This is a genomic window from Rhizobium sp. BK181, assembly GCF_014193305.1.
In the GTDB taxonomy this organism is placed as follows: Bacteria; Pseudomonadota; Alphaproteobacteria; order Rhizobiales; family Rhizobiaceae; genus Rhizobium.
Map to the genome: position 1 here is coordinate 1 of NZ_JACHZA010000022.1, position 82705 is coordinate 82705.

Here is an 82705-nt window from a genome sequence, read left to right on the forward strand (position 1 = left end):
TACCCATGTGATTCACCTCCAACCGCAGTGAATCACACCGATACCCTCGTGAAAACCCCACTCGATTCTCAATTCAAGTGCGATGCTCTAGGTCGGTTAGGTCGCTCCAATAGCCGCTCTGGGCCAGAAGCTGACGCCAATCTGCCACTTCTTTGGCATTCTGGAGCATGGCGGATAACAGCAGAAGATCGGCGTCAGGGGCCATTTAAATGGCGTGAAGCAGGCAAAGCATCGCGTCAACGCTGCGCGACCCGCCACCTTCTGGGCTCAACAGATGACATTCGTCGAAAACGAGCAGCCCAATGTCGCTCATGTCGGTTTCGGCAAAACTGAGAAGCGCCAGGCACCGCTCGGGCGTCATGACCTCGATCGACTTTAGTTCGGGTTCGAAGATCAAGGCGGTGAGATCGCCGTCAGTCGATACTACGCTGTCGATCAACGTTTCCGGAAAACTCTCGGCCAGATCGTCGCGGAGCTGATCAAACAACGCCAATGCGGGCACAAGAAAGATGACTTTCTTGCCTGCTGAGAGCGTCGATGCGATCTTGAGTTCGGCGCATATAAACTCTTCGGTGACCATCCTCCCGCGCTAATTCTATAATGGCAAGGCAGGTGAACAAGATTGATAGTATCGTATTGCATTTGGCGCTACAAGTCGCTATTTTCCTCGTAAAGGAGATAAGTCATGGCCGCCACTGTCGAACGCAAGGAATACCCGATCTCCATGCGCTTGCCAGAGGCAGACGTCGCAATGATCGATCGTGCAGCAAGCCTGCGCGGCCGCTCGCGAACCGATTTCGTGCGGGAGGCCGCCGTGCGCGCCGCCGAGGAAGTCGTTATGGAGCAGGGACTCATCCGCATGAGCCCGGAAGGCTTTGCCGACTTTATGGGTGTCTTGTCCCGACCGGCCGCTCCTGTTCCCGAGATGGTGGAACTGGCCAGGCGCCCCGCTCCGTGGGAAGCCGGCTACAAGCCGAACCAATAAGCCGTGGCTTTATCGGCTCCAGAACCGCTTACGGCGGCGCATAATGTTTCCGAATTCTCCTGCGGCAAGCCGACGCTCGATCATTGGCTAAAGACGCGTGCGCTTTCCAATCAGGAGAAAGGTTTCACGGCGGTTCTCGTCGTCCACGAGGCGGGGCGCGTCGTCGGATATTATGGCTTGGCGCCGACCGCTGTCGTTCCTGCGATCCTGCCGCGCTCAATCCGTAACGGGCAACCGCCCGATCCGGTTCCCTGTCTTCTCCTCGGCCAGCTTGCGACGGACACGGAATGGGCGGGAAGAGGTATCGGTACAGGTCTGGTGAAACATGCCCTTGAGCGATGCGTCCAGGCCGCTGCTCTGATCGGTGGCCGAGCGTTGATGGTCAACGCCGTCGATCACGAAGCGGCTCAGTTCTGGCAGCGCCGAGGTTTCACGCCCTCGAAGGACGACCCGCTCGTCCTGTTTCGCTCGATCGCTGCAATCGCCGCATCGCTGGCGGAGGCGCGGTCGCAAGGGCAGGGCAAATAATCTGAAGTTTCCCAATCCAGCCAATCGGGCAAAAGCCAATGAACGCATTTGATAAAGGACCACGAAGAGGCTGATCACGACGGTCGGGATGAGATCACGCACCATCGGCATCAGCCGCTACTTGGCATGTTCGTCGGCGATGTTGCGTGCCTAGAAGATTAGCTTGCGGATGCTGGTCTCGATTGAAACTATTGAACTGCGCCTTCAGCTTCGCCATATTCTCATGGAAATACTCGACCGGCGCTTGCGAGCGGGTTGCAGAACCAGCGTCTCCCGCGTGACTCCAGTTCGCCCAGTTGATCATCCAGGATGGCAAAGCCGCGGCCGGCCGTCGGCATGGCGGTCCTCAATCAGTTGCATGAGGCTCGCCTGTTTCGACTTGATCGCAACAAGCTCGGCGTTCAATGGGCCCTTGCGCGAAGGCAGGCTCTTCAGCTTGCCCACCTCATAGGCGGGCGTCTTCTCTGCGGATTCCGACGTGAAGCCGGCCGCCAATCCGATCAAAGACCGGCCAGTTTTCGGCACTGAAGATCACTCCCTGGGTCAGCAACTTTGGTATCAAATACCTCACGATGAACGAGGGCATGTAGATGCCGGCAAAGAGAAGGCTGAGTATGAAACATTTGCAACCAATGCTGCGCCTTGCGGCAAGCGAAACCAGCTCGCGTGAGATTGCCGTCGTGTCGGGAATTGCGTGAAGCACGGTGCAGGATAATTTGCAGCGCGCGGCGGCAGTGGGGTTAAATTAACCCCATGCCCGGGGACCTAACTGACGATGCGCTCGAGAGCAAGCTCTTCGCTCGGAATGGCATCAAACGGGGCACGAGAAGGAGGATCGAGCCCAATGGCTCCGATCTTGCCATCGAGCTCAAGAAGCCCGACGTTACCGAGCTCTCCTGCGGAGGAGGATCGTGGGTCGCACTCGACGGTTACGACTATAGCCGCTTTGTGAACTCCTGCGTGGTTTCCAACAGCGGCTTTCACCGACGATGCGCGAGGAGCATGCGGCCGGCGACAAGGTGTTCGTCGACTATCCGGCAAAAAGATCCCGATGTTGATCGCAAGGCCGGATCCGCGAGGCGGAGATCTTCGTGGCGGTGCTCGGTGCATCGAGCTTCACCTATGCGGAGGCGAGCTGGACGCAAACGCTCCCCGACTGGGTCGGCTCGCATGTCCGGATGTTTCGCGTCTTCGGCGGCGTTCCCCGGCTGATCGTTCCCGACAATCTGAAGCCAGGCGTCCGTCGTGCCAGCTTTTTCGATCCCGAGATCAACCGCAGCTATGGCGCGATGGCCTCTTATTACGGCCTCGGCGTACTTCCAGCACGGCTAAAACGTCCGCGGGATAGATCGAAGTGGAAAATGGAGTGCGTTCGCCCAGTCCGCTGTTTGGGCGGGGCCGGTTCCGAGAAAGGGGATGTTTCGCCTCTGTTGTCCGGTTCCGGTTGTCATGGCAGCCTACCTCCAAGTTCGTCTTCGATATGGACCCTGATGATTTCGTCGAAGGATTTTTCGGCGGTAAAGCCGAGCGCAGTTGCCCGCTTTACCTCAAATCCCGGTGCCCAGCCGGCGCACATGCGCATGATCATCTCATCAGGCTCCCGCCGGATCAGCGCCACGGCCTTCTCGCCGGCAACGCGGCGCAGCGCCTTGATCTGCTCGCCGACAGTCGCGCTGAGCCCAGGCATGGACAGGTTGCGCCGCGGGCCAACCTTCTCGACATCGATCGCCGCGCCATGGATGAGGAAACCGACGGCGGACCGAGGCGACGCATGCCAGTGGCGCACATCATCCGGTACGGGCAGAACGGCTTCCTGACCGACGAGGGGCTCGCGTAGGATGTTTGAAAAGAAACCGGAAGCCGCCTTGTTCGCCTTTCCAGGGCGAATGCAGATGGTCGGCAGGCGAATTCCGATGCCTTCGAAAAAGCCACGTCTCGAATAGTCCGAAAGCAACAACTCGCAGATCGCCTTCTGCGTTCCGTAGCTGGTCAGCGGCGTGGTGTGGAATTCGTCCGAGATGGCATAGGGCAGGGGGGCGCCGAACACGGCGATCGAGGAGGTGAAGACGACGCGGGGTTTGTAGCCATCCTCACCATGGGCCAGGCGGATCGCGTCGAACAGGAACCGCGTGCCGTCGAGGTTGATGCGATAGCCCTTGTCGAAATCGAGTTCGGCTTCACCCGATACGATGGCGGCGAGGTGGAAAATCACATCTGGACGGAGAGCGACGAGCCGCGCCGCTTCTCGGGGAGTCGAGAGGTCTGCCGTTTCCATCGCCACCTTTCCGCCGAAGCCTTGCGGCGGTTCTGGCGTAACGACATCAACGAGTGTCATGCTCTCAATCGGACGGCTGTCCAGTGTGCCGTCTTTGGCGAGCCTCTGCGCGAGTTTGCGCCCGACCATGCCGGCGGCGCCGATGATGAGAATGTGCAACTGTTTTTCCTCCCAGCCTACGGAACACCGATCCGATGAGAGACAGGCGCCACAATAAAATATATTGTAAGGTTGTCTGATAACCTTATATCATTCGTTTGAAAACAGCATATTTACTGCAGTGCCGGGTCGATCGACAGGTTTTTCGGTGCGTGCAAAAAAGTGAGGAAAACCGTGAACGAAATTGACGCTGGCATGGGCTTCGACCGACAAAGGCATGCCATCGATGCCCTGAACCGATCCCTCGGGGCCGATATGGTACTATCGGGCGAGGCGGTCGATAAATATTGCCGGGACTGGCATGGAGACGTGACGTCCAGCGCGGTCGCGGTGTTGCGCCCGCGCACGACCGAAGAGGTGTCCGCGGCCGTAAAGGCTTGCGTCGCACTCGGCCTGTCGATCATTCCGCAGGGCGGCAATACGGGGCTGGCCTTGGGAGCAATCCCCGATCGTCCGGAGGATCAGGTGGTGATTAGTCTCGAGCGGATGAGCAAAATCCGCCGCATTGACGCTGACGACTTCTCCGCTGTGGTGGAGGCCGGGTGCATCCTGTCGGAATTCAAGGACGCTGTCGCGCGGGAGGGCATGTTCTTCCCGCTGGCGCTTGGGGCACAAGGGTCCTGCCGGATCGGCGGCAATGTGTCGACCAATGCGGGCGGTATCAATGTGTTGCGCTTCGGGATGACGCGAGAGCTGGTGCTTGGCCTTGAAGCGGTTCTGCCGGACGGTTCGATTCTCGACGGATTGTCGACACTTCGCAAGGATAATCGCGGCATCGATCTGAAGCAGATCTTTATCGGCGCGGAAGGGTTGTTCGGTATCATCACCGCCGTCGCCGTAAAATTGACGCCGGAACCGGATCAGGTCGCAACCGCGCTTCTCGGGCTCAATTCGCTCGAGGATGGGATCACGCTTTTCCGCCGCGCGCGTCGCGATTGCTGCGATCTGATGTCCGCCTTCGAGTTCATGCCGCCGCTTGCTTTCGTCCTCGCCCGCGAGGCAATTCCGGACCTTGCGATGCCAATATCCGGAGATTACCCCGCCTATGTGCTTATGGAGATATCCGGGTCTGGCCTTGTCGATATCTACGACCTCATGGAGCGGTTCCTGGGTGCCGTTATGGACGAAGGGCTTGTTCCGGACGGTGTGATTGCAAGCTCAAGGACGCAGGCGCGCAACCTTTGGCTTTTCCGTGAGGCAATGAACGAGGGGCAGGCGAAGCGCGGGCCACATCTGCGGACGGACGTCTCCGTCCCGCTTTCGCGCCTTTCCGACTTCGTGCGCGACGCCGAACAGGCAGTGGCCGCTGCGGTGCCGGACGGTGTTTGTGTCTCCTACGGTCATGTCGGCGATGGCAATGTGCATCTGAACGTGCTGCCGCCGGGCGGCCTGTCCCGCGCAGAGATGGAGGCGCGCATCCAGGATGCGAAGAAGGCGATCAATGCGGTCGTCGATACCTATCACGGTTCGATCAGCGCCGAGCACGGTATTGGCCGTCTGAAGAAGGCGGACTATGAGATGCGTATCCCTCCGATCCAACGAGGATTGGTTGCAGCATTGAAAAAGGCTGTCGATCCGCAAGGCGTGATGAATCCGGGTTGCCAACTGGATTTCTAGCGGCATTCATAGGCGGCAGTGTGTTAAGGCGAAAAAGGCATGTCACTGGATTTTGGACAGATCAGGCGCAACGAGCATCTTCCGGCGCGAATTGCCGCCCAGATTGCCCGCGAGATCACGGACGGCCGTATACCGCCGGGGAGCAAGCTGCCGACCGAACACTTCCTCGCCAGCAGTTTCGGCGTCAGCCGCTCGGTAGTACGCGAGGCGATTGCTCAGTTGCGCAACGAGGGTCTGGTTGAGACCAGACAGGGCGTTGGAGCCTTCGCAACCGAGATCAAGGCGCGCCAGTCGATCCGCATCGAGCAGGATGATCTTCATGACCGCGCGAGCTTCCGGGATCTGTTCCAGTTGCGCATGCCGCTGGAAATCGAAGCCGCCGGCCTTGCGGCAACGCATCATGTCGATAGCGATCTGACAAAGCTTGACGAAGCCTTGGCGAGCATGATGGGGGCGGACAAATGGACGGATCAGGGGATCGTTGCCGACCTGATCTTTCATCGTGTCATTGCAGCTTCGACCCGCAACGAATATTTTGCCCTGTTCGTCGGCTTCATAGCAGAGCGCATCAGTCTTGCCATCAACGCCGCGCGGGCCGCAGCAGTCCTTGAAGAAATTGTGGAACTGACGATTGCCGAGCATGTGGCGATCCGCGATGCCATTGCCAGCGGCGACCCAAAACGTGCGCGCGAGGCGATGAAGCGGCATTTGCTCGGCGCGGCCAGTCGGCTGGATCTCACCCTTGAGGCGGATTGAAATCTTCCGGCGCTGCCCGCTTGCCGTTTTTATCAGGTGATTTTCGGCGCTGGACAGCGCACGGAAGTATGACTACAAAACAGGTCCATCATTGTCAGACATCCTGACAATCGGGCAAGATGACGGGAGATCATCGTGTCGTGGCTGTGAGGAGGTTTGCTTGGGTTCGACTACGTCACTTCGAGCTTCGGATATTCTGCCTACAGATGCCGCTGATGCGCTGCTTGTTGGTCGCGTCTGGTCGAATACGGCTGGCGGCCCTTGCCCAGCCTTAGTGCGGGGCGAGCGGCTCCTCGACCTGTCCTCGGTTTCCGTCACTGTTTCCGAACTGCTTGAAAAGGAGGATTTCGCCGGCGAATTGGAGGCGGCGGGAGAGCTTCCCGATCTCGGGTCGATCGATGATTTTCTGTCGGGTCAGGCTGGTCAATTACTGGCTCCGATCGATCTGCAGGCGATCAAGGCGGCCGGGGTCACGTTTGCCGACAGCATGCTTGAACGTGTGATCGAAGAGCAGGCGAAGGGAGATGCGTCCCGCGCGTCGGATATCCGCGGGCGTCTCGCGCCAGTTCTGGGCGACAGCCTTAGGGGTCTCGTCGCCGGTTCCGAGCAGGCTGCACGAGTGAAGGAACTTCTCCAGGAGATGAACCTCTGGTCGCAGTACCTTGAGGTGGGCATCGGGCCGGATGCCGAAATCTTTACCAAGTCGCAACCCATGTCGGCAGTCGGCTGCGCTTCGCTGGTCGGGATCCATCCGATCTCGCAATGGAACAATCCCGAGCCGGAAGTGGTCCTCGTCCTCAGGTCCTCCGGCGAAATCGTCGGCGCCACGCTCGGAAACGATGTTAATCTTCGCGATATCGAAGGACGCTCGGCGCTGTTGCTCGGCAAGGCGAAGGACAACAACGCCTCGTGTTCCATCGGCCCTTTCATTCGCCTCTTCGATGACAAGTTCACGCTGGAAGAACTCGGCAAAGTCCGCGTTGCCTTGTCCGTCGAGGGCAAGGACGGTTTCCGAATGACAGGCGAGAGCCCAATGGAGGCGATAAGCCGCAGGCCCTCCGACCTTGCGCGTCAGTTGCTCAATCGCAATCACCAGTATCCCGACGGCGCTGTACTTTTCCTCGGCACCATGTTCGCTCCCGTGAAGGATCGGCGCGGGGCAGGGCAGGGATTTACGCATGAAATCGGCGACCGGGTGGAAATTGCGACACCGTTGCTTGGCCGTCTGGTAAACTGGGTCGATCGTAGTGATGCTTGCCCCGAATGGACCTTCGGCGTGGCTGCGCTGATGAAAAACCTGGCCAAGCGTGGCCTGTTGTAACGCAGACTGGGAGTAAAGCGTGCAGAAGGTAGTCGACCATTTCTACAAGGCTCTCGAATTCTTACTGATCATACTGCTTTCGGGCATGGCGATCATGGTCTTCGTGAACGTCATCATGCGCTATACGTTAAACTCCGGCCTGACGGTCTCGGACGAACTCGCACGCTACTTCTTCATCTGGCTGACTTTCATTGGCGCCGTCGTGACGTTCCGGGAACATGGGCATCTTGGCGTCGAAACCCTCGTTGCGCTGCTGGGCCGCAAGGGGCGCATCCTTTGCATGATCCTGAGCAATCTGGTGATCATCGCCTGTGCGGCTATCTTCTTCTGGGGTACGTGGAAGCAACTGCCGATCAACTGGAGCATGAAGGCCCCGGTGACCGGCCTCTCCATGGGCTTCGTCTACGGCAGTGGCTTCTTTACCGGCTTCTGTTGCGCCGTCATCGCGCTGGAGCGCCTTTTCCGCCTGATCACGGGCCGTGTGACGCAGGAGGAAATCGAAGCGTTTGTGGGCGAGAATCTGACGATCGAACAGATGGCGGAGCGGACCTGATGACGCTTTTAGTTTTCGTCGCTTCACTGATTGGTGCCATGGCCATCGGGGTGCCGGTCGCATTCTCGCTGATGTTCTGCGGCGTTGTTCTCATGTGGTACATGGGAATGTTCAATACGCAGATCATCGCGCAGAACATGATTGCCGGCGCCGATACATTCACGTTGCTGGCTATCCCGTTCTTCATTCTGGCAGGAGAGCTGATGAATGCCGGCGGCCTGTCGCGGCGCATCATCGATTTCGCCATTGCCTGCGTGGGGCATATCCGCGGCGGCCTGGGCATCGTCGCGATCGTTGCGGCGCTGATCATGGCCAGCATTTCCGGTTCGGCGGCGGCCGATACTGCTGCGCTCGCGGCCATTCTCATTCCGATGATGGCAAAGGCGGGCTATAACGTTCCACGCTCAGCCGGCCTCATTGCCGCAGGTGGCATCATCGCGCCCGTCATCCCCCCGTCGATGGCTTTCATCGTGTTCGGCGTTGCCGCCAACGTCTCGATCACGCAGCTCTTCATGGCCGGTATCGTGCCGGGCCTGATGATGGGCCTTGCCTTGGTCGTGACATGGCTGATGGTCGTGCGCAAAGACAATGTCCAGCCATTGCCGCGTGTGTCGGGTGCGGAGCGCATTCGGGCAACCGGTCGCGCTCTGTGGGCGCTCGGCATGCCTGTCATCATCCTTGGCGGCATCAAGGCGGGCGTGGTGACGCCGACGGAAGCTGCCGTAGTCGCCGCAGCCTATGCGCTCTTCGTCGGCATGGTGATTTACCGGGAGCTCACGCCCAAGGAGCTTCCACGGGTTATCCTTCAGGCGGCCAAGACCACCTCCGTCATCATGTTCCTTGTCTGCGCGGCGCTCGTTTCCGCATGGTTAATCACAGCCGCCAATATTCCGGCGGAAATTACCGGCCTCATAGAGCCGCTGATCGACCGTCCGACCTTGCTGATGTTCGTGATCATGATCCTGGTGCTGATCGTGGGCACAGCCTTGGACCTGACGCCGACCATCCTGATCCTGACGCCGGTCCTGATGCCGATCATCAAGCAGGCAGGCATCGATCCGGTCTACTTCGGCGTTCTTTTTATCATGAACAACTGCATTGGTCTTCTGACGCCGCCGGTAGGGGTCGTTCTCAACGTTGTCAGCGGCGTCGGCCGCGTTCCCCTGGGCAAGGTTACGGTTGGAGTCTGGCCGTTCCTGCTCACCCAAACGCTCGTACTTCTGCTCCTGGTCCTGTTTCCAGACCTGGTTATCGTACCGGCTCGCTGGCTGCACTGAAGCCGGCTGGTCACTTCTGTTTCCAACATCCATGGGAGGATATCATGCGAAACCTGCTACTTGCCACAACTGCCATCGCCTTCACCCTGTCTGCTTCCGCGCCGGCCTTCGCCGAGTTTACCGAGCGTAACATCCGCGTCTCCAACGGCATCAATGCCGATCACCCGGTCGGTAACGGCATTGAGGCGATGCAGAAATGCCTGGACGAAAAATCAGGCGGGAAACTGAAGCTGACGGCATTCTGGGGCGGTGCCCTGGGAGGTGACCTGCAGGCGACCCAGGCACTGCGCTCGGGCGTCCAGGAAGCCGTCGTGACGTCTTCTTCGCCGCTCGTCGGTATCGAGCCTGCACTTGGCGTCTTCGATCTGCCGTTCCTCTTCTCCACCTCGGAGGAAGCCTACAAGGTGCTGGACGGCAAGTTCGGCGAGATGATGAACGAGAAGCTGGCGGCCGTGGGCCTCGTCAATCTCGCCTATTGGGAAAACGGCTTCCGTAACCTTTCCAATTCGGTTCGTCCGGTGAACAAATGGGAGGACTTGGAGGGCATGAAGGTTCGCGTCATGCAGAACAACGTGTTCCTCGATACCTTCCAGAACCTTGGCGCCAATGCGACGCCCATGGCATTCGGCGAAGTCTTCTCGGCTCTCGAAACCAAGACGATCGATGCCCAGGAAAACCCTTATGTGACCATCGACACGTCGAAGTTCTTCGAAGTACAGAAATATATCACCCAAACCAACCACGCCTACACGCCGTTCCTCTTCCTCTTTTCCAAGGCGATCTTTGATACGTACTCGCCCGAAGAGCAGGCCGCTTTGCGGGAATGCGCTATTGTCGGGCGTGACGTCGAGCGTCAGGTCATTGGCGATCTGAACAAGAAATCGCTGGAGAAGATTAAGGCAGCCGGTCTTGAGGTGAACGTGCTTTCGCCGGAAGAGCAGGCCCGCATCCGCGAGAAGTCCATGGTCGTCTATCAAAAGCACAAGGCTGAGATCGGCGCCGATGTCGTCGATGGCATCCTCGCCGAGCTTGCCGCGATCCGCAAGTAAACTGCGGACAGGCCAGATTTCGGTGTGATCGTCGTAAGAGCCCGCTGCGTCGTCAGCGGGCTCTTGGCTTTCAGGATAAACGCGTCAGGGTAGGTCGAGTGGTGCGTCGGGTTGGCGCTTCTTGAGCTGTTGCTCTCGGAAGAAGATGAACAGCCCGGAGCCGATGATCAATACCGCGCCGAACACCATCGTGAGACGCGGCACATCGCCGAAGAACATCCAGCCGAAGACGATCGCCCACAGGAGTAAGGTGTATTGCAACGGTGCGACCGTGGCGGCATCGGAGATCTTCAGCGCGCGGTTGACGAGGATGTGTGCGCCCATTGCTACTGCGCCGAGCAGGCATAGCAAGCCGACCTCCGGAGCAAATGTCAGGGGCTTCCAGTCCCATGGAGCGAAGAGAAGACCGGCAAGTCCGGCGCCGGCGAGCTGGAACAGCACCAGCGTCTTGTCTGGCGTGGCCCGAAGTCTTCGGCCGGAAAGCAGCATGAAGGCGAATGCGAAAGTGCCAACAATCGAAATGACGGCCGGCACGGTGAACATCGCACTCGATGGTTCAAGCGTGATGATCACGCCGATGAAGCCGATGAAGATCGCCGTCCACCGGCGCCAGCCGACCTTTTCGCCCAAAAGCAGAGGGGAGGCAGCCGCCACATAGATCGGCGCCGCCAGCCAGTAGGTCATGACGTCGGCCAGCGGCAGATACATGACAGCGTAATAGAAGCAAAATACCTCCAGCGTCGAGAACAGCACCCGCGCCGCCTGCATCAGCGGCCTCTCGGCCTCAATGATCGGTTTCCAGCCCGCCCGCCAGAGAAAAGGCGACAGAATGAGCAACGCCGCCAGACTCCGGATAAGGATCAGCTGACCCAGTCCGTAGCTGGCGACAAGCCATTTTCCCATCGCGTCATTCAACGCAAACATGAGCATGCCGAGCAGCATGAGGCCCGGTCCGGCAAGCGAACCAAAGCGCATCCCCGTCACGGCGGTTTCATCGTTTGTGGTCATGACTATCCTCGGACAAATCAGATGGCCGAACAATCGGAGACACGACGGCTGACGGTGAACGCCCGCTCAAGCTCCGGGTTGAGTTCCATTCCAAGCCCCGAGCCCGGCGGCACCGTAATCATCCCGTTGCGAACCTGCGGAAGCGCGGTGACGAGGTCGCGATACCAAGTGTTGTAGAAAGCACGCACGCTTTCCTGAACAAGGGCATTGGGCGCGTTGAGAGAAAGATGGGTGGACGCGCAGAGAACGACCGGACCTGTGCAATCGTGCGGGGCAACGGGAAGATGCCAGGCCTCCGCCATGGCGGCGATCTTGCGCGCTTCCGACAGTCCGCCACACCAGCTGATGTCGAGCATCACAACGCCAGCCGCGCCCGTTTCGAGATAGTCGCGGAAGGCCCAGCGCGATCCGAGGGTTTCCGAAGCAGAAATCGGTGCCGGCGAAACCTCCGCGTAGCGCTTGAGGCTGGCGAGGCTGTCCATCTTGATCGGGTCTTCATGCCAGAATGTATTGTAGGGGGTGAGCGCCTTGGCGATCTGCATGGCGGGCAACAACTGCCACATCGAATGGAACTCGACCATGATGTCCATCCGGTCCCCGACGGCGGAGCGGATTTTTTCGAATGGTTCGAGCGCCTGTTTCAGATCCGGCATGGATATGTAAGTTCCGCGCGATTTTTCGGCAGCGGTATCGAATGGCCAGATCTTCATCGCAGTGATGCCCTCTTCGAGCAGCGACTGGGCGAGTTCATCGGCGCGGTGCAGGAAGCCGTTCAGATCGTCATAGCCCTTCCCATCGGACAGGCCGTAATTGGCGGTCGTCTGCCCTGTCGCCTTCTTGATGTATTCCGTACCGGCGCAGGTGTTGTAGGTGCGGATTTCCTTGCGGGTGAAGCCGCCCAGCAACTGCGCGATCGGCAGACCCGTCGCCTTGCCGAAAAGATCCCAAAGCGCGATATCGAAGGCGGAATTGCCACGCACTTCGGCGCCGGATGACCGAAAGCCGAGATAGCCGACGAGGTCGGCTGCAAGCCTGTCGATCTCAAGAGGATCGCGTCCGATCACGCGCGGAGCAATATATTCATGCACGTAGGCCTCAACCGTTTCCGCGCCGAAGAACGTTTCTCCAAGTCCTGTCAGACCCTCATCGGTGCGCACCAGCACCCAGAGCAGGTTGGCGCGTTCCGCAACGCGAACGGTTTCCAGGCTTGTAATCTTCATCATTCCCTCCCGCCGAATATCTGCTCTGTTACGAGCACCGCCATTTCCTCATCCAACCTTATTGTCATGTTGTCGGACATCTTAGAAGCGTCAATCGGAATTGTCCCGGCAGAGACTTGAAGTTTGGCGGAAATTTTTAAGTTTGGCGGAAATTTTTTCCAGGCTACTAACTGCAAAAGCCAACGACTTGAACGGATCAGGTCAATCTTGGCTGATCCTAGCAATACTCGCCGCATCTCCGATATCGCCGCCGTCGGATTTTTGCGCGGCGATCATTTTGCCCGAGCATTCAAGCAGCGTACGGAAAAACGGCTCGGGACTTTAGAGGGTTAAATTCCGACGGGAACCCGGATACGGATAGTGTGGCGCGGGCCTCAGAGGCCAGCTTCGACGACTGGATAAGGCAACTTTCTTCGTAGCCGCCTTGGCAGACCTTGGCGGGAGAAGTTCCGTATCCACCTTTCGCGCTTTGCGTCTTTCCTCGGAGAGTTCGTTTCCTTCCCCAAGACTGTCATATCCTTCGAAAGAATGCAGGCATGAATATTACAATTCTCCGTGGACTGGCCCCCGCAACTGCCTACGCTACACCATCCCACGATAGCCGCAAACCATGACCCAGTGCGCCAGAGCGCAACCTTATCCGGTTGCGGGTCAATGCAGATGGTGTTGGTGCTGTTTTATGCGGAGCAGGTGAAGCAAACCGCCCTTAGTCTGGTGCAGACAACAGATCGCTTCCGCGTGTGGCAGGCCGTGGCGTTGATCGCGTGCCCAAAAATACCAAAGACCAGGTAAAAAAATGTCTGTAGGCGCTGATCGAAGATGGTTTGCTTTCGGCTGATGAAAGTGAAGAAATCAGGCATCTGATCGAGTACCGGAACATGGCCGGCCACGAGTTTCACGAGCTGGTTGCGGATTTCGCTTAATTGGGACATCGGTTTCAGAAAGATCCTTTGAGGTGAGTGCGTTATCGCAGCCTCACTTGCCAGAGCGACGGTCGCTATTCATTCCCATGGGATCTTGCTGAAATCCTTGTCCGGGACTTTGTGAAACCCGCAAAGCTGGTCGCAGACATAAGTACCGACCATTCCGTCAGAGATCGGTTTGATTTCGCTATCAATGATGCCCGCGCCTATAATTACGAGCGCTCGAAAGGCTGAAACGCTATCTCGACCTGCTTCAAGAAAGGCAGGTCAGCCACCACCGCCGACGACAATGGCGGAAGCACTGAAGGCGGCTGGGCACACGCTGTTGTGCGCCATTCACAGGAGCAGATATGCAAGCTGATCTATTCTGCTCCCTGACAGCAATCTCTTCATTCAATGCAAACCGCTCAAAGATCTCGATTGGTCGCTCTGGAAAAGGTACAGCCATGTCCGGTCGATCGTGACGCGGCCGGTGCAGGTCGAAATCGACCGGCAAAAAAATTGCGGCTTCGATCGGTTAGGGCAGCGCGCGCGGAAAGCATCGAGCTGTTCAGGGAAATGCTTCAAACCGAACACAATGACATTGTGATCCGCGAAGCCGATCCGCGCGTGACCATGATGCTGTCGATTACCATGCGTCCCGATCCCCAGCTTAAAAACAGCCTGGACTATTCGGAGCGTGACAATCAGCTGGTAGGCATTGCTAAGCGCCAAGTCGGCGTTACATGGACGGACTTTCCGCAATCCCGGTTGCTGGAACCGGAAACGTCCGAGACCGAAAAGACGATCCGAGAGTTGCAGACGCAGCTCGAACAGGCTCGCAATGCCGGATCTGTCGTGGACTTACGCTGCATGGATAACGCTGGCGAGCCGGTCAAACGGCTATAAGTGAGTGTCGTCCGCCATGCGCCACTGACACATTATGAAATTGAGAAGCTGCTCCGTTTGGTGAAGCTGCGCCGCCCGATGGACACAGATTTCGGCCCTAGAGAGGTCACGGAACGCAGTTCCGGCGGCGGCAATCCGATGGAGATATTCGGCAATCGTGAAGTATTCACTCCCGCAAAGGATGCAGAGATCCGGCGGTAGAAGAATGCGGATTATCCGGGCAATTGCTATCCGGAACGGACGGCGCAGTTCAAGAAGCTCGGCGACCTGAACGGTTTCGATCCCACTTGGAACCCGACGCGTTCTTAGTCTCGGTATGGCCGCTCACGAGTTGATGTCGAATGCACCCTAGCCCTGTTGATGCTCCGTCTGCAGCCCATATCATGACATGGAAGGTGGAAACGCAGGAAGGTGGCGAGCTTTGAGATGAGATTAATGCGGTTGGCTTCGACCGAAAGGACCTTTTGACCGCATCGACCACGTCCGCAAGTCGACTGCGATTGTTCGATACCGCTGAAATTTTTGCTGGTCATACCTTGAAACCGAAATAGGCAAAAACCAAATCGATTTCCGCCAGCCGCTAGAACAGGGCTGGCCTTGCTGGGAGTGCTGTCTTTCGGCGCTTCATACCCATGTTGCTTCAAGGAGGATATGGCTATGGCAACATCTTATGACTACACGCCACTCTTCCGGTCGAGCGTTGGCTTTGACCGCGTCTTCAATCTCCTGGAGAACGCTCAGCGTGCCCGCTCAGTCAGTGACTGGCCGCCGTATGATATCGTCAAGACCGGCGACGACAGCTATCGAATTTCGATCGCTGTTGCGGGCTTCGCGCGCGATGATCTGGACATTATTTTCCAGTCGAATCTCCTGACCGTGACCGGTAAGAAGCAGGACTCGACTGCGGAAGGCTATCTCCATTGCGGCATTGCGTCCCGACCGTTCGAACACCGCTTCGAGCTTGCGGATCACGTCAGGGTCAACGCAGCAGCGTTGGTCAACGGTCTGCTATCGGTCGATCTCATCCGTGAGATCCCCGAAGCTCTCAAGCCGCGGAAAATCGACATTGAGATCGATCCGGCGCTGCCGGCTCCGGCGGCTCAGATCGAAGGACAGAAGGCTGCGTAATCCAACGCTGAAAATCGAGGCGCCGCTGGAGCGGCGCCTGGCAGCATGGGGGGTTGGAAAGGAGAAAAGCATGAAACCCGATATGTTCACGAAACCCGTATCCGTTCTCGTCGGCCTCGGAATGCCGGTCGAGGTGAAGTCAGTCATGGATGCTTACCGGTATCTCGTTGAGTGGCCAGTCTCGACGAGAGACGCCTCGCATTCGATTGCTATGAATGCCTGCAGAGCTGCATTGCTCGGTGAAATCGAAGCAGAGACCGTCCGCGGCCTCTTTAGGGGGTTCGCCGAGAAGCACGATCTGCTCGCGCCGACGATTGATCCCGTCGTCACATCACGGTCCCGTCGTGACCGGGACCCACACATTTGCTGAGGTTCAACGACGATGGACGCAGTGCTTCAGCAGATAGCCAACGATGCTGTAACGAAAGGGCCGACTTCTCTGGTGCCGCACCACGTAACTCTTCGACGTCCGATCGATATAGTCAATTCGCGCGTCCTGTCGGCGCATGACAAAAGGACGATCCTTGCTGCGTGGGCCTCGGATTACTACGCAGTGGAGTCCGAGCCAGCCCTGAGAAAAATACCGGGCACGCCCGCGCCGGTAACGATAGATGAGGTTCAGTCGGCTCTCCTGGAACTTGATCGACGATTCAGTTTCTAGCTGCAAGAGATTAATTCATACAGCGGCAACATGAGTTTCGATGCTGCCGCTCTATCGCGATCTCTCTCGAAAGCCTTGCGCTGGCACGCGTTGGACAGCGGTTCTCGGGTGCGCGGGGGAGGTGCGTCTAGCGGCTATATTTCCCACGGATGCACCGAGGCTGTGGTTGCCGCGGAAGCCGTGGTGGCGATCGGCAACAACTCCAACCGCTCCTTCGCAACGAAGAATGCACGGTGTTACCCATAGGATGCTGGCACGCACTCTCCGCGAGGGATGCGCTGGTCACACCGGAACGTCGCTGCAGGACAGCCGGCTTGGAACGACGACCTTATCCGACGATGCCTCATGATGATATTCTCTCGTCGTTATTGTGCCCGCCAAGATTTGAACCCAGCGCAAATTTGTGTGTTGCCTTGATGATGTGTATAGTCCTCAGCAAGTTGCCGGCCTAGGAGGAAAGAATGTCGGACGCACTTCGGATCGCCTATGGCGATTTCGGCCGGGTCGCGCTTCTGGACATGGACCGTCCTCTGGTGCGCCATGCCCATCCTTACTGTCATGTCCTCATCAAGGTTGAAGGCGCTGACAGTTTCTTTGCCGTCGGCGACAAAATCGTACCACTGACGGAAACCCAAGCGGTCCTGGTCAATGGCTGGGAGCCGCATGCCTATGTCCACGATCCGCTTCGTCCGAAGACGTTGATCCTGGCACTCTATATCGAGCCCGAATGGCTGAAGATGTTTCGTAGCGGCTGGCAGGCGAGCGGCGCGCCGGGCTTTTTCGCGCAGCCCCAAGGCGAGATTTCGCCGCTCATCCGATCTATCGCCCGGGATCTGGCCGCGGAGATGATGATGCGGCCGGATGCGCGAGCAAGCCATGAGCAACTGCTGGCACGGTTGATGATTGCCGTCATCGAGCGGTTTAGCGCCTGGCGGGAACATAACGGCTCGATCCGCAGCCTCGCCGCGTCACCGCTCGTCGATTTCCGCATTCGGCGCGCCATGCAGGCAATGCGGGAAGACTACCAGCACGGCGAGAACATGAATGCGCTCGCCACCAAGGTCGGGCTGTCGCGTGCCCATTTCTTCCGCCTTTTCGAAGCGCAGGCACATGTCTCCCCCCGCGTCTATTTCAACGTCATCCGCGTGGAGGCCGCCGTCGATGCCAGCGTGAATTCCGACGACAGCTTTTCCCTGATCGGCGAGCATCTCGGCTTTTCCGCTCCCACGCACTTTAATCGCTTCTTCCGTGATCACCTCGGCGTGTCGCCTGGCGAGTTCCGCAAGGTCGCAAGAGCCTCGACCGGCGTGTGAAGCAAGGCGCTTACCGCGCCGCAGCATATTAAATGATACTGCAGGGTCATGCGTGAGACTGCCGCGTATCGCCAACCTCCCGAAAATTTAGAACCCTGAGAGCCTGAACTGCGCCTTGGGATGAGGTGCGTCCGGCCTAACGCCGGAAGCGCCATGGCTTGTGGTTCGGACAAGACCGTCTGCGAGCCGGGGACGTTTCCAAAGCCGGCGGGAGGAAGAGAATTGACCATCAGCGACACCACGGCGGGGATTTATCCGGCCGAACGCAAACAGATCGTTAGCGCCATCGTCTCATCCCTGCTGGGGTGGTCGCTGGATCTCTACGATCTCTTCATTCTTCTTTACGTCGCGCCCGTCGTCGGCGCACTGTTCTTTCCCTCGAGCCATCCGACATGGTCGCTCGCCGCGGTCTACGCTTCCTTCGCGGTGACGCTGCTGATGCGACCGATCGGTTCGGCGATCTTCGGCCACTTTGCCGATGCGCGCGGCCGGAAGGGTGCCATGTTGGTCGCTATCGTTGGTGTCGGCATCAGCACTGCCGCCTTTGGCCTTCTGCCGACTATCAACCAGGTCGGCTGGATCGCCCCTGTCCTCTTCCTTCTCCTGCGTCTTGTGCAGGGCGTCTTCGTCGGGGGCGTCGTGGCCTCAACCCATACGATCGGAACGGAATCGGTTCCGGAAAACTGGCGCGGCGCCGTGTCCGGTCTTGTTGGCGGCGGCGGCGCAGGCATCGGTGCGCTGTTCGCCTCTGTCGTCTTCCTGATCACCTCCACCATTTTCCCGGGCGACGCCTTTGCCGAGATGGGCTGGCGGGTGATGTTCTTCTCCGGCCTGATCAGCGCATTGCTCGGCTGGTTCATATTTAACAACCTGGAAGAATCGCCCTTCTGGAAGGAGTTACAAAGGAAGAAGGCTGCGAGTAAGACCGCAACTCAGGACACCGTCGTCGCCTCGCCCTTGAAGCGCCTTTTCTCGCCCCAGTACCGGAAGATTCTGCTCCTCAATCTGCTGATCACCACGGGCGGTGGCGCCGGCTACTACCTGACTTCCGGCTACATGCCGACCATGCTCAAAGTGGTCAACGAGATCCCCAACAGCACATCCTCACTGATCCTGATGGGCAGCAGCGTCGCCGCCTTCATCGCCGCGGTGGTGATCGGCATGCTGAGCGACCGCATCGGCCGCAAGCCGACCTTCCTGATTGTCGGCGTGCTTGCCGCCATCCTTTTGCCGGTCTGCTATCTCGGCATGGCATCGGCGACGACCATTCCTACCGTTACGCTCTATGCCATGGCGATCGCCTTTATCGGCAATGCCGGGTACGCGCCGGTGCTGATCTTCCTCAATGAGCGGTTTCCAACGGAAATCCGCGCCAGCGGAACGGGCCTGTCTTGGAATATCGGCTTTGCCATCGGCGGTATCCTGCCGACCTTCGTCTCGCTCGTAAGCGCAACGCCGGCGGATATCCCGACCTCGCTGTCGATCTTCGCTGCCTGCGTCTTCGTGCTCTTCCTGATCGGCGCGATCGCCACGCCAGAAACCAAAGGCGCTTTGCGCTGACGCGACCGTTAGCGGCCGGGCCCGCCGGCCGCCCCTCTTTCACAGCCTGAAGGTATCACAGTGAACACCACATCGCAGACATTCGATATCAAGGAGGCACGGGCGATCGCGACAGAGACATGGGTCGGCAAGTCCATCCCCCGCGTCGAGGATGGTGCCATCCTAACCGGGCGTGGCCGTTATATCGATGACCTCGCGATCAAGTCGGGCACCTGTCACGCTGCCATTCTCCGCTCCCCTCACGGCCATGCCCGGATCGAGGCGATCGACACCGAAAAGGCAAGGGCTCTGCCGGGCGTCGTTGCCGTTCTCACCGCCGAAGACATCCAGCGTCACGGCAGCTCGCTGGTCGTCGGCGTCAAGGCGCCGATCGAATGCTGGCCGATCGCCACCGACAAGGTGCGCTATTTCGGCGAGCCGGTAGCGATCGTCGTTGCCTCCAGCCGCTATGTCGCCGAGGATGCGCTTGATCTGATCGAGATCACCTATGCTTCGCTTGCTGCCGTTACCGACCCCGTCGAGGCACTCGGCGAAGGCGCTCCTATCCTGCATGAGGGCCTGAAGGGCAATCTCGCCAACGAACGCAGCTTCACCTATGGCGAACCGCAGGCCGCTTTCGAGGCTGCGGCGCACACGATCTCCATCGATATCCGCTACCCGCGCAGCGCCTGCACGCCGATCGAGACCTACGGTGTCGTTGCCGAATATGATCCGACCGACGACAGCTACGATATTCTTGCCAATTTCCAGGGGCCATTCAGCATCCATGCGGTGATGGCCCGCGGCCTCAACGTCCCTGGCAATCGCCTGCGGCTGCGCACCCCTGCTGATTCCGGGGGCAGTTTCGGCGTCAAGCAGGCGATCTTCCCCTACGTCGTGCTGATGGGGATCGCCGCCCGCGTCGCTGGCCGGCCGGTCAAATGGATCGAGGACCGACTCGAACATCTGATGGGCTCGGTCACCGCCACCAACCGCGTCACCCGGCTGGATGCGGCGGTCGAGGCCGATGGCCGCATCACAGCGCTGCATTGGGATCAGCTCGAAGATTGCGGAGCCCATCTGCGCGCGCCGGAACCGGCGACTCTCTACCGCATGCACGGCAACATGACCGGCGCCTATGCGATCCCCAATGTATCGATACGCAACCGCATCGTGCTCACCAACAAGATGCCGACCGGCCTCAACCGCGGCTTCGGCGGCCCGCAGGTCTATTTCGCGCTCGAAAGGCTGATGCAGCGAATTGCCGTAGAACTTTCGCTCGATCCGCTCGATGTCATGCGTGTCAACATGATCCCGGCTTCCGCCTTTCCTTACCGGACGGCGACCGGCGCCCTTTATGACAGCGGCAACTACCAGGCGGCCATGGACATCGCCACTCGCGAGGGCGGTCTGGACGAGCTTCTGGCGCTGCGCGACCAAGCCCGGGCCGAAGGACGCATCTTCGGCATTGGCTATGCCGCCGTCGTCGAGCCGAGCGTATCGAACATGGGCTATATCACTGCCGTTCTCAGCCCCGAGCAGCGCATCAAGGCCGGGCCGAAGAATGGCGCCCAGGCCACCGCGACGATCGGCATCGATGCGCTCGGATCGGTCTCCGTCCATGTCGCGTCCGTGCCGCAGGGACAGGGGCATCGCACGGTCCTGTCACAGGTTGTCGCCGACGTCCTTGGCCTGAAACCCGCCGATATCCGCGTCGTTTCGGAACTCGATACGGCGAAGGACGCCTGGTCGATCGCTTCGGGCAATTATTCCAGCCGCTTTGCCGCCGCCGTCGCTGGTGTGGCCGATATCGCCGCCCGGCGCGTGCGCGCGAAACTCGCGGCGATCGCGGCAAAGCAGCTGAAAGCGGATATGGTGGCGATCGTCTTCGAAGGTGGCCGCGTGCACGCAGGCGATCCGACGAAAAGCCTTCCCTTCGCCCGTGTTGCATCAACTAGCCATTGGTCCCCGGGTGACTTGCCGCAGGGGATCGACCAGACAATCCGCGAAACCGCCTTCTGGACGCCGCCGGAACTGACAGCGCCGGACGAGCAGGACCATGTCAATTCGTCCCTCTGTCACGGCTTCATCTTCGATATCTGTGCCGTTGAGATCGACCGCAAGACCGCGGCGCTGACAATCCGCAAATACGTCACCATGCACGATTGCGGCCGCATCCTGCATCCGGGCATGGTCGAGGGGCAGGTGACCGGCGGTTTTGCTCATGCGCTGGGCGCGGCGCTTCTTGAGGAGTCGAGCTATGGCGCCGATGGCAGTCTGCAATCTGGCACGCTTGCTGACTACCTGATCCCGACGATCATGGAGACGCCGGCGCTCACCATCCTGCATTACGAGAGCCCGTCCCCCTTCACGCCGCTCGGCGCCAAGGGGGTCGGCGAGGGCAATTGCATGTCGACGCCGGTCTGCATTGCTAATGCCGTCGCCGACGCACTCGGCATCCGCGATATCGAATTGCCGCTTGCGCCGGCAAGGCTCGCCGAACACGTCTTCGGCGAGGAACCGGCGCCGAAGACGCCCCCCAAGGCCAAGCCGAAGCCGAAGACCGCCAAGGCCGGCGAACGGGCTCTGTCGGGGGAAGGCGAGGCGATCGTCCAGGCGCCGCGCCAGCGCATCTGGGACATGCTCCTCAATCCTGACGAACTTATGTCGATCATTCCCGGCGCCCACGGTGTAAAGAGAGTCTCCGCCACCGAATTCAGCGCCGACGTGACGCTCGGGATCGGCCCTGTCAAGGGACGCTATTCCGCCGTCATCAAGTTGTCGGATCTCAACGAACCGGACTCGGTGACGCTCAGCGGCGGTACCAGCGGCGCGCTCGGCAATGGCGAGGGCACCGGCACCGTGATGCTGACGGAAGATCCGCCCGGCACGACGAAGATCCGATATCAGTACACGGCTGCCGTCGGCGGTAAGGTTGCCTCGATCGGCGGGCGCCTGCTGGACGGCGCTGCGCGGGTCGTCATCGGCCAGTTCTTCGAGGCGCTCGCCGCCAAGGCGGGCGGTAAGCGGCGCGGTTTCAATCCGATTGACACGATCCGACAGTTCGCAACGGCTATGGGGCTGATCCGATGAAACCGGCACCTTTCGACTATCTGCGCGCCGCCGACCTCGCCGAAGCTTTGGACATGCTGGACAAGGAGCAGGGCAATGTCCGCATCCTCGCCGGCGGCCAGTCACTGATCCCGATGATCAACATGCGGCTGGCGCGTCCGGCCGTGCTTGTCGACATCATGGCGGTTGATGCGCTACGCAAGATCGAGGACGACGGGAACAGCATGCGGGTCGGCGCCGCCGTGCGGCAGGCAAAGCTCGAACGCCATGCCGGCCTTCGTGACCGTCAGCCGTTGCTCGCCGCGGCGCTGAAATGGGTTGGGCATGCCCAGACCCGGGCCCGCGGCACCGTCTGCGGATCGGTCGCGCATGCCGACCCGTCCGCGGAACTGCTCACCTCACTGATTGCGCTCGAAGGCACGGTGCACCTGATGTCGCGCAAGGCAAAAAAGGAGCGCATCCTGCCGGCGGAGCAATTCGTCACCGGCATGATGGCGACAGCGAAGGCCGACAACGAAATGATTGTTGCTGTCACCTATCCGACAGCAAAGCCGGGGCATGGCTATTCATTTCGGGAGATTGGACGCCGGCATGGCGATTTCGCAATCACCGCCTGCGCTGCCATCGTCAATGAGCAGCAGGCCTTTCTGACCGTCGGCGGCGTGGCTGATGCCCCGACGCGGCGGGCGCTGCCGCTTCCGGGGACGGCCGATTTCGATGATGCGCTCAACCAGTTTGCCTGGGACCTCAATGCCCGGGATGATCTTCATGCCACGGCCCGCTACCGGCGGGATCTAGTGCGCCAGCTAGGCCGCCAGACTATCGAGGAGGCCGCGTCATGCCGCGCCTGACCGCCGACGGAAAACATCCTGTCACTTTTACCCTCAACGGCCGTACCGTGTCCGGCATGGCTGAGGCGCGCATGCTGCTCACTGATTTCCTGCGCGCCGAGCTTGGTATGACAGGCACGCATGTCGGTTGCGAACATGGCGTCTGTGGCGCTTGCACGATCCAGATAGATGGCGCTATGGCACGCGGCTGCCTGGCGCTTGCCGTGCAGACCGAAGGCTGCGACGTGCGCACTGTCGAGGGGCTTTCGCTCGACGGAAGCCGCCTCTCCATCATCCAGGAGGCGTTTCGCGAACATCACGGCCTGCAATGTGGCTTCTGCACCGCCGGCTTCCTGATGACGCTCGATGCCTTCCTGAAGGAAAAGCCGGAGGCGAGCGAGGCGGAGCTTCGGGAAGTTCTGTCCGGCAATCTGTGCCGGTGCACCGGCTATGCACCCATCATCAAAGCGACCCTCGCAGCCCAGCAGAAACTGCTGGCGGAGCGGGTGGCGGACACGGAGGAAACTAATGCTTGATCTTGGAACGACTTTTCTGGCGAGCCTAGAGCGGGAGCCGGGGGCGCTTGCGATCGTCGACGGGGACGTGCGGCTCAGCTATCGTGATCTTTATAAAAGCATATCGGCGCTTGTCGCCGCCTTCGACGATCTCGGTATGCAGCCAGGCGATCACCTGGTCAGCGTGTTGCGCAACCGCTGGCAGACGGCGACGCTGCACTGGGCCTGCCAGTTTTCCGGCGTGATCCTGACGCCGATCAATTGGCGCGCCAAGGCCGACGAGGTGAGCTATGCGGTTAGCGATTCCGAAGCCCGCGCAGTCGCTTTCGAGGAGTTTTCCGCCGAAGCCTGTCGCAGCGCCCACCTGCCTGACGGCATCCATCTGATTTCTCTTTCGCAGCCGGAAGCCGGCGAATTCTTTTTCGATGCGCTGCTCGATCGCGACGCGGCTCCGGCCCGGCCGCGTGTCGGGGCGGATGCCTGGTCGCTGATGCTCTATACGTCAGGCACGACCTCGCGGCCAAAGGGCGTTCCGCGGCGGCAGCGCGCCGAACGCGCGGCAGCGATCGCCCATGTAGCCCAAAACCTTTATGCCTATGGAGAGAAGACGCTTGGCGTGATGCCGCTCTATCATACGATGGGGGTCCGCTCGCTGCTTGCCTCCGCTATCACCAACGGCACCTTCGTCTGTATGCCGAAATTCGATGCCTCCGAGGCGTTGCAGATGATCGAGCGTGAGAAAATCGACAATCTCTATCTCGTTCCGACCCTCTATCACTCGGTCGTCAATCATCCAGATTTTACCGCTACCGACATTTCCTCTGTGCGCAAGCTCGGCTTTGCCGGAGCACCGATGACGGAAGGCCTCCTTAAAGTGCTCGACGCCGCCTTCAAGCCGGATCTCTTCGTCAATCACTACGGCTCGTCGGAAATCTACACCTGCACCATAAACCAGCGCGCCCAGATCAAGCCCGGTAGTGCCGGACGATCGGGCATCAACCAGATGATCCGCGTCGTCGCGCTCGACACCAATGATCCGGAGAACCGCGTGCCAGCCGGCCAGGAAGGCCAGATAATCGCGCTGATGGCCGGCGACGAGGCTTTCGAAGGCTATTGGCGGCGGCCGGATACGGATGTGAAATCCTTCAAGGATGGCTGGTATTTCAGTTCTGATACGGGCTATTTCGACGAGGACGGCGATCTCTTCGTCACAGGCCGCGTCGACGACATGATCATCAGCGGCGGCGAAAACGTCTCGCCGGTCGAGGTGGAAAGCTTGCTGTCGCTGCATCCGGGCGTCTCGGAAGTCGCGGTCGTCGGCCTGCCGGACGAAAAATGGGGCCGTGTTGTCACAGCCTTCATCAGCCGGACCAATGACGTGACCGACGCCGAACTGGACGCCTATTGCGCCATGTCAACTCTCGCCAATTTCAAGCGACCGCGCCGCTACGTCTTCGTGACGGAAATCCCGAAATCGCCCGTCGGCAAGCTTCTGCGCAGGAAGCTGGTAGAAGGCGAATACCAACTTGAATCAATGCAGAAGGAAAAGAGCCCAGCATGAGCAATCCCTTGTCCAATCTCGACGGCTTTCGTGTAGAGATCAATGCCGAGCAGCAGCGCGGCGACATCATCCTTTCCCGCCCACCATTCAACACCGTGTCAATGGCTCAGCGCGACCAGCTGAAAACCGCCTTTGAAGCGCTTGACGCGGACGACCGCGTGCGCGTTATCGTGCTGCGCGCCGAGGGCGAGCATTTCTCGTCCGGCGGCTATATCATGGGCTTCCTCGAAGCGACGCCTGAGCATGTCTCCAAGCTGGCCTGGAACATCGCCGCGCCGGCGCGCTGCGAAAAGCCGGTCATCGTTGCCAATCGCGGCTATTGCTTCGGCGTCGGTTTCGAAATCTCGCTCGCCTGCGATTTCCGCATCGTCTCGGAAACGGCGGAGTTTGCGCTTCCCGAGCAGAAGCTCGGCCAGATTCCCGGCTCGGGCGGCTCGGCCCGTCTCCAACAGATCGTCGGCATCACACGCACCAAGGACATTGTTATGCGGTCCAAGCGTATCAAGGCCACGCAGGCTTACGACTGGGGTATTGCCACAGAACTCGTCGCCGATGGAGAGCTCGAGGCTGCAACCGACGCACTGGTAAAGGAACTTACGGCCTTCTCGCCATTGGCGCAGCGCACTGCAAAAAAGCTCTTGAATGACAGCGAGGACACGTCGCTTTCTGCGGCAATCGAGCTGGAAGGCCATTGCTACAGCCGCCTGCGTTCTTCTGAAGACTTTGCCGAGGGCGTTAAGGCTTTCCATGAGAAACGCAAACCTGCCTTCAAGGGCCTCTGAACTCTAAGATTGAGCGGAACCAATCGGTGCCGGCCATAACCGCGCGCCGATTGCCGTTGGGGTAACGGATCCATGAGCATTGGCAAGTTTGAGGCGAGCAGCATGATGCTCCGCCTCGAGATGGGCCTTCACATTGAAGTGACGCGCTGGGGACCCATGCCGCCTCAACCGCAGATCGTATTACTCCATGAGGGACTAGGAAGCGTCTCGACATGGCGGAGATTTCCTGAGCAACTCGCTCTTGAAACCGGCCTCGGTGTCGTCGCCTATTCTCGCGAAGGATATGGTAGATCATCACCGCTTCAAGGTCCAAATAACGTTGATTATCTGGCAGTGGAGGCGCGTCGGCTTCCCGGAGTTCTTGATGCGATAGGCATCCGTCAAGCATACCTTCTTGGCCATAGTGATGGTGCCACGATAGCTCTACTTGCCGCAGCTCTGCATGGGGATAGGATTCGGGCAGTCTTAGCGGAAGCACCGCATCTTTATGTCGAGCCGGAGACGCAAAAGGCAGTACGTGGCGTCGGTCTGGCGTGGGAAGAAGGAGCGCTGAAGAGGGCCCTTTCGTGCCACCATCATAGGCCCGAGCCGATCTTTCGTCGATGGCATGACCTCTGGACAAGCGAGGGATTTGCCCAAAGGTTCGATATCAGATGGTGTCTGTCGAAAATCCGATGTCCGGTTCTTGCGGTCCAGGGAACTGAAGATGCTTTCGCATCGCCAAGGCAGCTTGCCGACATCCAGCGGATTGTTGCCTCGGGAGGGACGTTCTGGTTTGAAGGGTGTGGGCATGAGCCACATCGCTCCTTTCCTGACGCAATCATTCGGATGGCCACAGATATGCAACGTATTTGAAGCTCGCCCGGTGTTGGGTTCCACGTCGGCGAGGCGTGCCCGGTGAAGGTGAGGCGCCGAAATTTTTACTGAGTTAACACCTGTTCGAAAAGGTTATAGGTTCGAGTCTAGTCCAGACCTTCATGGATCAGGCGTCGATGTTCGGTCGCTTCGATCTGTTCGCTGACGCATCCTCTATGAGAGGGCGCCTACTGCGGCAGAACGTTCTTCCCATATCAGGATGAGTTAAGCGGGCAATGCATAAAACAGCATCCGGGGGACGGTAACATGAATGGGTTCTGCCCACCGCTGGAATTCGGAGTTAGAGCTTGCCAATTGGACCGTTCCCGCGGGCGGTCTCCACTTTCAGCGAGCCTCCCGGCAGCGGGCGCAACAACTCTTCCTCAGGCTTGTCAAGGTCGATCCACGCTTTCCAATCCCTCGGTCGAAGGACAACGAGCTGACGATTATGAAAAGGCTCCACGTCCGATCCCGGCTCCGTTGTCAACATCGCGAACGCCGAGGGCTGGCCTTTCCGGCTGGGTCGCCATATCGCAGCGATCGCCATGAGCGTCGCGTCAACGAACGTCAACCGATGTTTGATCTTTTGATCTTTTTTCTTGGTAGGCTCGAAGAAGGCGCTGGCTGGTACAAGGCAGCGATGGCAATCGCTGAAATGTCTTCCTTGCGATCGAACGTTGAATACCGGGCCGCGCTTGCCGATGGGCGGAAAGCCGAACTTCATCTGCGCTAGCTCAACAATATTGTCGCCCGCAGGTCGGATGACCGGGGCCATGTCGCCGACCTTGATGTGGTCAGCCGGCGGCATGTCCAGTTCCGTTTGGTTTGTCGGCATGCCAAGCGCGAGATCCTGCATGACCTTGCAGTATTCGGCGTAGCTGGCGCGCTGTTCATACTCGTTGCACATTGGCAAGGCCTAGGTGTTCGGGAACCGTTCAGAACATCGCCATGGAACGGGGCCATCGACTGCGCTGATGCTTAAGCTTTCAAGCTTTGATGCTACTGACCCTCACCTTTAACGCCAGCGGCAATTGGAGTGTTTATGAATAGGAAGCTTAGCTCCACGGTTCGCAGTCAGCAAGTCATATGTCATCTGGCTGCTGAAGGGGGCTTACCGCACCGGCTATTGCGGTGCAAAACGGGAGGGCCTTCGCGATGACACATCATTCGATCACAAACGAGATCGGCAAGTTTTCGAGGCATCAGATGTGGGCCGGAAATCTCAAGCCCCTCACACGCGCCACGCAAAGGGGCGCATCGTGCGGCGGCAATCGCAGGCCGTGAATTTCTTCAAGGCCCGAGGCTGTCTCTGCTTAATCGAGAACCTTGGGGACAAGGAAGTAGTTGCGTTCACTGAGAGGTGCATTCGCCACGATCTCTTCGGCATGATTGCCTTCGGTCACCACATCCTGGCGCATTTTCATGGCTGTTGGCACAACCGAGGTCATCGGAGGGATTCGTTCGACATCAACCTCCAAAAGCTGCTCGACGAAGGTCAGAATTTCGTTCAGCTCGCCACTCATTATTTCAGCCTCGTCTTCGCTGAAAGCGAGACGGGCAAGGTGGGCAATACGTCTAATGGTCGCGATATCTATCGACATAGGTTGCGTCCGATTTGATGGCTTCCGTCGCCTTTTGCCGATCTGAGCCTTCTGCCGCTAACACTGACTGCTTAAAGGAAATCTGGCAAGTCCATCTCGAGGGCCCGCTGCGGTCGGTTCGCTTTACGCATCAGCGCCTGATCGGGCCGTACTAATGGCGCCGTATTGAAGGCTGCACTGAGATTTGCGAAACTTCTCCAAAGCAGCACTTGAGCCGGTCTTCTCAAAGACCAGCTCGTCTGCCGTCAGTCGCTGGCACAGGGCTGGCAATGCTGGAAGCGCCGTCTTTCGGCGCTCCTTGACCGAGGCCGCGCGGGCCGACCATTTTCCGCCTTTCCGACGGCGCATTTATATCAGGCGGCCCCTCAAGATATTTGGACCGGAAATTCAATTCCCATCGAAAAAGTGCATTCATCTGATGGCTCGTGCCAGCTTTCGCTCTTCATAACTGTTCCGGCGGCCGCTTTTAGGCTTGGAGGCGCGGTAGGCTGTGTGTTTGAGCCGTGTCCTTTCCTGGCTGACCGTATCGCCCTGGATGCTTCAATTTGCGGCGAACATGAACGCGATGTGGACCCATGTGGTCCCGGTCGGTTCCCGGACTTCCCCAAGACCTCGTGGGCCATGTCTGCATCAACGCCAGGCAATCCGCTCCGGCGGTCTCTATGCGGGGGCTGAAATGTTGTCCACCGACGGGGTGCATAGCCGTTGCCGAGCTTCTTCTGAAGGAGGCTACGCATGACTGTGTGTCATGAGTTACATTCGTCCTTCCAGTCAATCTCATGCTCTTCAAGATAACAGTGCACCGCAGCACCAACCGTGGCGTAAAACACTGCCTCCCTGACGACGGCGTTCATTGCATTGTAGGCGCCGTGATCGTCGCCTCCGCTATCACCACGACGCGGGGCTTTCGCGCGAACGCGTTCCAGCGCGCTACATTAGGAGGGACGTTGCCTTGAGCGGATTGCGGACCTTGGCTCTACTCGTCCTCCTCATCGAGAAGCTGTCTTCTAATCTGCATCAGCTCATTTTTTCGTGCTTTGCTAACCTCCGGCATCCGAAGATCTAGCCTCTCGAAAGCTGCCGAGATCACCTCCGATACTGCCAATCGCGCGAACCATTTGTTGTCGGCGGGAATGACGAACCAAGGAGCCCACTCGGTGCTGGTATTCTCCAGCATATCCTCGAATGCCGTTTGGTAGCTGTCCCAGTATTTTCGCTCTGCATAATCTGCCGGTGAAAACTTCCAGTTCTTTTCTGGCTCCTCTATCCGTGCCAGGAAGCGTTTTTTCTGCTCGTTCTTGGAGACATTAAGAAAGAACTTCAAAACGATTGTGCCGTTTTGCCGGAGGTATTTTTCGAAATTATTTATCTCCTTGAAGCGCTTCTGAAAGATATCTGCTTTGTGAGCGCTCGGCGGGAGCTTCTGCTTTTCAAGCAGTTCCGGATGAACTCTGACAACCAAAACGTCCTCGTAATATGATCGGTTGAAGATACCGATCATGCCGCGACCAGGCACCGCTTTTGATGCACGCCAAAGGTAGCCATAATCCAGATCTTCCGCTGACGGCGCCTTGAAGCTGGTAACCTGGCAGCCCTGCGGATTGATTCCGGACATCACATGGCGAATCGCGCCATCCTTACCTGCCGCATCCATAGCCTGAAAGATGATCAACAGAGCGTAGTTATCCTGAGCATAGAGGATTTCCTGCATCGCGGACAGTCGCTCGACGTTTGCCGCCACCTTCTCGAGCGCCCCCTCTTTGTCATCATAGCCGCCGGTGAAATCCGGATCGAAATCCTTCTTTAGCGAAACGGCCTTTCCAGGCTCCACTGCTATGTCCCGGAAGCGAAAGCGTACACGGCCACTGTCGCCGACGGGGATCTCACGTTTCTTATCGAAGTCCAGATCAAGTTTCATCTCATGCTCCTCCATGACATGTCCTGTTTGGGATAAGCGCGGCCTTGTGTCTCCTGACTATGAATCCTTGTATGCCGACCCCGTGATGGGACGTCCAAATATGATCGCTGCTCCCTGCCTAGAGCTGTATCAACCCAATCCACAGCGGTAACAATAAAAATACCGCAATATAGCCCATGCCGCGCGAATGGCGTGAGATGAGTAAGCACCCCGGAGCCCCCGACACGAACCAGCTGAAACATCCGATTCTGTCGTCTGCGCGATCCCCGTACCCCTCGGCTGGTCGGCAGCCAGGGCGGCGCTGTCTTTCGGTCGCTCCGTCGCGGAGGGCTACAATGTCGTTGGATACGAGGCTTTTGGGTTCGAGGGTGCTGGCGGTGGCATGGCGGCTTTAGAGTAAGAGTGCGGGCCGTGTTTCCGTGACGGGTTGAGGGCTGGAGAAAGGTCTCCGGCGTCCGTCAGTGAAGCCTGAAGCCGACGCACCTAGCCCGATGATGCTGCTGGGCTGAATACCAGTAGACTAAAAATCTCGAAAAGAACCTGGGCGGCAGCGTGCGCCGTATTCGTCGTGCTGTCGTATTGCGGCGCTACCTCCACGACATCGGCGCCAACGAGATTCAGGCCCTTTAGTCCGCGCAATAGCTCCAAGGCCTCGCGGCTGGTGAGGCCACCGATTTCGGGCGTTCCTGTGCCAGGGGCAAAGGCAGGGTCGAGGCTATCGATATCGAAGGAGAGGTAGGCAGGGCCGTCACCGACGACTTGGCGGGCTTTCTCCACGATCGCCGGAATGCCCATCGCTGAGATTTTCTCGGCATGAATGACAGTCATGCCGGACTCGTAGGAGAACTCCCAGAGGTATTCGGCGGACCCACGGATGCCGATCTGAATAGTTCTAGTAGGATCGAGGACGCCATCTAGCACTGCGTTGCGCATCGGGCCACCATGGTGGAACTTCGTTTGGTCGAACGGACCCCCGGTGTCACAATGGGCGTCGATATGGATGAGGCCGACTGGTTCACTAGCGCCGACGGCCTTGAGGATCGGATGAGTGATCGAATGGTCGCCGCCGACGGAAACCGGAATGACACCTGACGCGATGACCTTGCCGATCATTGCCTCGATATCTTGATGGCATTGTTCCAGCCGGTAGCGGCTCTGGAATGGCACGTCGCCAATATCGGCGATGCGCAAGTCGTAAGCTGGGGCGCATTCCAGGACGTGATTATAAGGGCCGATACGCTCGACGGCGCGAACGGCCCTGGGCCCGAATCGCGAGCCAGGGCGGTTTGTGACCCCGAGGTCCATCGGCATGCCGATCGCGACCACCTGCAGGTCCCCAAAGTCGGGGGCAGCGAAATCTACCTCCCTGTAGGGAAGTGTTGCGAAGGTCGAGATCCCCGAATAAGGAGCCGCCCGTGTGCCGCCCTTGAAGATCTTATCCGCTACCCTTAGAAAGCGCGGATCGAAGAACTCGGTACTATCGGCAAACTTCCGGCGCAGATCTTCGAGATGCTTTTTCAACTCAACCATCGTTTGTCCCCTTCTTGCGCGTCCTGCTTCATAGGTTTGAAGCGCGTCGCGACCGATGACAACTTCTTTTGCTGTCGTCGGGGTTGAATCCACATCCGCTATCTCGACGTGCCGGGATTCCTGATCGCGCATTGGAAGAATTTGGGCTTGCGTGAGAAGCGGCGGGCTCGCAGATTGCGGCATCATCATGAGCAAAGGATTGGACGATGACCGGCAGTTTCTTTCAACCAGTTTCCGCTGCCGAGGTTCCGCGCTTTGCCGGGCATTCAACTTTCATGCGTCTGCCCGCCGTGCAGACGGCGACTGGACTTGATATCGCGCTTGTCGGCATTCCCTGGGACGGCGGAACGACGAATAGGGCGGGCGCTAGGCATGGGCCGCGGGAGGTTCGCAATCAGTCGAGCCTGATGCGGCGTGTACACCATGTTTCGGGCACCGAGCCATTCAGCATCGCGAATATTGCTGACGTCGGCGATCTTTCCGTCAACCCGATCGATCTTGTCGACGGCCTCGATCGTATAAAAAAGGGAATGGATACGATTGTCGCTGCCGGTGCCATTCCGCTGTCGGTCGGAGGCGACCATTTGACAACCCTGCCCGTACTCCGCGCCATTGTCAAAGATAGGCCGATCGGACTGGTCCATTTCGACGCACATTCAGATACCAACGATCGCTATTTTGGTGATAATCCCTACACGCACGGAACGCCATTCCGTCGAGCGATCGAAGAGGGCCTACTCGACCCGAAACGGATCGTCCAAATTGGAATTCGCGGCTCGATTTACGATCCGGGCGAGCACGACTGGGCGAGAGAGCAGGGCATCCGGATCATCTATATGGAAGAGTTTGTTGACCGCGGAGCGAAGGACGTGATGCGGGAGGCGCGAGATATTGCAGGGGGGCTGCCGACCTACGTTAGCTTTGACATCGACAGCATTGATCCATCGATGGCACCCGGAACCGGAACGCCGGAAGCAGGCGGCTTCACGACCCGCGAGGCGCAGCAAATGATCCGTCTGCTTTCAGATGTACAGATCGTGGGCGCCGACGTCGTGGAAGTCTCGCCGCCATTTGACCTTGCCGGCATGACGGCGCTTGCGGGCGCCACGATGATGTTCGAACTTCTCTGTGTAATTGCCAGACAGGTCGCGGATCGGCGCAACGGCGCAAGCGCCTGATCGCATGGCCTTCGTCAAGGGTGGATGAAGGCCTCGTCTGATAGCGGTCGTCTGCTCTTAGCGAGCGGCTCGTGCCTTCGCAAAGCGGTTTTCCGGCATGGAAAGTCCGAGGTTTTCCCGCAGCGTTTTGCCCTCATATTCTTCGCGGAAGAGGCCGCGGCTCCGCAATATCGGCAGCACAAGCTTGACGAAATCGTCGAGGCTCGACGGCAGTGTCGGGAACATTAAAATGAAGCCATCCGCTGCACGGGTCTCGAACCACTCTTCCATGAAGTCGGCAATCTGTGCCGGTGTGCCAGTAATGCCGTTGCCGGTATGCTTCTCAGCGTAGTGACGCACCAACTCGCCAACCGTCCGGCCACTCTTCACGAATTCGGTAAGCTCTTCGAACAGCGCGCGCGATCCCTTGGGTTCCGTTGGCAATCGATCCAACGGGAACGGCCTGTCAAACGGGACACCGCGCAAGTCGGCCTCCAGGAACTCGGAAAGCATCAAGCGACCGACCTCGGGGTGCATCTTGTCGATGAGGTAGTTGACCTTGGCCTGGGCCTCGGCTTCCGTTTCGCCGACATTCAGGACAACGCCCGGCATAATCTTTAGATCATCAGGATTGCGTCCGAAGGCCGGCATACGTTGCTTGACGTTTGCGTAGAATGCACGGTTTCGCTCAATGTTCGAGGCGAGGCTAAAGACGATCTCGGCTGTACGCGCTGCCATGTCCATGCCAGCTTCCGAGCCGCCGGCCTGCGCAATGACCGGCCGGCCTTGTGGCGATCGGGCGATGTTCAGCGGTCCGCGGACCTGGAAGTGCTTGCCCTTGTGATTGAGCGTGTGGTGCTTTGTCTTGTCGTAGTAGACGCCGCTCTCGCGATCGAGCAGCAACGCTCCTTCCTCGAAGCTGTCCCAGAGACCAAAGACGACGTCCACGAACTCGTTGCCACGCTCATAACGCAGTGCATGTGGGTCAAGCCCCTCGCGGTTGAAATTGTAGCCCGTCTCGTCGTGGTCTGAAGTGACGACATTCCAGCACGCTCGCCCGTGGCTCAGATGGTCGATTGAGGCAAACAGTCGGGCGACGTTGTAGGGCTCGTAATAGCTGGTTGATACCGTGGCGACGAGGCCAAGCTTCTCTGTTGTCACCGACAGGGCGGACAGCAGCGACAAAGGCTCGAAACGGTTCATCTTCGTCGGAATGCGCGAGAGAGCATCGGGGTCGCCGACAGCAGCGGCAGGCGAGTCTGCCATGAACATGAAATCGAGCTTTGCTGCTTCCGACCGTCTGGCGACATCGAGCAGATGACTGAAATCGTTGGCGCCGTGAACATCGCTTGCCGGATGCAGCCATGAGGCCGGATGGAAGCCGAACGTGTAGACGAAGGTGCCCAGTTTCATCCTGTCAGAACGCGCCATGCCATTCTCCCGCGAGCTCATCTGTGATTGCTCAAGGTAACTCTACGCGACCTTTTTCATCAATATCGCAAGGCCTACTTCCGCTTTAGTTTTTTAAAGGGTCGTAGGTGCGGAGATTTGCGCCTGCCGCCGCGATATCGCAATAAGCCAATCGCGAAACTCCGAACCGTAAGGCTTTTGCAGTGCGCAACAGTCCCACGCGAGGAAGTAGCACTCGAGCAACGGCATCCTGAGATCGACCGGGGATAATGTCTTTGCCTCCGGTTCATCGGCGAATCATCGACATCTGGGCGAGCAGGATGCAGCGCTTATTGACAGCGGCGTCGATCTCGCTGCTCGATAAGGTGAACGGCAGGCCGGAGGGCGAACCTTTGAAGCTCGCGCGATTTTCGCAGCTCCGCAAAGCTCGGGTAGGGGGTGAAATGTCGCTCCCATTCGACATGCAGCAGCGGAGAGGACAGCAGATCAGCGGCGGTCAAATTCCTTCCAGTGGTCGGAGAAGGGGAGCAGGCGGACACCATCCATCGCGAAACATGTCGGCGTAATGATCGTGCTGTAGTACACCCGATCCGTAACTAACTCGGAAATTAACTTCGTCGAAGTCCATTCGCGGCTCCCTATCGCGGCTGGTCAGGCTGACGTGTGGGTCTGGAACGCAGAACTTGGCAGTCAAAAATGCGCCTACCGATCCATTTGCTGACGCCTGAGGAGAGTGCGCTAAGCACGAGCGCATTTTCGTTTCGCGCCCGTTCCAGCACTTGGTCGGCGAACGCAAATTGCTCAAAGCCCTTCGATATCTCGCGGTGATAGGGACGGCCCCACTGCGTCACCTCCACTGTCTGTCCGCTCCGCTCCACAAGGGTGATGCCAAGAAAGCCCTCTACTTTGCGCATCTGCTGGTGATGGCGCCCGGAGACACGTTCAGTTCCGCGGCAGCCCCCATCACGCTCCCGCAGCGCCCGACCGCTTCGAATGCTTGCAGACCTTTTAGCGGAATTCCACGGAATCTGTTCGTCGCTCAATGTACCCTACCCAGTGTGGCTGTCGACATGACGAGGGTTTTTGGCTGGATGAAAGATTCCGGCAAATTGAAAGCGATCGCCGGGATGCGTGATTTCGACGTACGTCACGAGGCGATCATTCTGCCAGGTCTGACGAATGAGGTTCAAGCAGGGTTCGCCGCGATCGATTTCAAGAATGCGCGCCGTCGCAGCATCGGCCGGGACCGCCCGTATCACATGCTTTGCCTTAGACCATGGCACTTGGGAGAGGAGCCATTCTGCCGGAGGCGCAGCAGCAAAACTCTCGATTCTTGCGAGCGGCACCGTATCCAGCAGAATGATGCGACGCTCGACTGCCGTGGGCTTCCCATCAACGATATGCAGACATTGGATTCTGAGAACCTCGGCTCCCGATGTGCTGTCCAACTGTGCAGCCTCGACCGAGTCCAGGGTCTCGATCTTTCGCGCTAGGATCTTGTAGCGGTGCTCATAGCCTGCCAAGCTCGCCTCGGTCCCGATATCTTGGATATCCATGACCGTACGGTCGATCTGCGGCGAGGCGACGAATGATCCTGTTTTTCGCTTGCGGACGACAAGTCCACGGTCGACGAGCGCGGCCAGCGCTTTGCTCACCGTCATCCGCGAACAGCCGTAGTCATCGACAAGATCATGCTCTCTTGGGATCCGATGGCCCGGACGCCAATCCCCAGCCAGGATCTTCGCCTCGATATCGTTAAATATCCTAAGATAAATTGGCTCCAACACGCGACCTCATCACGCCGCCGGCAAACGATGCAAACGCCAAATTCGCGCCCACAAGCCGCCGGTCGGCATAAAAATTGCGTTCGTCGACTTTGACGTTGACACTCTAGGCTAGCGCATATCTATTTGTATAGTCAAAAGCGGATCAAAGAAGTCCGCATACGGAACTGAAATCGGGAACTCGAACGCATCCTGGGGGTGCGGAAACTGGAGAGATAGCAATCATGATCGCACGTTCACTGCTAAAGGGCCTCGTTGGCGCTGCCTTTTTGGTTGCGGCGACCCTGTCGGCGCAAGCCGCCGATACGCTCGCTGCCGTCAAGGCAGCCGGCACGCTGAAGGTCGGCACTGAAACCGCCTTTGCGCCGTTTGATTTTATCGATGCCGGCGAACATGCCGGCCTGAACGTTGATCTTTTTACCGAGATCGGCAAGGAGCTGGGTGTCAAGATTGAGTGGGTCGCGCTTCCTTGGGATGGCGTTTTCCCGGCCCTCGAAGCGGGCAAGTTCGACGTCGTGGCCGGTCCCGCAACGATCACTAAAAAGCGCATGGAGCGTTACCGCTTCACGCCGCCGATTGCCGAAGCGACCATCGCGATTCTGAAGAAGGCAGGCGACACGACCATCAGCAAGCCGGATGATATTGCCGGTAAGACGATTGGCGTCGGAAAGGCCACCTCGCAGCTCGATCAGCTGAAGGAATTCTCGGCAACGCTGCCTTCCAAGGTGGATGTTCGCGAATATCCGGCTTTCACTGAATCCTATGCGGATCTCGCAGCCGGCCGTATTGCCGGTGTCGCCAATTCGCTCCCGAACATCGCCTTCGTCGCCAAGCAGCGCGAGGGAACGTTTGAAGTCGTGTTGCCGCCTTTTGGTAAGAAGTCCTACTTCGGCTTCATTGGCCTCAAGGATGCTGATCACGCGACGCTGATGGACGCTATCGATGGGGCACTGCTGAAGATCAAGGCTGATGGTCGTATGGCAGAGCTGCAGAAGAAGTGGTTTGGTGCGACGTTCGATACGCCCGATGCAGTAAAAGACCCAGCATTCTAATAGCAGGCCGATCGTTGATTGCGTCGCACGAGCGCGCAATCAACGACGCCATCGTGCCTTCATGACAGCCAGGCGGGCAAAGCCGGATATGTCCATCAAACTCTTTGAACTGCTTCTCTACGCGTCGATCTATACAGTGCTGATAAGCGTCGTCTCCATCTTGATTGGCTTCGCCATAGCGATCGTTCTTTCCGGCATGCTGCTGTCGAAGAAGGCCCTGTTCGTCGTTCCTGCACAAATCTTCATCAGCTTCTTCCGCGGTGTGCCGCTGCTTGTGCAATTGCTGCTGATCTACAACATGTTGCCTGCGATCGGACTGAACGTGCCGAGCATCGTTGCTGCGATCGTAGGTCTGTCGCTTTGCACGGCGGCCTACCAGGCGGAAAACATGCGCGGCGGATTCGCCAGCGTCCCGATCGGTCTCGTGGAATCCGCTGAAATGGTGGGACTGACGCCGGGTCAGATCTTCCGGCGCATCAAGGCACCTATCGCACTGAGGCTGACCTTTCCGGCGCTCGTCAACGAGGCAATCCTCATCCTCAAGGCGTCGTCGCTCGTTTCCGTCGTTGGCGTCATCGAACTGACCCGCATGGCGCAGGATCTCGCCGGCAGCACCTTCCTGCCGCTGCAGATATTTGCGGCCGCGGGCCTTATTTATCTCGTCATCAACTGGATCGTGGCGCTTGCTGGTGATCTTATCGAGCGCTCTCTTCCGGGAGTGCCGCGATGACGTTCGACATTAACGTCATCCTTGACCAGTTGCCGGCGATCACAAGTGGCGCCGGCGTCACGATTCTGATCTGGATCGTCGGGACGATCGCTGCCACAATCGTCGGATTTTTCGTCGCTGTCGGTCGGCAGTTCGGTGGCGCGATGCTCAACAAGGCGCTTGGCCTGATCATTGCCGTACTGCGCGGTACCCCGTTCCTTATCCAGATCTTCCTCGTCTATTATGGCGGTCCGTTCATTGGCCTGTCACTCGATCCTCTGCCAGCGGGTCTGATTGGCATCTCGATTTACGGCGCCGCCTACTACAGCGAGATCTTTCGATCAGGTTTCCTTGCCGTTCCCAAAGGTCATATCGAGGCGGGCCAGTGCGTGGGCCTAACCCAGGGGCAGATCATCCGGCGCATCCTGTTGCCCGAGATGACCATGCTCGTGCTGCCTCCGTCGTTAAACATGGCAGTCCTTCTGATGAAAGAAACGGCCGTTCTTTCGATTATCACCGTTCCAGAGCTGACGGCGACGCTGAGTGCGATTGGCGCACAGCAGTATGCCTTCGTCGAAGCTCTATCGGCGCTCGCACTCTTCTATTGGGTGCTCGTTGAGATCACCGGTCGACTTGGCCGTCTCGTAGAAACGAAACTCACCAGATTCAGGTTTTTCAACGCATGAGCCTCCCCGCGATCGCAGTCAAAAATCTCGTCAAGAAGTTTGGGGATACGACAGTCCTCCAGAATGTCGACCTCCAGATCCCGCACGGCCAGGTCTCCTGCCTGATCGGCCCCTCAGGCTCTGGCAAGAGCACGCTCCTTCGCTGCATGGCCTTTCTTGAAGAAGCAACGTCTGGAACCATCACAATCAATGGCGAGGTTCTCGGTTTCACCGAAAGTGCCACGGGGATACGGGAGCGCGTTCCACCTGCTGCCAACCGTGCAATTCGCGCTCAGATCGGCATGGTCTTTCAGCAGTTCAATCTCTGGCCACACATGACAGCGCTAGGAAACGTGAGCGAGGCGCTGAAGACCGTTCACAAGATGAGCCGTAAGGATGCTGAGGAGCGCGCCATGGCGCAGCTTGTGAAGGTCGGGCTTGAAAGCCGGGCGGGTCACTATCCATCGCAGCTTTCCGGTGGACAGCAACAGCGGGTGGCGATCGCCCGGGCGCTCGCCCTCAAGCCGAAGATCATGCTTTTCGACGAGCCGACGTCATCCCTGGACCCAGAGTTGACCGGCGAAGTGCTGAACGTCATGCGCGATCTCGCCGCCGAAGGCATGACAATGGTCGTCGTGTCGCACGAAATCGGCTTTGCGGCCACCGTCGGGCAACAGATCGCATTCCTCGACCATGGAAGAATCGTCTTTACGGGCCCTCCACAAGAGGTCTTCAGAAAGCCCAGAAATGCACGTCTTGAGCAGTTCCTCGACACCTATCTCGATCGTGGAGCGTCCATGTTGCTGTGAGGAGAGCGGTACCATCCGCCGCCATGGGAGAGGTCCTCATGCCGTGACAGGTTCTAGATCGACGACGGCCAAAAGTGGGCTGGTAAGAAAACGACGAAATCGGGTTTTACAGCTTCTGCGCGAGATCGGCGTCCTGTGCCGAGGCGGTGAATACTGGCTCGGGGCGGCCGCACTCGGCCCTTGATTGACATTGAAATCCATGTCCTTATCCAACCTCAGATCGGACGAGGATTTGCCGTGATGGCTTCGGGACGAGGCCAGCTGCTTCGCGACAGCAAGGCGTTGGTGCCGTCGCGGTCTCGTACCACGCGCTGGGTGCAATTGAAGATACTGGGATGGATATTTTGCGCAAGAATTCCACACGGGTCGGCCCCGGCTATCCGCAAGTTGTCGTGCTCGTCGGTGCGACGGGTGATCTCTCCCGGCGTAAATTGCTGCCCGGGTTGTTCCACCTTATCAAAGCTGGCTTCATCCCGGGCTGCCGGATCGTCGGCGTGTCGCTTGACGATATCGATGTCGATGGATTTCGAACCATTGCCCGCGAGTCGCTGGATAAGTTCTTGACCCGCAAGTTTACACAGGCCGAATGGGAGACTTTCGCAGCATCACTTGATTACGCACCGATCGGCGCTGGTGCCGGTGCGCTGAGGGAAGCGGTAAATAGGGCCGAGGAGGCAATGGGGCCGGAAACGCGGCGCGTGCATTACCTGTCGGTGCCGCCGAAAGCAGCGCTCCCGGCCGTGCAGCTTCTCGCCGAGGCTGGGCTGGTGGAGCGTTCCCGTATCATCATGGAAAAGCCGTTCGGAACGGACCTTGCCAGCGCTGTGGAACTAAACACCAAGCTGCACGAGGTGTTCGACGAGAAGCAGATCTTCCGTATTGACCACTTCCTCGGAAAGGAGCCGGCGCAAAACATCCTGGCGTTCCGCTTTGCCAACGGCCTGTTCGAGCCGATCTGGAACCGCAATTTCATCGACCATGTGCAGATCGATGTGCCGGAGACGTTAGGTCTTTCCACCCGCGCGGCATTCTACGAGACCACTGGCGCCTATCGCGACATGGTGGTGACCCACCTCTTTCAGATTCTAGCCTTCATGGCGATGGAGCCGCCTACAGCCCTCGAACCTGCGCCGATCTCCGAGGAGAAGAACAAGGTATTCCGCTCCATGCTGCCGATCGAGCCGCGCGACGTGGTGCGCGGCCAATATATTGGCTATCGCAACGAGCCGGGGGTCGATCCCGAGAGCGACACCGATACGTTCATCGCTCTCAAATGCGCAATCGACAATTGGCGCTGGGCCGGGGTGCCGTTCTTTTTGCGTACTGGCAAGCGTCTGGCTGAAGGGCAGCGCATCATCTCGATTGCCTTCCGCGAGCCCCCGAAATCGATGTTTCCCGCAGGTTCCGGCGTCGGCGCGCAGGGGCCGGATCACCTCACCTTCGACCTCGCCGACGCCTCTAAGGTCTCTCTTTCCTTCTACGGCAAGCGACCCGGACCTGGTTTCCGGCTCGACAAGCTCTCCCTGCAATTCGCCATGAGTGAAACAGGCCTGATCGGCGAAGTTCTGGAGGCATACGAGCGCCTGATCCTCGACGCTATGCGCGGCGACCACACGTTGTTTAATACCGCCGAGGGTATCGAACGGCTCTGGGAGGTCTCGCAGCCGCTACTGGACAATCCGCCGCCGGTGCGCCTTTACGATCAGGGCGGCTGGGGGCCGAAATCGATCCACCAGCTTATCGCACCGCATGCCTGGCGGCTGCCTTTCGAGCGGGCCTGGCGGGATTCGTCAAAGGTCGACTGATGCGCCTAGCCGCTATCAATAGCAATGCGAAACGCCGAATTGACAAGTCTCAGTCAGCCCTCAACCAATCCGCCCGTAACCTCATCGCAATGTCGCTTGGCGCGAAGACTTCATCTTCGCTCGCGATCGTAGCTCGCCGGGACACAGCGGAGGCCAAACTTGAGCCTACCCTTCCGGGACCGCTTGAACCCGAGTTCAAGGACAAGCATCCAATACTCTTTCATTCCTGCTGCCCCAGAACCGGCCTCGCAAACTTCGACGACACGACCAATGGGAGCCTTACAGACGGCCGGTCTTACCTCGGCTCTCATGTTCGATTCGGCCCAGCTATACCGCCTGGGCCGAGGATGATCGCCGGCGGCGCCCATGAACGCCACTCGGACCGGCCTGCAACGCCCATCCAGCGCCTATCGATGCACAGGGTGGTGACACAGCATCTTCAGTCCGATTGCTTTTGCATCCCAACCCAGACGCAAAGATCAGCTGCGAGGCTGAACCATCGCCAGGGCCACCGTCGATGCAGCTAGGACAGCGGTAAGGGTCAAGGGCCCAATAGCACCGTAGTGGTCGACAATGTAGCCGCCGAAAACCGCGCCGATGCTGATGGCGACCTGAAACGAGACGACCATCAGGCTCCCGGCCGCCTCCAAAGCGTCCGGCGCCCCGCGGGAAAGGTTGGTCGGTAGAACAACCGGCGCCATGCCGAAGGCGAAGCCCCAAAGCGCAACAAGGGTGTACGCAACACCGATATGAGCGCCCCACAACACCAAAGCGCATGCAGCAAACGCCATCAGCGCTGCCGTGACAGCAAGGGCCAGGCCGATACTGGCGTCTGCCATTCGGCCACCGGCGACATTGCCGATCACGGAGGCGACGCCGAATCCTAGCAGTGCCAGGGCGATCGATCGGGTTTCAAGGAGCGTCACTTGTTCAAGGAAGGGGCGCACGTAAACCGAGCCGGCAAAATGGCCGGTCATCAGCAAGAGGATAGCAAGCATTCCCAGTTGAATGCCACGCCGCCGTGTCAGCCGGAAAACATCGGCGAGACTGTTGCTCGTACTTGCAGGCAATGTCGGCAAAGTAAGTACCTGCAGCAGCATTGCAAGCGCGGCAAGCCCCGCTGTCATGGCCATGGCGCTGCGCCATCCCAGCCAGTCGCTGATCAAAGCACCTAGCGATGGTGCAGCGATTGTGGCGAGCGAGACGCCGAGAGTGACGATAGCCATGCCCCGGCCCGTCGCATTGGCGCCAACCAGCCTCGCCACGACGGCAACTGAAAGCGCCCAGAAACCGCTAAGCGCTACGCCCAACCCGGCACGGCCCAACAACAATAGCCAAAAGTCGGTCGCTAACGCTGCAAGGATATTGGATCCGATCGCCAATGCACTGAGACCAACCAGCACCGTCTTGCGGTTCAATCTGCCGATGAGAACATTGCTTAACAGGGCGGTGACAGCACCGACAGAAGCGGTAGCGGTGACGACCTGTCCGGCTGTCCCCTCGGTAATCCCGAGATCGTGCGCCATCGGCGTCAACAGGCCGGCCGGCAGGAACTCGGCCGATACGAGTGCAAAGCTAGTGGCCGCCATCGAAAGAACGGCAGCCCAGGTCGCCGCGTTCCACGTGGATGGCTCGGGGAAATCGACGCCAATTGCTGCCCCATCAAGCTGCGATGTTGTGTCCGTCATACATGTATCTCCTTAGTTAGGAGATGTCATAGACGACCTTCTCAGGATTATCTGTATCCTAAAATCCGAAATTCATGCTCGTTCGTCCGGAATTTGTGCGGTGCGCAACGCCGGGTGGGACTTTAGTGATACGTTTGAAGGCGGAACGAAGGATGCCTCGGACTCATGGTCTGACCGGGACGCAACCTCGGCAACCGACATCCCGCCTTGCCCAACCACTCGCGGGGAAGCTGCATACGTAACCCGGCGAGATAATGTGCCGCTCCTTCTCCCAAGATAGCGCTGAAGTGCTCGGCAAAGATCGAGCGCGTTTGCCCTGCCACGCCGGTGAGGCTTTCGATAGTGGCCAGTGGGATCAAGGTCTCTGAAGTTGCTGCTGAGAAAACGTGGATTATGGGAGTGGGGATCACGATTCTCGGTGCATTGTGCTACGCGGGTACTGCAGTCCTAAAAGCTATTCACATTCTCATCTTGTTCGGTTGCAGCAAGGCGGTCAAGTATCGCCTTCCGCTGCGAGGGAACACGATTTTGCTAGGCCATTGATAGGGGAAGCTTTCTGCTGCCTTGTCAGAGATCGACCTTGGTCTGAAGGCCTCCGCGACCGAGTGCGACCTAAGTCCATTCCATCGGGGGACCTTCGAATGATGCAAGGTCACGAAACGTCCCTTATGCTCAAATCATCCTCCTTCCCGTAGGATGGGGTGTAGCCCGGATACTTGCGGACGGACCCCCGCAATATCCGGGCGCCTCGTTGGTGAGTAACCAACAGGTCGCGGTCTGATAGGACTTTGGACCTATGATATTGGGACTTTGGTCCGACTGGTTTTGATAGCTTAATGAGGTAACCTCTTGTTCGTCCCGATCGCTGATCTGCGGCAGGACAAGAAGAGAAGCTTCAGCCTCAATTCCCCAAATCGGCTTCCCTTCTCCCTTTAAGTTGGCGCAGACTTTGCCGGGCATTTGGGGTTCGACTATTCGGCCCACTTTCTTTCTACCTCTCTCTATAGCCGCGAGTCGCGGGCGCCGCGCGTGGGGAAATGCCTCTCTAAGGGCCTAGAGCGCTTCGAAACCAATACCGAGAACATGACGGAAATGCACGACACGGGGCACGAGATCGCGCGCGAAGCGCAAGAGGTCCCGGGTGATCGCCTGTGCATGACCATTAGACAACAAGAAGTGGTCGTAGTCGTCCGTGTGAAATAGCAACTTATCTTCACCAAGGCGAAAGCTCATCAGCGCGGACGCAGCATGTCGCGGTACCGGATGCCCGACCCGGGCCAGCGTGGTTCGCTTCGCGCAAATTCCCACTCCCCCACATTCGGTCTTACGACGCGCTTGAAGCGGTGTTCATCTCGCGGAGGTCAGTGATGAACTGCTGGGGTCTCAGCCAGATGCCGGGTATTTTGTAGCCCATGTGGCGGGCAATTTCTCCAGTCCAGGCGTTGCAGTTATTGAAAGTCGCTTCCCAGGTCTTGGACGAGGCCTGCTGCTTTCGGATGAAGGCCACGGCGTCGTTATATTCCTGCTGGGTCAAGAGCACTCGCCAGCTTGCGGAGCGGTATTGTTCTTCGAGATCGCCGTCTGTCCACCCAGTTGTGGCCGGTACCGGCACGAAATGGCCAAGCACGTAGTCGCTCGGATCATGAGAAGCCGGGGCAAGACCGGCGACCTCCGGATTGATCGGGTCTCCGTTCTCGTCCAGCTTGCCAAAGACCACATAGGTGTGGCCGTAGCTAAGCGCAAAGCGCGATCGAAATTCGATGTAATACTGGTTCGCTGCGATTTCCTTGGCTGGCGTGGTCGTTGCTGGCGAATTCCTGCTGGTCGACGTGAAACGCGGTTGTTGTGGCTTGTCTTTGGTTTGGCAGGACGCCAGTGCGCATGCCATCAGAACCACAAGCGACAGACGGCCTTTTCCAAGGTGCATCAAATACGCTCCATTTGCTGGCCCTGTCCCGCGGGCCTGATATAGCGATGAGCCACTCTTGCACGCCGTGGATGTGTAAACGGGGATTAAGCCTGGCGGTTGAAAGGGGAAAGGCCACATTGGCCTTTCCCGAATTTGAAGGCCAACTTACTTGTAAACAGCCTCTGCTGGCGGCGGGGCCTTACCTTTTCCTTTACCGATATCCGCGCAGGCACTCAGATTGGCAACGGCAAGCACTGCAATGGCAATCACTAGAATTCTGCTCATCAAGACGTCCCTCATTGGGTCAGGTTATTGAAGGCAACGAATCAGAGCTTAGTGACTAACCGGGCTTTGGCTAGGCGCAGAAAGACACAGTTTGTAGCCTTCCTACATTAGCAGTTACCAAAATCGCGTACGCCATCGATGACGAGTGCCCGAGCGCCCAGGTGGGCGACGACGGAGAATGACGATGTCGTGCGCACTTAATCACGCGAAACCGCATGGCCGACCATCACGGTTCGTGGGTACCGCTACGTCTTCGAAAGAGAGCGTCCAAGACAGGCCCGCGGCGTGTTAGGGTCTTGTCTCCAGCCGTCGCAAATACCACCGCGAGTTTGATCGTCACTTACGCTTCAGCCGCGCAGAAGCGGCAGCAACTGATTTCCCTGCCGTCTGATCTCCGTGAGGTAAGGCGTGTCGGAGAGCACGAAATGGCTAATGCCGAGATCCTGGTATTTGCGCAAAGACTTGGCGACGTCAGCTGCCGAGCCGACCAGCCAGGTCGTGCCGGCGCCGCCGCCGCCATATTTGCCGGGCGCCGTATAGAGGTTGTCGTCGAGGACGTCGCCTGACCGATGCAGGTCGAACAGCCGCTGCTGGCCGACCGCGACTGCCCTGCGGTGATCGCTCCAGCCGGCGCCATTACTGTTCGCCATCTCCGCAACCTTGGCCTCGGCGTCGGTCCACGCCTGCTCGGTCGTGTCGCGCACCAGTGTCGTGATCCGTAGCCCGAATTCAAGCGGCGGCAGATCCCGGTCGAGTTCGCGGCTCAGCGCCTTCAGGCGGGCGATGCGCTCGCGAACACCGTCGAGCGGCTCGCCCCAGAACAGCTGGACATCCGCCTCGGTGGCAGCGACCCTTTCGGCCGCCTCGGAGGCTCCGCCGAAATAGAGCTTCGGGTGGCGACGATTTCCGCGAGGCTCGATGCGTGGCACGACGGTCGATTCGGCGACGCCGAAGTGCTCGCCGTCATAGCTGACGTTCTCCTCGGTCCAGAGCCTGCGGACCAGCCGCATGAATTCCTTGGTGCGGGCGTAGCGTTCTGACTGATCTCCCTCCTGGTCGCCATAAGCGGCGAGATTGTCGAGACCTGAGACGATATTGACGCGCACGCGGCCGCCGGTGAGATGGTCGAGCGTTGCGGCGGCGGAGGCGAAGTTCGCCGGTCGCCAGTAGCCGGGGCGGATCGCTATCAGCGGCTCGAACGTCGTCGTGCTCGCCGCAAGTGCTGCGGCAACGGTGAAGGTATCTGGTCTGCCCCAGCCGGTTCCGATGAGCGCGCCCTTCCATCCGTGCTGTTCAAGTGCTCGGGCGTGCTCCGTCAGCGTGGAAAGGCTGTTGTGATTGTCAACGACGGTATCGCCACGGTGTCCCGGCCTCGTGTCATTAGGGATGTACCAAAGGAATTCGCTGTCTTTGCTCATGGTTAGCCTGCATTTGTGAATCCGACCCGTGAACTCGTGGCCACGTCCCCGCTATCGTGATGCGAGGCGAGCAAGCGCATTACGGGCGGCGATGGTGCGGATCATGTGGCTCTGCGGGGCATGGGAGCGCGCCGTGATGGCATCGCGATGGTGGCGCTCCAGCTGGAAGTCGCGATTGAGGCCGGGATTGCCGGCAAGCTCAAGCGCGAGGCTGGTGATCGCGACCGCGTTGTCGATGACCACATGGCGGACATGCATGCCATCCATTCCCACAGCCCTGCCGGCATCAACGTCTTCGCCGAGAGAGCGGAGCAAGCGGGCATTGGTGGCGAGCCGGACTTCGATTTCTCCAAGGCCATCCTGAATGCGGGGAACGGTCGAGAGCGGAGCGCCCAGGCTTGCCGGTGAATGGTGGGCGGCGAAGGTTAGCACGCGGTCGCGCGCCGAAAGCGCAACGCCGTGGTAAACTGCTGATATCAGCGAGAAGAAGAAGGCAGTTGCATGTTCCTCGCGGCGCAGCGGCTCGGAAGCCGGCTGGGCTTCGATGATGTCTTCGAGTGGAACGGCGACATTGTCGAGGATGATGTCGTCGCTAGCGGTTGCATGCATGCCGGCGGCGTTCCATGCCTTTTCGATACGCAGGCCGGGGCTGTCCGTGGGAACGAGGAAGGACGCCAGACGCGGTTCGTCCTCGTCGGTCAGCGCCAGCAGCGCGACCCATTTGAGCACCGGGATGCCGGTCACGTAGCTCTTGTGGCCGCTGATGCGCCAGACGTTGCCGTCGCGGCGCGCGACGGTTTCCGGCAGTGCGCCGTGGGCGGGCGAGCCGATACGAGGCTCCGCCTGGGCGGCATTGATCAGGGCGGGACCCGAACGGTTGGCTGTGAGTACCCGCTCCGAAAGGTGGGCCGGCCACTTTGCGAAGCGGCGCAGGACATAGTGGCTGTTGTAGTGCATGGCAAGCACGAGCGCGGTCGAGGGTTCGCCGCGCGCGATTTCGCTGATCACGGCTTGCGCCTCCGCAAGCCCGCCGCCGTGCCCACCATGCTCGGGAGCGGTTACCAGACCAAGCAGGCCGGCTTCGAAGAGACGCGTGAAGTTCTCGAACGGGAATTCCCCCGTTGCGTCATGGTGAGCGGCACGTTCGGCGAAATCGACGGCGAGACGCCGTGCCTTGTCGACCGGGTCGATGTTTTCCTGAAGCATGGTGCTATTGGTCTCCCTGTTCAGGCCACGGCGCGCCTGAAGAAGACGTCGATGTGGCGGCGATCCACCCAATCGGCAATGTCGAAATCGGCGGCGAGGAAACCGAAATCGCGCAGGAAATTTTTGTAGTGGCCGATCGCGTCCACCAGTTCGGGCTGCAGCCCAAGGCCCAGGTGCTTATGGATGTCAGGACCATTGGCGGCGAGAACCTGTTCTTCCGTGGCGCCCGCCTCGCGGGCGACGAAGCGCCTCGTTTCCTCGGGATGCGCTTCGGCCCATGCGCTAGCCTTGAAGATCGATTCCAGCAGGCGGCTGACGAGATCCGGCCGCTCGTCGGCTAGCAGTTCGTCCACCGTCAGGACGCGCGGCGAGCCAGAATTGATGCGGATCTTCGGATCGGGATGAAAGCCGAACTCTGCCACCTCAACGGCACCGATGAGGTTGGCGACATTGATACCGGCCGTACCCTTCACATAGATGGCGTCGATGTCACCGCGAATGAGAGCCGCGACCTCCTCGCCATAGGCCTGCCGACGCTTCAGACCGAAGAGGGACGGGCCTTCCTGCGTCGAGAGCACCGAGTCTGACAGCGCGATGTCGATGATCTCGACTTCGTCGAGCGCCAGGCCTTCCAGCGACAGCGCCGAAAGCAGCCCCTTCAATGCGGTGGCGCGCATGAAATCGACGATGCCTTCCGGTCGGCGGGCGATGCCGAAGCGGCGCCCTTTCAGATCCTTCGTGGTCTTTATGCCGGTTTCCGGTAGGGTGATGATCGCCTGGAACTCGTCGGTCCAGGTGATGCCGATGAGGCGCGTCTTGCGCCCCTCCGAGCGTGCCCGGATTGGTGGAACGTTGCCGCCGTGACGGAACGACCAGTCGAGCGTGTGGTTGAAATGGCTCTGGCGGATATTGCGGTCGGGTGAATCGATGATCGATTTCAGCGTCACGCCGTCCTTGCGGAAGTTTTCCTCGAGATAGCCGAGCTGTGCCGCAAGGCCGACGGGCGTCGGCACCGGGCAACGCGTGTACCAGATTTCGGAAATGGCATTACTTGTCATGGTGCTTCTCCTCAGTGGCGCAGGCCGGCTTGCTTCATCAGGGGCAGGACGTCGGTGCCGAAGAATTCGAGATCGTCACGGAAGTCGAAGAAGCTGAGTTGCAGACCATCGACGCCGGCCTCCTTCAGCTTGACGAACTGATCGACCACCTGCTCGGGCGAGCCGATGACGCGGATGTTGCCGCCGATGGCGCGGTAGGGATCCTGCGGGTCGCGACCCTTCCAGGCCTGGGCATCCGAGTTCAGTGACTGGAAGCCTTGTGGCGAACGCTGGTCAGCATGGGCGACGATGCGGTCGGCGAGCTCCCAGGCCTCCTTCTCCGTCGGCCGGCAGATCACCATCGGGTTCAACAATGTACGCACTGTACGCCCGACGCTGATTGCCGAATCCTTCACCCGCTTCGTATGCGCGGGCAGCGATTCCAGCGCGCTGTCGATGTCCGCACCGGTCGGGCTGGTGATGAAGACGATATCCGAATAGCGGCCGGCAAAAGCAATGCCGGCGTCCGAACCGGTGGCGTTGACGAGGATCGGGCGGCCGAAGTTGGGCTTCGGCGTGACGAAGCCGCCGCCGAGCTTCCAACTGCTTTCGCCCTCGAAGGAGAAGTTCTCGCTGTCGCTCCAAAGGCGCTGGACGACCTCGAGGAATTCGGCCGCCAGTTCGTAGCGCTTGTCGTGCTCGATGCGCGGCCAGCCGAACATCTCGTGCTCGACGGCGCGGTGCCCGGTGACGACGTTGATACCCCAGCGCCCGCCTGTGATGTGGTCGAGCGTCGCGCCGAATTTCGCCAGATGCAGGGGATGCCATGGGCCATAGAGCACATGTATGGTCGAGATCAGCATGATCTTCCTGGTGAGGCCGGCAAGTGCTGCCGTCGAGACGAAGCTGTCCAGCGCCTGGCCGTCGAAGACGCCGCCATAGCCGCCCTTCGGCAGCCATTGTGATAGCGCGAAGACGAGATCGAAGCCGAGTTCTTCGGCCTTCAGCGTCAGCGCCTTGTTGTAGTCGAAGCGCCAGTCGGTCGACCGCTCGAGTGTCGATTGCGTCCAGCCGCCCGCCTGGATCGGCAGGAAGAGACCGAGCAGAACCGGCTGCTTGAGTGCCTGCGAGAGCGGGCTTTCCGGAAAATCGGTCGGGGCGGAAAAATTCGGCAAGCCGACGATCGAGCCGGGACGATGTTGAATGGACATGGTTGTTCTCCCGTTTCTCCGGCTCAGGACGCTGCGACGTAGGCAAAGGCAAGGCTGCCCGCGATGCCTTCGCCGCCGATCGTGTGGTCGGAGATGCGCTTGTTGTAGATCGTCAGTTCCGGCTGGCTGACGACGTCGATCGCCGGAACATCCTCGACGAGGATCTGCTGGATCTGGCGCCACTGCTCGACGCGCTTTGCCGGGTCGACCTCGATGGCGGCGGCCTCGAGCAGTTCATCGACCTTGGGGTTGCTGTAGGCAGCGCCGTTCGAGAAGGGGACGCCCGGCTTGAAGTTCTTGCTCCAGTAGAGGCGCTGGACGCCGACCGTTGGATCGAAGAGATTGCTCATGCCTTCGAATGCGAAGTCGAAATCGCGGTCCGTGTAGATCCGCTTCGTGTAGGTCGCGAAATCCTGGCTGCGGACCTTCGCATCAATGCCGACCTTGGCAAGCGCCTGGCGGATATATTCCGAACCCCGCGGATAGGTTTCGCCACTCGGCACGAAGTCGAGATTGATGCGGGCGCGGATGCCGTCGGCGCCGCGCGGGTAACCGGCTTCGTCGAGAAGCTTCTCGGCGGCGGCGAGATCGATCGGGTATGTCTTGAGATCCGGCACAAACCACTTCGCAAGGTTCGGATTGATCGGGCCGGGGATGGCTGCGCCATAGCCATAGTTGATGGTGTTGAGAATGACGTTGCGATCAATGACGTGCGCAAAGGCGCGACGTACCCTCACGTCCTTGAAGAACGGGCGCTCGAGGTTGAATTCGATGCGGCTGACGCCGTTCTGGTATTGGTAGCCCTTGGTCTCGAAGGCCAGCCCTTCGGCGCTCTGTAGCCGTTCGAGATCGCTAAGCGGTACGGGTGTCGAGGGTGCGAGATCGATTTCGCCGGTCTCGATCGCAATCGAGCGAGCGGCGGCATCCGGGATGAAGCGGATGATCAGCTGGTCGAGATAGGGGCGAGGCTGATCCCAGTAATCAGGGTTGCGCTCATAAACGATGTGGCTGCCGCGCACCCATTCCTTGAACTTGAAAGGACCGGTTCCGATCGGCGCGAGATTGGCCGGGTTTTCCGCGACCTTGGTGCCTTCATAGATATGGCGTGGCACGATCGGTGTTTCGGAAGCGGCAAGCGCGGTGATCAGATAGGGCGCGGGCTTGGAAAGCTTCAGGACGGCCGTCTGCGCGTCGGGCGTTTCAATATCGACCAGATTGAGGAAGGTGTTGCGGCCACGCGGATGCACTTCCTTCAGGGTCTTGATCGAGAAGGCGACGTCGGCGGAAGTGAAGGGCTGCCCGTCATGCCATTTCACGCCTTCGCGCAGCTTGAAGGTATAGGTCAGTCCGTCAGGGCTGACAGTCCACTCCCTGGCCAGCAGCGGCTTCGGATTGAGATCGAAGTCGTAGGTGAGAAGGCCTTCCGTGGTCTTCGGTGAGACATAGACCGCGTTATAAGCCGTATGGGCGATCGTCGTCAGGACGGGCGGCTCGGCGGCCAGCAGAAGCGTTGCCGTGCCGCCGCGCGTTGCCGTCGCCGCAAAGGCGGGAAGCCGCGCTGTGGCGGTGACGCCGAGTGCGACCGAGGCCAGAAGAAAGCTGCGGCGCGTGGGTGCGGGAAATAGTGACATCTTGTTCAACCCTCATGATCCAGGGGCCGTCACGGCCCGCTTCTGTGTCATTCCGCGGATCGAGCCTGCCTTAGAGATTTTTGCCCCGTGACTGCTTTGAAGTGGGACAAAAACCTACTCAGTGTCGATATGCGGTATCATATTTCTAAAAGAACGCTAAAGCACGTATTCGTTGGAATTATTTACCAATATGGATTTGACAAAACCCACAGAATTAGTCAACTACTAAGCGACGAGACGAGGTGAATTCTTTTCAGATCGCGAGGTGGGGCACATGTCGGCTTACAGGCGGATAGGTCGAACGATCAGCAGGACGATCATTCAGGCCGTGCCCACAATGCTCGGGATTGTCATCCTCAATTTCTTCCTGCTGAAGCTGGCACCCGGCGATGCGGCCGATGTGATGGCGGCGGAATCCGGCTCGGCCACGGTCGAGACGATGGCAGCACTGCGCGAGCGCTTCGGGCTCGATAACCCGATCCTCGTTCAGCTTGCCAACTATCTGAACAACCTCGCGCATTTCAGCCTTGGCTTTTCGCCGCGCTATGGCATGCCGGTCGCTGATCTGATCGGCCAGCGGCTACCAGGCACGCTCGTGCTCATGGTGGCGGCATTGGCGATTGCAATTGCCGTTGGACTGCTGCTCGGTTCGCTGATGGCCGCCTTTTCCGGGCGCCTTCCTGATCGTATCATTTCCGTCGTCTCGTTGCTCTTCTATTCTATCCCCGGCTTCTGGATTGGCCTGATGCTGATCCTGCTCTTCTCGGTCAAGCTTGGATGGCTGCCGAGCGGCGGAGACAGCACGATTGGCTCGCGGCTGACAGGGCTCCCGGCACTGCTCGACAGGGCGCGCTACATGGTGCTGCCAGCAACATCTCTCGCGCTTTTCTATCTGGCGATCTATGCCCGCCTGACGCGCGCCTCGATGCTGGAAGTCAAATCGCAGGATTTTGTGCGCACCGCGCGCGCCAAGGGTGTCTCACCCTTCGTGCTGACGACGCGACACATCCTTCGCAACGCCCTGATCCCGATCACCACCATGGCAGGCATGCACTTTGGCGGCATGCTGGGCGGCGCGGTCGTGGTCGAAACCGTCTATAGCTGGCCCGGCCTCGGGCGCCTTGCCTTCGAAGCCGTCATGGCCCGCGATTTCAGCGTGCTGCTCGGCATTCTCCTCCTGTCTTCCTTCCTCGTGATCGTCGCCAATGCCGCCGTCGACTTGTTGCAGGCGTGGATCGATCCCCGAATTGGAGCTAGCCGATGAACAGTCAAAAACTTGGAACACTGGCCGGCCAGGCGATCGACTTCGCGCCGCAGACAAAGGTCGAGCGCGATCAAGCAGCACCGGAAGCGCCCAAGCAGCCGCGCTGGACACACATCCACGCCCCAGACGTCCGCGCTTCGGTTTCGGGTACGGCGTGGCGCGGCATGCGCCGGGAGTTGAAAGTCTTCCTCGGCAACTACAATGCACTGTTTGGTACAGGCATTCTGCTGCTGGTTGCCCTGTCGGCCTTGTTGGCGCCGCTTGTCTTTCCCGGTGACCCGCTCGAGATGGTGGCGCGACCCTTCCTGTGGCCCGGGCAGAACCCTGCCTATCCGCTTGGTACGGATTCCATGGGCCGCAATGTGCTTGCCGGTATCGTTCACGGCGCCCGGATATCGCTGACCGTCGGGCTCGCGGCCACCGCGCTCGGCTTGACGGTGGGGATCGCCATCGGCGCCGTCGCCGGCTATTTCGGTGGTCTGATCGACGACGTGCTGGTCAAGTTCATCGAGATCTTCCAGACCATTCCTAGCTTCGTGCTGCTCGTCGTTCTCGTGGCGATCGCCCAGCCGACGACAGGGACCGTGACCATCGCCATTGCGATCGTCTCCTGGCCAACGGTGGCGCGGCTGACGCGCGCGGAATTCCGAGCCATTCGCGAGAAGGATTATGTTCAGGCTGCCCGTAGCCTCGGCTTTGGTCATGCTCGCATCATCTTCCGCGAGATCCTTCCCAATGCGCTGCCGCCGCTGATCGTCACGTCGTCGGTGATGGTGGCAAGCGCCATCCTGATGGAATCGGCGCTCTCCTTCATGGGGCTCGGCGATCCCAACCGCGTTTCCTGGGGTTCGATGATCGGCGCCGGGCGCGATGTCATCCGCACCGCCTGGTACCTGACGGCGCTGCCCGGTCTTGCGATCGTCTTCACCGTGCTCTCGCTCAACCTGATTGGCGATGGTCTGAACGATGCGCTGAACCCGCGCTTTTCGGAGGATCGCTGATGGCAAAGCTTCTCGAAGTTAACGACTTCTCGGTGCGCTTTGGGGCGGCCGAACCTGTGAAGGGAGTCAGCTTTTCCGCCAATCCTGGCGAGATGCTCGCCATCGTCGGGGAATCCGGCTCGGGCAAGTCGCTGACGGCGCTCGGCCTGATGGGCCTTTTGCCGCGGCACGCGAAGGCTGGCGGGCAGATCCGCTTCGACGGCCGTGATCTTGTCGGCCTCCCGGAACGGGACCTGCGCCGCATCCGTGGCCGCGACATTGCCATGATCTTTCAGGAGCCGATGACATCGCTCAATCCGGTGCTGACAATCGGCGATCAGATCATCGAAGTGTTGCGCATTCATGAGGATCTCAGCCGGCGTCAGGCTCGCGAGCGCGCCGTTGCACTGTTGGATCTCGTCAGCATCCCCGACGCCCGCCGCCGCATAGACGAATACCCGCACCAGCTTTCCGGCGGCATGCGCCAGCGCGTGATGATCGCCATTGCGGTCGCCTGCAATCCGAAACTGCTGATCGCCGATGAAGCGACGACCGCACTTGACGTGACGATCCAGGCGCAGGTGCTGCAGCTGCTCGATAGCCTTCGCGTGCGGCTGAACATGGCGGTCATCCTGATCACCCACGATCTCGGCATCGTTGCGCAATGGGCCGACCGCGTCGTCGTCATGTATGCCGGGCGCAAGATCGAGGAGGGGCTTCCGGGCGAGGTGTTCGACGAGCCGTATCACCCCTATACAAACGGCCTCCTGTCGGCATCGCCGCGCCTGAAGGCCGATTACCACTATCGCGACGGGCCGCTCTCGGAAATCCCGGGTTCGATCGTTTCGGCGGCGGGCGAGAAAGGCTGTTCGTTCCGCCCACGCTGTCCGGTGGCGCGGCCCTCCTGCGCGTCCGTCGTACCGCAACTCATCGCACTGCCCGCTGGCCGACAGGTGGCGTGCCCGTATGTTCCAGCCATTGCGGAGAAGGCTCATGTCGCTTCTGTCGGTTGATCGGCTTTCGACCCATTATCCCGGAGCCGCTGGCACCGTGCGCGCCGTCGATGGTGTTTCCCTGGAGATTGCAGAGGGCGAGACGGTGGCGCTGGTCGGCGAATCCGGCTGTGGCAAGTCCACGCTCGGCAAATCGCTGGTGCGGCTTGTCGATCCCTTGTCTGGCAGCGTTACTTTCAAGGGTAGGGACGTCACCGCCATGGCGGGGCGCGAACTGCAGTCCGTCCGGCGCAGCATCCAGATGATCTTCCAGGATCCGTTCGCGTCCCTCAACCCGAGACAGACGATCCGCACAATCCTGACCGCACCGCTTGCGGTTCATGGCATCGGCGAGCGCAAGCAGCGCGAGACGATCGCCTCACAGATGGTTGCTCATGTCGGCCTGCCGGCGGATTCGCTCGATCGCTATCCGCATGAGTTCTCCGGCGGCCAGCGCCAGCGTATCGGCATCGCCCGTGCGCTCATCCTGCAGCCGGAACTCGTCATTTGCGACGAACCGGTTTCGGCGCTAGACCTCTCGATCCAGGCGCAGATCCTCAATCTGCTGGTCGAGATGAAGACGGAGCTCTCGCTTTCCTATCTCTTCATCTCTCACGATCTCTCCGTCGTTCGCTATTTCGCCGATCGCGTGCTCGTCATGTATCTCGGCCGCATCGTCGAGAGCGCTGCGACGAGCGAGCTGTGGAAGGGCGCCAAACATCCGTACACGCAAGCGCTGCTCGCCGCCGTGCCCGATCCGTCGCGGCGCAAGCAGGCCGCGCCCATCACCGGCGATCTGCCAAGCCCGCACAATCCACCGGCCGGCTGCCGCTTCCATACGCGCTGTCCGCTCGCCACCGATATTTGTCGATCCGAAGATCCAGCATTCCGCCAGTTCGGCAGCGGCCACGCCGCCGCCTGCCACCATGCTCAGTAAGAAGGAGAATACAATGGTCGATTATCGCTATCTCGGGCGCAGTGCGCTCAAGGTGTCACCGCTCAGCCTGGGAACCATGATGTTCGGTGGCCCGACGCCTGACGATGTCGCGTTCCGCATCATCGACAAGGCGCGCGAGCAGGGGATCAACTTCATCGATACCGCCGATGTTTATCACGACGGCAAGTCGGAAGAGGTTGTCGGCAAGGGTATCAAGGCGCATCGCGATCACTGGGTTCTGGCGACGAAGTTCGTCAATTCGCACAAGAAGGGCCCGAACCTCGGCGGTCATTCCCGCAAGTGGGTGATCGAGACTGTCGAGAATTCGCTGCGCCGTCTCAACACCGACTATATCGACATCCTCTATTTCCACCGCGCCGTCTTCGATGCGCCGCTGGAAGAGCCGGTGCGCGCGATCGCCGACCTGATCCGCGCCGGCAAGCTGCGCTATTTCGGCGTCTCCAACTTCCGCGGCTGGCGCATCGCCGAAGTCGCGCAGCTCGCCGATGAACTCGGTATCGATCGTCCGGTGGCAAGCCAGCCGCTTTACAACATCGTCAACCGCACCGCCGAAGCCGAGCAGCTGCCGGCCGCCCATCACTATGGTCTCGGCGTCGTTTCCTACTCGCCGCTCGCCCGTGGCGTTCTGACCGGCAAGTACGAGCCGGGCAAGGAGCCGGCTGCCGACACGCGCGCCGGTCGCGGCGACAAGCGCATCCTCGAGACGGAATGGCGTCCTGAATCGATTGCCATCGCCACCGAGATCGCTGCGCACGCGACCCGCAAGGGGATATCGCCGACCGAGTTCGCGCTCGCCTGGGTGCTGAACAACAAGCTGATCTCGGCGGCCATCGCCGGTCCGCGCACGGAAGAGCATTGGGACAGCTATATCCGCGCGCTGGACGTCAAGCTCGACGCCGAGGACGAGGCGCTGGTCGACCGGCTGGTCACGACGGGTCATCCCTCGACGCCAGGCTTCAACGATCCGAGCCATCCGGTCGAAGGTCGTGTGCCGCGTAGCGCTGCAGCCGGTTCCGACAATGTCGTGCCGCTGACACGCGCTGTCGCCTGATCATGACTTTGGGAATCCGCCGATATGGCGGGTCCCTTCTTTTCTTTTTCCGGCCGAGAAGGTTCCCGCATGCCGAATACCGCTCCTTCAGCACTGTCCGCCACTCCGACACCTCAGGAGGCGGTGAACGATCTCTCGACGCTCTTGGCAAGAATTCCTGATCTGACGGCCGAAATCGCGAAGGAGGCGGCAAGACGCGATCTGGAAAGGGAGCTTCCATTCGAGGCCTTCCGCCTATTCAAGGAGACCGGTCTGGGGGCGCTGCGCATTCCCGTGGCGCTCGGTGGTCCGGGGGGATCCGTTGCCGATTACATCGAAACGATCATGGCGATCGGAGCGGCAGATTCGAATGTCGCTCACGCGCTGCGCAGCCATTTCAATTTTACCGAAAGCCTGATCCTCAGCCCGAATACTGCCATCGACCGCACACAGCTCAGCCGCGTTCTCTCGGGCAAGCTTTTCGGTGGGGCTCATACGGAGCAGGGCACCAAGCGGCCGGGCGAGGTGACGACACGTTTAACGAGATCGGGGGATAGCTACCGTCTCAACGGGCGCAAATGGTATGCAACCGGCACTGCATTTTCGGACTTCGCATCATTCAGTGCGAAGAACGATGACGGTGAGTTCGTGAGCGTTTTGCTTCCGGTCAATCGTCCGGGCATCACCATTCTCGACGACTGGGATGGCATGGGCCAGCGGCTGACCGCGAGCGGTGGCGTTTTGCTCGAAGACGTCGAGGTGTTGCCGCATGAAATCTCCACGCGCGGCCTTAACACGCTGGCCGGCCGCCACACCTCCACCTTGCGGCAGCTTCACCTTGCGGCATCAATGGCGGGCGCTGTGCGTGGCGCGCTTGCCGAAGGGACGGAATATGTGCGCCGGCAGGCACGGTCGGCGGCCCATAGCGCGGCCGAGACAGCCAGTGCGGATCCCTTCGTGCAGAAGATTCTCGGTGAGGTCGCTGCCGGCTCCTTTGCCGTCGACACGCTGATCCGCGAAAGCGCGCGTGCGCTCGACAAGACGGCCGCCGCGTTCGCCGCAGGCGATCAGCAGACGCTTGAAGCCGCGCTGATCGAGAGCGCGTTGACGACGGCGCGCACACAGATCGTCGCCTCGCAAATTGCGCTCACGGCGGCCACCAACGTCTTCGAACTCGGCGGCGGCTCCGCGACGTCGCGCCATCTCAATCTCGACCGGCACTGGCGCAACATCCGCACGGTGCTCAATCACAATCCGCTGCTGCACAAGGCGAGGGTGGTCGGTGACTTCTACATCAACGGAACCACGACACACCTGGAGGAAGGCAAGGTCTTCTAATCCCTGCCGCGCAGCGATCGCCACGGAGCCACCATGAGCAAGCTCGACATCGTCGATTTCCATACACATTTCCTGCCCGAAGGCTGGGAGGTTTACCGCGTGCCCGGTCGCCCGCTCGACTCGCTGTGGGCGCGGATCGGCACGAAAATCGCGGACATCGATGCGCTCATCGCGGATAGCGATGCGGCCGGTATCTCGCGCCGCGTGATTGGGGTCGCGCTGTCGATGGTCGCCGCACCTGATGCCGATCTTGGTGCGATCAGCCGCAAGCTGAACGACGATCTCGCCGCGACCGTTGCGCGCCATCCTGATCGGCTTTTCGCGCTGGCGACCGTGGACACCTTCGGCGGAGAAGCGGCGGCGATCGAGGCGCGGCGCGCCATCGTCGAACTCAATTTGTCCGGCCTGTTTCTCGACAGCGCGAGAGGTGACAGATTAATCGACGCGCCAGAAGCCCGGCCGGTCCTGAGGGTTGCTGCGGAGCTTGGCGCTCCCGTCTTCCTGCATCCGATCAACCCCGAGCCGCTTTCAACGCAGCTGTCAGGCCTCGGCAGGCTCGGGACCCGCTTGAGCCGCGGCACGATCAACGCCGCCGCTGCGATTTCGTTGGTGACATCGGGTGTTTTCGAGGAATTGCCGGAGCTTCGGGTCGTCATCACCGCGCTCGGCATTTCGGCACTTGCGCTGACCGGTCCCTTCGGGGAACTGCCATCCATTTTCGCGGAGGCGCCAGCGGGCAAGCGGCGTCACCTCTATATCGACATCATGCCGTCGGAAGCACGCTTCATCCGCTTCGTGGCCAGTCTCGTCGGCGCCGACCATGTTCTGACCGGCAGCGACTGGCCGATCCTCGAACATGATCCGACGCAGGACGGGCTCGCCACGGCCTTTGCGGCGGCAGGGTTGAGCGCGCATGAAGCCGAGCTGATTGCCAGCCGAAATGCCCTAGAACTGCTGAATGGGCGCCATCGCAGTCGCGACAGGCTGATCGCATAAGGGCGTCCGCTCTCACATCCCGACATATCACGCCCCACCGACGCCGGTGGGAGAGGAGGTCTATTGCGCATTGATCGTATTCCGCATCACTCCGTTGCCATTGTCGGTGGGGGCTTCGCTGGGGCGCTGATGGCGCTCAAGCTGCTCGACCAGACCGAAGTTCCGCTGGCGATCACCATCATAGAGCGGCGCGAGGAGCTTGGGCGGGGTGTTGCTTACAGCACACCCGATCCGGCACATCTGGTGAACGGTCCCGCTGAAATCTTCTCGCTCTATCCCGAGGATCCCGGCCATCTCGCGCGCTGGCTCGTCGAGAATGGCCCCGCCTACGGCTGGACGCCTCCCGCCGAGGTGCGCACAAGCAGCCCGCCGCGTTACCTCTATGGGACCTATGTCCGTGACGAGCTCGCGCGTGCGGTCGCGAACGCGCGGCTCGGTTCGACGTTGCGGCATATCCGGTCGTCGGCATCCACGCTGTTGGCAACGCCGAGCCGGATCCGCATTACCACGGCTGACGGTACCTCTGTGGAGGCGGATGAAGCCGTGCTGGCCCTTGGCGTTTTTCAACCGCGCCTGTCGGCCGCCGAGGCTGAACTCGCCGGTCACCCACGTTTTGCAGCCAATCCGTGGGACGTACTGGCGCTCGACCGTCTGAAAGGCTGCGAGGAAATTCTCCTGATTGGTTCGAGCCTGTCGATGGTCGATGCCGTGGCCAGCATGGAGGCACGAGGTTACCGCGGTCGCTACCGCGTGATATCGCGCCGTGGCCAGTTCGTGGAGGGTCGCAGGACTGTCGACGCAGCGCGCGACTTTCTTGCCGATGGCCCGTTGCCATCAACGGCGCGCGAACTGCTGTCACGCGTCAAGGCGGAACGACGGGCGATCTCGGCTGAGGGTGCCGACTGGCAAGGGCTGCCCTTGGCGATCCGCCCTCATATTCTCTCGCTGTGGCAAGCGGCCAGCGATCGCGAGCGGCTGCGGTTCACCCGGCATCTCAGGGCCTTCTGGGACGTCACCGCGCATCGCTCGGCACCGGAAAGCCACGCGATTATCGAGCGGGTGATTTCGGAAGGCCGGCTGGAGCATGGCCGCGCTCGTATCCTCGGATTTGCGGTCGAGGGTAGCGAGATCATCGCCAGCCTGAAGACAGCGACAGGCGTCGAGACCGTGCCGTTCGATGGCGTGATCGATTGTCGTGGCCATCAGTTGCATGAGTGGCGTCGGGTATCCGACCCCTTCGTGAGGAGCCTGCTGGCAAGCGGCGAGGTTCGCCCTCATAGCACCGGCTATGGCATCGATGCGACGACGGCGGGCGATCTCATCAACGAGGAGGGGCTCGTGCACCGCAATCTCAGCGCCATCGGACATCCGTTGCGGGGCGTTGCATGGGAGTCGAGTTCGATCACCGAGCAGCGCGCCCAGGCGATTGCGCTTGCCGATCGCATCCTCACGAAATTCACGCCCATCCGAGTGGCGTGATCTCATCTCCAAAAGCAAAAGGGGCGCATCGTCGATGCGCCCCTTTCTCGTGCTAGTCCTGCCGCCGCACCTCAGCCTTCGCCGTCCTTGATGTAGACATCAGCAAAGTTGGACTGCACACCCTCGGCCCCGATGGTGTGGTTTTTGACCCGCTTGTTGAACACCGTGACGTTCTCCAGTGAAATCAGGTTCACTACTGGCACTTCGTCGGCAACGATCTTCTGGAAGGCGAAGAATTGCTGCTTGCGTTTTGCATCGTCGACCTCGACGGATGCGGCTTCGAGCAGCTTGTCCACCTCCGGGTTATTGTAGTGGCTGGCGTTCGAGAAGGGCAGGCCGAGCTTGAAGTTCTTCGACCAGTAGATGCGCTGCACGCCGAGCGTCGGATCGAACTGGTTGCCCAGATATTCGGCGGTCACGTCGAAGGCGCGGTCGGTGTAGACCTTCTTGATGTAGGTGGAGAAGTCGTAGGAATCGATCGTTGCGTTGATGCCGATACGCGTCAGGTTCTGCTTCAGATATTCGGCGACCCGCTTGAAGCCTTCATTGTAGGAGTTGTGGGTCAGTCGCAGGTTGAAGCGGACGCCGTCCGCGCCGCGCTTGTAGCCGGCCTCGTCGAGCAGCTGTTCAGCGGCTTTCAGATCGAAAGCATAAGGCTTGATCGAGGTGTCGAGATAGCGCGGCAGGAAGGTGCTGATCGGGGTCGGCGAAACATGGCCGTAGCCGTACCAGACGGTGTTCAGGATAACGTCGAGGTCGATGGCGTGGGCGATGGCGCGGCGAACGCTGACATTCTTCAGATACTCGTTGTCGAGATTGAAGATCAGCTGCGTCTGGTCGCCCTTGGTCTCGTAGCCGCGTGAATCGACGGCAATGTTCGGCAATGCCTTCACACGTTCGAGATCGCTCAGCGGGATGGGATTGTCGCCGCCGATATCGAATTCGCCGGTTTCGAAGCCGGCGGCGCGGGCGGCCCCATCGGGTACGAAGCGTACGATAACCTGGTCGAGATAGGGTTTGCCGGCGTCCCAGTAATCGGGATTGCGCTCGAGGATGATATGCGATCCGCGCACCCACTCCTTGAAGACGAATGGTCCCGTGCCGATCGGGGCACTGCCATTCGGATTGGTGGGCACGTCGGCAATCTTTACGCCGTCATAGACGTGCTTGGGCACGATCGGGGACTCGGCCCCGTAGAGAGCGCTCAGCAGGTAGGGGGCGGGTTTGGAAAGCCGGATCACGGCGGTCAGCGGATCGGGCGTTTCGACCTTGGTGACATTGGCGAAGGTGCCGCGGCCACGCGGGTGGACTTGCTTTAGAAGCTCGATGGAATAGGCAACGTCGTCCGATGTGAAGGGCTTGCCGTCATGCCACTTGACGTTTGGACGGAGTTTGAAAGTGTAGTTCAACCCGTCGTCGCTGACTGACCACTCGGTGGCAAGCTGCGGCTTTGGTGTCAGATCGAAGTCGTAGGTCAAGAGACCTTCGGTGATCTTGGGGCTCACCTTCTGCGTGCCGCCAGCCGTATGGGCGAGGGTGAGGATCGTCGGCGGTTCCGGCTCCACGATGAAGTTCAAGGTGCCACCCTTTGTCGGTGCGGAAGTCTCGGCGAACGCCTTGAGCGGCAGGAATGCGGTAAGGCCGGTCGCGGCGAGAAGTTTGTTGAGCTGGCGTCTGCTGATGTCCATGGATACCCCCTGAATTGCGATGGACGCCTCTATCGAAGCGTCGTTGCAGGCATCATCGGGCAGGGCCGTGCAAAACAGGAAGAATGTTTTTCTGCCTGTCCGGAAAAGGAAAACTTCGCGGCAGAGCGTCAAGGAGAAGGTTGAATTACGGTAGTCCACTAAAAATATAGAGAATAGTTTTTGCATCTCCGATTGAGGCTCGCCGCGCAAGAAAATGTCCCGTCGGCAGGGCGGGAAGGAATGCCGGTTCTCGTCTTGAAGGGCAGGTTTGTGGTGCAATCCTCTCATGAGCACGTTTGCCGACTCCCGCAGAAAAGCAATTCAGCCGACGCTTGCGCGGCTGCCGCCGCTGACATCGTTGCGGGCCTTCGTCGCGACGGCCCGACACCTGAATTTCGTTCGCGCCGCCGAAGAGCTGCATGTGACCTCGGCAGCGGTGGGCCAACAGATACGCCTGCTGGAGGATTACCTTGGTCAGCCGCTTTTCAACCGTGTGCGTGGCCAGTTGCATCTGACGCCGGCCGGGTTGGCATTGGTGCCCGGACTGACCGGGGCCTTCGATGCTGTTCTGGCCGCTATGGCTCAGTTCGTGCAGAGCGATCATGAACAGCCGATCCGCGTTTCGGTCGCCCCGTCGTTTGCCAGCAAGTGGCTCATCCCGCGCCTCGATGCGCTGCGGCGGGCTGCTCCCGGGCTGCAGGTTCTGGTCGATGCGTCGACCCAGTTGACGAACCTGGATGCCGGCGACGCCGATTGCGTGATCCGCTACGGTCGCGGTCCATATCCGGGGCTCGTTGTCGATCATCTCTTTTCCGAGGCCATACTGCCGGTCTGCAGCCCGGAGTTTGCGGATACGCATGGGCTGTGGGGCAAGCCGGAGGCCATCGAAGACGTGCCGCTGCTGCACGAGGATGGGGCAGAGCATGATCAATCCTGCCCGGATTGGGGTGGGTGGTTGCGCGCAGCCGGGCTCTCCTACCTGCCGTCGCAGGGTGGGTTCCGCCTGAACCAGTCCTCTCTTGTCCTCGATGCAGCGCTGGCAGGGCAGGGGCTGGGGCTCGGCAAGATCAGGCTGGCGGAAGCAGAGATCCGCTCCGGGCGGCTGGTCTGCCCCTTTGGCGTGCCGCAGCCCGTCAGTTCGTCCTATTTCTTCGCCACCACGGCGCATACGGCGCGATTGATGCGCGTCGATCTGTTTCGCGAGTGGCTGCTCGCGGAAGCGCGCGCCCTGCAGACGATGGATGAGATCATCGCGCGCCGTATCCGACCTGCGGCAGACATGATGGCCGCAGAATAAGTTGTTCTTCCAGGCCCTGCCGCTCTACTTGAGCCGGAAGCCCAGCCTGCGCGCCGCCGCCGCAAGTACGTGCCGCCCCTTCAAGGCCTCGACCGTGCCGATGCGGTTCCGGACCTGATTGGTCCAGTCGATCGCCGGCATCGCCTGCTCCGTCTGGAAGCTCCTCAGTGCCTTTTTGTAGCCCGCAAGATCCCGCGTCCGGGCGCGATCCGAATATTGCTCGCGATGCAGGACCGTCGACTGAGGTAGGCGCGGCTTCACGCCGGCGGGTTGTGCCGGATCGGGAAACCCCACAGTAAGGCCGAAGACCGGGAAGACACCATCCGGCAAGGCGAGTTCCCGGGCGACCCTTTCCGGATCGTTGCGGATCGCGCCGATGTAGCAGGTCCCGAGCCCCAGCGATTCAAAGGCAACGACCGCATTCTGCGCCGCAAGTGCCGCATCGATCACGCCAAGCAAAAAGCTCTCGATGTAGTCGAGACCTTCTCCCGCCGAGCCGCCGTCCGCAGCGATCGCGCGGGGCCGGGCAAGATCGGCGAGCCAGACGAGCAGGAGAGGTGCCTGGGCGATCTGGCGCTGGTTGCCTGCAACGGCGTTCAGGCGGCTACGGCGCTCGGGGTCCTCGACGGCGACGACGCTCCATGCCTGCAGGTTGGAGGAGCTGGGAGCCGACTGCGCGGCAGCAACGGCAATTTCGACCGTGGTGTGTGGAATCGGATCCGGCAGATAGCTGCGCACGCTGCGGTGGGAGAGCAGGGCGTCGACCGTTCATTCCAGTCGCTGCCGAGGTGCTGCACCTGGCGATAGCGTTCGGCTGATAGCGCTGCCAGCCGGTCGGAGCCGGTTGGCTTTGCTGCAAGGGAAGGTGTCATGGGACTGTCCTTTTCCGGGTCGCTATTCTGCCGCGCTGGCGTAGGGGTTGTGTGGCCGCGTGAGACCAAGGTGATCACGCAATGTGCGGCCGGCGTATTCGTGCCTGAACAGACCGCGGCGACGCAGGATCGGAACCACCTCATCAACGAAGACTTCAAGCCCGTGCGGCAGCACATCGGGCATGAGGTTGAAACCATCGGCCGCACCGGCGGTGAACCATGTCTCTATATCGTCGGCGATCGCGGCAGGCGTGCCGACAATCGTGCGATGCCCGGTGCCGCCGTTGAGCGCGCGGATCAGGCCCCGAACGGTCAATCCCTGCCGCCGCGCGAGCGCCAGCGTGGCGTGGAAGAACGTGTGCCCGCCGTCAGCCGGCAGCGGAATGTCCTCAGGCAAGGGCTTGTCGAGTTCGAGCTTCTTCTGATTGACCTGCAGGACACCGGCCAGTCGGGCAAGGCTGTATTCAAGCGGAATGAGGTCGCGCAGTTCCTCCTGTCTGCGCCTTGCTTCCGCTTCCGTGCTGCCGATGATGGTGGCGAGGCCCGCGAGCACGAGGATGCTGTTTTCCGAGCGACCGAAACGAACGGCGCGACGGCGCAGATCCCTGGCGTAATCCAGCGACTCTTCGAAGGATTGCGAGGCGGAGAATACCGCTTCGGCATGTGCGGCGGCGAGTTCACGCCCGTCGTCTGATCCGCCCGCCTGCACGAGAACCGGGTGCCCCTGTGGTGGGCGCGGAATATTGTGCGGCCCATGCACGGAGAAGTGCTTGCCGCTGTGAGCGATGGGGTGGACACGACCGGGATCGACGAAACGTCCGGTCGCGACGTCACCGACAAAGGCCTCTTCCTCCCAGCTGTCCCATAGCGCCTTGACCACGGAGGCAAACTCGCTGGCCCGCTCATAGCGGCTGGCATGGGCTACTGGCTTTTCAAGGCCGAAGTTCCTGCTTTGCGCCAGATCCGCGCTGGTGACGATGTTCCAGCCGGCGCGTCCGCCGCTGGCATGATCGAGCGTCGCGAAGCGCCGGGCGATGTTGTAGGGTTCGTTGTAAGTGGTGGAGGCCGTGCCGATCAGCCCGATCCGTTCCGTGCTGGCCGCGACAATTGCAAGCACGATGGTCGGTTCCAGCGAGGTGAGCGGGCGAAAGTCGATGCGGTCCGATATGGCCGCCTGGTCGGCCAGGAAGACGGCATCGAATGTGCCCCGTTCCGCGATGTCAGCGACCTTGATGTAGTGGTTGATGTCGAAGGAGGCGCGCGGGTCGCTGCCTTCCATGCGCCAGGCCGCTGGGGAGAACCCCGAGTGCAGGATATTGATGTTGAGATGAAGCTGCCGTCGGCTCATTGGAATATCCCCGGCTCGGGATAGTCGCCGGTCAGGAACCAGGAGCCGACATTGCGGGTCTTATATTCTGCCGGATTGTGAAGAGTGTGGATACGGACGTTGCGCCAGAAGCGATCGAAGCCGTACGGCCGGACGGCGGAACGAGCACCCATCACCTCAAATATTTCGCTGGTGACCTCGAGCGCGACCTTGCCCGCGAGCACATTGGCGGAAGCAACCGCAATCGCGGTGGCGCCGCGCTCCTCGGCCGTCAGCGCCGGGCCTTTGGCATAGGCCGTATCGATGGCGACCGCGGCTCTGTCAGCCAGTGCGGTAGTGGCCTGCACCTTGGTCCAGAGTTCACCGTACTGTCGCTTGATCCACGGGTCGTCCGAATGGCGTTCGACACCGGAGTAGATCCACGGCCGAGATTTCGTGATCGTATAATCCCGTGCTGCGATCAGGGCGCCTTGCGCGCTGCCGATGAAGACGTTGAGGAGAACGCTCTGCTGTTGCTGCGGAATGAGAAGGGCAGCCGGATCCCTGGGGCGTTCCGACAAGATCTCCTCATCCTTCACGGTGACATCCTTGTAGAAGACACGGCCGCTGCCGGTCTGCCGTTGTCCGATGCCATCCCAATCGTCGGCGATCGTTATGCCGTCGCGATTGGCGGGAATATAGGCGAAGCTGCGCGCGTTCGTTTCCTCGTCTTCCCATGCGACCATCAGATAATCGGCGACGTGCGAGCCGGAGGCGAACGGCCGATAGCCGTTCAGGAGGACGCCACCTTCTATCCTCTTGCCGAAGAGGCTTTTGGAGAAGCTGTTCGTGGTGTTGCCCCAGAACCACCGACCCTTGGCCGATTGCCGCAGGATCGCGGCCGATCGTTCGTCACTACCCCCCGTCAGGGCATTCTGGATGGGGCTGAAGTGGTAGCCGAAAAGGTGGCCAAGCGACCCGTCGACCTTGGCGAACTCACGCACGATGCGCAGAGCGGTCGAATAGGGCTGTCCCTCACCACCGAATTCCGTGGGAATGAGCAGATTGACGAGACCGCTGTCCTTGAGAAGCCGGACCTGCTCTGTCGGCCGCCCGCCCTGTTGATCCCGCTCGACGGCATCGACAGCGAAGATGTTCCTGAGCTCGACCGCCTTGGCGAGATAGGGATCGGTCTGGTCCGGCTCGAAGAGGACGGGAGGCAGCAGGGCTGGTTCGAAGCCTGAGGGCTTTACGGTCATCGTCTTATCTCCGTCAGTCGTGAAGTCGCGGAAAGCCATGCCGCTCTGAAAGCAGTTCGAGAATGCGGCTGGTCTTGGAAACGAAGCGCTTGCCTTTCCAGTCCGCAGCATCGGGCGGCGGGTTGGATGCGAGGACCAGCACCGGCAAGGACTGGTTTTCCTCACCAACCGCCTCGATCACCTGTGTGCGCGGGCGAGGGAAGGGAACTCTGTGCACCTCGATGCGGGAAGCAAGCTCGGGAAAGCTCGAAAGTACCCCCTCGATCGCATTGCAATGGGGGCAGACGAACGTCTGCCCAGGGTGCTTCGGGTCCGAGAAACCGGGGGCGATGAGAAAAAGCGTATCGCGGCTCATGTCTTTTCCCCCTACTCGGCCGCGACTGCGCCGTGATTGACGGTATGGCGGTTTTCGGGGCGCTTCAGGCCAAGGTTTTCGCGCAGTGTCGTACCCTCATACTCGTGGCGGAAGAGACCGCGCCGTCGCAGTTCCGGCACCACAAGCTCGATGAAATCAGAGAGCCCGCCCGGCATGATCGGCGCCATGATGTTGAAGCCGTCAGCTCCATAGTTTTCGAAGCGCTCTTCCAGCGTATCGGCAATCTCCGTCGGCGTGCCCACGACCTGCCAGTGGCCGCGCGCACCGGCGATGCGAAGGTAGAGCTGGCGGATCGTCAGGCTCTCACGCCGGGCAAGATCCAGAACCAGTGCCTGCCGGCTCTTGCCGGCATTTGTCGCAGGCGGATTTTCGGGCACCGGTCCATCGAGCGGATAATCCCGGAGGTCGACGCCCGAGAGCTGGGAAATCAGATTCAATCCGACCTCCGGCTGGATGAGTTCCTGAAGGGATTCGAACTTCTCCTGCGCCTCCGATTGTGTGCGGCCGACGACCGGGAAAATGCCGGGCAGGATCTTCAGGTCGTCGTGCGAGCGACCGTATTTCGCTAACCGTCCCTTGACGTCGGCGTAGAAGCTCGTTGCTTCCTCCAGGGTGATCTGGGCGGCAAAGACGGCTTCCGCCGTGCGGGCGGCAAGCTCCTTGCCGGGCTCGGAGGCGCCGGCCTGGACGACAACCGGTCGCCCCTGTGGCGAGCGCGGAATGTTGAGCGGGCCGCGGACCTTGAAATGCTTTCCACTGTGATCGAGACGATGCAGCTTGGCCGGGTCGAAATAGCGGCCGCTTTCGCGATCCCGCAGGAAAGCATCGTCTTCCCAGCTGTCCCATAGGCCTAGCACGACGTCGGCGAATTCCTCCGCCCGTTCGTAGCGGTCAGAATGGAGGATCTGCGTCTCATGGCCGAAATTGAAGGCGGCGTCGGGGTCGGCGGAGGTCACCAGGTTCCAGCCGGCTCGACCGCCGCTCAGCCGGTCGAGCGAGCCGAACTGCCGGGCGAGATTATAGGGGTCGGAGTAGCTGGTGGAGGCGGTGGCGATCAGCCCGATATTGCGGGTGACGGAAGACAGCGCGGAGAGCAGGGTGATGGGCTCGAAGGGATAAACACCGCTATGAGCCTTGCGGCTTGCGGCCTCGACATCCTTGATGCGCGCGGCGACGCCATCCGCGAAAAAGATCGTGTCGAACTTCGCCGCTTCGGCGAGCTTGGCCAATTCCAGGTAGTTCTCGAACTCGGTGCCGACGGAAGCCTTTGGATGACGCCATGCGGCGACGTGATGCCCGGTGAAGAGCAGAAATGCGCCGAGCTTGATCTTGTCCTTGCGTTTCGCCATTGCGGTTCCTTTCAGCGATAGATAGCCGGCACGGGAAATTCGCCTGTCAGCAGCCAGGTGCCGACGGTGCGTTTCTTGTACTCGGCGGGATTGTGGAGTGTGTGGGTCCTGACATTGCGCCAGAAGCGGTCGAAGCCATTGGCATTGGTCGCCGAGCGGGCGCCCATGACCTCGAAGACCTCGCTGGAGACGGCAAGCCCGACCTCGCCGGCATAGACGTTCGCCGTCGCGATATCGATCGCGGCCGCGCCACGGCCCGCGGCGGTCAGCGAAGGCCCTGCGGCGTACGCAGCATCGAGGCTGCGCGCGGCCTTGTCGGCCAGCTCCGTTGCCGCAAGAGTGCGGATATAGAGGTCGCCGTATTGGCGCTTGATCCAGGGGTCGTCGGTGTGCCGCTCGACGCCGGAATAGACCCATGGCCGCGAACTCGTCGTCGTATAGCTGCGGCCCTCCTCCAGTATGCCCTGTGCGCTGCCGACGAAGACGTTGAGCAGGACGCTTTGCTGAAGGAGCGATGTGAGCGAGGAATAGGGTGTCAACGGCACCTCGGGCGAGCTGATCAGCTCGTCGTCTTGAACCTCAAGATCCACGAAGCGGACCGTGCCGCTGCCGGTCTGCCGCTGGCCGATGCCGTCCCAGTCGTTCACAATGACAATGCCGTCGCGGTCGGCGGGAACGGCGGCGGTCAGTCGGGCGCCATCGCCATTCTCCCAGGAAACCTGGATGTAATCGGCGACATGCGTGCCCGAGGAGAACGGGCGACTGCCGTTGATGATCCAGCCGGTCGCCGTCCGTTCGCCGCTCGATGTTTTCGATAACGCGTTTCCGGAATTGCTCCAGATCCAGTTGCCGGCCGCCGAGCCAGTCAGCCATTTCTCTTTCTGCGCGGCCGAGCCGCGAAACAGGATGAGGTTGAGCGGCAGGTGGTGATAGCCGAAGAGATGGGCGAGCGATCCGTCGGTTTTCGCAAACTCCCTGACGATGCGCAGGATCGTTGGCCATGAGGCGCCCTGGCCGCCGTACTTCCTGGCGATCTGCGCCGAAGGCAGGCCGCTTTCTTTCAGGAGCCTGATCTGGTCGACTGGCCTGCCGCCCTGTTTGTCTCTCTCGACGGCATCGAGATGAAACGCCTGGCGCAGTTCGCTCGCCTTTGCCAGAAGCGTGTCGTCAGCATCTGTTTCGAACGGCATTTTGCCTCCCGGAAATGACGGTAGGACGGGCGTGTGCCCGCCTATTTCCCGTCAACGGTTGGCTGGCCGGCCGTTCAAGTCCAGAAATATCTGTTTGATTTCACGGAAAGAAATTCTTTTACCGGTGCGCTCGATTTCTGCGTTTCGTCGCGGTGCTCATCGGCGAAAACACCATCCTGTCAAATCGCGGAAATTGAGCAGCTTTTCCTCTGTGTTACGCCGACGTCGAACAATCGTCCGGAGGCAATTATTCTTTCCCGGACGAGAAGAAACTTTCACTTCGGCTTTCGAGGCGCAGCACTGAAGCTTCCCCTCAGCGGACCACAATCCAACCCGAGAGGAGCTCTTCGCGTGTCCATCAACCGTCGCAGTTTCAACCAGCTGATGTTGCTTGCAAGCGCTAGCACCTTGCTCCCGTCGATCTCATTTGGACAAGGCGCTGCACCGGCGACGGGCGGCACCTTGAACTGGCTCTACCGGGTGGATCCCGGCAATGCTCTCTTTGCCATCAACACATCGTCGGGCACCGGCCAGGCGATCGGCCCGAAGATCGTTGAGGGCCTGCTCACCTTCGACCTCGACGTCAAGCCGCAGCCGCTGCTGGCGACGGAGTGGTCTGTTTCCGACGACAATCTTCGCTACACGTTCAAGCTGCGTAAGGGCGTGAAGTGGCACGACGGCAAGGACTTCACCTCCGATGACGTCGCCTTCTCGATCTTCCGGCTGAAGGAGGCGCATCCGCGCGGTCGCATCACCTATCAGAACGTGGTGGCGGTGGAGACGCCGGATCCGCTGACCGCGGTTATCGTGTTGTCGAAGCCGGCTCCGTTCCTGCTCTCGGCGCAGTCGAGCTCGGAGTCGCCGATCGTGCCGAAGCACATCTTCGAGAAGCTGGCGCCTGGTGACGGGCAGACGCTGCAAACAGCGATAGGGACAGGTCCCTTCAAGCTGACGGAATGGGTTGCGGGCAGCCACCTGATCTTCGAACGCAATCCGGACTATTGGGACGCGGGCAAGCCCTATCTCGACCGCATCATCCTACGCGTCGTCACCGATCCGGCCGCCCGGTCCGCGGCCCTGGAGACCGGTGAAGCCGACATCGGCGACAATCCGGTGCCGCTTGCCGATCTCGAGCGGCTGAAGCAGGTCCCCAATCTCATCGTCGACACGACCACCTACGCCTATTCCGGCCCGCAGCAGCAATTGTTCTTCAACTACGACAATCGGCTGTTTGCCAAGCGCGAGGTCCGGCTTGCCATCGCCCAGGCGATCAACCTGCAGGAGATCGTCGACGTCGCGCTCTATGGTTATGCGCAGGTGTCGCCCAGCCCTGTCAGCACGGCCTTGCCGCAGTGGTACGATAAGAGCGTCGTGGCCCATCCCTACGATACGGCCGCAGCCGAAAAGCTGCTCGATGAAGCGGGCTATCCGCGCAAGGCGGATGGCAAGCGCTTTGATCTCAGGTTGACCTATAATTCCTACCTGCCGCAAGGCTACGCCGATGTGCTGAAAAACCAGCTGGAAAAGATCGGCGTTGGAATCGAGATCAAGAAATACGACCTGCCGACCTTCCTGAAGACCGTCTACACCGACCGGGCTTTCGACTTGGTAGTGGAGTCGCTCTCCAACACCTTCGATCCGTCGCTCGGCATTCAGCGCGCCTACTGGAGCAAGAATTTCAAGATCGGCCTGCCGTTCTCGAATGCAAGCCACTACGCGAACGCCAAGGCGGATGCGCTGCTCGAGGCGGCCGCCATCGAGCCTGATGAGAAGAAGCGCTGGGAGGTCTGGAGCAAGTTCCAGCATCTGATCCATGACGAGGTGGCGTCCGTCGACCTCGTCGCCGCCGGCGCCCAGATCGTCGCCAACAGGAGGGTGAAGAACTACGTGACGGGATCGCAGGGGCTGAACTGGAGCTTCGGCGACCTGTGGCTCGATCCGAACGCTTGATATCAGGAGCAGAAAACATGACGGGATATTCGATAGACAAGGCCAGATTGACTGATTGGCTGGGCGATGGGCTGGAACTGGCGGTGCTTGATATCCGGCCAACCGAAGAGGTCGGCTACGCATCGCCGCTGTTTGCGACAAACCTGCCTGCCGAACGCCTGGACGCCGAACTCGACCGCTTCGTGCCGCGTCGTGTGGTCCGCACGGTTCTGGTCGATGGTGGCGATGGCACGGCCGAAGCGGCTGTCACCCGATTGCGGCAAACCGGCTGGACGAACATCCATGTTCTGGAAGGCGGCATTCCCGCCTGGGTGGAGGAAGGCGAGGACAAGCTTCCGACCTTCGATATTCCGGGCGTTGCCTTCGTCACGAAGGTTCGCGACGAGAGAGGGACGCCCGTGGTCTCTGCCGTCGAGCTGAAGGCATTGCGCGATCAGGGTCAGGACGTCATCGTCCTCGATACACGCACGCTCGGCGAATATGAAAAGGCGCATGTGCCGGGCGCCGTCGGCGTGCCCGGGGCCGAACTACTGCTGCATTTCAAGGACCTCGTCCCCTCGACGGAGACGAAGGTCGTGGTTTCCTGCGCCGGCCTGCCGCGCGCTATTCTCGGGGCCCAGACCCTTATTGATGCCGGCGTCGAAAATGCCGTTGCCTATCTCGATGACGGGACGCGCGGCTGGACCGACGCGGGCCTCGATCTGGAGACAGGGCGTACCGCAACCTACCACGAGGCGACAGAAACAGCGCGCCGGTTTGCAAGCGAGTATGGAAAGAGCCTTTCAGCGAAGGACGGTCTGACGTTCGTCGATCGGAAGACGGCCGAGACGTGGAAGGCCGATCCGGTGCGCACAACCTACCTCCTGGACGTTCGCACGCCGGACGAGTTTGCGCGCTCGAATCTTCCGGGCTCGATCTCCTCGGAGGGCGGGCAGCTGCTCGGCGTATCCTATCGGACGATTGCCGTTCGTGGCGCCCGCGTCGTCCTGGTCGACGATCTCCTGGGTTCGCGCGCCCGCATCGTCGCCCACTGGCTCGCCCGCCGCGGTTTCGAGATCGCAATCCTGCTTCACGATTTCGGGGCAGAGGAGCGGGCAGCCGCTTAAGGCAGGCCGAGCCTTGGCTGAAATGAGAACCGGGCCTAATCGCCGCCGTTAGCCGGCGGTATTGGGCCTGTAACAGGAAAAAACGCCATGACAGATATCAACGGGGCCTGGGGCGCACCGCCGAGCGAGCGCTTCGAGCGCCTGGCGGCGAGTCTCAGGCCCGTTTTCGCCCGTATCGGCGAGCGTGCGATCGACCGCGACCTCGCTCATGAATTACCCTTTGATGCCTATGAGTGGCTGAAAACCGCGGGCTTTTCGCGATTGCGTTTGCCGGCCGTCCATGGGGGCTTTGGCCTAACCTTGCCCGAACTCTTCGGCCTCATCATCGAGCTTGCGGCGGCCGACCCAAACCTCACCAACGCCTACCGCAGTCACTTTGGTTTCACCGAGGATCTTCTGAACGCAGCTGACAGTGCCTGGCGCGACAGTTGGCTAAAAAGGCTCGGGCAGGGCGAGACGGTTGGAAGCGGGTTCTCGGAGCTTGGCGATACGCCGCTCGGCAGTTATTCGACCCGTCTGGTCCGCAATGGCGCAAGCTGGCGGCTCGATGGCGAAAAGTTCTATACCACTGGCTCGCTTTATGCGGACTGGATCACGCTCGGCGCGATCGATGGGGACGGGCAGCCGATCGGCGCGCTGGTGCCGACCTCGGCACCAGGCGTGGAGATTATCGACGACTGGGATGGCTTCGGCCAGTCGCTGACAGCCAGCGGCACGGCGCGCTTTAGGGATGTCGAGATCGCCGACGAGCTGATCAAGCCAAGCGCGGTCCGGTTTAGCTATTCCGGCGGGTTCTTCCAACTGGTCCATCTGGCGTCGCTTGCGGGCATCGGCCGCGCCGCGGCGAACGACCTTGCGCGGCATGTGGCGGCGAGGAAGAGGATTTATAACCGGGGCAATGCGCCCCGACCGGCCGAAGACCCGCAGATCCAGCAGGTGGTGGGGAAGGTCAGGGGTGCGGCCTACAGCGCCGGAGCAATCGTGCTTCAGGCAGCAGGCGCCCTGCAGCGCGCCTACGAGGCTAATCAGAGCGGCGATCAGGATCAGATCGCGGTGGCTGGTCGCAATGCAGAACTTGAGGTCAGCCAGTCCGTCACCGTCGTCACTTCGCTGATCCTTGACGCCAGCACGGTGCTGTTCGACGCCTTGGGAGCGTCCGCGGCCAAGCGCGGCCATGGTCTTGACCGCCATTGGCGCAATGCGCGCACGATCGCGTCCCACAATCCGCGCATCTACCACGATCGCATCGTCGGCGATTACGCGGTCAACGGCACGATCCCGGGTCCGCAGGCAGGCGTGGGTGTCGCAAGGCAAGAGCAGACGGAACGGGCAGGCGCATGAGCATTCAACAACGTCGCATGAACCTTAACGTCGGACTGAATTCCACCGGCTATCTCGCCAATGCATGGAAATACCGCAGCGGTGACTGGCACGATATCAATGATCCGGCCTACTATCGGCGCCTGGCAGAGATTGCCCACAAGGGGCGCTTCGATGCCGTGTTCTTTTCCGACCACCCGGCGCTGATGACAGAACCGCTGGGGCGACCCTTTCATACGATCGACCCGCTGATCCTGTGCACGGCGCTGGCAGCGCAGGTGCCCGATATTGGGTTTGTCGTGACGGTCTCGTCCACCTATAATTCACCCTATAATTTCGCACGGCGCGCCCAGTCGCTCGATATCGTTTCGGGAGGGCGGCTGATCGTCAATATTGTCTCGTCGTTCAATCCCAATGTCGCCGCCAACTTCGGCAGTGCAGCGCTTCCACCGCGCAAAGAGCGCTATGCCCGCGCTGTCGAATTTCTCGATGTGGCAAAGAAGCTGTGGGCGAGCTGGGATCCAAGGCGTGAGAGCGAGGTTGGATCCGATCGCTTCTGGGACAGCACGAGTGCCGTTCCGATCGATCATGAGGACGCCTTTTTCCAGGTGCGTGGTCCGCTCAACGTCCCGCGTGGTCCCCAGGGCCATCCGGTCATCGCCCAGGCAGGTGCGTCCGATGGCGGCATCGATCTTGCGGCACGGCACGGCGAGATCATCTACTGCAACATCCTGTCGAAACCCGCGGGCAGGGCGTTCGGCGACAAGGTGCGCAACAGGGCCGTTTCGCTCGGCAGGGATCCAGCCGGCATTCGCATCGTCCCCGGCCTCGTGGTTATCTTGGGGGAAAGCCTTAAGGAAGCCTTGCGCAAGCATGAACTCTACAGTGGGACGGGATCGGAAGATGGGCTGCTCGAACGTTTCGTGCGCGAGCATGGATTGGACCGCGACCGTTTCGACCCGGACGCCGTCCTTGACTATGAACGCTTCTTGCCTGATCAAAACAGGCAACAGGCCGTTGGGATGGGACTTGGGCTTGCCGACCTGCTACAGCATGAAAGACTGACTGCGCGTCAGGCCGTGCGCCGTTCCGAGGGACATCACCGGCTCCTCATCGGCACGGCGGAACAGGTGGCCGAGGAAATGATCGACCTGTGGGAGGACGGCACGGTGGACGGCTACACGCTGCAACCGCCGAGGGCGCCCGATGATATCATCGAGTTTGTGGACACGGTCATCCCGATCCTTCAGGACCGAAACGTCTATCCCCGTCAGTACGAGGGACGAACGATACGCGACCGGTATGGGCTCTCCTATCCGACATGACGTTTGCATGGCGTGCTTTCGCCAGGGGGAAGCCGTCGACGGATCATAAACCCGCCGCTTACCCGAACGCTTTTCCTGCTGCGCACTTGCGCTCAATTGCAGACCGATGCCATGGGCGAGGCGCAGGCGACAATCGAGCGGTCGATTTCGCGCCTTGCCGAAAGCTTCGCTTTCGAGTCTCTCGGATAAAATTCTCAGGATGGCTGGCGCGCCATCGATGTCGGTCCCGTCGACGCTTCCCAAGTTTCAAACACAATTCCATCAGCCGAGCAGCAATGCAGACAGCGATGATGGAGAGATCGCTAGGTCCGGGAAGCCGAGTGGATATCCGCTCGGAACCGGTGACTACATCAGCTGAATGTTGATAGCCTTTGGTCCCTTGCCACGGCGATCCGGCTCTGTGTCGAACGAGACCTTCTGGCCTTCCTGCAGCGACTGGATGCCGGAGGCTTGGAGAGCCGAAATGTGAATAAAGATATCGCTGCCTCCCGTACTGGGTGAGATGAAGCCGAAACCCTTGTCTGCGTTGAAAAACTTTACGGTACCAGTGGCCATTTTGTTCTCCCAGGAGCACTGTTCGGTCACTAACATGCCGTCCAGATTCGATGTCTGCAACTGGAAATATCCTCGCCTCTATTCAATGTGGTGAATGGACGAGCAATTCGGCCGTTCTGGTGACGACGGTGCTGTGTAACGCTCACAACGAAAGCCGACCAACGCGTCACGCTAGGAACCACAGATCAAAACCAACGGCTCCTGAATTTGGTGCGGGCTGCGGGTGTCCTTTCTGGCGAGATGACCCTCGCTGATGCAAAGATATAGAGGACTTGAACCTTGAGCCGAACAGCATTGTACGGCTTCGCACGGACTGTGCGTAGAAGGTGAGGGAATTCACCGGGCTGTCGTCCCGGCAGGCCATTTCACAGGATGGCCATACGCTTGATCAGCAATACATTGAACTGCATGGTCGGAAGGGCGCCTGATGAGCCTTTCGCCGGGTTGAATCTGATTACCTGAACCCGCAACCAATCAGAACTTCGACAGGCAGCCGATCGCATAGTTCTAAACGAAAAGGCTTGCCGGAAATCGTTTCGCGGCGAGCTTCAGATCGAACTCCGGAGCGGTCGAGCGCGCGCGTAGGATAGGGGTAAAGTGACGGCTCATGGAATGGGCGGCGGCGGAGCCTCGATACATACGATGCGGGACGACCAGCCTCTGCCCATCATTGTCCCCGCAAGGTCGCATTGAGCAGGCCCGGGCACATCGAGCAATGCAACTTGCCTGATGAAAGGTCAGACTACCATTGTGGAGATCGCCGGCTGCTGAGCTAGGAGGTCTGCCAGAACCCGGAGAGCGCGTGTAAGTTCCTCCAGGTCCACCGGAGCGCCAAGCGCAAGTCGTATGGCTTCGGGCGCAGACGCAATTGCAAAAGCGTCGCTGGTGACGATACCGATCCCTATCGAACGCAATCTGGAAACCAGTTCACCTCGCGTCCACGGTTCAGGAACCTTTAGCCACACGTGGAAGCCCCCTGGAGAGGTTTCAACATCGAACGGAAGGATCGCCTTGACGGCGTCCAGGCGCTTTCCCGTCTCCTTGACTATTTCGCCTCTGACAGCATCCGCTACTCCCGTCTCTATCCACCGTGACGCTAGAGCACTCGTGAGGGGCGACACAATTGACGCTGACGCCCGGATCGCGTTGGCCACGCGATGTGTACGACCCTCCGGTACGGCGACATATGCGACCCGAAGGGCGGGCGACAGGCATTTGGATAAGCTGGCCACATGATAAACCGCTTCGGGCAGCAGCGCCGCAAGCGGCGGTGGCGGGGCCGAAACAAGGCCACTATACGCGTCGTCCTCGATAATTGGCACGCCATATGTCCGCGCAACATTGACGAGATCGTGCCTCCTCTGAACGGACAATGTCCGTGTCGTCGGATTGTGAAGCGTTGGCATGCAATAGAGCGCTTTCGGCTTCGCCTCCCTGCATGCTCGCGCAAAAGCGTCCGGAACAAGCCCCTGATCGTCCATTGCAATCGGAGCCAATTTGAGCCTGAGATGAGATGCGATCGAGCGGAAGCCAGGGTAGGTGAGTTCTTCCGCACAGACGACATCGCCGGGCTCTGTCATCGCGCTGAGAATGGCGTGAAGGGCTCCTTGCGCGCCTGACGCGACTACCACTCGATCAGCCGATATCCCCGGAAGCCGCCTTGAAAGCCAAGACGCGGCGACGATACGATCCTCCATGATGCCGCCTGGTTCCTGGTACCGTAGCAGGAGGTCCAAGCCCTGTTCCTGAAGCTTTTTTGCGCCATCCCACATTCTCTGTTCCAGGACGGGATCGAGAAACCTCGGCGGCAGGTTCATGCTCATGTCGACGACGCCCGAGGGCTGCAGTGATGGTCGCGCGCCACGTTTCGATCGCACGTATGTCCCTTGACCCACCTTGCCTTCGATCAGGCCACGGCTGCGGACCTCCGAGTAGGCTCGGCTGACTGTGGTGAAGTCGATCCCGAGGTCGTCAGCGAGTTTGCGCTGCGTTGGAAGTCTCACCCCTTCGGCCAACCGACCACTCGCGATGTCCGCAGCCAAAGCATCCGCGATCGACAAATAGATTGGCCCCTCACGGGTACCGAGCTGAGGTGTCCAGGATGTCGCAGTCATCGACTTTCCACAGATCTGCATTCAATTCAAGCCTTATATGTATAATATATGGATATCAAACCACGCCGGTTGTCAAGGAAATTGGGGCCTAGAATGAGCAGCAACCCTAAATTCGAAGCCATCATAGCATGAAGCTGGATGGCCGCTATCGCACGTTCATTGAGCGACACTGAGAATTCCTGCTCTGGCATGGTCCTCACCACGCACGTCGCGTTACGGTGTGGTGCAGCAACGACTACCTGGGCCTGGCCGGAACAGACTCTGCGACAATTTGTAAAATGGAGAATTTGATTGGATAATTGTATGTATCAATGTATTCAATCAATCTTGGAAAGATAACGCAATGACCACTGAATGGCCTCCATTGCCGCCCATACAAACGGGACTGCGTGGGTTATGCCCGCAATGTGGACAAGGGCACCTTTTCGACGGCTTTCTGACTGTTAAGCCCAAATGCGAAGTTTGTGGCCTCGACTACTCCTTCGCCGATCCGGCAGATGGCCCGGCGTTTTTCGTAATCTGCTTCACATGCGTACCGGCAGTGGCGGTGGCGTGCTGGATAGAGGTCGCCTATTCCCCTTCGATGTGGGTGCATCTCTTCACGTCCCTCCCACTGGTGCTTCTGGCTTGTCTTTTGCCTCTCCGGCCGCTGAAGGGCTGGCTCATCAACAGTCAGTTCTTCTTCAAGGCGGAAGAGGGAAAGATCGACCGCGACTACGTTCGACCAAAGTCGTGAGGTAGTGGTCCTCACGAGTAGATAGTGTCAACTAATACCCTGGGAATGTTCAAAATGGATTGGTTCATTACCGTCTTCCTTCCGTTCAAGCTTCTCGTGTTAGGAACGGGCATGTACTTCGCCATCAAGTGGCATTACGATCAAGGGAAGAATGGAGAGAGAGGCGCGGTGCTACGCGCGGGCGGCAAGATGGCCGCAGTCTTCGTGCTATCGCTCCTATGCGTCGGGCTCTTCACGTTCGTTCTTAGCAGGATGGTCGGTTTGGACTTGAGCTTTCCATGATGGCATAATGTCGCCACGCCTCACGATTCATCTCCGGAGCTTGAGTCGGAGAGTGCGGCATCAAGGAAATATTGCAATTCCTGGTCGCCAGCATCGGAAAGAGCTGTCTGAACCGATCGGCGATGGCATTCGGCGGCGAAACCGGGGCGACGGGTATCGGGAACCCATATTTGTACCGGACGCAGCCCTGCTTCCATGAGGGCCCGGCGGCGCTTTTGGACTCGTTCATTGACCGGGGTTGCCACGACCATCCCCCTGCGGCTTGTTACATGTAACGATGTAAGGTCAGAGATTCGTCATGTCCATGCGGTTCACGGATTGGCTTCCCTGCGCAACGATCTCACCTGTGTCCTACCCACTACGTGATAGAGCCGCACTTGCCACAGCATGCAGGCGCGGTGGCGGATTACGCCGGTCACGTCTCCGCTTTATCAGCCGCAAACATCGGACCGCCCCTATGGGCGGGAAAACCGTATCCGTTGATCATCACGAGATCGACGTCGCTTGCGCGTGTCGCGATACCCTCCGATAGAAGAGCGCGGCCCTCGTCGGCCATCGCCTTCAGAACCCTTGTCACAATCTCGTTCGCGGTGAACGAACGAGGCTTGATCCCCTTGCGCTTCCGCTCTGCCACGACAAGGGCGGTGACGTCCGGATCGACTGTCCGCCTTGCCTCGGGATAGGCATACCAGCCGCGGCCGCTCTTCTGTCCGAAGCGCCCGGCCTCGCAAAGGCGGTCGGCAATCTCGACGTAACGAGCATTCGGATCGCGCATCGACGCCTGACGTTTGCGGCGCGCCCAGGCGATCTCCAGCCCAGCCATGTCGCAGACGGCAAAGAGACCCATCGGAAACCCGAAGGCTTCCATCGCCTGGTCTACCTCGTGCGGCAGGGCGCCCTCTTCAACCATGAATTCAGCCTCGCGCCGGTAGGCAGAAAAGACCCGGTTGCCGATAAAGCCTTCGGTCACGCGGCAGACAATCGGCAGCTTGCCGAGGCGCTTGGCGAAGGCCATCGCCGTAGCAAGGACCTCGGTCTCGGTACGGGCGCAATTCACGACTTCGACCAGTCGCATGATGTTTGCGGGCGAGAAGAAATGCAGGCCGACGACACGCTCGGGATGGCGCGTCGCAGCGGCAATGGTGTCAGGATCGAGATAGCTCGTGTTCGTGGCAAGGATCGCATCCGCCCTGACGACGTCGTCGAGGCGGCGGAACAGCCCGGCCTTGACGTCGAAGTCGTCGAAAACAGCTTCGATGACGAGATCAGCATCGTGAAGCGCACCGAGGTCCGAAGCGACTGTGAGCTTAAGGAGCTGCTCGTCCCGGCCTGCGGGATCGAGACGACCGGACTGTACCGCCTTCTCAAGAATTCCCGCTATGCGCCCATACCCCTTCGTGGCGCCTTCCTCGCTCTGCTCGACGCCTATGACCTGGAAGCCCGCGTTCAGCGCCGAGACGGCGATACCGGAGCCCATCAGTCCGGTGCCGACCACGCCGACGCATCGTGTGTTTCGCGGCGTCGTCTTTTCCTGTCCCTCGACTTTCCCGGCTGCCCGCTCGGCAAAGAAGACGTAGCGCAGCGCTGCCGCCTCTTGAGATTCCCTGAGGCGAAGGAATGTCCTGCGTTCTTCGGCAAGGCCATCCGTGAATGGAAGCGTCACGGCGGCCTTCACGAGCCGCAGGGCTTCGACCGGCGCGGCTTGGCCGCGCGCCCTGGCAAGAATTTTCGCGCCGACGGCGTCAATCTCGGCATCGCTGACCGGCTTTACAGCAATCGCGCCGGATCTGCGAAGCTCGCCGCCCGCCATGGAGGCAACAAGCACGCACGCTTCTGCAACCAGACCCTCTGTCGTGATGCGGTCGATCAAGCCGATGCGAAGCGCTTCGTCGGCCTTCAGGGCACGACCGGTTCCGATCATCTCGGCAGCCGCGGCTATGCCGACGAGCCGCGGCAGGCGTTGCGTGCCGCCGGCACCCGGGACAATGCCGAGCTTGACTTCGGGCAGGCCGAAGCTTGCCGCGGGCGCGGCAACGCGGCCATGGCAGGCAAGAGCCAGCTCACATCCGCCCCCGAGTGCTGCGCCGTTGACCGCCGCCACTGCCGGCTTGGAAAACTGCTCGATGCGCAGATAGACATCGGGCAGGAAAGGCGCTTCGGCCGGCTTGTCGAATTCCTTGATGTCGGCGCCGCCGACAAAGGTTTTGCCGGCCCCGGTAATGACGATGCCGCGCACGGCATCCAGCGCCGCGGCATGGTCCAGTGCAGCACCAAGGCCGGCGCGGACGCTGAGAGATGTTGCGTTGACGGGCGGATTGTCGATGGTGACGACCAGCACGCGATCGGCGATCTTGCCGGAGACGGTTTTGGAAAAGCACAGGTCGCCCATGATCCACCTATTCAGGAATGACCGCGGTTGCTTGGATTTCGATCTTGGCGCGATCTTCCACCAGGGCCACGACCTGCAACGCAGCCATGGCTGGGAAATGCCTGCCGATCGTTTCGCGATAGGCCTGACCGATACCTTTCAGATTGCCGAGGTACTCCGCCTTATCGGTGAAGTACCAGGTCATCGACGTGATATGTCGTGGTTCGGCGCCGCCCTCTGCGAGCACGGCCAGGACGTTCTTCAGGGTCTGGCGCACCTGTTCGACGAAGTCGTCGGTTTCAAACTCGCAGCGCTCGTTCCAGCCGATCTGCCCGCCGACGAAAACCATGCGGCCCTTTGCTGCCATTCCGTTGGCGTATCCTATTGGCTTCGCCCAGCCTTCAGGCTGCAGGATCGTGTGCATCAGTTGTCTCCAGATGATGTGTCAACGCGGCGCGGACGTCGGAAGGCCATGCGAGTGATTGGTGGGTGTCGAGCGACGTGGCAACGACGCGCTGTCGTGCGGTCCAAAGCACCTTACCGTTTGCCGATATCCTATGTTCCAGATCGAGCGAGGTACTGCCGATTTTGAAAACCGCAATTTCGAATTCGAGTTGATCGCCCTGGAAGCCGGGTCTTGAGAACGTCACATCCAGCCGCACGGTGGGAACGCCGATCCTGCGGTCCTCGATTAATGTTTTCCAGGGAAAACCGAGCGAGGCGAAGTAGTCCTCCAGAACACCGACGAGCAGGTTGAGGTAAGATGGGAAATAGGCAATCCCCGAGGGATCGCAGTCTCCGAAGCGCAGCGGTCTTGTCGTTCGAAACCCCACGGCGTGCCTCAATTCGCGAATGCGGCAATGCCGGTGACGGCGCGGCCGAGGATCAGCGCGTGGACGTCATGTGTCCCCTCATAGGTGTTGACCACCTCGAGG

At 60.1% G+C, this 82705-nt stretch carries 72 protein-coding genes and 4 pseudogenes; 41 read left to right on the forward strand and 35 right to left on the reverse strand.

The genetic code is table 11. From position 1 onward, the window contains the following. Positions 1 to 205 precede the first annotated feature (205 nt). On the reverse strand, positions 206 to 580 hold the full coding sequence (locus tag FHT77_RS27615) for a DEAD/DEAH box helicase (RefSeq protein WP_210281051.1): 375 nt from the start codon (positions 578 to 580) through the stop codon (positions 206 to 208). Positions 581 to 685: 105 nt separating this feature from the next. Between FHT77_RS27615 and FHT77_RS27620 the strand changes: the two genes are divergently transcribed. Further along, positions 686 to 985: a DUF1778 domain-containing protein gene (locus FHT77_RS27620; protein WP_183758352.1), complete on the forward strand. Its 300-nt coding sequence runs from the start codon at positions 686 to 688 to the stop codon at positions 983 to 985. 3 nt (positions 986 to 988) lie between these two features. After that, positions 989 to 1513 (forward strand): GNAT family N-acetyltransferase, encoded by a 525-nt coding sequence (locus FHT77_RS27625; RefSeq protein WP_183758354.1) that lies wholly within the window; start codon positions 989 to 991, stop codon positions 1511 to 1513. A 300-nt stretch (positions 1514 to 1813) separates the two neighbouring features. Here FHT77_RS27625 and FHT77_RS27630 read toward each other — a convergent pair whose 3' ends face one another. Then, positions 1814 to 2038, reverse strand: a complete 225-nt coding sequence (locus FHT77_RS27630; RefSeq protein ID WP_183758356.1) for a hypothetical protein — start codon at positions 2036 to 2038, stop codon at positions 1814 to 1816. Positions 2039 to 2960: 922 nt separating this feature from the next. After that, positions 2961 to 3947, reverse strand: a complete 987-nt coding sequence (gene denD / locus FHT77_RS27635; protein ID WP_183758358.1) for a D-erythronate dehydrogenase — start codon at positions 3945 to 3947, stop codon at positions 2961 to 2963. 195 nt (positions 3948 to 4142) lie between these two features. Here denD and FHT77_RS27640 point away from each other — a divergent pair, with 195 nt between their 5' ends. From FHT77_RS27640 to FHT77_RS27665, 6 genes are all read left to right on the forward strand, one after another. Then, positions 4143 to 5564, forward strand: coding sequence for an FAD-binding oxidoreductase (locus tag FHT77_RS27640; protein ID WP_183758480.1), 1422 nt, complete (start codon positions 4143 to 4145; stop codon positions 5562 to 5564). 39 nt (positions 5565 to 5603) lie between these two features. Continuing rightward, complete coding sequence (locus tag FHT77_RS27645; RefSeq protein ID WP_183758360.1) at positions 5604 to 6320, forward strand: FadR/GntR family transcriptional regulator; 717 nt, start codon at positions 5604 to 5606, stop codon at positions 6318 to 6320. Between the two features lie 160 nt (positions 6321 to 6480). Beyond that, a complete protein-coding gene (locus FHT77_RS27650; RefSeq protein ID WP_183758362.1) occupies positions 6481 to 7641 on the forward strand; it encodes a fumarylacetoacetate hydrolase family protein in 1161 nt (386 codons plus the stop codon). 19 nt (positions 7642 to 7660) lie between these two features. Continuing rightward, positions 7661 to 8194, forward strand: a complete 534-nt coding sequence (locus tag FHT77_RS27655) for a TRAP transporter small permease (protein WP_183758364.1) — start codon at positions 7661 to 7663, stop codon at positions 8192 to 8194. Next, positions 8194 to 9471, forward strand: a complete 1278-nt coding sequence (locus FHT77_RS27660; RefSeq protein WP_183758366.1) for a TRAP transporter large permease — start codon at positions 8194 to 8196, stop codon at positions 9469 to 9471. Before FHT77_RS27655 ends, FHT77_RS27660 begins: the two co-directional genes overlap by 1 nt. 44 nt (positions 9472 to 9515) lie before the next feature. Next, entirely contained in the window at positions 9516 to 10520 is a 1005-nt protein-coding gene (locus FHT77_RS27665; protein WP_183758368.1) for a TRAP transporter substrate-binding protein, read from the forward strand. A gap of 84 nt (positions 10521 to 10604) precedes the next feature. On the opposite strand, the gene FHT77_RS27670 is transcribed toward FHT77_RS27665, so the two are convergent. Both FHT77_RS27670 and FHT77_RS27675 read right to left on the reverse strand, forming a co-directional pair. Further along, entirely contained in the window at positions 10605 to 11528 is a 924-nt protein-coding gene (locus FHT77_RS27670; protein ID WP_409527473.1) for a DMT family transporter, read from the reverse strand. 17 nt (positions 11529 to 11545) lie between these two features. Beyond that, positions 11546 to 12748 (reverse strand): mandelate racemase/muconate lactonizing enzyme family protein, encoded by a 1203-nt coding sequence (locus tag FHT77_RS27675; RefSeq protein WP_183758370.1) that lies wholly within the window; start codon positions 12746 to 12748, stop codon positions 11546 to 11548. Between the two features lie 1343 nt (positions 12749 to 14091). Here FHT77_RS27675 and FHT77_RS27680 point away from each other — a divergent pair. The 11 genes from FHT77_RS27680 (at position 14092) to FHT77_RS27730 (ending at position 26815) form a co-directional block, all read left to right on the forward strand. Further along, positions 14092 to 14559 carry a hypothetical protein gene (locus FHT77_RS27680; protein WP_183758372.1) on the forward strand — a complete coding sequence of 156 codons (468 nt, stop codon included), beginning with the start codon at positions 14092 to 14094 and terminating at the stop codon, positions 14557 to 14559. A gap of 657 nt (positions 14560 to 15216) precedes the next feature. Continuing rightward, positions 15217 to 15687 (forward strand): Hsp20 family protein, encoded by a 471-nt coding sequence (locus FHT77_RS27685; RefSeq protein WP_183758374.1) that lies wholly within the window; start codon positions 15217 to 15219, stop codon positions 15685 to 15687. A 70-nt stretch (positions 15688 to 15757) separates the two neighbouring features. Then, positions 15758 to 16057, forward strand: a complete 300-nt coding sequence (locus tag FHT77_RS27690; protein ID WP_183758376.1) for a DUF982 domain-containing protein — start codon at positions 15758 to 15760, stop codon at positions 16055 to 16057. 752 nt (positions 16058 to 16809) lie between these two features. Further along, positions 16810 to 17661 (forward strand): AraC family transcriptional regulator, encoded by an 852-nt coding sequence (locus FHT77_RS27695; protein WP_183758378.1) that lies wholly within the window; start codon positions 16810 to 16812, stop codon positions 17659 to 17661. A 153-nt stretch (positions 17662 to 17814) separates the two neighbouring features. Next, positions 17815 to 19221 carry an MFS transporter gene (locus tag FHT77_RS27700; RefSeq protein ID WP_183758380.1) on the forward strand — a complete coding sequence of 469 codons (1407 nt, stop codon included), beginning with the start codon at positions 17815 to 17817 and terminating at the stop codon, positions 19219 to 19221. Between the two features lie 87 nt (positions 19222 to 19308). Next, positions 19309 to 22293 (forward strand): xanthine dehydrogenase family protein molybdopterin-binding subunit, encoded by a 2985-nt coding sequence (locus FHT77_RS27705; protein WP_409527474.1) that lies wholly within the window; start codon positions 19309 to 19311, stop codon positions 22291 to 22293. After that, positions 22290 to 23123 carry an FAD binding domain-containing protein gene (locus tag FHT77_RS27710; protein WP_183758382.1) on the forward strand — a complete coding sequence of 278 codons (834 nt, stop codon included), beginning with the start codon at positions 22290 to 22292 and terminating at the stop codon, positions 23121 to 23123. The genes FHT77_RS27705 and FHT77_RS27710 overlap by 4 nt, the downstream gene beginning before the upstream one ends. Continuing rightward, positions 23111 to 23638 carry a (2Fe-2S)-binding protein gene (locus FHT77_RS27715; RefSeq protein WP_183758384.1) on the forward strand — a complete coding sequence of 176 codons (528 nt, stop codon included), beginning with the start codon at positions 23111 to 23113 and terminating at the stop codon, positions 23636 to 23638. The genes FHT77_RS27710 and FHT77_RS27715 overlap by 13 nt, the downstream gene beginning before the upstream one ends. Then, positions 23631 to 25178 carry an AMP-binding protein gene (locus FHT77_RS27720; RefSeq protein ID WP_183758386.1) on the forward strand — a complete coding sequence of 516 codons (1548 nt, stop codon included), beginning with the start codon at positions 23631 to 23633 and terminating at the stop codon, positions 25176 to 25178. The genes FHT77_RS27715 and FHT77_RS27720 overlap by 8 nt, the downstream gene beginning before the upstream one ends. After that, on the forward strand, positions 25175 to 25960 hold the full coding sequence (locus FHT77_RS27725) for an enoyl-CoA hydratase/isomerase family protein (RefSeq protein WP_183758388.1): 786 nt from the start codon (positions 25175 to 25177) through the stop codon (positions 25958 to 25960). Before FHT77_RS27720 ends, FHT77_RS27725 begins: the two co-directional genes overlap by 4 nt. 72 nt (positions 25961 to 26032) lie before the next feature. Further along, positions 26033 to 26815 (forward strand): alpha/beta fold hydrolase, encoded by a 783-nt coding sequence (locus tag FHT77_RS27730; protein WP_183758390.1) that lies wholly within the window; start codon positions 26033 to 26035, stop codon positions 26813 to 26815. A gap of 301 nt (positions 26816 to 27116) precedes the next feature. Here the strand turns inward: FHT77_RS27730 and FHT77_RS27735 are convergent, their stop codons facing one another. Further along, positions 27117 to 27671 (reverse strand): SOS response-associated peptidase family protein, encoded by a 555-nt coding sequence (locus tag FHT77_RS27735; protein WP_312859783.1) that lies wholly within the window; start codon positions 27669 to 27671, stop codon positions 27117 to 27119. Positions 27672 to 28128: 457 nt separating this feature from the next. Beyond that, complete coding sequence (gene gatC, locus FHT77_RS27740) at positions 28129 to 28416, reverse strand: Asp-tRNA(Asn)/Glu-tRNA(Gln) amidotransferase subunit GatC (protein WP_183758393.1); 288 nt, start codon at positions 28414 to 28416, stop codon at positions 28129 to 28131. Between the two features lie 490 nt (positions 28417 to 28906). Here gatC and FHT77_RS27750 point away from each other — a divergent pair, with 490 nt between their 5' ends. After that, entirely contained in the window at positions 28907 to 29155 is a 249-nt protein-coding gene (locus tag FHT77_RS27750; RefSeq protein WP_183758397.1) for an SPW repeat protein, read from the forward strand. 237 nt (positions 29156 to 29392) lie between these two features. Here the strand turns inward: FHT77_RS27750 and FHT77_RS27755 are convergent, their stop codons facing one another. Next, positions 29393 to 30334 (reverse strand): polyphosphate kinase 2 family protein, encoded by a 942-nt coding sequence (locus FHT77_RS27755; RefSeq protein WP_246712782.1) that lies wholly within the window; start codon positions 30332 to 30334, stop codon positions 29393 to 29395. 483 nt (positions 30335 to 30817) lie between these two features. Continuing rightward, positions 30818 to 31864: an agmatinase gene (speB, locus tag FHT77_RS27760; RefSeq protein WP_183758401.1), complete on the reverse strand. Its 1047-nt coding sequence runs from the start codon at positions 31862 to 31864 to the stop codon at positions 30818 to 30820. Positions 31865 to 32070: 206 nt separating this feature from the next. On the opposite strand from speB (FHT77_RS27760), the gene speB (FHT77_RS27765) reads away from it, so the two are divergent. Then, positions 32071 to 33042 (forward strand): agmatinase, encoded by a 972-nt coding sequence (speB, locus tag FHT77_RS27765; protein ID WP_183758403.1) that lies wholly within the window; start codon positions 32071 to 32073, stop codon positions 33040 to 33042. A gap of 57 nt (positions 33043 to 33099) precedes the next feature. Here the strand turns inward: speB (FHT77_RS27765) and FHT77_RS27770 are convergent, their stop codons facing one another. From FHT77_RS27770 to FHT77_RS27780, 3 genes and pseudogenes are all read right to left on the reverse strand, one after another. Continuing rightward, on the reverse strand, positions 33100 to 34452 hold the full coding sequence (locus tag FHT77_RS27770; RefSeq protein WP_183758405.1) for an LLM class flavin-dependent oxidoreductase: 1353 nt from the start codon (positions 34450 to 34452) through the stop codon (positions 33100 to 33102). 93 nt (positions 34453 to 34545) lie between these two features. Further along, positions 34546 to 35449 (reverse strand): annotated as a pseudogene (locus FHT77_RS27775) (LysR family transcriptional regulator). Between the two features lie 31 nt (positions 35450 to 35480). Then, the gene (locus tag FHT77_RS27780; protein WP_183758486.1) at positions 35481 to 36215 is read right to left on the reverse strand and encodes a UTRA domain-containing protein; all 735 of its coding nucleotides are present in this window, start codon (positions 36213 to 36215) and stop codon (positions 35481 to 35483) included. A gap of 224 nt (positions 36216 to 36439) precedes the next feature. Here FHT77_RS27780 and FHT77_RS27785 point away from each other — a divergent pair, with 224 nt between their 5' ends. The 5 genes from FHT77_RS27785 to zwf all read left to right on the forward strand — a co-directional run bounded on the left by FHT77_RS27785 (position 36440) and on the right by zwf (position 41255). After that, positions 36440 to 37267 (forward strand): transporter substrate-binding domain-containing protein, encoded by an 828-nt coding sequence (locus tag FHT77_RS27785; protein ID WP_183758407.1) that lies wholly within the window; start codon positions 36440 to 36442, stop codon positions 37265 to 37267. 88 nt (positions 37268 to 37355) lie between these two features. After that, on the forward strand, positions 37356 to 37997 hold the full coding sequence (locus FHT77_RS27790; RefSeq protein ID WP_183758409.1) for an amino acid ABC transporter permease: 642 nt from the start codon (positions 37356 to 37358) through the stop codon (positions 37995 to 37997). After that, positions 37994 to 38662: an amino acid ABC transporter permease gene (locus FHT77_RS27795; protein WP_183758411.1), complete on the forward strand. Its 669-nt coding sequence runs from the start codon at positions 37994 to 37996 to the stop codon at positions 38660 to 38662. Before FHT77_RS27790 ends, FHT77_RS27795 begins: the two co-directional genes overlap by 4 nt. After that, positions 38659 to 39450: an amino acid ABC transporter ATP-binding protein gene (locus FHT77_RS27800; RefSeq protein WP_183758413.1), complete on the forward strand. Its 792-nt coding sequence runs from the start codon at positions 38659 to 38661 to the stop codon at positions 39448 to 39450. Before FHT77_RS27795 ends, FHT77_RS27800 begins: the two co-directional genes overlap by 4 nt. A 335-nt stretch (positions 39451 to 39785) precedes the next feature. Beyond that, the gene (gene zwf / locus FHT77_RS27805) at positions 39786 to 41255 is read left to right on the forward strand and encodes a glucose-6-phosphate dehydrogenase (RefSeq protein WP_183758415.1); all 1470 of its coding nucleotides are present in this window, start codon (positions 39786 to 39788) and stop codon (positions 41253 to 41255) included. Between the two features lie 479 nt (positions 41256 to 41734). Here the strand turns inward: zwf and FHT77_RS27810 are convergent, their stop codons facing one another. The 10 genes and pseudogenes from FHT77_RS27810 to FHT77_RS27845 all read right to left on the reverse strand — a co-directional run bounded on the left by FHT77_RS27810 (position 41735) and on the right by FHT77_RS27845 (position 51640). Beyond that, positions 41735 to 42943, reverse strand: coding sequence for an MFS transporter (locus tag FHT77_RS27810; protein ID WP_183758417.1), 1209 nt, complete (start codon positions 42941 to 42943; stop codon positions 41735 to 41737). Positions 42944 to 43001: 58 nt separating this feature from the next. Next, positions 43002 to 43287 (reverse strand): annotated as a pseudogene (locus tag FHT77_RS31740) (helix-turn-helix domain-containing protein); the annotation flags it as partial. 712 nt (positions 43288 to 43999) lie between these two features. Further along, positions 44000 to 44224, reverse strand: a pseudogene (locus tag FHT77_RS31745) (glycosyl transferase); the annotation flags it as partial. Positions 44225 to 44267: 43 nt separating this feature from the next. Continuing rightward, positions 44268 to 44870: a hypothetical protein gene (locus FHT77_RS27815; protein WP_183758419.1), complete on the reverse strand. Its 603-nt coding sequence runs from the start codon at positions 44868 to 44870 to the stop codon at positions 44268 to 44270. A gap of 147 nt (positions 44871 to 45017) precedes the next feature. Beyond that, on the reverse strand, positions 45018 to 45137 hold the full coding sequence (locus tag FHT77_RS27820; protein WP_183758420.1) for an ABC transporter: 120 nt from the start codon (positions 45135 to 45137) through the stop codon (positions 45018 to 45020). Positions 45138 to 45484: 347 nt separating this feature from the next. After that, the gene (locus FHT77_RS27825; protein WP_183758422.1) at positions 45485 to 46555 is read right to left on the reverse strand and encodes an LLM class flavin-dependent oxidoreductase; all 1071 of its coding nucleotides are present in this window, start codon (positions 46553 to 46555) and stop codon (positions 45485 to 45487) included. Between the two features lie 51 nt (positions 46556 to 46606). Beyond that, a complete protein-coding gene (locus FHT77_RS27830) occupies positions 46607 to 47761 on the reverse strand; it encodes an acyl-CoA dehydrogenase family protein (protein WP_183758424.1) in 1155 nt (384 codons plus the stop codon). Between the two features lie 20 nt (positions 47762 to 47781). Continuing rightward, a complete protein-coding gene (locus tag FHT77_RS27835; protein WP_183758426.1) occupies positions 47782 to 48819 on the reverse strand; it encodes an ABC transporter substrate-binding protein in 1038 nt (345 codons plus the stop codon). Positions 48820 to 48830: 11 nt separating this feature from the next. Next, a complete protein-coding gene (locus FHT77_RS27840) occupies positions 48831 to 50009 on the reverse strand; it encodes an LLM class flavin-dependent oxidoreductase (protein ID WP_183758428.1) in 1179 nt (392 codons plus the stop codon). Between the two features lie 23 nt (positions 50010 to 50032). Beyond that, on the reverse strand, positions 50033 to 51640 hold the full coding sequence (locus FHT77_RS27845; RefSeq protein ID WP_183758430.1) for an ABC transporter substrate-binding protein: 1608 nt from the start codon (positions 51638 to 51640) through the stop codon (positions 50033 to 50035). 274 nt (positions 51641 to 51914) lie between these two features. On the opposite strand from FHT77_RS27845, the gene FHT77_RS27850 reads away from it, so the two are divergent. The 8 genes from FHT77_RS27850 (at position 51915) to FHT77_RS27885 (ending at position 60677) form a co-directional block, all read left to right on the forward strand. Then, positions 51915 to 52904, forward strand: a complete 990-nt coding sequence (locus FHT77_RS27850; RefSeq protein WP_183758432.1) for an ABC transporter permease — start codon at positions 51915 to 51917, stop codon at positions 52902 to 52904. Beyond that, positions 52901 to 53905 (forward strand): ABC transporter permease, encoded by a 1005-nt coding sequence (locus tag FHT77_RS27855; protein ID WP_183758434.1) that lies wholly within the window; start codon positions 52901 to 52903, stop codon positions 53903 to 53905. Before FHT77_RS27850 ends, FHT77_RS27855 begins: the two co-directional genes overlap by 4 nt. Further along, complete coding sequence (locus FHT77_RS27860; RefSeq protein WP_183758436.1) at positions 53905 to 54897, forward strand: ABC transporter ATP-binding protein; 993 nt, start codon at positions 53905 to 53907, stop codon at positions 54895 to 54897. The genes FHT77_RS27855 and FHT77_RS27860 overlap by 1 nt, the downstream gene beginning before the upstream one ends. Beyond that, on the forward strand, positions 54878 to 55813 hold the full coding sequence (locus FHT77_RS27865) for an ABC transporter ATP-binding protein (protein WP_183758438.1): 936 nt from the start codon (positions 54878 to 54880) through the stop codon (positions 55811 to 55813). Before FHT77_RS27860 ends, FHT77_RS27865 begins: the two co-directional genes overlap by 20 nt. Before the next feature lie 13 nt (positions 55814 to 55826). Beyond that, positions 55827 to 56885, forward strand: coding sequence for an aldo/keto reductase (locus FHT77_RS27870; RefSeq protein ID WP_183758440.1), 1059 nt, complete (start codon positions 55827 to 55829; stop codon positions 56883 to 56885). A 69-nt stretch (positions 56886 to 56954) separates the two neighbouring features. Continuing rightward, positions 56955 to 58202, forward strand: coding sequence for an acyl-CoA dehydrogenase family protein (locus FHT77_RS27875; RefSeq protein ID WP_183758442.1), 1248 nt, complete (start codon positions 56955 to 56957; stop codon positions 58200 to 58202). 33 nt (positions 58203 to 58235) lie between these two features. Beyond that, on the forward strand, positions 58236 to 59198 hold the full coding sequence (locus tag FHT77_RS27880) for an amidohydrolase family protein (protein ID WP_183758444.1): 963 nt from the start codon (positions 58236 to 58238) through the stop codon (positions 59196 to 59198). Positions 59199 to 59261: 63 nt separating this feature from the next. After that, positions 59262 to 60677 (forward strand): FAD/NAD(P)-binding protein, encoded by a 1416-nt coding sequence (locus tag FHT77_RS27885; protein ID WP_183758446.1) that lies wholly within the window; start codon positions 59262 to 59264, stop codon positions 60675 to 60677. Between the two features lie 71 nt (positions 60678 to 60748). On the opposite strand, the gene FHT77_RS27890 is transcribed toward FHT77_RS27885, so the two are convergent. Continuing rightward, positions 60749 to 62365 (reverse strand): ABC transporter substrate-binding protein, encoded by a 1617-nt coding sequence (locus FHT77_RS27890; protein ID WP_183758447.1) that lies wholly within the window; start codon positions 62363 to 62365, stop codon positions 60749 to 60751. A gap of 286 nt (positions 62366 to 62651) precedes the next feature. On the opposite strand from FHT77_RS27890, the gene FHT77_RS27895 reads away from it, so the two are divergent. After that, complete coding sequence (locus tag FHT77_RS27895; protein ID WP_183758449.1) at positions 62652 to 63662, forward strand: LysR substrate-binding domain-containing protein; 1011 nt, start codon at positions 62652 to 62654, stop codon at positions 63660 to 63662. Between the two features lie 24 nt (positions 63663 to 63686). Here the strand turns inward: FHT77_RS27895 and FHT77_RS27900 are convergent. The 6 genes and pseudogenes from FHT77_RS27900 to FHT77_RS27925 form a co-directional block, all read right to left on the reverse strand. Beyond that, positions 63687 to 64534: pseudogene (locus tag FHT77_RS27900) on the reverse strand (NADPH-dependent oxidoreductase). 22 nt (positions 64535 to 64556) lie between these two features. Continuing rightward, positions 64557 to 65882 carry an LLM class flavin-dependent oxidoreductase gene (locus FHT77_RS27905; RefSeq protein WP_183758451.1) on the reverse strand — a complete coding sequence of 442 codons (1326 nt, stop codon included), beginning with the start codon at positions 65880 to 65882 and terminating at the stop codon, positions 64557 to 64559. Further along, on the reverse strand, positions 65879 to 67099 hold the full coding sequence (locus FHT77_RS27910) for an acyl-CoA dehydrogenase family protein (protein ID WP_183758452.1): 1221 nt from the start codon (positions 67097 to 67099) through the stop codon (positions 65879 to 65881). Before FHT77_RS27910 ends, FHT77_RS27905 begins: the two co-directional genes overlap by 4 nt. A 13-nt stretch (positions 67100 to 67112) precedes the next feature. Beyond that, positions 67113 to 67454 carry a DUF3088 domain-containing protein gene (locus FHT77_RS27915; protein ID WP_183758454.1) on the reverse strand — a complete coding sequence of 114 codons (342 nt, stop codon included), beginning with the start codon at positions 67452 to 67454 and terminating at the stop codon, positions 67113 to 67115. Positions 67455 to 67465: 11 nt separating this feature from the next. Continuing rightward, complete coding sequence (locus FHT77_RS27920) at positions 67466 to 68824, reverse strand: LLM class flavin-dependent oxidoreductase (protein ID WP_183758456.1); 1359 nt, start codon at positions 68822 to 68824, stop codon at positions 67466 to 67468. An 11-nt stretch (positions 68825 to 68835) separates the two neighbouring features. Next, positions 68836 to 70014, reverse strand: a complete 1179-nt coding sequence (locus tag FHT77_RS27925; RefSeq protein ID WP_183758458.1) for an acyl-CoA dehydrogenase family protein — start codon at positions 70012 to 70014, stop codon at positions 68836 to 68838. A 351-nt stretch (positions 70015 to 70365) separates the two neighbouring features. On the opposite strand from FHT77_RS27925, the gene FHT77_RS27930 reads away from it, so the two are divergent. The 4 genes from FHT77_RS27930 to FHT77_RS27945 all read left to right on the forward strand — a co-directional run bounded on the left by FHT77_RS27930 (position 70366) and on the right by FHT77_RS27945 (position 75715). Next, entirely contained in the window at positions 70366 to 71964 is a 1599-nt protein-coding gene (locus FHT77_RS27930; RefSeq protein ID WP_183758460.1) for an ABC transporter substrate-binding protein, read from the forward strand. Positions 71965 to 71981: 17 nt separating this feature from the next. Then, on the forward strand, positions 71982 to 73070 hold the full coding sequence (locus FHT77_RS27935) for a rhodanese-like domain-containing protein (protein WP_183758462.1): 1089 nt from the start codon (positions 71982 to 71984) through the stop codon (positions 73068 to 73070). Positions 73071 to 73157: 87 nt separating this feature from the next. Beyond that, positions 73158 to 74411 carry an acyl-CoA dehydrogenase family protein gene (locus FHT77_RS27940; protein WP_183758463.1) on the forward strand — a complete coding sequence of 418 codons (1254 nt, stop codon included), beginning with the start codon at positions 73158 to 73160 and terminating at the stop codon, positions 74409 to 74411. After that, entirely contained in the window at positions 74408 to 75715 is a 1308-nt protein-coding gene (locus tag FHT77_RS27945) for an NtaA/DmoA family FMN-dependent monooxygenase (protein WP_183758465.1), read from the forward strand. The genes FHT77_RS27940 and FHT77_RS27945 overlap by 4 nt, the downstream gene beginning before the upstream one ends. 345 nt (positions 75716 to 76060) lie before the next feature. Here the strand turns inward: FHT77_RS27945 and FHT77_RS27950 are convergent, their stop codons facing one another. Continuing rightward, entirely contained in the window at positions 76061 to 76270 is a 210-nt protein-coding gene (locus FHT77_RS27950; protein WP_028827775.1) for a cold-shock protein, read from the reverse strand. A 737-nt stretch (positions 76271 to 77007) separates the two neighbouring features. Beyond that, a complete protein-coding gene (locus FHT77_RS27955) occupies positions 77008 to 78384 on the reverse strand; it encodes a PLP-dependent aminotransferase family protein (RefSeq protein WP_183758467.1) in 1377 nt (458 codons plus the stop codon). 343 nt (positions 78385 to 78727) lie between these two features. On the opposite strand from FHT77_RS27955, the gene FHT77_RS27960 reads away from it, so the two are divergent. Then, positions 78728 to 79120, forward strand: a complete 393-nt coding sequence (locus FHT77_RS27960; protein ID WP_183758469.1) for a DUF983 domain-containing protein — start codon at positions 78728 to 78730, stop codon at positions 79118 to 79120. 54 nt (positions 79121 to 79174) lie between these two features. Then, positions 79175 to 79402, forward strand: coding sequence for a hypothetical protein (locus tag FHT77_RS27965; RefSeq protein ID WP_183758471.1), 228 nt, complete (start codon positions 79175 to 79177; stop codon positions 79400 to 79402). A 20-nt stretch (positions 79403 to 79422) separates the two neighbouring features. On the opposite strand, the gene FHT77_RS27970 is transcribed toward FHT77_RS27965, so the two are convergent. From FHT77_RS27970 to FHT77_RS27985, 4 genes are all read right to left on the reverse strand, one after another. Continuing rightward, positions 79423 to 79647, reverse strand: a complete 225-nt coding sequence (locus tag FHT77_RS27970; RefSeq protein ID WP_183758473.1) for an antitoxin MazE family protein — start codon at positions 79645 to 79647, stop codon at positions 79423 to 79425. Between the two features lie 170 nt (positions 79648 to 79817). After that, positions 79818 to 81791 (reverse strand): 3-hydroxyacyl-CoA dehydrogenase NAD-binding domain-containing protein, encoded by a 1974-nt coding sequence (locus tag FHT77_RS27975; RefSeq protein ID WP_183758474.1) that lies wholly within the window; start codon positions 81789 to 81791, stop codon positions 79818 to 79820. A 7-nt stretch (positions 81792 to 81798) separates the two neighbouring features. Beyond that, positions 81799 to 82194: a RidA family protein gene (locus FHT77_RS27980; protein ID WP_183758476.1), complete on the reverse strand. Its 396-nt coding sequence runs from the start codon at positions 82192 to 82194 to the stop codon at positions 81799 to 81801. Then, entirely contained in the window at positions 82172 to 82603 is a 432-nt protein-coding gene (locus tag FHT77_RS27985; RefSeq protein ID WP_183758478.1) for an acyl-CoA thioesterase, read from the reverse strand. Before FHT77_RS27985 ends, FHT77_RS27980 begins: the two co-directional genes overlap by 23 nt. Between the last annotated feature and the right edge of the window lie 102 nt (positions 82604 to 82705).

Bases quoted from the DNA above. Each gene is read 5' to 3' on its own strand.
- speB (WP_183758401.1), bottom strand. From the start codon at position 31,864: ATGGTTGAGTTGAAAAAGCATCTCGAAGATCTGCGCCGGAAGTTTGCC.
- FHT77_RS27870 (WP_183758440.1), top strand. From the start codon at position 55,827: ATGGTCGATTATCGCTATCTCGGGCGCAGTGCGCTCAAGGTGTCACCG.
- FHT77_RS27800 (WP_183758413.1), top strand. From the start codon at position 38,659: ATGAGCCTCCCCGCGATCGCAGTCAAAAATCTCGTCAAGAAGTTTGGG.
- FHT77_RS27700 (WP_183758380.1), top strand. From the start codon at position 17,815: ATGGCTTGTGGTTCGGACAAGACCGTCTGCGAGCCGGGGACGTTTCCA.
- FHT77_RS27725 (WP_183758388.1), top strand. From the start codon at position 25,175: ATGAGCAATCCCTTGTCCAATCTCGACGGCTTTCGTGTAGAGATCAAT.
- FHT77_RS27665 (WP_183758368.1), top strand. From the start codon at position 9,516: ATGCGAAACCTGCTACTTGCCACAACTGCCATCGCCTTCACCCTGTCT.
- FHT77_RS27945 (WP_183758465.1), top strand. From the start codon at position 74,408: ATGAGCATTCAACAACGTCGCATGAACCTTAACGTCGGACTGAATTCC.
- FHT77_RS27875 (WP_183758442.1), top strand. From the start codon at position 56,955: ATGCCGAATACCGCTCCTTCAGCACTGTCCGCCACTCCGACACCTCAG.
- FHT77_RS27710 (WP_183758382.1), top strand. From the start codon at position 22,290: ATGAAACCGGCACCTTTCGACTATCTGCGCGCCGCCGACCTCGCCGAA.
- FHT77_RS27980 (WP_183758476.1), bottom strand. From the start codon at position 82,194: ATGCACACGATCCTGCAGCCTGAAGGCTGGGCGAAGCCAATAGGATAC.
- FHT77_RS27720 (WP_183758386.1), top strand. From the start codon at position 23,631: ATGCTTGATCTTGGAACGACTTTTCTGGCGAGCCTAGAGCGGGAGCCG.
- FHT77_RS27955 (WP_183758467.1), bottom strand. From the start codon at position 78,384: ATGACTGCGACATCCTGGACACCTCAGCTCGGTACCCGTGAGGGGCCA.
- FHT77_RS27960 (WP_183758469.1), top strand. From the start codon at position 78,728: ATGACCACTGAATGGCCTCCATTGCCGCCCATACAAACGGGACTGCGT.
- zwf (WP_183758415.1), top strand. From the start codon at position 39,786: ATGGATATTTTGCGCAAGAATTCCACACGGGTCGGCCCCGGCTATCCG.
- FHT77_RS27695 (WP_183758378.1), top strand. From the start codon at position 16,810: ATGTCGGACGCACTTCGGATCGCCTATGGCGATTTCGGCCGGGTCGCG.
- FHT77_RS27790 (WP_183758409.1), top strand. From the start codon at position 37,356: ATGTCCATCAAACTCTTTGAACTGCTTCTCTACGCGTCGATCTATACA.
- FHT77_RS27855 (WP_183758434.1), top strand. From the start codon at position 52,901: ATGAACAGTCAAAAACTTGGAACACTGGCCGGCCAGGCGATCGACTTC.
- FHT77_RS27810 (WP_183758417.1), bottom strand. From the start codon at position 42,943: ATGACGGACACAACATCGCAGCTTGATGGGGCAGCAATTGGCGTCGAT.
- FHT77_RS27755 (WP_246712782.1), bottom strand. From the start codon at position 30,334: ATGAAACTTGATCTGGACTTCGATAAGAAACGTGAGATCCCCGTCGGC.
- FHT77_RS27925 (WP_183758458.1), bottom strand. From the start codon at position 70,014: ATGCCGTTCGAAACAGATGCTGACGACACGCTTCTGGCAAAGGCGAGC.
- FHT77_RS27715 (WP_183758384.1), top strand. From the start codon at position 23,111: ATGCCGCGCCTGACCGCCGACGGAAAACATCCTGTCACTTTTACCCTC.
- FHT77_RS27675 (WP_183758370.1), bottom strand. From the start codon at position 12,748: ATGAAGATTACAAGCCTGGAAACCGTTCGCGTTGCGGAACGCGCCAAC.
- FHT77_RS27825 (WP_183758422.1), bottom strand. From the start codon at position 46,555: ATGAGCAAAGACAGCGAATTCCTTTGGTACATCCCTAATGACACGAGG.
- FHT77_RS27735 (WP_312859783.1), bottom strand. From the start codon at position 27,671: ATGCAGGATCTCGCGCTTGGCATGCCGACAAACCAAACGGAACTGGAC.
- FHT77_RS27905 (WP_183758451.1), bottom strand. From the start codon at position 65,882: ATGAGCCGACGGCAGCTTCATCTCAACATCAATATCCTGCACTCGGGG.
- FHT77_RS27890 (WP_183758447.1), bottom strand. From the start codon at position 62,365: ATGGACATCAGCAGACGCCAGCTCAACAAACTTCTCGCCGCGACCGGC.
- FHT77_RS27685 (WP_183758374.1), top strand. From the start codon at position 15,217: ATGGCAACATCTTATGACTACACGCCACTCTTCCGGTCGAGCGTTGGC.
- FHT77_RS27660 (WP_183758366.1), top strand. From the start codon at position 8,194: ATGACGCTTTTAGTTTTCGTCGCTTCACTGATTGGTGCCATGGCCATC.
- FHT77_RS27645 (WP_183758360.1), top strand. From the start codon at position 5,604: ATGTCACTGGATTTTGGACAGATCAGGCGCAACGAGCATCTTCCGGCG.
- FHT77_RS27915 (WP_183758454.1), bottom strand. From the start codon at position 67,454: ATGAGCCGCGATACGCTTTTTCTCATCGCCCCCGGTTTCTCGGACCCG.
- FHT77_RS27820 (WP_183758420.1), bottom strand. From the start codon at position 45,137: ATGAGCAGAATTCTAGTGATTGCCATTGCAGTGCTTGCCGTTGCCAAT.
- FHT77_RS27850 (WP_183758432.1), top strand. From the start codon at position 51,915: ATGTCGGCTTACAGGCGGATAGGTCGAACGATCAGCAGGACGATCATT.
- FHT77_RS27620 (WP_183758352.1), top strand. From the start codon at position 686: ATGGCCGCCACTGTCGAACGCAAGGAATACCCGATCTCCATGCGCTTG.
- FHT77_RS27845 (WP_183758430.1), bottom strand. From the start codon at position 51,640: ATGTCACTATTTCCCGCACCCACGCGCCGCAGCTTTCTTCTGGCCTCG.
- FHT77_RS27935 (WP_183758462.1), top strand. From the start codon at position 71,982: ATGACGGGATATTCGATAGACAAGGCCAGATTGACTGATTGGCTGGGC.
- FHT77_RS27795 (WP_183758411.1), top strand. From the start codon at position 37,994: ATGACGTTCGACATTAACGTCATCCTTGACCAGTTGCCGGCGATCACA.
- FHT77_RS27815 (WP_183758419.1), bottom strand. From the start codon at position 44,870: ATGCACCTTGGAAAAGGCCGTCTGTCGCTTGTGGTTCTGATGGCATGC.
- FHT77_RS27770 (WP_183758405.1), bottom strand. From the start codon at position 34,452: ATGGCGCGTTCTGACAGGATGAAACTGGGCACCTTCGTCTACACGTTC.
- speB (WP_183758403.1), top strand. From the start codon at position 32,071: ATGACCGGCAGTTTCTTTCAACCAGTTTCCGCTGCCGAGGTTCCGCGC.
- FHT77_RS27920 (WP_183758456.1), bottom strand. From the start codon at position 68,824: ATGGCGAAACGCAAGGACAAGATCAAGCTCGGCGCATTTCTGCTCTTC.
- FHT77_RS27785 (WP_183758407.1), top strand. From the start codon at position 36,440: ATGATCGCACGTTCACTGCTAAAGGGCCTCGTTGGCGCTGCCTTTTTG.
- FHT77_RS27835 (WP_183758426.1), bottom strand. From the start codon at position 48,819: ATGACAAGTAATGCCATTTCCGAAATCTGGTACACGCGTTGCCCGGTG.
- FHT77_RS27730 (WP_183758390.1), top strand. From the start codon at position 26,033: ATGAGCATTGGCAAGTTTGAGGCGAGCAGCATGATGCTCCGCCTCGAG.
- FHT77_RS27940 (WP_183758463.1), top strand. From the start codon at position 73,158: ATGACAGATATCAACGGGGCCTGGGGCGCACCGCCGAGCGAGCGCTTC.
- FHT77_RS27965 (WP_183758471.1), top strand. From the start codon at position 79,175: ATGGATTGGTTCATTACCGTCTTCCTTCCGTTCAAGCTTCTCGTGTTA.
- FHT77_RS27615 (WP_210281051.1), bottom strand. From the start codon at position 580: ATGGTCACCGAAGAGTTTATATGCGCCGAACTCAAGATCGCATCGACG.
- FHT77_RS27910 (WP_183758452.1), bottom strand. From the start codon at position 67,099: ATGACCGTAAAGCCCTCAGGCTTCGAACCAGCCCTGCTGCCTCCCGTC.
- FHT77_RS27690 (WP_183758376.1), top strand. From the start codon at position 15,758: ATGAAACCCGATATGTTCACGAAACCCGTATCCGTTCTCGTCGGCCTC.
- FHT77_RS27880 (WP_183758444.1), top strand. From the start codon at position 58,236: ATGAGCAAGCTCGACATCGTCGATTTCCATACACATTTCCTGCCCGAA.
- FHT77_RS27975 (WP_183758474.1), bottom strand. From the start codon at position 81,791: ATGGGCGACCTGTGCTTTTCCAAAACCGTCTCCGGCAAGATCGCCGAT.
- FHT77_RS27950 (WP_028827775.1), bottom strand. From the start codon at position 76,270: ATGGCCACTGGTACCGTAAAGTTTTTCAACGCAGACAAGGGTTTCGGC.
- gatC (WP_183758393.1), bottom strand. From the start codon at position 28,416: ATGTCGATAGATATCGCGACCATTAGACGTATTGCCCACCTTGCCCGT.
- FHT77_RS27640 (WP_183758480.1), top strand. From the start codon at position 4,143: ATGGGCTTCGACCGACAAAGGCATGCCATCGATGCCCTGAACCGATCC.
- FHT77_RS27830 (WP_183758424.1), bottom strand. From the start codon at position 47,761: ATGCTTCAGGAAAACATCGACCCGGTCGACAAGGCACGGCGTCTCGCC.
- FHT77_RS27860 (WP_183758436.1), top strand. From the start codon at position 53,905: ATGGCAAAGCTTCTCGAAGTTAACGACTTCTCGGTGCGCTTTGGGGCG.
- FHT77_RS27840 (WP_183758428.1), bottom strand. From the start codon at position 50,009: ATGTCCATTCAACATCGTCCCGGCTCGATCGTCGGCTTGCCGAATTTT.
- FHT77_RS27865 (WP_183758438.1), top strand. From the start codon at position 54,878: ATGTCGCTTCTGTCGGTTGATCGGCTTTCGACCCATTATCCCGGAGCC.
- FHT77_RS27895 (WP_183758449.1), top strand. From the start codon at position 62,652: ATGAGCACGTTTGCCGACTCCCGCAGAAAAGCAATTCAGCCGACGCTT.
- FHT77_RS27670 (WP_409527473.1), bottom strand. From the start codon at position 11,528: ATGACCACAAACGATGAAACCGCCGTGACGGGGATGCGCTTTGGTTCG.